The sequence below is a fragment of the Halobacillus sp. H74 genome, from assembly GCF_052246715.1.
Lineage (GTDB): Bacteria > Bacillota > Bacilli > Bacillales > Halobacillaceae > Halobacillus > Halobacillus litoralis_A.
Genome location: NZ_JBQQCI010000004.1, coordinates 115344 through 230686, shown reverse-complemented (window position 1 = coordinate 230686; position 115343 = coordinate 115344). Strand labels below are relative to the sequence as shown.

107 protein-coding genes (2 of these 107 cut by a window edge) are annotated in these 115343 nt (G+C 43.5%); 21 read left to right on the top strand and 86 right to left on the bottom strand.

The window, feature by feature from the left end; translation table 11 throughout:
- From ACTWPX_RS10435 to ACTWPX_RS10420, 4 genes are all read right to left on the bottom strand, one after another.
- On the bottom strand, positions 1-50 hold the start of the coding sequence (locus tag ACTWPX_RS10435) for a biotin transporter BioY (RefSeq protein ID WP_443119713.1). The gene continues 523 nt to the left of window position 1, outside the view; the window shows 50 of its 573 coding nt (coding positions 1-50); the start codon lies at positions 48-50; the stop codon falls past the left edge of the window.
- Positions 51-475: 425 nt separating this feature from the next.
- Positions 476-1909, bottom strand: coding sequence for an aldehyde dehydrogenase family protein (locus tag ACTWPX_RS10430; RefSeq protein WP_443119712.1), 1434 nt, complete (start codon positions 1907-1909; stop codon positions 476-478).
- 219 nt (positions 1910-2128) lie between these two features.
- Positions 2129-3367, bottom strand: coding sequence for a Zn-dependent hydrolase (locus ACTWPX_RS10425; RefSeq protein WP_443119711.1), 1239 nt, complete (start codon positions 3365-3367; stop codon positions 2129-2131).
- Between the two features lie 118 nt (positions 3368-3485).
- Positions 3486-4760, bottom strand: coding sequence for a peptidase (locus ACTWPX_RS10420; RefSeq protein ID WP_443119710.1), 1275 nt, complete (start codon positions 4758-4760; stop codon positions 3486-3488).
- A 420-nt stretch (positions 4761-5180) separates the two neighbouring features.
- On the opposite strand from ACTWPX_RS10420, the gene ACTWPX_RS10415 reads away from it, so the two are divergent.
- On the top strand, positions 5181-6200 hold the full coding sequence (locus ACTWPX_RS10415) for a TAXI family TRAP transporter solute-binding subunit (RefSeq protein WP_443119709.1): 1020 nt from the start codon (positions 5181-5183) through the stop codon (positions 6198-6200).
- A 122-nt stretch (positions 6201-6322) separates the two neighbouring features.
- A complete protein-coding gene (locus ACTWPX_RS10410) occupies positions 6323-8239 on the top strand; it encodes a TRAP transporter permease (protein WP_443119990.1) in 1917 nt (638 codons plus the stop codon).
- Positions 8240-8504: 265 nt separating this feature from the next.
- Here ACTWPX_RS10410 and ACTWPX_RS10405 read toward each other — a convergent pair whose 3' ends face one another.
- The 7 genes from ACTWPX_RS10405 to galU all read right to left on the bottom strand — a co-directional run bounded on the left by ACTWPX_RS10405 (position 8505) and on the right by galU (position 14872).
- Positions 8505-8873: a hypothetical protein gene (locus ACTWPX_RS10405; protein WP_443119708.1), complete on the bottom strand. Its 369-nt coding sequence runs from the start codon at positions 8871-8873 to the stop codon at positions 8505-8507.
- Between the two features lie 264 nt (positions 8874-9137).
- Positions 9138-9983: an immunoglobulin-like domain-containing protein gene (locus ACTWPX_RS10400; RefSeq protein WP_443119707.1), complete on the bottom strand. Its 846-nt coding sequence runs from the start codon at positions 9981-9983 to the stop codon at positions 9138-9140.
- Positions 9984-9998: 15 nt separating this feature from the next.
- Entirely contained in the window at positions 9999-10577 is a 579-nt protein-coding gene (locus tag ACTWPX_RS10395) for a hypothetical protein (RefSeq protein WP_443119706.1), read from the bottom strand.
- 105 nt (positions 10578-10682) lie between these two features.
- Positions 10683-13205 carry a bifunctional 2',3'-cyclic-nucleotide 2'-phosphodiesterase/3'-nucleotidase gene (locus ACTWPX_RS10390; RefSeq protein WP_443119705.1) on the bottom strand — a complete coding sequence of 841 codons (2523 nt, stop codon included), beginning with the start codon at positions 13203-13205 and terminating at the stop codon, positions 10683-10685.
- A gap of 270 nt (positions 13206-13475) precedes the next feature.
- A complete protein-coding gene (gene sda, locus ACTWPX_RS10385; RefSeq protein WP_443119704.1) occupies positions 13476-13631 on the bottom strand; it encodes a sporulation histidine kinase inhibitor Sda in 156 nt (51 codons plus the stop codon).
- A 28-nt stretch (positions 13632-13659) separates the two neighbouring features.
- Positions 13660-13791 (bottom strand): hypothetical protein, encoded by a 132-nt coding sequence (locus tag ACTWPX_RS10380; RefSeq protein ID WP_443119703.1) that lies wholly within the window; start codon positions 13789-13791, stop codon positions 13660-13662.
- A gap of 196 nt (positions 13792-13987) precedes the next feature.
- A complete protein-coding gene (galU, locus tag ACTWPX_RS10375) occupies positions 13988-14872 on the bottom strand; it encodes a UTP--glucose-1-phosphate uridylyltransferase GalU (protein ID WP_443119702.1) in 885 nt (294 codons plus the stop codon).
- A gap of 327 nt (positions 14873-15199) precedes the next feature.
- Here galU and ACTWPX_RS10370 point away from each other — a divergent pair, with 327 nt between their 5' ends.
- The 6 genes from ACTWPX_RS10370 to pdxA all read left to right on the top strand — a co-directional run bounded on the left by ACTWPX_RS10370 (position 15200) and on the right by pdxA (position 22738).
- Entirely contained in the window at positions 15200-15385 is a 186-nt protein-coding gene (locus ACTWPX_RS10370) for a YjzC family protein (RefSeq protein WP_128525822.1), read from the top strand.
- Between the two features lie 395 nt (positions 15386-15780).
- Positions 15781-17193 (top strand): LysM peptidoglycan-binding domain-containing protein, encoded by a 1413-nt coding sequence (locus ACTWPX_RS10365; protein WP_443119701.1) that lies wholly within the window; start codon positions 15781-15783, stop codon positions 17191-17193.
- A gap of 288 nt (positions 17194-17481) precedes the next feature.
- The gene (locus ACTWPX_RS10360; RefSeq protein ID WP_443119700.1) at positions 17482-19230 is read left to right on the top strand and encodes a PrpR N-terminal domain-containing protein; all 1749 of its coding nucleotides are present in this window, start codon (positions 17482-17484) and stop codon (positions 19228-19230) included.
- A gap of 183 nt (positions 19231-19413) precedes the next feature.
- A complete protein-coding gene (locus tag ACTWPX_RS10355) occupies positions 19414-20418 on the top strand; it encodes a 2-keto-3-deoxygluconate permease (RefSeq protein WP_443119699.1) in 1005 nt (334 codons plus the stop codon).
- A 27-nt stretch (positions 20419-20445) separates the two neighbouring features.
- On the top strand, positions 20446-21750 hold the full coding sequence (locus ACTWPX_RS10350) for a four-carbon acid sugar kinase family protein (RefSeq protein WP_443119698.1): 1305 nt from the start codon (positions 20446-20448) through the stop codon (positions 21748-21750).
- A complete protein-coding gene (gene pdxA, locus ACTWPX_RS10345) occupies positions 21740-22738 on the top strand; it encodes a 4-hydroxythreonine-4-phosphate dehydrogenase PdxA (protein WP_443119697.1) in 999 nt (332 codons plus the stop codon). Before ACTWPX_RS10350 ends, pdxA begins: the two co-directional genes overlap by 11 nt.
- 99 nt (positions 22739-22837) lie before the next feature.
- On the opposite strand, the gene ACTWPX_RS10340 is transcribed toward pdxA, so the two are convergent.
- The 5 genes from ACTWPX_RS10340 to ACTWPX_RS10320 form a co-directional block, all read right to left on the bottom strand.
- Positions 22838-23950, bottom strand: coding sequence for a M20 peptidase aminoacylase family protein (locus ACTWPX_RS10340; protein WP_443119696.1), 1113 nt, complete (start codon positions 23948-23950; stop codon positions 22838-22840).
- A gap of 137 nt (positions 23951-24087) precedes the next feature.
- The gene (locus ACTWPX_RS10335) at positions 24088-25017 is read right to left on the bottom strand and encodes an aldo/keto reductase (RefSeq protein ID WP_443119695.1); all 930 of its coding nucleotides are present in this window, start codon (positions 25015-25017) and stop codon (positions 24088-24090) included.
- 529 nt (positions 25018-25546) lie between these two features.
- Positions 25547-26386 (bottom strand): aldo/keto reductase, encoded by an 840-nt coding sequence (locus tag ACTWPX_RS10330; protein ID WP_443119694.1) that lies wholly within the window; start codon positions 26384-26386, stop codon positions 25547-25549.
- A 288-nt stretch (positions 26387-26674) separates the two neighbouring features.
- The gene (locus ACTWPX_RS10325; protein WP_443119693.1) at positions 26675-27412 is read right to left on the bottom strand and encodes an ABC transporter permease; all 738 of its coding nucleotides are present in this window, start codon (positions 27410-27412) and stop codon (positions 26675-26677) included.
- A complete protein-coding gene (locus ACTWPX_RS10320) occupies positions 27409-28149 on the bottom strand; it encodes an ABC transporter ATP-binding protein (RefSeq protein ID WP_443119692.1) in 741 nt (246 codons plus the stop codon). The genes ACTWPX_RS10325 and ACTWPX_RS10320 overlap by 4 nt, the downstream gene beginning before the upstream one ends.
- Before the next feature lie 478 nt (positions 28150-28627).
- Between ACTWPX_RS10320 and ACTWPX_RS10315 the strand changes: the two genes are divergently transcribed.
- The 4 genes from ACTWPX_RS10315 to ACTWPX_RS10300 are packed head-to-tail and all read left to right on the top strand — an operon-like array spanning position 28628 to position 31439.
- On the top strand, positions 28628-28987 hold the full coding sequence (locus ACTWPX_RS10315; protein WP_128525787.1) for a PadR family transcriptional regulator: 360 nt from the start codon (positions 28628-28630) through the stop codon (positions 28985-28987).
- The gene (locus tag ACTWPX_RS10310) at positions 28971-29627 is read left to right on the top strand and encodes a permease prefix domain 1-containing protein (protein ID WP_443119691.1); all 657 of its coding nucleotides are present in this window, start codon (positions 28971-28973) and stop codon (positions 29625-29627) included. Before ACTWPX_RS10315 ends, ACTWPX_RS10310 begins: the two co-directional genes overlap by 17 nt.
- Before the next feature lie 19 nt (positions 29628-29646).
- Positions 29647-30714, top strand: coding sequence for an ABC transporter permease (locus tag ACTWPX_RS10305; RefSeq protein WP_443119690.1), 1068 nt, complete (start codon positions 29647-29649; stop codon positions 30712-30714).
- Positions 30715-30716: 2 nt separating this feature from the next.
- Positions 30717-31439 (top strand): ABC transporter ATP-binding protein, encoded by a 723-nt coding sequence (locus tag ACTWPX_RS10300; protein ID WP_443119689.1) that lies wholly within the window; start codon positions 30717-30719, stop codon positions 31437-31439.
- A 131-nt stretch (positions 31440-31570) separates the two neighbouring features.
- On the opposite strand, the gene ACTWPX_RS10295 is transcribed toward ACTWPX_RS10300, so the two are convergent.
- From ACTWPX_RS10295 to ACTWPX_RS10270, 6 genes are all read right to left on the bottom strand, one after another.
- Positions 31571-31774: a hypothetical protein gene (locus tag ACTWPX_RS10295; RefSeq protein WP_128525783.1), complete on the bottom strand. Its 204-nt coding sequence runs from the start codon at positions 31772-31774 to the stop codon at positions 31571-31573.
- Between the two features lie 361 nt (positions 31775-32135).
- Complete coding sequence (locus ACTWPX_RS10290) at positions 32136-33377, bottom strand: transglutaminase-like domain-containing protein (protein WP_443119688.1); 1242 nt, start codon at positions 33375-33377, stop codon at positions 32136-32138.
- Entirely contained in the window at positions 33337-33756 is a 420-nt protein-coding gene (locus ACTWPX_RS10285; protein WP_443119687.1) for a thiol-disulfide oxidoreductase DCC family protein, read from the bottom strand. Before ACTWPX_RS10285 ends, ACTWPX_RS10290 begins: the two co-directional genes overlap by 41 nt.
- The gene (locus ACTWPX_RS10280) at positions 33734-34693 is read right to left on the bottom strand and encodes an HTTM domain-containing protein (protein WP_443119686.1); all 960 of its coding nucleotides are present in this window, start codon (positions 34691-34693) and stop codon (positions 33734-33736) included. The genes ACTWPX_RS10285 and ACTWPX_RS10280 overlap by 23 nt, the downstream gene beginning before the upstream one ends.
- A gap of 23 nt (positions 34694-34716) precedes the next feature.
- Complete coding sequence (locus ACTWPX_RS10275; RefSeq protein WP_443119685.1) at positions 34717-35373, bottom strand: DUF5819 family protein; 657 nt, start codon at positions 35371-35373, stop codon at positions 34717-34719.
- Positions 35374-35460: 87 nt separating this feature from the next.
- Entirely contained in the window at positions 35461-35799 is a 339-nt protein-coding gene (locus ACTWPX_RS10270) for a hypothetical protein (protein ID WP_443119684.1), read from the bottom strand.
- Positions 35800-36033: 234 nt separating this feature from the next.
- On the opposite strand from ACTWPX_RS10270, the gene ACTWPX_RS10265 reads away from it, so the two are divergent.
- From ACTWPX_RS10265 to ACTWPX_RS10255, 3 genes are all read left to right on the top strand, one after another.
- Complete coding sequence (locus tag ACTWPX_RS10265) at positions 36034-37293, top strand: helix-turn-helix domain-containing protein (RefSeq protein WP_443119683.1); 1260 nt, start codon at positions 36034-36036, stop codon at positions 37291-37293.
- Between the two features lie 33 nt (positions 37294-37326).
- A complete protein-coding gene (locus ACTWPX_RS10260; protein ID WP_128525776.1) occupies positions 37327-37515 on the top strand; it encodes a hypothetical protein in 189 nt (62 codons plus the stop codon).
- Positions 37516-37899: 384 nt separating this feature from the next.
- On the top strand, positions 37900-40281 hold the full coding sequence (locus tag ACTWPX_RS10255) for an immune inhibitor A domain-containing protein (protein ID WP_443119682.1): 2382 nt from the start codon (positions 37900-37902) through the stop codon (positions 40279-40281).
- A 108-nt stretch (positions 40282-40389) separates the two neighbouring features.
- Here ACTWPX_RS10255 and ACTWPX_RS10250 read toward each other — a convergent pair whose 3' ends face one another.
- From ACTWPX_RS10250 to ACTWPX_RS10225, 6 genes are all read right to left on the bottom strand, one after another.
- A complete protein-coding gene (locus tag ACTWPX_RS10250; protein ID WP_443119681.1) occupies positions 40390-41607 on the bottom strand; it encodes a M20 family metallopeptidase in 1218 nt (405 codons plus the stop codon).
- A gap of 3 nt (positions 41608-41610) precedes the next feature.
- Positions 41611-43083 (bottom strand): sodium/pantothenate symporter, encoded by a 1473-nt coding sequence (gene panF / locus ACTWPX_RS10245; protein ID WP_443119680.1) that lies wholly within the window; start codon positions 43081-43083, stop codon positions 41611-41613.
- Complete coding sequence (locus tag ACTWPX_RS10240) at positions 43080-43367, bottom strand: YhdT family protein (RefSeq protein WP_443119679.1); 288 nt, start codon at positions 43365-43367, stop codon at positions 43080-43082. Before ACTWPX_RS10240 ends, panF begins: the two co-directional genes overlap by 4 nt.
- A gap of 118 nt (positions 43368-43485) precedes the next feature.
- Positions 43486-44922, bottom strand: coding sequence for an aldehyde dehydrogenase family protein (locus tag ACTWPX_RS10235; RefSeq protein ID WP_443119678.1), 1437 nt, complete (start codon positions 44920-44922; stop codon positions 43486-43488).
- A 23-nt stretch (positions 44923-44945) separates the two neighbouring features.
- Complete coding sequence (locus tag ACTWPX_RS10230) at positions 44946-45701, bottom strand: SDR family NAD(P)-dependent oxidoreductase (protein ID WP_443119677.1); 756 nt, start codon at positions 45699-45701, stop codon at positions 44946-44948.
- A 9-nt stretch (positions 45702-45710) separates the two neighbouring features.
- On the bottom strand, positions 45711-46778 hold the full coding sequence (locus ACTWPX_RS10225; RefSeq protein ID WP_443119676.1) for a tartrate dehydrogenase: 1068 nt from the start codon (positions 46776-46778) through the stop codon (positions 45711-45713).
- Between the two features lie 452 nt (positions 46779-47230).
- Here ACTWPX_RS10225 and ACTWPX_RS10220 point away from each other — a divergent pair, with 452 nt between their 5' ends.
- Positions 47231-47929: a FadR/GntR family transcriptional regulator gene (locus ACTWPX_RS10220; protein WP_443119675.1), complete on the top strand. Its 699-nt coding sequence runs from the start codon at positions 47231-47233 to the stop codon at positions 47927-47929.
- A 228-nt stretch (positions 47930-48157) separates the two neighbouring features.
- Here the strand turns inward: ACTWPX_RS10220 and ACTWPX_RS10215 are convergent, their stop codons facing one another.
- Positions 48158-48334, bottom strand: coding sequence for a hypothetical protein (locus tag ACTWPX_RS10215; protein ID WP_443119674.1), 177 nt, complete (start codon positions 48332-48334; stop codon positions 48158-48160).
- 150 nt (positions 48335-48484) lie between these two features.
- Positions 48485-48718 carry a hypothetical protein gene (locus ACTWPX_RS10210; protein WP_443119673.1) on the bottom strand — a complete coding sequence of 78 codons (234 nt, stop codon included), beginning with the start codon at positions 48716-48718 and terminating at the stop codon, positions 48485-48487.
- A 276-nt stretch (positions 48719-48994) separates the two neighbouring features.
- On the opposite strand from ACTWPX_RS10210, the gene ACTWPX_RS10205 reads away from it, so the two are divergent.
- Entirely contained in the window at positions 48995-49975 is a 981-nt protein-coding gene (locus ACTWPX_RS10205) for a TIGR00341 family protein (protein ID WP_443119672.1), read from the top strand.
- Between the two features lie 99 nt (positions 49976-50074).
- On the opposite strand, the gene ACTWPX_RS10200 is transcribed toward ACTWPX_RS10205, so the two are convergent.
- The 6 genes from ACTWPX_RS10200 to ACTWPX_RS10175 form a co-directional block, all read right to left on the bottom strand.
- On the bottom strand, positions 50075-50866 hold the full coding sequence (locus ACTWPX_RS10200; RefSeq protein ID WP_443119671.1) for a DUF6612 family protein: 792 nt from the start codon (positions 50864-50866) through the stop codon (positions 50075-50077).
- Between the two features lie 97 nt (positions 50867-50963).
- Entirely contained in the window at positions 50964-51590 is a 627-nt protein-coding gene (locus tag ACTWPX_RS10195) for a class D sortase (protein ID WP_443119670.1), read from the bottom strand.
- A gap of 41 nt (positions 51591-51631) precedes the next feature.
- Positions 51632-52324, bottom strand: a complete 693-nt coding sequence (locus ACTWPX_RS10190; RefSeq protein ID WP_443119669.1) for a TasA family protein — start codon at positions 52322-52324, stop codon at positions 51632-51634.
- Positions 52325-52386: 62 nt separating this feature from the next.
- Positions 52387-52980 carry a CalY family protein gene (locus ACTWPX_RS10185; RefSeq protein WP_443119668.1) on the bottom strand — a complete coding sequence of 198 codons (594 nt, stop codon included), beginning with the start codon at positions 52978-52980 and terminating at the stop codon, positions 52387-52389.
- A gap of 69 nt (positions 52981-53049) precedes the next feature.
- The gene (gene sipW, locus ACTWPX_RS10180) at positions 53050-53604 is read right to left on the bottom strand and encodes a signal peptidase I SipW (RefSeq protein WP_443119667.1); all 555 of its coding nucleotides are present in this window, start codon (positions 53602-53604) and stop codon (positions 53050-53052) included.
- Positions 53605-53627: 23 nt separating this feature from the next.
- A complete protein-coding gene (locus ACTWPX_RS10175) occupies positions 53628-54887 on the bottom strand; it encodes a hypothetical protein (protein WP_443119666.1) in 1260 nt (419 codons plus the stop codon).
- Between the two features lie 412 nt (positions 54888-55299).
- Between ACTWPX_RS10175 and ACTWPX_RS10170 the strand changes: the two genes are divergently transcribed.
- A complete protein-coding gene (locus tag ACTWPX_RS10170) occupies positions 55300-56391 on the top strand; it encodes a DUF3221 domain-containing protein (RefSeq protein WP_443119665.1) in 1092 nt (363 codons plus the stop codon).
- A gap of 212 nt (positions 56392-56603) precedes the next feature.
- Here ACTWPX_RS10170 and ACTWPX_RS10165 read toward each other — a convergent pair whose 3' ends face one another.
- The 4 genes from ACTWPX_RS10165 to ACTWPX_RS10150 all read right to left on the bottom strand — a co-directional run bounded on the left by ACTWPX_RS10165 (position 56604) and on the right by ACTWPX_RS10150 (position 60695).
- Positions 56604-57425 carry a sugar phosphate isomerase/epimerase family protein gene (locus tag ACTWPX_RS10165; protein WP_443119664.1) on the bottom strand — a complete coding sequence of 274 codons (822 nt, stop codon included), beginning with the start codon at positions 57423-57425 and terminating at the stop codon, positions 56604-56606.
- Between the two features lie 10 nt (positions 57426-57435).
- A complete protein-coding gene (locus ACTWPX_RS10160; RefSeq protein ID WP_443119663.1) occupies positions 57436-58602 on the bottom strand; it encodes a dihydrodipicolinate synthase family protein in 1167 nt (388 codons plus the stop codon).
- A gap of 11 nt (positions 58603-58613) precedes the next feature.
- Positions 58614-59765 (bottom strand): Gfo/Idh/MocA family protein, encoded by a 1152-nt coding sequence (locus tag ACTWPX_RS10155; RefSeq protein ID WP_443119662.1) that lies wholly within the window; start codon positions 59763-59765, stop codon positions 58614-58616.
- Between the two features lie 108 nt (positions 59766-59873).
- Positions 59874-60695, bottom strand: a complete 822-nt coding sequence (locus ACTWPX_RS10150; protein WP_443119661.1) for a helix-turn-helix domain-containing protein — start codon at positions 60693-60695, stop codon at positions 59874-59876.
- Positions 60696-60893: 198 nt separating this feature from the next.
- On the opposite strand from ACTWPX_RS10150, the gene ACTWPX_RS10145 reads away from it, so the two are divergent.
- Positions 60894-61607, top strand: coding sequence for a vanadium-dependent haloperoxidase (locus tag ACTWPX_RS10145; RefSeq protein WP_443119660.1), 714 nt, complete (start codon positions 60894-60896; stop codon positions 61605-61607).
- Positions 61608-61763: 156 nt separating this feature from the next.
- Here the strand turns inward: ACTWPX_RS10145 and ACTWPX_RS10140 are convergent, their stop codons facing one another.
- The 21 genes from ACTWPX_RS10140 to ACTWPX_RS10040 form a co-directional block, all read right to left on the bottom strand.
- Entirely contained in the window at positions 61764-63029 is a 1266-nt protein-coding gene (locus tag ACTWPX_RS10140) for a TRAP transporter large permease (protein ID WP_281974636.1), read from the bottom strand.
- Entirely contained in the window at positions 63026-63547 is a 522-nt protein-coding gene (locus ACTWPX_RS10135) for a TRAP transporter small permease (protein WP_443119659.1), read from the bottom strand. Before ACTWPX_RS10135 ends, ACTWPX_RS10140 begins: the two co-directional genes overlap by 4 nt.
- A 53-nt stretch (positions 63548-63600) precedes the next feature.
- Positions 63601-64632: a TRAP transporter substrate-binding protein gene (locus ACTWPX_RS10130; RefSeq protein WP_443119658.1), complete on the bottom strand. Its 1032-nt coding sequence runs from the start codon at positions 64630-64632 to the stop codon at positions 63601-63603.
- 796 nt (positions 64633-65428) lie between these two features.
- Positions 65429-66196, bottom strand: coding sequence for a tyrosine-protein phosphatase (locus ACTWPX_RS10125; protein WP_443119657.1), 768 nt, complete (start codon positions 66194-66196; stop codon positions 65429-65431).
- Positions 66197-66989: 793 nt separating this feature from the next.
- Positions 66990-68402: an SLC13 family permease gene (locus ACTWPX_RS10120; RefSeq protein WP_443119656.1), complete on the bottom strand. Its 1413-nt coding sequence runs from the start codon at positions 68400-68402 to the stop codon at positions 66990-66992.
- Positions 68403-68503: 101 nt separating this feature from the next.
- The gene (locus ACTWPX_RS10115; protein ID WP_443119655.1) at positions 68504-69844 is read right to left on the bottom strand and encodes an MmgE/PrpD family protein; all 1341 of its coding nucleotides are present in this window, start codon (positions 69842-69844) and stop codon (positions 68504-68506) included.
- A gap of 19 nt (positions 69845-69863) precedes the next feature.
- The gene (locus ACTWPX_RS10110; protein ID WP_443119654.1) at positions 69864-70517 is read right to left on the bottom strand and encodes a GntR family transcriptional regulator; all 654 of its coding nucleotides are present in this window, start codon (positions 70515-70517) and stop codon (positions 69864-69866) included.
- 11 nt (positions 70518-70528) lie between these two features.
- Positions 70529-72010, bottom strand: a complete 1482-nt coding sequence (locus ACTWPX_RS10105; RefSeq protein ID WP_443119653.1) for a tripartite tricarboxylate transporter permease — start codon at positions 72008-72010, stop codon at positions 70529-70531.
- Positions 72011-72024: 14 nt separating this feature from the next.
- Positions 72025-72462, bottom strand: a complete 438-nt coding sequence (locus ACTWPX_RS10100) for a tripartite tricarboxylate transporter TctB family protein (protein WP_443119652.1) — start codon at positions 72460-72462, stop codon at positions 72025-72027.
- A gap of 46 nt (positions 72463-72508) precedes the next feature.
- On the bottom strand, positions 72509-73516 hold the full coding sequence (locus ACTWPX_RS10095) for a tripartite tricarboxylate transporter substrate binding protein (RefSeq protein WP_443119651.1): 1008 nt from the start codon (positions 73514-73516) through the stop codon (positions 72509-72511).
- Positions 73517-73968: 452 nt separating this feature from the next.
- Complete coding sequence (locus ACTWPX_RS10090; protein WP_443119989.1) at positions 73969-74961, bottom strand: C40 family peptidase; 993 nt, start codon at positions 74959-74961, stop codon at positions 73969-73971.
- A gap of 23 nt (positions 74962-74984) precedes the next feature.
- The gene (locus ACTWPX_RS10085; RefSeq protein ID WP_443119650.1) at positions 74985-76049 is read right to left on the bottom strand and encodes a dipeptide epimerase; all 1065 of its coding nucleotides are present in this window, start codon (positions 76047-76049) and stop codon (positions 74985-74987) included.
- A 12-nt stretch (positions 76050-76061) separates the two neighbouring features.
- On the bottom strand, positions 76062-77225 hold the full coding sequence (locus tag ACTWPX_RS10080; RefSeq protein ID WP_443119649.1) for a DUF819 family protein: 1164 nt from the start codon (positions 77223-77225) through the stop codon (positions 76062-76064).
- A 113-nt stretch (positions 77226-77338) separates the two neighbouring features.
- Positions 77339-77659: a DUF3870 domain-containing protein gene (locus tag ACTWPX_RS10075; RefSeq protein ID WP_443119648.1), complete on the bottom strand. Its 321-nt coding sequence runs from the start codon at positions 77657-77659 to the stop codon at positions 77339-77341.
- Between the two features lie 240 nt (positions 77660-77899).
- The gene (locus ACTWPX_RS10070; protein WP_128525755.1) at positions 77900-78691 is read right to left on the bottom strand and encodes an SDR family oxidoreductase; all 792 of its coding nucleotides are present in this window, start codon (positions 78689-78691) and stop codon (positions 77900-77902) included.
- A gap of 17 nt (positions 78692-78708) precedes the next feature.
- The gene (locus ACTWPX_RS10065) at positions 78709-79578 is read right to left on the bottom strand and encodes a fumarylacetoacetate hydrolase family protein (RefSeq protein WP_443119647.1); all 870 of its coding nucleotides are present in this window, start codon (positions 79576-79578) and stop codon (positions 78709-78711) included.
- A 19-nt stretch (positions 79579-79597) separates the two neighbouring features.
- Positions 79598-81754 (bottom strand): TRAP transporter permease, encoded by a 2157-nt coding sequence (locus ACTWPX_RS10060; RefSeq protein ID WP_443119646.1) that lies wholly within the window; start codon positions 81752-81754, stop codon positions 79598-79600.
- A gap of 6 nt (positions 81755-81760) precedes the next feature.
- The gene (locus ACTWPX_RS10055) at positions 81761-82258 is read right to left on the bottom strand and encodes a DUF1850 domain-containing protein (protein WP_443119645.1); all 498 of its coding nucleotides are present in this window, start codon (positions 82256-82258) and stop codon (positions 81761-81763) included.
- 38 nt (positions 82259-82296) lie between these two features.
- Positions 82297-83292, bottom strand: a complete 996-nt coding sequence (locus tag ACTWPX_RS10050) for a TAXI family TRAP transporter solute-binding subunit (RefSeq protein WP_443119644.1) — start codon at positions 83290-83292, stop codon at positions 82297-82299.
- Between the two features lie 347 nt (positions 83293-83639).
- A complete protein-coding gene (locus ACTWPX_RS10045; protein ID WP_443119643.1) occupies positions 83640-84329 on the bottom strand; it encodes a response regulator in 690 nt (229 codons plus the stop codon).
- Positions 84304-85926: an ATP-binding protein gene (locus ACTWPX_RS10040; protein WP_443119988.1), complete on the bottom strand. Its 1623-nt coding sequence runs from the start codon at positions 85924-85926 to the stop codon at positions 84304-84306. The genes ACTWPX_RS10045 and ACTWPX_RS10040 overlap by 26 nt, the downstream gene beginning before the upstream one ends.
- A 410-nt stretch (positions 85927-86336) precedes the next feature.
- Here ACTWPX_RS10040 and ACTWPX_RS10035 point away from each other — a divergent pair, with 410 nt between their 5' ends.
- Both ACTWPX_RS10035 and ACTWPX_RS10030 read left to right on the top strand, forming a co-directional pair.
- Positions 86337-87392, top strand: coding sequence for a DctP family TRAP transporter solute-binding subunit (locus tag ACTWPX_RS10035; protein WP_443119642.1), 1056 nt, complete (start codon positions 86337-86339; stop codon positions 87390-87392).
- Positions 87393-87411: 19 nt separating this feature from the next.
- A complete protein-coding gene (locus ACTWPX_RS10030; protein ID WP_443119641.1) occupies positions 87412-87717 on the top strand; it encodes a DUF3870 domain-containing protein in 306 nt (101 codons plus the stop codon).
- 511 nt (positions 87718-88228) lie between these two features.
- On the opposite strand, the gene lhgO is transcribed toward ACTWPX_RS10030, so the two are convergent.
- The 25 genes from lhgO to ACTWPX_RS09905 all read right to left on the bottom strand — a co-directional run.
- Positions 88229-89434, bottom strand: coding sequence for an L-2-hydroxyglutarate oxidase (gene lhgO / locus ACTWPX_RS10025; RefSeq protein WP_443119640.1), 1206 nt, complete (start codon positions 89432-89434; stop codon positions 88229-88231).
- Positions 89435-89449: 15 nt separating this feature from the next.
- Complete coding sequence (glaH, locus tag ACTWPX_RS10020) at positions 89450-90385, bottom strand: glutarate dioxygenase GlaH (protein ID WP_443119639.1); 936 nt, start codon at positions 90383-90385, stop codon at positions 89450-89452.
- Between the two features lie 385 nt (positions 90386-90770).
- Entirely contained in the window at positions 90771-91175 is a 405-nt protein-coding gene (locus ACTWPX_RS10015; protein WP_443119638.1) for a PaaI family thioesterase, read from the bottom strand.
- 16 nt (positions 91176-91191) lie between these two features.
- Positions 91192-91971 carry an enoyl-CoA hydratase/isomerase family protein gene (locus ACTWPX_RS10010; RefSeq protein WP_443119637.1) on the bottom strand — a complete coding sequence of 260 codons (780 nt, stop codon included), beginning with the start codon at positions 91969-91971 and terminating at the stop codon, positions 91192-91194.
- A gap of 14 nt (positions 91972-91985) precedes the next feature.
- Positions 91986-92366 (bottom strand): PaaI family thioesterase, encoded by a 381-nt coding sequence (locus ACTWPX_RS10005; protein WP_443119636.1) that lies wholly within the window; start codon positions 92364-92366, stop codon positions 91986-91988.
- Between the two features lie 19 nt (positions 92367-92385).
- On the bottom strand, positions 92386-93573 hold the full coding sequence (locus ACTWPX_RS10000) for a thiolase family protein (RefSeq protein ID WP_443119635.1): 1188 nt from the start codon (positions 93571-93573) through the stop codon (positions 92386-92388).
- An 11-nt stretch (positions 93574-93584) separates the two neighbouring features.
- Positions 93585-94736, bottom strand: coding sequence for an acyl-CoA dehydrogenase family protein (locus tag ACTWPX_RS09995; protein WP_443119634.1), 1152 nt, complete (start codon positions 94734-94736; stop codon positions 93585-93587).
- Between the two features lie 18 nt (positions 94737-94754).
- On the bottom strand, positions 94755-95600 hold the full coding sequence (locus ACTWPX_RS09990; RefSeq protein ID WP_443119987.1) for a 3-hydroxyacyl-CoA dehydrogenase family protein: 846 nt from the start codon (positions 95598-95600) through the stop codon (positions 94755-94757).
- 6 nt (positions 95601-95606) lie between these two features.
- Positions 95607-96587, bottom strand: a complete 981-nt coding sequence (locus ACTWPX_RS09985) for an electron transfer flavoprotein subunit alpha/FixB family protein (RefSeq protein ID WP_443119633.1) — start codon at positions 96585-96587, stop codon at positions 95607-95609.
- A gap of 12 nt (positions 96588-96599) precedes the next feature.
- On the bottom strand, positions 96600-97355 hold the full coding sequence (locus tag ACTWPX_RS09980) for an electron transfer flavoprotein subunit beta/FixA family protein (RefSeq protein ID WP_443119632.1): 756 nt from the start codon (positions 97353-97355) through the stop codon (positions 96600-96602).
- Between the two features lie 14 nt (positions 97356-97369).
- Complete coding sequence (locus tag ACTWPX_RS09975) at positions 97370-98233, bottom strand: 3-hydroxyacyl-CoA dehydrogenase family protein (protein WP_443119631.1); 864 nt, start codon at positions 98231-98233, stop codon at positions 97370-97372.
- A complete protein-coding gene (locus tag ACTWPX_RS09970) occupies positions 98214-99851 on the bottom strand; it encodes a long-chain-fatty-acid--CoA ligase (RefSeq protein WP_443119630.1) in 1638 nt (545 codons plus the stop codon). The genes ACTWPX_RS09975 and ACTWPX_RS09970 overlap by 20 nt, the downstream gene beginning before the upstream one ends.
- A 34-nt stretch (positions 99852-99885) precedes the next feature.
- Positions 99886-100896: a TAXI family TRAP transporter solute-binding subunit gene (locus tag ACTWPX_RS09965; RefSeq protein ID WP_443119629.1), complete on the bottom strand. Its 1011-nt coding sequence runs from the start codon at positions 100894-100896 to the stop codon at positions 99886-99888.
- Positions 100897-100918: 22 nt separating this feature from the next.
- A complete protein-coding gene (locus ACTWPX_RS09960; protein ID WP_443119628.1) occupies positions 100919-102883 on the bottom strand; it encodes a TRAP transporter permease in 1965 nt (654 codons plus the stop codon).
- A gap of 48 nt (positions 102884-102931) precedes the next feature.
- Positions 102932-104080: an acyl-CoA dehydrogenase family protein gene (locus ACTWPX_RS09955; protein WP_443119627.1), complete on the bottom strand. Its 1149-nt coding sequence runs from the start codon at positions 104078-104080 to the stop codon at positions 102932-102934.
- A 265-nt stretch (positions 104081-104345) separates the two neighbouring features.
- Positions 104346-105278 carry a ketopantoate reductase family protein gene (locus ACTWPX_RS09950; protein ID WP_443119626.1) on the bottom strand — a complete coding sequence of 311 codons (933 nt, stop codon included), beginning with the start codon at positions 105276-105278 and terminating at the stop codon, positions 104346-104348.
- Positions 105275-106972 (bottom strand): sigma 54-interacting transcriptional regulator, encoded by a 1698-nt coding sequence (locus ACTWPX_RS09945; RefSeq protein ID WP_443119625.1) that lies wholly within the window; start codon positions 106970-106972, stop codon positions 105275-105277. The genes ACTWPX_RS09950 and ACTWPX_RS09945 overlap by 4 nt, the downstream gene beginning before the upstream one ends.
- Before the next feature lie 156 nt (positions 106973-107128).
- On the bottom strand, positions 107129-108295 hold the full coding sequence (locus ACTWPX_RS09940; RefSeq protein WP_443119624.1) for a hypothetical protein: 1167 nt from the start codon (positions 108293-108295) through the stop codon (positions 107129-107131).
- A 215-nt stretch (positions 108296-108510) separates the two neighbouring features.
- On the bottom strand, positions 108511-109719 hold the full coding sequence (locus ACTWPX_RS09935) for an acyl-CoA dehydrogenase family protein (protein WP_443119623.1): 1209 nt from the start codon (positions 109717-109719) through the stop codon (positions 108511-108513).
- A gap of 290 nt (positions 109720-110009) precedes the next feature.
- Positions 110010-111239, bottom strand: coding sequence for an ABC transporter substrate-binding protein (locus ACTWPX_RS09930; RefSeq protein WP_443119622.1), 1230 nt, complete (start codon positions 111237-111239; stop codon positions 110010-110012).
- Positions 111240-111314: 75 nt separating this feature from the next.
- Entirely contained in the window at positions 111315-112022 is a 708-nt protein-coding gene (locus ACTWPX_RS09925; protein WP_443119621.1) for an ABC transporter ATP-binding protein, read from the bottom strand.
- On the bottom strand, positions 112015-112785 hold the full coding sequence (locus ACTWPX_RS09920) for an ABC transporter ATP-binding protein (RefSeq protein WP_443119620.1): 771 nt from the start codon (positions 112783-112785) through the stop codon (positions 112015-112017). The genes ACTWPX_RS09925 and ACTWPX_RS09920 overlap by 8 nt, the downstream gene beginning before the upstream one ends.
- Positions 112782-113810: a branched-chain amino acid ABC transporter permease gene (locus ACTWPX_RS09915; protein WP_443119619.1), complete on the bottom strand. Its 1029-nt coding sequence runs from the start codon at positions 113808-113810 to the stop codon at positions 112782-112784. The genes ACTWPX_RS09920 and ACTWPX_RS09915 overlap by 4 nt, the downstream gene beginning before the upstream one ends.
- Positions 113811-114674 carry a branched-chain amino acid ABC transporter permease gene (locus ACTWPX_RS09910; protein WP_443119618.1) on the bottom strand — a complete coding sequence of 288 codons (864 nt, stop codon included), beginning with the start codon at positions 114672-114674 and terminating at the stop codon, positions 113811-113813.
- Positions 114675-114746: 72 nt separating this feature from the next.
- Positions 114747-115343: the 3' end of a long-chain-fatty-acid--CoA ligase gene (locus ACTWPX_RS09905; RefSeq protein WP_443119617.1), read on the bottom strand. The gene runs 1083 nt beyond the window's last position; the window shows 597 of its 1680 coding nt (coding positions 1084-1680); its start codon lies beyond the right edge, outside the window; its stop codon occupies positions 114747-114749.

Here is a 115343-nt window from a genome sequence, read left to right as displayed (position 1 = left end):
CCCATAATCGCTGCAAATAAAGAAGCGTAAAGCATCGTCCGAAGTTTCATGATCTTCCACCTACTTTTCTATGTATCTAGTAAGAAGAATAGCGGAAGATGTCTATTTGGTCAACCATTAAATTATACAGTTAACATAAGTGGGTGATTTTCCTCAATAATCAATTTCCTATTAATGTTTGTTGTTGCTTCTCACGAATCGCTTATCGGTGGATGCTTGCCGCGGGCACGGCCTCAGCTAACTTGGTCAAGAAGGTCACTTGACCAAGTGGATCTTCGGCTCGCGCTGTTCCCGCAGGCGTCACCACCGAACGCTCATCGTGGAATCAACAGTGGTTCATCTTAAAAGAGTGATTTTCTTGTACATTGAAAGAAGCCGAGTTGAACGATAAAATCTTCCAACTTAACAGCGTGGGAGGCAGGTCGCAAAAAACGGGTAGATTGGAATTTAACAACTTGCATACTCTACAAGATTATTAAAAACTATAATTCAAACTGATCATTTTCCGCTTCACCATTTCACGGACCGCATATTTCACGCCTTCATATCCATACCCCGAATCCTTTCTTCCTCCGTAAGGCATATGGTCGAATCTCAAAGTCGGAATGTCATTGACCAGCACTTGTCCTACATCCAATTGGTGACTCATCTGCAGGGCCTGGGATAAGTCAGTAGTGAAAATGCCGGCATTCAATCCATAATTCGAGTTATTCATTTCAGCTAGCGCCTCTTCACCACTCTTTACTGCGTTGACGATGGCGACAGGACCGAAGACTTCCTGACAGGAGACCTTGTCAGATGCCTGGACACCTTTTAAGATTGTGGGCTCGATCCCGTTCTGGCAGGCTTTTCCACCATGGACGATTTCAGCTCCGTTGTGGCTCGCTTCCACGATCCATTCGAGCAGCCGTTTTTTCGATTTTTCATCAATGAGAGCTGACAAATCAGTACTTTCTTCTAATGGATCCCCATACTTCAATTGTGATGTCGCCTCAATGAAATGACGGGTGAACTCTTCGGCAATCGCTTCATGGACATAGATGCGTTGAGTGCTTATGCAGACTTGTCCATTATATGAAAAAGCACCGACAACTGCTTTCTGTGCTATGTCATCAAGTCTCTCTCGCTGACTTTCATCAATATATAGAGCAGAATTATTCCCAAGCTCAAGTGTCACTTTCTTCAGTCCGGATTGGGATTTAATTAATTTTCCTACCTCAGGGCTGCCGGTAAATGTGATTTTCGCCACTTGTTCATGATCGATCAGCACCTTCCCAAGGCGCGGTCCATCTCCGGTAATGACCTGAAACGCACCTTCAGGGAGCCCTGCTTCCAGGAAGGCTTCACGTAATAACAGCGAAGATAAAGGGGTTTTTTCAGCCGGTTTTACAATGATGGTGTTCCCTGCAGCGATGGCTGGACCCACTTTATGTATGACTAGATTCAACGGGAAATTGAACGGGGTGATCGCACCTATGACACCAATCGGTTCGTAGATCGTGTAGGCATCCCGTCCGCCACCATTGTTCGCTGCATCGAGACGGATCGATTCCCCTTCGAGTTTCCGTGATTCAATCGCAGAAAATTTCAAAGTCTCCACCGTCCGCGCTACTTCCCCTTTGGCGAACCGAACCGGCTTACCCGCTTCATTCACAATCGCTTTAGCGAACCTTTCACTATTTTCTTCTGCAATACGTGCCGTTCGCTCAAGAACCTCCGAACGCTCTGCAGAACTCCATGTCTTCAGTTTTTCAAAGGCCGCTAACGACTTTGCGATCGCTGTTTCCATTTGCTCATTCGTACACTCGGGAATTTCTTCGATTTCTTCTCTCGTATGGGGGTTAATCAGCGAATAAGTCTCCCCTGCTTCATCCCTTAATTCATTCAAATAGGTTGAATAATTCAGCATGCTGTCGCTCCTTTTTATTAATAAATTCAAGCTGCGAAAAGAGAAAAGCCTCTTGTTCGTAAGGAGGCATTCCTGTCAGGACACAACCGCACCTGGTCCCTTTATGGTCAGTAATTCATCAAACGAATCTTCCACTATCTCGTCTTGAAAATTAGGACACATCATCATCATCACCTGTATCCTTTTCTTTTCAAAAGTATAGCAAAGATATAGAAAAAATTATTCGTCTGCGGCGGGCTGTTGGGTAAGCGCCAGACTTGCGACGGTATCATGCATCACTCTCAATGCTTTTTCGATGTCCTTCCAATCGGTCTCCTCTTCCTCGCAGTGACTTTTACCTGCTTGGCTCGGTGTGAATACCATCACTGTTTTTCCTAGCCGGTCGAGATACATAGCGTCATGCCCGGCCCCGCTGAACATTTCTAAATAGTCGATTTCATTTGTTCTACAACTTTCCCGTAAAGCATCAATCAATGAATCATCAAAGGCTACGGGCGGCATGAAGGAAAGATCTTCACAAAGACTCTGGGTATCATCCTCCAGAGCCACTTCCCGTATCAAACGCTTGACCGCTTCGACTCGATTAAGTAATACGGAATGATCTGGATGCCTGATGTCCAATGAGAAAACCGCTTCGCTTGGAATCACGTTGATGGAGCTAGGGAGCGTATCGAATTTTCCGAAGGTGGCAAGGGTTTCATCCTCTAAACGATGGATCCAGTTGTTGATCCGGCTGATGGCTTTGACAGCACTCAGTAAGGGATCTTTCCTATGCTCCAAAGGCGTCGTTCCTGCATGATCAGATTCACCGATGAATCGGACTCTGTGCCAGGATAATCCTTGAATCCCTTTGACCACACCTACAGGTTTTTCCCTGGCTTCAAGAAGCGGCCCTTGTTCGATATGCAATTCAATAAATGCTTCCACATCCTTCAGGCGATTTTCTTCCTCACCTTGATAGCCGATTCTCTTCAATTCATCTTCAAAGCGCTTGCCATCATCATCCTGCATGTCATACACATGCTGCTTGGAAAAAACCCCTGTAATCGCCCCGCTTCCTAACATGGGAGTAGGGAAACGCGCACCTTCTTCGTTCGTGAAGACAGCTACTTCAAGCGGAAAACTGAGGTCCTCTGCCTTCTCCTGCAACGATTCCATGATTTCAAAACCGACGAGCACTCCGAGCGTGCCATCGAATTTTCCTCCCTTAGGTACACTGTCTAAATGAGAACCCAGGACAATCGGTTTTTTTTCTGGGAAATTCCCCTCTAAACGGGCAAACATGTTGCCGAAGTCGTCGACCCTCACTTTAAATCCTGCCTCTTCCGCCCAGTGGGTCCAAAGATCCCGTGCCTCCCGATCCAGATCACTCAATGCCAGGCGATGGACGCCTCCTCGCTCCGTCGCCCCGATCTGAGCCATCTCGTCAAACCTCCGCTTCAGCCTTTCTACTTTCATACCCATCTCTCCTTATAAACCAATTTGAATGAAAAAGAAGCGCCAAAAATGTCACCCGCATAAATCGTGGAAGGACGACTGGATAGATAGAATGAGAACATCAACATTCATTTGAATTTCACTCCTCCACACTCGCTGCTTCACACCATTCCAACACCGTCTCCGCTATGATTGAAGCGGTCTCAAAAATTCTTTCCAATTCAATATACTCGTTCGGGAAATGAGCCATATTCGTTTCCCCTGGACCGAAAACAACCGTCGGGATACCGGCCAAAGCCGTTAATAATCCACCATCCGTCCCCCATGGTGAAGCTTTGATAACCGGCTGTTCACCAACCTGAGATTGATAGCTTTCCTTCAAAGTCTTCAAGAAAGGATGGTCATCATCAATTTCTCCCGGTAGCCAACGTGCACCGAACCATTCCACTTCTACAGGCGCCTCGGCAAACCATACATCTGCCTCGTAAAGCTTCGCCACACGTGCCTCGAATTCCCGCTTAGCGTCATTTATTGATTCACCTGGGGCTACCCCCATTCGCCCTTCCATAGTGACTTGGTCTGGGACGGATGAAGGCCAATTTCCTCCTTCGATTTTCCCGATATTAATCGGCACAGGAATTGGGTTTCCTTGATAAAGCGGGCTATCAAGAGGTTCGTTTCTTTCCCTCTCTAAATCAAGAATGACTTCATGAACAATGCCGGCTTTTTGAATCGCACTCACACCTTCATAACGTGTACCTCCATGAGCGGACTTTCCATATACATGGACTTTGAACCACATGGAGCCCTGCTGCTTAGGAAAAATACGCATATTCGTCGGCTCGGGAATGAGCGCCGCATCCGCACGATAGCCCCGTTCAATCGCAGCCAGCGTTCCAGAACCCCCACTCTCTTCCTCGACGACACTTTGAAAGATCACATCACCCTTCAACTTGATCCCAGCTCCCTGAATCGCTTCAATCGCAAGCAATGCAGCCAAATTCCCACCTTTCATATCAGTCGCCCCACGTCCATAAAGCTTCCCATCTTCCACTTTTCCGGAGTATGGATCAAACCTCCATTGCTCCCTTTCACCTTCAGGAACCACATCGATATGGCCATTCAACAAAATCGACTTTCCATCCCCTTCTCCTTTCAAAACACCCACAACATTCTCACTACCGTCAAAATCAGCTCGAGAAGCACAAAAGGCTTCATGTTCGGATAACAACTTATAATCAAGCTCCCAACGATCCACTTCAAATCCTTTAGAAGATAGACGATCAGCCACTATGCTTTGAACTCCTGCTTCCTCACCTGCTTTACTAGGCTCTTGCACCATCCTTTTCAACAATGCTATGTAGTCTTCACGGTTTTCTTCCATAAAAGACTGAATGCTTTTCATATTGGCCATGATTTCCTCCTCCTTTTCTATAATTTTAATTTCAGTAAATTTTCTGATATCTCAATAAAACAATACAGGGTTGCCTTAAGTCAAATGTAACTTAAACAATATAGACGCTGATTCACCTTTTAGTTAGCTGTAAAACGGCGGTAGCAGCCTTTTATCGGCGTCAGATGAATTTTTATCGGCGCAACTCAGAATTCATCTGCCTGAGAGCATTTTATTAGCGCAACGTCTCAAACTCCCCTCCCCAAAATACAAAGCACCCAGACAGCGCACAAACGCTTTCAATTATTGAAATATTCTTGTAATAACCCCCAAAACAAGGTAAAATCATGTAGATGTAAGGAGTTAATTTGATTTGAATGGGAATGACGATTCACGCCCATTCCTATCAATTTCCAAATCTATTACTAGGGGGTAATCTTTTTGAAAAAATATTCATTATTTACTTTTGTCATCCTGCTGGCTGTAAGCATGTTACTTAGTGCTTGTGGGGAAAGCGGTACCAACAATTCTTCCAACGGCGACAGCGAAGGCGGTGGCGGTGAAGGAGAAGAGATGACGAACCTTACGATGGGCACAGGTAGTGTCGGAGGTGTCTATTATCCACTTGGCGGCGAGATGGCCAACCTGTGGAAAGATATGATTGAAGTCGAAGGTTTCGATGTCAGTTCCGTTGAATCCGGGGCTTCTGTGGAAAACATTGCGAAAATCCAGTCCGGAGACTTCCAACTGGGCATTGCGCAAAACACCACGATGCTTAATGCGGTTGAAGGCACAGGAGAATTCGAAGGCAAAGACGTCGGGAATGTCGGGGTAATTGGATCACTTTACCCGGAAGCTCTTCAAGTAGTGACCCTTGAATCTACAGGAATTGAATCGATTGAAGATTTGAAAGGGAAACGTGTAGCTGTAGGTCCTCCTGGCGGGGCGACACGCGAAGCGGCTGAAATGGTCCTTTCCGCTTATGGAATTGAAGAAGGAGACTATGAGGCATACGAAGAAGGCTTCGGTGATGCGAAAAGTAAACTGCAAAATAACACAATTGATGCTTCCTTTGCAGTTGTAGGTGTTCCATCTTCTACAACAGACGAGCTGGATGCAGCCACAGGCGAAGTGAAGTTCTTGAATATTGAAGGGGAAGCACTCGAGAAAGTCGTTGCAGACAGCCAGTATGAAGCTTATACTGTCGAGCCTGGCACATATGAGTGGCAGGATGAACCTGTCCAAACGATTACGGCGATGGCCCTTCTTTTAGGATCCACCAGCCAAGTAAGCGAAGATTTAGCGTACGAGCTTACGAAGACACTTTATGAGAATTCCGGTGAAATGTCTATCGCTCAAGCGAAGCTCATAACAAGTGACAGTGCACTCACTGGCGCTCAAGACCTTCCTCTTCATCCTGGTACTAAGAAATACTTTGAAGAAGAAGGCATCCTTGAATAAATGATCTCAATGAGAACCGGGCAGTATTATTGTCCGGTTCTTTCACTGATGATCAAGTGTGTGAAACGGAGGTAGAATCAGTGGCGACACAAGATAACAAAGAAGTAGACAAGCAGGAGCTTATGGCGAAATATGACAAAGAAAGTACATTCCGCACGAATTTAGGAGCCTGGGGTTGGTTGACACTCATTTTAGGAAGTGCACTTACGATTTTCCAATTGTACACCGCTTACCGCGGGGCTTATGTATCCTTGATGCAGGGGGCGATCCACCTCGGTGCAGCCTTGTGCTTAGTGTACCTGCTCTATCCGTTCAAACCTTCCTCATCATCTAAACGGGGGATTCCCTGGTATGACGTCATTTTAGCTGCCCTGGCGCTCTACACGAACTTTTATATCATTCAAAATTATGAACGATTGATCAATGAAGCGATCATTTTCGGTTTCACTTATATGGATCAGATTGTCGCAACAGCTGGAATCATACTTTTATTAGAAGCAACAAGACGAGTGGTCGGCCTGCCTATTGTCATTATTGCAATGGTGGCACTGCTTTACGGATTATTCGGAAATTTCATTCCGATCATCGGTCATGCCGGTTTTGACTGGCCGTCTTTAGCCACCAAAATGTTTTTCAGTTCAAGCGCAATTTTTGGAATCCCGATTCAAATTTCATCCACTTACATTTTCTTGTTCCTCTTTTTCGGGGTCATTTTGGTCAAAACGAATATCGGACAATTTTTCAATGACCTCGCCCTGCGGCTGACCGGCCGTTATACAGGTGGGACAGCGAAGGCAGCCGTTGCAGCAAGTGGACTGCAAGGGATGGTCAGCGGAAGTTCTGTAGCCAACACAGTCGGATCAGGGTCATTCACGATTCCGATGATGAAAAATGCTGGCTTCAAACCGCATTTCGCGGCAGCTTCAGAAGCTTCTGCCTCAACAGGAGGTCAACTGATGCCGCCGATTATGGGAGCAGCCGCTTTTATCATGGCTTCCTACACAGGCATCCCATATAACGAAATCATTGTCATTGCCATCATCCCCGCCCTATTATATTTTTCGGGCGTATTCTTGGGAACCCACTTTGAAGCACGCAAACAAAACATTCGCGGGCTTACAAAAGAAGAACTGCCGAAAACGAACAAGCTGTTGAAACGGCTCGATCTCTTTCTTCCGCTTGTCATCATTATCGGCTTCTTGCTGTCAGGACGTACACCGACTTATGCGGCCTTATTCGCAATCGCAACAGCCTTTGTCATCAGTTTCTTCCGACAAGAAACCCGGATGTCACTTAAAGGGATCATCAAGCTCCTAGAAGAAGGCGCTCGTGTCGCTCTCCCGGTCATCGCTGCCTGTGCGACAGCCGGTATAATCGCAGGAACCGTGACAATAACAGGTCTTGGACCGAAAATCGCCGGAGGGATCATCGACCTTGCTCAAGGTCAATTCTTCCTTGTCATGTTCTTCACGATGATCGCCTGTATTATTCTCGGCATGGGGCTGCCGACGACAGCCAACTATGTCGTAACTGCCACGATGGCAGCACCTGCTTTGCTCGCATTTGATGTGCCTGTCATAGCTGTCCATATGTTCGTGTTCTATTTCGGCATCGTCGCAGATATTACGCCGCCCGTCTGTTTAGCCGCATACGCCGGGGCCGGGATCGCGAAGGCCAATCCGATGAAAGCAGGCGTGACAGCTGTCAAATTGGCGATTGCCGCTTTCATCATCCCATACGTTTTCGTGACCAACCCTATCCTCCTGTTGCAAGGAGATGCAAATGCAGTAAACGTCTCGATCAGTGTGGTCACCGCACTCTTAGGGATGGCCGCCATCAGTTCAGCTATGATCGGTTATTACGTAACAAAAGTCAGCTGGCTGGAACGATTCGCTTTATTCGCAGGCGGACTGCTGCTCGTTTACCCGAACTTCATCATATCCTTGATCGGAGTGGGCATTTTCTGTCTCATCACAGTTGTCCAGTGGATCCGTAACAAAAATGAGGATAATGAAAATCAGCAAGCAACGTTATCATGAATGCTTTCTTTGACACTCATGCGAAAAAGCGATCCTGAGTAAAGGAGAAGCCCGTTCTTCATTCTGGAGAACGGGCTTTTTTTCTATTCGGAAAGGTTTTCTGGCTGAACTGAGTGTTATTCTGTCCCATCCAGACAATATTTTTTCCAACTTACTGGTGAATCTGTCCGATTTCATAGTGAATTCATCCAAACTTACGGAGAATCTGTCCAAACTCACCTTTAATCAAGCGAAACTCTGGAACAGCCGGTCCCAACTCCTGAGATTACCCTTTCTCAATCGCACCCATCCCCGCCAACAATGTTTTCGCGTCTGTGTTCAAGTAACCAAGGGCTTCCTTTTTCATCAACAAGCTTTCCTTATCCTTGATCAGCAGCTTCAGCCCCCGCACATCAAATCTGGTCGAATAGATATTCATCGATTTCAAATCAGAGAGTTCCTGGCGAGTGAGCGGCTTCTCTCCTTTTTCTCTTTTCTCCGCAAAAAACTTGAGCAGCTCCCGAGCATTCCGGTTTAATTGATGCTTGTTTTCATCAAGTGCCTCGAAGTTTTCTTCCATATAAGTTCTGGCTGTGACCAAATCCATATCCTCGACACTTTTATTGACTTTTTTAAACAGCTCATACTTTTGCACGCTTCTACAGCTCCCTCAAGATCTCTTTTCTTTAATATCGGTATGTTTCCAGCGGATTCAAGATGGCAGGTTTTTCTGTCCAAAAGGAGCGATTATCCAGCCGCTCCACGCAATAATTTTTCCAATCGCCTCATAATCAGTCCAACTTCAAGCAGATTCATGCCAAAGCAACTAACAATCTGTCCAAAAGCCTTCATAATCGAGCCAAACAAAAAAAGTGCCAACCCCCGGCTAACGCAGCTGAGGACAGGCACTTCTTTATTACTATTCAATCTCAAACTCCACACTCAAAACCGCTTCCACCTCCGTATTTTGAGCATCAAATGATTTAATGACCCTGTACTTTCCTGAGCTCAATTCCAGTCTGCTTAAATCTATCTTCTGGGTGTGGGTTTCTTCCGATTGAAGCGTGTATCCGATTGATGGGAAAGCCTTATCATCCCCGAGTACATCATTCCAACGATTGCTCGTGTACTGCTGTAAGTTATAAGGTGTGCCGAACTCGAGAATTGTCGGGCCCCAATTTTCTATATGCACTTCCATGGTGTCATCTTGGGCGAACTTGAGCTTATCCACATACATCCTTGCATTAATTTCTTCCGGCGGGACGTAGTAGACGACGACATCGGTATCGAGCACCTGATCATCTTTCCCTAGAACTTCCTGGCTGAACGTATAAAGGGCGCCGGTTTGACTTGGAATCTGGACGGCCAGTTTTTCTCCATCTTCATAGATCTTTTCTTTCACCACTTCGACCTTTTCCAAATTTCTCTCTCGTTCTACAAGCTGGACGCGGACCTTCTCGTCTGGAAAGGATTCATGAGAACCGACATCTGCTCCAGGCTCTACCATGAAAAAGGTGTTGTGAGCAAACAGGCCTTTGAAGAACCTCCCTGTATATGGCTCATATTCTGTCTGTTCGTAAATATCTTCAGCTGTCCACTGATCACGGTCAGGAGGCTGAACCTTGTCGTTCGCCTCCCCAATTTTATAGGAGATACCTGAAGAGTTTTCTGCTTTGTCATCCTCGTGAGGGCTATCTGTTGGTTCACTGTTGTCAGAGCATCCGATAATCACCAATAAAAGTAGCATTCCGAGGGATTTTTTCATAAAGTACCTCCCTGTCTAGTAAACAACTTTTCTCACAACAATTCCTCTCGTCTCCCGTACCATATCTTTTATGTAATCGATCCAGTAATCACGGTCGAAGTTCTTCCGCTCTTTATTCGAAATAGATTCATACTCTTGGAATACACTGTACATTTCCTCATTCAGGTTCATAACGTCTTTAAGAAAATTGATTTGCTCTTCATTCAGCTCTACACTTTCATTGTTTTCATCCTTCATTCTTTCCAGGGTAAAAATAATATCAGAAAGCTGCTCATTAATATGATTATTATTGATCCCCACACCTTCCAGTCGCTCAGCTATACTGGCTAAACTTACAATATAGTCTGTTACATTGTTATAAGTCGCTTGTAAGGTGGATAAATTTTCTAGGGTGAGTTTTTCTTTTTCAATCGATTCCTCAATGATTGGATTCAAACTATATAAAATAAATTCTTCCTCAAGCATAATTGAGGCAGGTGTAAATTCCTCATCTTCTACAAATTGATGGTACGAATTGAGTTTCATATGTAATGTTCCTGCATAAATCGCCAGGCCAGCCACTAAGACGATCAAAGCTATACGCTTCTTATTCATACTTCCCCTCCTAACATATATTGGTAGTCTATCATATTTAAAGTGATCTTTCTGTTTACAAAAAAAGAGGAAGAACACGAATAAGTTCTTCCTCCTCCGTAGCATTTATCGTAAACGATGGACGACCGTAGCAGCTTCTGCTCGGCTCGCGGTTCCTTTTGGTGCAAATTTGTTTCCTGGTACACCAATCATGAGATCAAGCTCATAAGCGGCCGTGACCTCATCCACAAAACCGATGCGGATTTGGTTTTGATCTTCAAATGGGAGATCCCCGGACGGATCGTATTCTTCTCCGTCTTTGAATTCAAAAGCACGGACGACCATCGCGGCCATCTGTTCGCGGTTGATCCAAGCATCAGGATCGAAGCGGTCGGCGGATACCCCGTTGACGATTCCATTTTCAAAGGCAGCTGTGACCGCTTCCTGGTATCTTTCAGGGACGTCTTCAAAAGGACTTTCTCCCTCTGCTGTCAGTCCTAGCTCTCTTGTCAGCAGCATCGCAAACTGAACACGAGTCAATTTATCCTCAGGTCCGAAGTTTCCATTTGGATAACCTTTAATGACCCCGTCTTCAACCAGTGCATAAATCTCATCAGCAGCCCAATAGTTTTCAGGCACATCCGGGAAGGATACGGATGGTTCTGAAGCTGTCAATTCAACAGCGTATTGAGCGAAGCCATCTGATTGTGTTTCAAGGTAAGTGATTTTCTCTTCCTGTTCCGCATATTGCTGGCCTTCTGGAGAAGAGCGGAAAGTCAATGTGACATCCTCCTCATCAATCGGAGCAAAGGACCAATTGCCATCTGCCTGTGGATTGATCGTGCCGTTTTCACGGATGTAATTGACGAGCACTTGACGATTTTCATCAGGCGATTCTATGACAACATTATCTCCATCAGGATTAGCAAATTTGGAAGCTGCCCGATAGTTGTTCGTCGCTACCAGGAAGTCCTGCTCAGGATTGATAGGTTCGCCATTGAATTTCACATTGACGATGCGGTGGCTGTCATTGATTTTGTCACCATCATTGTTGTAACGGGCAGGTTCTGTCACATCGATTTCATATGTGAGTCCGTCAATGACGTCAAAGTTGTAGCTCGGGAACCCTGGCTCTGTACTTGTATTTTCTTTGACCAGCTGTTGCGCTTTTTCTGTAGCTGTATCAATCTGGTTGAATTGCCCCGCACTCCACTCAAGCCATTCAATGACCTGAGCACCGTTGATCTTCGTCGCCCTTACCGTGTTCGGGTATTTATATAGGGACGTTGTGTCTTTGATAGCTAAACCACCCTCAGGAATGTCAGTGTAGTCCCCGATACCGTCGCGTCCTGCTTTGAAGGGGGCGGCAGCAGAAAGTACAGGCAATCCTTCAAGTTCAGTACCCTGGATATATTTTTCAATATAACTCTTCTGGGCATCATTGACGATTTGAACCGTCGGATCATCTAGAACTTGGGAAAAATAGCTGTATAGCGGCGCTTCCGTTTCGCCGACAGGAGTGGCTACATATTCCTTCGTCCCTTCATGATCCTCTTTCACGGCATCGACAATCTCCTGATCCGGCTCTACCAGTGGTTCGCCTGTTTCAGAATCATAGATTGGACGCGCTTCCGATTGTCCATCCACGACATCCCATTCACCTGCTGTTTTTTCCAACTGTAAATCGATGATTCCTAAATCAGAACCCCAGAATCCTGCCTGGGTCGTCGGCACACCGTTGATCGTCCCTGTACTCAAATCAATGTTATGCTTGCCATCAAGAGACGCATAATCCTGACTTGGGAAAGTTTGGTGAGAGTGACCGAAAAGCAAAGCATCGAAACCATCGACCGTCGATAATTGATAGGTCTGGTTTTCCGCCCTCTCCACGTATTCCTCAGTCGAACCAAGGCCGGAGTGAGCGATTCCGACAATCACATCTGCCCCATCATCTTTCATTTTCGGGATGAATTTTTCGGCTGTTTCTTTCAAGTCACGAGTCGTAACATGACCTTCCAGATTATCTTTATCCCATGTCATGATTTGCGGTGGGACAAAACCGATGACCCCTACTTTAATCGTGTGGGTCTCCCCGTCCTGGTCGACAACTTCGCGATCAAGGATCACATAGGGATCGAAATAGTTTTCATCCTCTGCACCCGCTTTATAAACATTTGCGTTCACATAAGGGAATTCAGAGCCTGAAATCGCCTGATCGAGAAAATCCAGTCCATAGTTGAACTCATGGTTTCCGTAGTTCCCTGCATCGTAGTCCAAAAGATTCATCGCTTGATAGACAGGATGGACATTCCCTTCCTCATCAAGAACTTCCTGATCGACAACGTAATCAGCCATCGGGTTCCCCTGGATCAAGTCGCCATTATCAAACAGCATAGAGTTCGAAACTTCATCTCTTGCACTGTTGATCAATGCCGCTGTATTAACGAGACCGACCGTGTCATCCTGCTGTCCGGAAAAGTAATCATAGTTCATCACATGGCTGTGCAGATCCGTCGTTTCCATCAACCGTAAATCTACGACATCCTCATTAGTTTCCGCCGCAGTCGCTGTCGACGGCAATACTGCAGAGGCTGCCAAACCGAGTCCAAGTGCCGAGCGAAGCCACCATTGTTTTTGATTCTTTTTCACTCTCACATCTTCCCTTTCCAATTGGATTTTTTATGTAAAATCTTGATGTTTCTTCTATTATTTTATCACCTTATCAAAATTATTGTATGTCTTAACCTAATTTTTACAGGAACCTGCTATTTGGGGGCAAGCAGCATCAAGAGGTCCGGGCTCCATTCCTACGTCTGATCGGTTCTGTACCGAGCGGACCTAAGAATGCCTTCTGATCGACGATATGACATCCTAAAAAAGAGCCACCATGGAGGTGACTCTTACTTAACGAAAGAGATTCTATTCTTTTTTACTGTTTTCGCTCTCATCATTGATAACATGCAACTTTCTGACTTTTATTTCTTCTACAATAATCGATATGAACTCTGGATCCAAGTTGTGCTTCTTAGCTGCATAGTATGCTGAGAGCAGTGCCTCATTTGAAAGTTTATTCATGCCTGATCCTACTCCTATAGTTATAACTTTATCTCTCTTCTTTTATTTGTTCCTTTGCTAACCAATACAAGAATTCTTTTTCTTCTATAGTGAGTTCTCGATCTAATTTGTCTTCAAACTCACTTACAAGACTTCTCTGAAGTTCTCTTAATCTATCCATAATATAATCCCCCGTGAAATATTTAACACCCATGTATATTAACATAAAGAAAGCCTGAACAAAAAAGGGCTTCCTTAATAGAAAACTCGGCTCCAGAGTGGCAGTGGTCAGTTACCCATGTGCGAACGCTAAGCCCTTTGACCAAGAAAAAAAGACAGCCCTGATTTACCAGGGACTGCCTTTACCATCCTTCACGTTACTTATTAACTTGTTCGTTCTTTGCCACTAAACCTTTCAGAATATCCATCACATCATCTTTAAGATCCGGACGTTCCAAAGCGATTTCAATCGTCGTTTGAATGAAGCCTAATTTTTCACCGACATCATAGCGCGCACCGTCAAAGTCATAAGCGAACACGCGCTGGATTCCGTTCAGCTTCTGAATCGCATCGGTCAGCTGGACTTCTCCGCCGGCCCCTTTTTCCTGCTTGTCGAGGAACATCATGATTTCAGGCGTCAAAATGTAACGGCCCATGATAGCAAGGTTCGATGGTTCTTGACCTTGTGGCGGTTTTTCGACGAATGTCTTCACTTGATACAGGCGATCCTCCTGGTTTTCCGGATCGATGATTCCATAACGATGGGTTTGATCGTCAGGCACTTGCTGGACACCGATGACAGAAGAACGCGTCTTTTCAAATTGGTTGATCAATTGCTTCAGACCAGGTTCCTCGGCACGGATGATATCATCGCCCAATAGCACGGCAAAAGGTTCATCGCCGATGAATTTACGCGCACACCATACAGCATGGCCCAATCCTTTCGGCTCCTTCTGGCGGATATAGTGAATGTCGACATTGGACGTTTCATTCACTTTTTCCAGCATGTCGAATTTCTCTTTGCTTACAAGGTTATCTTCCAGTTCATAGTTTTTGTCAAAATGGTCTTCAATCGCACGTTTCCCTTTACCGGTTACGATGATGATATCCTCGATTCCAGATTCAATCGCCTCTTCGACGATGTACTGGATCGTAGGCTTGTCCACGATCGGAAGCATTTCTTTCGGCATTGCTTTTGTAGCAGGCAAAAACCTTGTGCCCAGTCCAGCAGCAGGGATAATTGCCTTTTTGATTTTACTCATAACATTGACCCCTTCATTTCATACAAATAATAGTTATTATCACTATATTTAATTATAACAGTTTAAAGTGGAAATTTATAATAAGCCTGGTAAAACTCTTGTAAATAATCCCTGTGGTCCCACTGGAACCATTAAAGGACGGTTTCATTAAATTTTGGCCATATGTTTATTAACGACGATTTTTCATTCTGGTCGCTTTTAATATTACATTATCATAACAAAAAGTTAAATTATGTAATTTGCGTTTAGGGGCAAATATAAATGGTAACACACTAAACATAGCAAAGGATAAATCCTTTCTAAATTTCATTTGGAGGTGGAGTTACAATGGCTAACAAAAAGACTTACAAAACTGGTGAAAAAGCAGAAGAAAATGGAACATTCAAGGTAGAAAGTCTCGTCAGTGGTGGTTCAACCGCAAATGATAATACAGAAATCAAACTGGAAAAAGGAGAACAATTCCCACCGTCTCCTTCAAGCAATGAAGCCGCTCACTGGGTTAAAAGTTCTTAAGAATATATCGAATCAAAAAGACGCTGGAATAAAAGAATTTTTCCACTAGAAAACCCGAACAAGTCGTTCGGGTTTTCTTTATGAGGCAATAAATGCCTACGCTCCATCTGATTCATCCTCCTCTAACGTTGGCCTTTTCCAGTGGCAGTTATCGTTTTTCCCAATCTTTTTTTATACAGTAATCGCGTCCCCTGCATCTCTCTTTGAAACCTTTTTTCTCCAAGTAACCGTCCTCTCCATTAAAATTTTTCATTCCACTCCCGTAATTTATAAAGCTGAATTCTTTCCTCCTGCTTTTGCAAAACTCCCTCTTCACCATCACAGCAGTAAAATAGGACAAGTTTCCTGTACATACCTTCTATATATAAACGTTATAAAAATGAAGGAGAGACCCTATGAGAATTCATGTCGTACAACAGGGAGAGTCTTTATGGCAAATCGCTCAATTCTATGGTTCCAATATCAATCAAATCATTCTCGTAAATCAGTTATCCAACCCTGATGTCGTCGTCATCGGGCAGGCGCTTGTCATTCCTGAAACGAATAAAGAGTATGTCATTCAGCAGGGCGATACGCTGTGGTCGATTGCACAAAGGTTCGCCGTCACGACAGGCGAGCTAGCGGAAATGAACAACATTGCTGACCCTTCCCTTCTATATATTGGTGAAATGTTGATTCTTCCTTATTTCACGTATGTCGTGCAGCCTGGTGACAATCTTTGGAGCATCGCCAACCGTAATGGCGTCACAGTGAGCCAAATCGTGCAGGCGAACAACATTTCGAATCCTGCGCTCATCAATGTGGGGACACCACTAAGGATTCCCGCCGCTTCAAGACCCGAGACAGAAATCAATGCTTATACGACACAGACGACACCTCAAGGAGCACAGGAAGTAATCGCACTTGGAGAGCATTTCACATACCTCACCCCATTCATGTATGCGATCAGGGCAGACGGAACTTTGACGGATATGCAAGACACAGCTTTACTCGATGCCGCAGAAGCTCAAAACATCTCCCCATTACTTGTCGTGACAAACTTTGCGAACAACAGCTTCGATTCCGATTTAGCTGCAGCGATTTTAAGAAGTCCAGATTTACAGGACACTTTGATCACAAATCTTCTGGAAATCATCCAAACCAAAGGTTATGAAGGTGTGAACTTTGATTTTGAATATGTCTACCCAGAAGATCGCGAAAATTATAACGCTTTTCTCAGAAAAGTAGTCGAACGCTTCAAGCCAGAAGGTCTGCTTGTATCGACAGCCCTTGCCCCGAAAATCACAGCAGATCAACAGGGCTTACTGTATGAAGCTCATGATTATCAGGCCCACGGAGAAATTGTCGATTTTGTCGTAATCATGACCTACGAGTGGGGATGGGCAGGCGGGGAGCCGTGGGCGATCGCTCCCATCAACAAGGTCCGGGAAGTACTCGATTATGCCGTCACGGTCATCCCTCGGGATAAAATATTGATGGGCATACCGTTGTATGGACGCGACTGGAAAATCCCCTGGGTCCAAGGAACCTTCGCGCGCACCGTCAGTCCCCAGGAAGCCGTTGCTCTAGCTGCAAGATATGGCGTCACGATTGAATATGATGAGGAATATCAATCCCCCTACTTCCGCTACACCGATGAAAGCGGTCAACAGCACGAGGTTTGGTTTGAAGATGCCCGGAGCATTCAAGCGAAGTACGATACGATGAAGATTTACGGTTTGAGAGGGGGCAGTTACTGGGTGCTCGGCACTGCTTTTCCGCAAAATTGGCCAGTGCTGCAAACGAACTTCAAGGTTCGGAAGCTGTAAGAAAGGCAGACTAAGAAAGACTCTCAATTACATGAGTTTCAGCCATAATAACGAAGCAATAAAGCGCTAGAACTGAAACCAAACACCTTAAATTATTTAAGATGTCATCCATTGTGTATGGCATCTTTTTTGTTATAAATTCCCTCTAAATTCTTCTCGATTATTAATGTGGTCATGTTACGTTACATAGATCGAACTTCCATTTTAGCGGATTAGCGTATTGCTTCTTGGTCGATAATGTGAAAAGATAGAATTGTTTAATTATGCAACGATTGAGGTGGGGATAAATTGATTAAAGCACTTCTCATTGCGCCCTACCAGGGGCTTGCGGAAATTGCTAAAAATTATAAAGATGTCGATCCTCATTTGAAGGTTGATGTGAAGTCAGGGAATTTAGAGGATGGGGTCGGCATCGCGAAACAAGCGGAAGCCGATGGTTATGACCTCATCATCAGCCGAGGTGGTACAGCGAGCTTGATCGAAGAAAAAGTAAAAGTTCCTGTGGTAGATATTAAAGTAAGCGGCTATGATATCCTGCGAATCTTAACTTTGCTGAGAGGTACCAATGGGAAGGCTGCATTGGTCGGTTTCGCTAATATCTCAAGAGGCGCTTCTACGATATGCAGTATTTTGGACATGGATGTAAGAACCATTACGATCACAAACAGTGATGAAGTCACAGAAAAACTGGAAGAACTGAAAGCTGATGGTTTTTCTGTGGTCATCGGAGACGTAGTGACCGTTCATGAAGCAGAAAAGACCGGCTTACAAGGAATTCTCATCACTTCTGGAAAAGAGGCGGTCCTGGAAGCATTTGATGAAGCGAAACGGTTATATCACCTCCTTCAAAAAATGCAGACACAAGCAGGGATCTTTTCTGATGCTCTTGAGAAGTTTCCTCATCCATTGATCACGGTCAAACAAGATCGTGGACTTATCTTTAAAAATGAAAAGTTCAGAGAAGTGATGGATGACCAGTTTGTCGAGAGTGCAGAGGTCATGGCGCTTACAGAAGAAGTAGTCAGAGGAAAAGAAAAAGTGTGGAGGCCGGTCGAATATCAAAATAAAAGCTATTTTCTAGTCGCTTATCCTCTCAATAGTGACGAGGATTATGTAAATATTTTAATATACAACGGCTTTACTCAAAAAGAAGAGGGTGTGAAGTTATACCCGAACTTTTCTCATAAAAATATTCCCGGCGAAAGTACGGCAGCTGTTTCATTAAGAAACAATTTAAAACGGTACGCAAGTATGGACGCTCCCCTTTGGATCGAGGGAGAACCGGGTACAGGAAGAATGACATATGCAGGGAACCTTCATTTTGAAAGGTTTCAGCAACGCGCTCCTCTTGTATCTGTAAATCTGATGAAAGTTTCAATCGACCGGCTGCGTGATTTATTTTTCGCGAATGTGGAGAGTCTGCCTAAAGAGGGAACCGTTGTATTTCATAACATCCATAAAATAAATGAGGATGAACGGGATCGTGCAGAGGCATTCATCCAGGATATTTCTGAAAGGTATCAGACCATCCTCCTCTCCCCTGATGATGTGGAAAGTCTGGTTAAAGAGGGACAAGTGAGTCATTCTTTGTATTATGACGTACCAGAGGCTCGCATCTATCTCCCCGCTTTAAGAAATAGGACGGAAGATATCAAAAGCCTTGTTCAAGTTTTCATTGCCCAAAGTCACATCGACTACGGATCTGAAACCGTGGGGATCCGTGAAGAAGCCGTAAATGAGCTGATGACCCATGACTGGCCCGGCAACATCGATCAGTTGAAGACGACGCTTGAAAAATTAATGGCGATGACGAACGGCTCTTTTATTGAACGTAAAGATGTCGAAACACTCATCCATAAGGAGAAACCTTCAGAGCCGTCTGATTTCGACCACTCCATCCCTGTCCAGGGAACGTTGAAAGATATGGAAAAACGAATAATCATGCAAGTGATGCAGGAAGAGAATAACAACCAATCCAAAGTCTCGAAGCGGTTAGGAATGAACCGCACAACATTATGGCGCAAACTTAATTCATAAGTTTGCGCTTTCTTTTTGCCCAAATATGCAACAACTATGATAAAAAATAAGCTGAAACAGATTAAAAATAAAAATATGTGTTGCAAAAATAAATTGTAAGCGTTATTATATTCAATGTAATCGCTTTATATATTTCTTTTTGTTTAATTATGAAACATAAATGTTATGATAGGAGGAGTAAAGATGAAGATTAAGGCGACTTTGGAAAGAATTCCTGGCGGTATGATGGTTGTCCCGCTTATTTTGGCAGCTATTTTGAATACAGTAGCGCCTGATTTACTTAGAATCGGCAATTTCACGCAAGCTCTGTTTGTTGATGGTGCCGGGACGTTAATTGCTTTGTTCTTATTATGTACAGGTGCACAAATCAACTTGAAGACAGTCGGTGTCAGCCTCGGAAAAGGCGCGACACTCTTAACCGTCAAGTGGATTGTAGGGGCGGCTTTCGGTATGCTTGCCTATGTGTTCGCAGGTGAAAATGGTTTATGGTTAGGTCTTGCTCCGATTGCCATTATTGCAGCCATGACAAACAGTAATGGTGGTTTATATATAGCTGTTGTCGGTCAATACGGAAATAAGACGGACCGGGCAGCCTATTCCTTACTTGCGCTGAATGATGGACCATTCTTTACAATGGTAGCTCTTGCCATATTCGGTGCGATGGGCTTTGTGGACGGTTTGTTCTCACTGACAGCTTTCATCGCGGTATTATTACCGATTGTCGTAGGAATGGTGCTTGGTAACCTTGATGAAGAAATGCGTAAGTTTCTGGATCAGGGCAGCTCCATGTTAATACCTTTCTTCGCGTTCGCCCTTGGAATGGGAATCGACTTCGCTAAAATTATCGAAGGTGGTATTCCTGGAATTCTTCTAGGTGTTGCGACAACGTTCATCACAGGGACAGCAGGATACTTTGCTTTTAAAGCCTTCGATTGGAACCCGATTGCTGGTGCGGCTGAAGGTTCAACAGCAGGGAACGCAGTAGCTACCCCGGCAGCCATTGCCGCAGCAAATGCCGGCTTCGCTAGTATGGTTGACGTGGCAACCGTCCAAGTAGCAGCGTCTACGGTTACGACTGCGATTCTGCTGCCGATCTATATCGGATTCTTAGTTAAACGCCTGGAAGGAAAAGGAGTCACCCTCCCAGATGATTACCAAACAGAATCGGAAAGGCACGCTTCAGCCTAGAGAGTTTTTCAGAAATGGGGATTTGTCATGGACTTTCGTTTTGGAATGATTGCAGATGATTTAACAGGTGCAAATGATAGTGGAATTCAACTCAAAGAAAAGGGACTTGCAACTTCCGTTTACTTTGAGATTCCTGAGGAGCACCATGAATTGGATGAGGCTATCGTAATTGATACCGACTCACGGGCTATAGATAAAGAAAAAGCCTGTGAAAAGACTAAAGCGGCAGCTGAATTTTTGGCGGAAAAAGGATATCAACAGATCTACAAGAAAATGGATTCGACGCTAAGGGGCTATATCGGGTACGAATTGCAAGCTATAAGTGAAGTGTTCAACCCAGTATTCACCATTGTAGCTCCAGCTTTTCCTGCTTACGGAAGAACAACCCGGGATGGCATCCATTACATGAAAGGGAAACCTGTCAGTGAAACAGAACTGGCCCACGACCCTAAACATCCCGTTACAGAATCCCATATTCCTAGTATCCTTGAAAAAGAAACAGGTCAAAAGACAGCCGTTATTGATGAAACACTACTAAATGCAAAAGACGACGAATGGTCAACTACAATAAATAGATATATAGATGAAGGTATTGAATACCTCGTATGTGATGCATCGACAGAAGAAGACTTAAAGAAATTAGCTGCTAGAATTCACAGCTCCGGCCATAAGGTGGTTTGGAGCGGATCGGCTGGTTTAGCGGAAGTCCTGCCTGCTGTCATAGGGATAGAAAGCAGTGTCCGAATAGAGGACGGAAAACAACTCAAAGGTCCTGTGTTAGGTGTTTGCGGTAGTTTATCCCAGACGACTCAGGAGCAAGTGAACTATGCCATCCGCCAAAAGGATATCCAGCCAGTAGAAATAGATACAGAGAGAATTTTTTATAATGACTGGGAAGATCAAGCCGAGGTCTATAACAAAGAAGCCTTGGAACACCTCTCTCAAGGAAAAGACGTTATTTTCTATGTACCTTCTCATGAGGACATTCGCAGACGAGTGCAAAAGCGGGCAGCTGAGCTTGAGCTTGATTCATTTCAAATCGGGAAAAAGATATCAGAAGCCTTGAGCTTTATGACGGAAACAGTCGTGAGCCAAACGTCTGTTTCTGCTCTGGTTTTGACAGGAGGAGACACTGCTAAAGATGTAGCCAAAGCGTTAGGGGCTACAGGGATAAGGCTCAGTCATCAGCTTGAAGCAGGGATCCCTGTCGGTGAATTGATTGGAGATTCGCCATCGCTTCCAGTCGTCACCAAGGCTGGAGCATTTGGAACAGAGTCCTCTATTTACCATGCAATGAAGAAGATGAAAGGAGCAGTTACAAATGAGCAATAAACCGATCATCGGCATCACGATGGGTGACGCTGCTGGCGTCGGCCCTGAGATCATTATTAAAAGTTTGGAGAATAAAGAGCTTAAAGAACAATCCGTTCCGGTGGTCATCGGGGATTTGAAGATCCTTCAACGTGCAGCTGAACTTTTAAATTCCTCCATCACTTTTAAAGAAGTGACCCAAAATGATGAGTTTCCTGAAATGGATGATCCGAACATGGTCTACTGTGTCGACCTTGATCTCTTACCTGCTGACTTGAAATATGGCCAGGTTTCCAGTGAGGCAGGCCATGGATCTTTTGAATTTTTACGTACAGCCATTGAATTAGCGAACGAGAAGAAAATCAATGCCATTTGTACAGCTCCATTAAATAAAGAAGCTCTGCATAAAGGCGGGCATCTATACCCAGGTCATACAGAAATCCTGGCAGAGCTCACAAACACGAGTAACTTCTCTATGATGCTGTCTTCACCGAAGTTGAAAGTCATCCACGTGACTACGCACATCGGTTTGAAAGATGCCATTGACCGTATTGAACCAGAGCGTGTGTATGATGTCATAAAAATGGCTCATGAAACCCTCCATAAGTCGGGCATTGACGCACCAAAAATTGCGGTTTGCGGAATCAATCCACACGCCGGCGAGAACGGACTCTTCGGATATGGAGAAGAGGAAGAGAAAGTGATTCCAGGCGTAGAACGCGCTCAAAAAGAAGGAATCGAAGTTCAGGGTCCATTGCCTGCGGACACTCTATTTTTCCGTGCGGTCCGTGGAGACTTTGATATCGTCGTGGCGATGTATCACGACCAGGGTCACGGTCCGATCAAAGTGCTAGGTCTCGATGCTGGCGTTAATATCACAGTAGGATTGCCTATCATAAGAACAAGCGTTGACCACGGCACAGCTTTTGATATAGCCGGACAGGGGATCGCTGATGAAAAGAGTATGCTGGAAGCGATGAGACAGGCGATTGAGCTTGCACCAAAATAAATCGAGTTTCCATTTTAAAAGCACCTCCTCCCTTCGATGGGTGGAGGTGCTTTTAACTTTCTTACACATCCCTACCATAAAAGAATCTTCACTTATTCCTCATGAACCCTCACCCAAAGTCTCCATAACCGTTTCCACAAGAATTCTCGACGCTTCAGGCATGACCTTATGATCGAACGCCATCTGCGGATGATGCAATCCAGGCTGCAAGTCACAGCCAATCGCCAGCATCGATGCTCTCAACTCTGGTCGCTTGATCGTATAAAAATGAAAATCATCTCCACCTGTCGTTTCGATGACAGGTTTGAGAGATTCTGGACCCGCAGCTCTTTCGATGCCCCGCTCCATATAGGTGACGGCGTCGTCGTTTAAGACAGCGGCTTTGGCATCAGATTTTAAATTGACCTCAACAGAAGCACCGTACAAGTTGGAAACAGCGTCTATGATTGCTTCGATTTTCCCGGTCAATTCGTCCATCACTTCATTCGTCTGTGCGCGCAGATCAATGGAAAATGTAGCACTTCCCGGGATGATGTTCGTGCTTTTTCCACCGCTATGGAAAGAAGTGATTTTAGCCGAATGGGGAACCATTGGATCCAAATGGATGTTGTTGATCATTTGAATGATTTCCGCTCCGAGCTCAATCGCATTTTTGTTCAAGTGTGGGCGAGCACCGTGGGCATCTTGCCCTGAAATCGTCCCTTCCAGGAAGCGGGCAGCTCCATGCTGAATGCCAGGGGCGAACTGTCCTGTCCGTAATTCCTGAATCGGCCGCAGGTGAAGGCCGTACAGATAATCGACGTCATCGACCAATCCTTTTTCCACCATTTTCTTGGCACCTTCCATCGTTTCTTCTGCCGGTTGAAAAATGAAACGAACCGTTCCTCCGAGCGCCGACTGCTTTTCTTCTAATGCAAAAAGCGTCTCGAGAACAATAGACATGTGGGCATCGTGCCCGCAGGAGTGATTCGCTTTGTGTGTGCCACCGACTTCCTGCCAGAGCGCATCCATGTCTGCACGAATCGCAATGACTGGCTCCCCCCTTCCGAGTTCTGCCACAAGTCCAGGACACTCATCAAACCGCTTCACCTTCGCCTTAGTTTTTTCTAATAATGAAGCGATATAGTCGGTCGTCTCCGTTTCCTGCCAACTGACTTCCGGGTGCTTATGTAAATGATCGAACATCTCTTGCAGTGTTGGGCGTGTTTCCATATATAGTCTCCTCTCCTATCTTCTCTTCATTTGCCTTCCATTCTACTTTTCCATTCAGCTTTTAGAGTCAAGTTCCTTCATTATTATAAAAAAACCGAGCCCCGCAGCTTAACAGAGGGACTCAGACATCTTCAAAATTAAGAGAATATATGATCGATACGTGAAATCTCATCATCTGACAAGTCCACATCAAGCGTCTTCAAATTGTCGACTACCTGCTGGGTCCTTTTCGCTCCGGGAATGACCGCATCAATCGAAGGCTGATTCAGATACCAAGCCAACACGATATGTGGAATATCAACCCCTTTTTCTTCAGCGATCGGTCGCAATTGCTCTACTTTAGCTAGATTCTTTTTAAAAGCTTCTCCCTGAAAGAGAGGGTTCTTTGCTCTGAAGTCCTCGAATGTCGTGTTTTCATCGTATTTACCAGCTAACAAACCTGACGCAAAAGGGAAATAAGGGACGAACGTAATCCCCTTCTCGGCTGTATATGGAAGCATTTTTTCCTCTGCTTCACGCTTGAACAAATTATATTCGCCTTGAACCACATCCACATAGCCATCTTTATTGGCCTCTTCCAATTGTTCCACCGAAAAGTTCGAAACACCGATCGAACGTATTTTACCTTCGTCTTTTAATTCTTTCAAAGCACCAACCGCTTCGTCCTTCGGTGTATCTTCATCTGGAAAATGGATATAGAATAAATCAATATGATCTGTACCCAAACGCTGGAGACTACCCTCCATCGACTTCTTCAAGAAGGAAGGAGAATTGTTGAAAACCACATCTTCCCCTTTAAATTGGTGTGCCCCTTTCGTAGCAAGCACGATGTCATCGCGCTTATACTCTTTCATGACCTGGCCGACCAGTTCCTCCGAGCGTTCCGGACCATAGATGAAGGCCGTATCTAAAAAGTTCATTCCATGCTCAATAGCTGTTCGGACGACATCTTTACCTGCTTCTTCATCTAAATTCGGATAAATGTTATGGCCGCCAACCGCATTGGTACCGAGCCCTACAGGATTGACCACTAAATCTGATTTACCTAGATGTATCTTTTTCTCCATTTTATTCAACTCCTTTTCATCTCTATATTCAAGTGTTTTCCACGTTCGATTTAATGGAAAACAAATTCAACCCTAGATGAATGACGGAATAGAGAAACTGTTAACGTTTGTTGTTGCTTCTCACGCATCGCTTGTCGGTGGATGCTTGCCGCGGGCACGGCCTTCAGCTAACTTGGTCAAGAAGATCACTTGACCAAGTGGATCTTCGGCTCGCGCTGTTCCCGCAGGCGTCACCACCGAACGCTCATCGTGGAATCAACGTGGTCCATCTAAAAAGAGTGATTTTCTTCAATTTATAAATGAGAATCACTCTGCGTGTACGCAGCGGTAGCGGAATTCACCGTCAATATCAAACGAAAACTAAAGCTCAGGTATAAACCCAGGTGCCCCTTCGAATTTATAGAAGAAGCCGAGTTGAACGATAAAATCATCCGACTCGGCTTCTTTATTTGATGCATAACTCAAAAAGTTGCAGGTCTTCAATTGCCTCCCATAATGCCTAAGGGGGCATGCCTATTGAGTCCCATGGTTAAAATTCTTCATAGGTCGCCGGGTCCTGATCTTTTATCCGGCCATCTGGACGAGTTAATTCTGCTATCCTGTCCATTTCTTTGTCACTTAGAGAAAAGTCGAAGATCGAGATATTTTCCAGCTGACGCTCAGGAGATGAAGACTTAGGAATCGGAATCGATCCCAGTTGATAGTGCCATCTTAAAATCACTTGTGTAATCGTCTTGTTGTGATCATCAGCAATAGACCCAATTGTTTCATTTTCTATCACTTCACTTGCTCGGGCTAATGGACTCCAGGATTGTGTTTGTATGTTCTTCTCTTCGTGCCATATTCTTTGTTCTTCCTGATTGAAAAATGGGTGCAACTCTATTTGGTTCATGCTTGGTTTCTTGCCGGTTTCCTTCTCTAAGCGTTCCATATGTTCCGGTAAGAAATTACAGACACCGATCGAACGTATAAGTCCCCATTTTTTAGCGTCGATCAATGCTTGCCATGCTTCTACATAGATGTCTTGTTTAGGGTTGGGCCAATGGATAAGATACAAATCATAATAGTCGAGGCCGCCACGATATAAGGATTCCTGGATCGTAGTCACGGCTTTATCGTACGAATGATAACGGCCGGGCAACTTGGAAGCGACTCTTAACTCTTCTCTCGGAACTGAGGCACGCTGAATGGCTTTACCCACCGTACCTTCATTTTCGTAATTATAAGCCGTATCAATGAGCCGATAACCGCTGTCGATGGCACTGTTGATGGCATTGGCACCTGCATTGCCATTGAGTTTATATGTACCAAAACCCATCGCTGGCAAAGTAAGGCCATCATTAAGTTTGATTTCTGGAATTGAACTCATAACTATCCACTCCTTCCTCTATTAATTCAAGATTACCACCCAATAGATGGTCTTCCAAATCATTGAACTTCTACTGTTTTCTCAGCTTTATTTTGAGAGGATCTTGCAAGTATAGGAGAAAACATAGCCGCATCTTGAACCCACCGAAAGTGTATGATCTGAAAAAATTGACCATGAAACTATTCATAAATCAAAGATTCACTCACCTTGCATCGCAATATATGGAATGAAATTATACACCGAGGTAGAGCAGAGCCGGTGTTTACTCACTTCAACCTAATAAGTACATTATTCCCATCGAAAGAACCGATTCGATACGAGGAGGGATAACGCTGCAAATAAAAACAGCACAACTATATGAGTCATGTCAGATAAAGAAAATGCACCTCGCCAAACCAATTGCAAAGCGTCGTGTACATAATACAACGGTATGAATTTAGCTATGGTTTGCACGGTTTCAGGGTAAATTTCTAAGGGAATTGTAACCCCCGATAAGAATAACATGATATACATAAGAACGAAGGCCATCCCTAATCCTGCACCGATTGTTTTAGCAAAACTTGTTATGATTAAACTGAAGCTGCAAAAACATATCGTTACAAATATGAGCATTAAGGTGTAAGCGGCCAAATGGTCTGTGAGTGGTGCATCAAACATGAAATAGGCGATCAACATGATTTCAACTGCTCCAACAAAAGTGGCGATCAGAGCTTTTAAAAGAATGCTTGTGAACATCACCCATGGCCGTAGAGGAGTCCCTTTCAGCCTTCTCAAAACACCTTTCTCACGATCGATCACTAGCTGAAGGCCGATCGTAAACAAACCGATGTTCAAAATCATGATAGCTACCATCGCAGATATGTATAATTGGAAATATTCAACACCGCCGTAGGACTCACTGCCGAATATATTGCCGAATATTATAAAGAGAACAGCTGGTAGTATGAACGTGAACCCCATAGCCATTGGGTCTCTCATAAACAGCTTCAGGTCTGCTTTCACATGGGATGTTATCATTCTATTCATGCTCGCACCTCCTCTCTCATAACCCCAGTCAGGTTCATGTATACATCTTCAAGGTTTCCTTCTTGACCTGGAAGATGTTTGACCAGATCTTTCTTCGACCCGCATGCTACCATCTTGCCTTTATTAAACACCCCGATACGGTCACAAAGGAATTGTGCTTCCTCCATGTAGTGTGTTGTCAAAATAACGGTTTTCCCTTCCGCCTTAATCCTTTGGATGATATGCCATATATCTCTTCTGATCTCAGGATCAAGGCCAGTAGTCGGCTCATCTAAAAATACAATGTCCGGATCATTGATTAAAGCTAAGGCAAAGGAGACCCGTTGTTTCCAACCTCCTGATAAATGCTTGATAGATTTATTCAAGTAACCTTCCAATTGCAACATAGAGATTAATTCTTCTAAAGGTCGGGTCTTCTTATAATAAGAAGAAAACAGTTTCAGCACTTCTTTCACTTTGAGTTTTTCATACAAGCTAGAATGCTGCAGCTGCACTCCGATTCTTTCCCTTAGCTGATAGAAATTCTTCTGGGCCTCTAATCCCAGCACTTGTACCCTCCCTTTATCCGGCTTCCTGAATGCTGTAATCATTTCAATGGATGTAGTTTTACCTGCACCATTAGGACCGATTATTCCAAAAATTTCCCCTTCATATACCTTTAGGTTCAGATCATCTACTGCCACAAAGTCCCCATATTTTTTCGTTAAATCTCTCGCATCAATCACTAGATTAGACATCTCCATCTCCCCCTTCAACAAAAACACTATTTCAGATAAATGGAAACCACGGAAAAAAACCTATTCAATAGGTCTCACCTTTAACAATAGATTGACCCTTCTTAGTAGTTTCACATTTGATACGCTAACTTTCCTGCTAATAAAAGATACACTTCGCTATTTCTTTTAAAAACTTCCTTATTTAATTTTTTCCCAGATGGTTCCTTGGAACTTATGTATTTCATTCATAAATCACGATAGGAAAGAACCTTGAGGACAGTAATCCTTCATTTCACTTATATTTGAAAATCTCATTAGTTCTTCCTACCAACCAACTATATTTTACCATATATAAAATGACAATTCCTTCCTTTATTCAGCTGTTCTTCTTATAAATCATAAAATAAGTTCAAACAGTTCACTTAATTCACTTTGTGACATATTACTTTGACACACACAGTAATATGTTATACATTGTTATCAAGGAGGTGATGTTCCATTGACAAAGAAAATTTCTACAGACCTCATTCGCGGTCATACCGATTCCATCGTTTTGAACATTCTTCATCAGCACGACAGCTATGGCTATGAAATTTACAAAACGATCCTTGAACTGAGCGAGGGGCAGTATGAACTGAAGGAAGCAACTCTGTACACCGCATTTCGGCGGTTGGAGAAAGAAGGGTTGATAGCTTCCTACTGGGGAGATGAAACACAGGGGGGGCGACGCAAGTATTACCGGATTACCGATGAAGGAATCGGACGCTTTGAACAAAACAAGAAAGATTGGGAATTCGCAAAGGAAATCTTAAACAAATTGATCGGAGGAGGAATCAATCTAAATGAAACAAAAGAATAAGGCAGATAATCAAATCAGAAATTACCTCGACCGGGAGTTTGCCGGAATCGGGGAAAGCCAGCAGTTATTTGAGTTGAAAGAAGAACTGATGATGAATCTTAAAGAAAAAGTAAGAGATTACGAAAAGGCAGGAAAAACAGAGGACGAAGCGTTTAAAGCTGCCATCAATTCAATGGGGGATTTGAGCGGACTTAAGGAAGATATGCGACAAATCGGTGACGACCATACGAAGAAGGCTGTTTATACATCGATGGCCTCCCGCATTTCTACCGCAGGCTTGATCGTCGGAATTCTTATCGCGGTTTTCGGTGCGTTGACTTCAACCATGCTTTATTTCATGCCCGTACCGGGAGAGGCGGTTTTCGGACCCGCGATTTTCATTGTCGTAGGCGGAGCGCTCATCACCTATAGTGTCTTGACACGAGAAACGGCTGCCAAATATGCGATGAATAAAATCAGAGCCCTTTTATACGCCGTAGCGATAGGAATCCTTTTATTCAGCCTGTATGTCGGCTTCATTTCCGGATGGGCTACCGGCGAAGTATTTGTAGCGATCAGCTCATTCATGATGTTTTTCATTATAGGGCTGGGACTGCTTTTAGGCCTGCTTTTTTCAAAAGGAACCGATCGAAGAAAATGAACTACGGGGGTGAAACCAAATGTTTTTAGCATTTAAAGAAATGAAGCGGGCTAAGCTCCGGTATATTTTACTGAGCCTGATCATGATTTCGATTTTGTTTTTAGTGTTTTTCATGACAGGGCTTGCGAATGGTTTATCGTTTGCCGACAGCTCTTCTTTACAAAAAATCGAGGCCGACTATATTGTGACGAACGAAGAAGCGGAAGGGGCGGTCATCAATTCTGAATTGACTAAAGAGCAGCTCAATGAGATCAGCAGCACGCTGGAAGAACCATCCTCTCCACTCACATTGACGATGTCGACCGTTACTGGAAAAGCAAGTCAAAAGGATACCGATATGATTTATTTTTCCGTCAATCCTGACCAGTATGGGGACATTACCGTCACAGAAGGAAAGAACATCAGTGAAATAAAGAGCAATGAAGTATTAGTTAATGAGAGTTTTAAAGAGGATGGCTATGAATTGAACGATCAACTCGTCGATGAAAGTACAGACAAGACGATGACGATCGCAGGTTTTATCGAAAATCAAACCTATTCTTTTCTCCCTGTCGTCTATTCCGATATCGATTCGGAAATCCAACCGGTACAAGGCAATGAGATCATGTATAACGCCGTTGTCTATAACGGTTCCAAGACGAATATCGAAGGATACGATACTTCGACAAATGATGAAATTGTTCAATCGATGCCCGGATATTCAGAAACACAAGGCTCATTCAATGTGATGAAAGCCTTCATGTTCATCATTTCCGCTTTTGTTTCCACGGTATTTTTCTATGTCCTTACCATTCAGAAAACGAGTCAGTTCGGCATTTTAAAAGCGATGGGCGCAACAACTTCTTATATATCGAAGAGCATTGTCACACAAGTGCTGCTTCTTACCTTGATCAGCCTATCCGTCAGTGTTTTAGCTGTCGCAGGAATGGCGCAAGTTCTGCCTGAAGGTGTCCCTTTTCAAGCATCCGTATCTCTGGTACTTGGAACAGGCGCTTTATTCATCATTTTGAACTTAGCTGGATCGCTTCTTTCCTTATATAAAGTGACGAAAATAGACCCATTAGAAGCAATCGGGAGGAGTGAATGAACATGCCCAAAGAAATTCTGACATTGCAGCACATTTCAAAGTCATTTCCAGATGGCGATCGCACCATCACCGTCTTAGACGATATTTCTTTAACCGTGAAAGAAGCAGAATTCGCAGCCATCGTCGGTCCATCCGGTTCTGGAAAAAGCACGCTATTATCAGTCATCGGCGCCTTATTGACACCAACGAATGGAAAAGTTGTCTTAGATGGGAAAGATATTTCAGGTTTCAAGCCAGCCCAGTTAACAGCAACACGCGCAAGTAACATCGGATTCATTTTTCAATCACCGAATTTGATCCCTTACTTGACGATCAAGGATCAGCTTCTGTTAATAGGAAAGATCAATAAAATCAACAAGAAGACAAATCGCAATAAAATGAACGAATTAGTTCGGGAGTTAGGATTACAACATCGAGTGGACAACTATCCAAGCAGTCTATCAGGCGGGGAAAAGCAGCGGGTAGCGATAGGAAGAGCTTTTATGAATGATCCGAAAATCATCCTCGCTGACGAACCGACCGCAAGCTTGGACTCCGAACGTGGCAGAACGGTCGTTGAGAAAATAGCTTATGAAGTGAAAACGAGAAGGAAAGCAGCCATTATGGTGACCCATGATGAAAGAATGCTGGATGTTTGTGACCGCGTCTTGCATATCGAAGACGGGAAACTGACTGAAGATCAATCATCACAAAAAAAGAACCACCCTACGCCTGCCCAGACATAAGGTGGAAATTGGAACAAACCACTTTCATGAAAGTGATAAAGAGAAGTGTTGGCGCACTTCTCTTTTTTCAATCATACAATAAATTCAGTTATTCATCTAGATACAGGACTCTTCATTTATTTTCATCTACCTCAAAAGTCATATAAATACGCTACTAACTTGTCAAAATCCTGATCGGAGGAACATTCGATTTGTAAATCAATAAAGGTCATGACGACTTCTTCATCTTCAAACGGAAAATGGCTATTATCTACGTTACTCAGGATCTCCCTATTGGAAAGACCTTTCTTACGTAACACCTCAACGGCTTGCTTCATTGAAGATACTTCTGCCATGTTTTTGCCCCCTAGTATCGTATAGTTTCTTTTCTGAAAATTTCCCGTCCTTGTTCTCAGAATCTGGATTTAAAGTGAAAACGCAGACGGAAGACAAGGATCCAGATAAATAGACCTTTGTATGTATTAATTACTACATAATCAGGCGATTTTCCTGCTTGAAATTTAAGAGAAAGCCTTATAATCTCTCTTAAAATGCTCATTCTCCCCCTTTTATTAAAAGTAAATAGGCTGCATCTATAGTAAAGTCAACAAAACTACACGATTTACACAGCGTAAAAAAGCGTAGCACCGAAAGGGTCAGAACCCTGGTGTTACGCCTTCTTCATTCAGGTAACGAAATCCAGCTACCTTCTATCATTCATATAAATTCCGAGAGAAAACCTAAAGTAACTAATAGACTGATGACCCCGAAGAACCCCGATGCTATAGAGAAAAAGATCGGACGTTCCTTTCGCACCCAAAAGCTGAGACAGTAGAAAAATGCTGGAAATGGAAAAAGAATACTAGCGATTTCCCATGAGGTAAACAAAAAGACAATAGCCAGAATCAAGGCCAAGTATCCGGAGATCTTCCTCATTTCCAGCAATCCTCTCCGACCGCCTGCTTCCTCCACTTCCCATGACCCGAGCGCTTCTTCTGTTCGCTTAAGTTTGTTTGGTTTGGCTGCATTATAATAGAAGTACATAGGCTGGAAGTATGGAATTTTCCCATTGAGCGCACTTTTTCCCCAGGTAAACGATTGACCAGCAAGGGGAAAGGTCTCGTACGAGTGATTCGATTCATTTTCCTCCCCGGGATATACTGGAGAAGGAACATGTTCGGTATCGATGGAAAAAACGATCCGCTGATTTTCGGTCTGACCAAAGTACTTGTGCCAGCGTAACGTTTGAATCGAGGAAAAAAAGAAACGCCACAACTGTCTCCGCACAGTGTATGCCATACTCGTATCGACCGGGATCCATCCATCATCTTCAAGATAAATCTCATTCCATACGTGGGCCTGGTGTTTTCCCATCGCAAAAGCGCCAACCATTACTCTGCACGGAATTCTCAATGACCGACAAAGGGAAGCATATAGGAAAGAGTACTCCCCGCAATCGCCTTTTTTCGCCTGCAAAAAATGATCGACTCCGCGAGCTTTGACAGGAAACTTGTATGTATAATTTTTGATCATGTATTTGAACAATAACCAGCTTTTTTCTCTATTGTCAGAAGCTTTTTCCGTCACACCTGCAGCCATTTGTTCGATTTCATCGTTTACAGGAATCATGGCTGTCGAGCGAGTGTATCGCTCTCTTTCTTCATCAGTCAAAGGAGAGGCTTCCCGCGCCTCCACTTGCATCCCAACTCTGTAGGAAGCGTTGATCTGTTCCCCGGGAGCCAACTCATAGTAACTGATTCTGTTGCCAATCACATCTTTGTATTCCTGCACAGGAGCCAGCTTCTCTTCTGATAAAAGGGTCTGCATCCCTGTTTCTGGCGGGTTCGCCAGCCATACATTCACATGGTCAGTAGTTTGATTTTCATATTCAAAAGAATAGTTGACCTTTTTCACCACATCACCTACTTTTCTGCTTAGGAATCGGACAGGAATCCCCATCACAGCCTCCAACCGGGAGAATCGTCCTTCGCTCAGCTAACCAGTCATAGAGCTTTGAACCCGCACCTGCCCATATAGATAGTTGTACAAAAGGAACGAATACCCACAAGAGGGGTAACTGCTTCAATATTCTTTGAATACTGAAAATTCCTGTTTCAATCTTTTGATCTTTTATCCGGAGAGTGTGCATCCTTTTTTCAGCTGCTTCTTTATTTATATGATACATCTCCAGGATAGAATTGTCTCTGATCGATTCATAACGGAACTTAAGTCTCGTATCAAGCTTCCTAAGCACCCGCATACTTTTGGAACAAACAGGACAAAAGGAATCATAAAATATAGTGACAGTTGGCCGGTTATTGGACTTGTTTGGTCTCATAATTCTTCACCTTCGCGTTTTGGAATTTAGCCCTGACTTTTGTGACTTGTTTTCTCACATAGGCATAGACCATTTTGTATTCTCGATCTTTCAGCATGAGGAACTGCATCGTTATCATAGCAGCGGAAAATGTGAAAAGACCCATCACAACTGCTATCCCTATGTGTAAACCAATGATATTGAACATAGCCACGTATTTGGTGTAACGATTCACTAGTAAAAACGGGAACGACAATTGAATAAATATCGCACTGTAAGCACCAATCAATAATATGACTTCAGAGGAGGAGATGATATTTTGAAAGAAGGGATGGGTGTACTCCCCGACTTGTAAGATATAATAAAGAGCAGTTCCATTTGTCCACATTTCCCCCATCACTTTGTGTAACCCAGATGATAAATACATGAAACATACTTGTAGAATAGAAGCTAGAACGGCAAGGTTATGTAGTGTGTTCGATAAAGGTTTAGGTGGGGAGACCCGCTCGCCATTACGCTTACGATCGATAGAAAAATAGCTGGTGGTATTGGCGAAGATCATATAAAGCAGAATGATTCGCATAATATTATCACCGCCATCGAGAATCAGCACATTGGCATGCTGCAACGACCATAAGAAGATGAAGTTAAAAACTGCTACGGTTCGGTTCATAAAACCTAATGTAAACAATAGGGCAAACAAAATTCCTAAATGGAAAATGACTTCAAAATAAACCATTGAATCCGAGAGCTGGTATAAAGAAAAATTGCTGGTCAGTGTCATTTGGTCTCTTAAACTATCATGATTCTGCATTCCATTTGGTCCCCAAAGAAAACCTCTTTGAGCATAATGAATTAAATACATATACAAAATCAATAAACCGAACGAAATTCTAAGGATGCTTGTTCCAATCAACATATGTTTCTTATCTGTCAGTTTACCAAATAATCGTTTCATTGCCATTCCCTCCTTGAATTGCTTCAATCAAAGACAGGTGAAACTGCCACATAATCTTTCCACTCAAACTCGTGGAGATTGACTTCCCGTTCGTACTCATCATTATCATTTTCTGAGAAAGGCTTAGCTTTTGTTTCCTGCATAATGATTTGTGTTTTTTCTATATCCTGGTTTGGATAGACACTTCTCACATACGATTGCGCATACCGATTTAATGCTTCTAAAGCATATTCATCTTGTTTCTTCGTGCGCTCATTCTCAAGCATGTGTTCATAATCTTCCCGGTTTAAATTCTTTTCTTCAATTGTTTCTGATATTTTCAGAGTCACTTCATCGGTCTGGTACAGGGAAGTAAACGCTCCTCTTTGAATTCTTACTAAGCGATTGTAAGGGGTGAATCGATTAGCCTGATTTTTCTCGATCATAAATGTCGTTAAATCGAGCCAGTCTGTCGTTTCTCCGTCTGCGAACTGAGCACGGACGAGAAACTTATTATTCGTGGAAGCAGGGTTGGGAGCAAACAGCCGCCAGTTTTGGGAAAATACCGGTTCCATATAGCCATTGATGGCAAAATTATATTTCGCTTTGACAGGGTTAAAAGGAGTTAAGTATAGAACAGTAAAAATTAAATGCCCGGAAAATAGAAAAAGAGATAAGATGATCAAAACTTTTTTCAACATAATGTCACCTCTCCATAAGCAACTCACCTGCCCCCTGAAGCAGAGGACAGTGAATTGCGTTGTTAGTGATAATCTAAGTATGAATAATTATTGGTCAAAAACGACCTTCACATCTTCGTAATCTTCATGGGACGTCTTGACAGAGCTGCCGCCTAATTGGTCTTTTGCCCAATCATAAGCATCCGCTCCAGCTTTAGCTGTTACCCCGGCGACAAAAGCACCACCTGCAACTGCTGCCCCTTTAAGCGCATAAGCTCCAACTACAGCTGGAATCGCTTCAGGCGTTGCATCGTCTGCTGTCACATTTTCAACCTCTATCTTAGACTGCGAATCGATATCATCTGTACTCGCCAAAGCCGAAGTGGCGGTCGTCCCTCCCATAAATAATCCCAACGCCAAACTACCAGCAATCAATTGTTTTTTCATTATTGTTCTCCTCCTTCATTGATATCCCTATGTCCCAAATTATCAAACAGCAGAAGTATATACGTCCCATTAATCCCCCCTCTCAAATTGTCTTAATTTTTTCACATTTATTTCTAAATCAATGGTATCATTGAATTGTTCAAAGCTGTATTTCGCATGTCCGTGAACTTATTTGACGATTTGTACTTTCATTTTTCAAACTTTGCGCAATATGTATCAAGGAAGTGATCGAATATGGAAATGGGAAAAGTGTTGAGGTACTATCGAGTAAAAAAAGGCATGAGCCAGGAAGAAGTATCCGAATCCATTGTTTCACCTTCTTATTTATCAAGAATCGAAAACAATAAAACAACTGTTGAAAAAGAGACCCTTGTGTTGCTGCTTCAAAGAGTCGGCATCGATTATGAAGAAATACAATCAGATGAAGGAAAAATTGAAAAACTCCTCCATCAATGGGAAGAGCCTCTCTTAGATAATAGAAAAGATGAATGTGAACGCATTTATAAAGAACTACAACCTATGATACACCCCATTACAAATACACAACTCCAGGCCGAATATCATATAAAGAAAGTTCGAGCAGCAATAATTTTGAATACATACGATGATTTGGATCATTCCCTAAGATTCATGAACGATTTCTACGATACGTTATCATCAAGAAACCGCTTCTTTTACTACAAACATCTAGGGAACTATTATTGGATCACCAATAATGCAGAGAAAGCTAAAAAATACTTCGAAAAGGGGTTAGCCGAGTATTCTTCCATCCATCTAAGTGAACTAGAACAGGCCGACCTGTATTTCCTCTATGCTTTGTCCTTATATGTCGATCGGAAAGAAACAGTCAGCTTTTCATATGCGCAGTCCGCTCTCACTGTCTTTCAAAACAATTATAAACCCCGGCAGTGTTTAAAAATTCACATCCACATCGGGATTTGCTTTAGCAATATCGGTGATGTACATTTCGCCCTGTCTAACTTTGAAAAAGCCAAAACATTAGCGGAAGAAATTGATGATACGGATCATCTTGGTGTCATTTACCATAATATGGCCACCATGCATTTACGAAAAAGGGAAATATCCCTTTCCATCACCTACTTAATGAAAGCTATGAAGTATAAAAATCAAACAAGTCTCAGTTATTTTAAATCGTTGGTGTTGCTACTGTTTGTGTATAGTCAGGAAAAGAAAACCGGAGAATGCCTCAAAGAACTCAATACTCACCTATATTTCGCTGAGAAATTACCCCAAGACAATAATCTGACGAAAGAGTTCTGGTTCTTCTATTACTTCCTTAAAGCAGATGAAAAGAAATGGGAGGAATATGTCAAAAAAGAGTTTCTGCCATCTTTAAAAAAACATCGAAAAATCCAAGAAATGGAAAGGTATTCGCGATTTTTAGGAGAATACTATGAAGCAAAGGGGGGATATAAAAAAGCTGCGTCCTATTACAAATTAGCGCTGGATTGCAATCAAGTTGTGGACTATTAACAAATGCTATTATTCTTTAAGGGGGATTATTGAATGAAAAAATTTATAATTATAACCGGTTTCGTTTTTGTATTATTGGGAAGTTCTGCTTCCGTGGTCGCCGCTGATGCTGTGAACAACAATAGTAATAATGGAAAAGGAAATAGCGAAGTTGCGCAACAAGATCATCCCGAACCACCTGCAGTCAACCCACACGGGGATGAACTTCCTTTCAGCAATTAATACTTATGTCGTCTCTCTTCAGGCGGCCAAACATGGAATTTACTCATAAAACGATAGATCCGTATCCTTATAGATTGAACTGCACCCTTAAGTATGGATTGTTCGATAGAAAGAGCCAGGCTTTTAATAGGTGACCCCGGTATTTTACTGGGGTTATTTTTTTAAGGTTCTCAAAATAAAAGTCACATCCAGCACACTGATTGTCATGAATTTTCACTAAAACATTTGCCGAAATTTGTGGATTTATCATCCATTTCGGTAAAAAACTTAGTCTTTTTTTCTTATTTTTCTGAATTTTTAGTACATTATATTGCTTATTTCTCCCTATTTGGTAAATTAGTAAATGTAGGATAAAAAAGTATAAAATAGGAAGGGGTAATTTTATTGAAAAAGACGTCAAAAATTGTAACATCAGCTCTAGCATTAGCTTTAGCTGTGGGGCCCATGAGCGTAAGTGCATTCGACACACCAACGACCGGACATGAGCATGTACATAAATCGCATACCCAAAGCGGGATGCCTTTCGATGCAGCCATTGCCAATGATGAACGTTTAATTGAGATGTTGAAGGAAAGCGGTAAGATTTCAAAAGACGCAACACCCGCGGAAGCTGAAAAAGGCCTGAAAAAGTTCTTGAAATCCAAATCAACATCAGCAGAAAAAGCGACAGGCCACTTTGATGATGAAGAAAAAGAAACTAAGAAAAAACTGCAAGAAGCGATGGACAATGACAGTTTGACCAATGGAAAAGGAAACAAGCTAGGAAAAGCGGGTACTCCTGATGGGGTTGAAAAAGAAGCTTATAATGGTGAAATGCGGACAGATAAGGTCCTTGTCCTTTTAGTTGATTACCCAGATAAGGCTCACAATTCCCTCTCACCTGAGGAGACCGATATGTATTATGAAGGGGAAGGTGCATACTCCCGCGAGCACTATCAGGACATGCTATTCGGAAATGGCGGATGGACAGGCCCTGACGGAAAAAACTATGTATCTATGAAACAATATTATGAACAGCAATCGGGAGGCAGTTATTCCGTAGAGGGCGAAGTGGCTGGATGGTACACAGCAAGTCAACCTGCAGCTGCTTACGGAGGAAATTATCCGACGGAAGACGGCAGTGACGTCAATCCTCGAGGACTTGTCAAAGAAGCTTTGGAATTAGCTGCAGCTGATCCATCTGTCGACATTTCTGATTATGATCAATGGGATCGCTACGACCTGGACGGCGATGGGAACTACTTGGAAGCAGATGGCCTGGTCGATCACTTGATGGTCATCCACTCAGGTGTCGGCGAGGAAGCTGGCGGCGGCTCGCTTGGATCTGATGCCATTTGGTCTCACCGCTGGAATCTAAGTGGCGTTACACCAATCACAGGCACGGAAGCATCCGTTGATTATTGGGATGGAGCGATGGCTGCTTATGATTATACGATTGAACCTGAAGATGGAGCAGTCGGTGTTATGGCCCACGAATTCGGACACGACCTTGGACTGCCAGATGAGTATGATACACAGTACACTGGTGAAGGCGAACCGGTCAGCTATTGGTCCATTATGTCAAGCGGTAGCTGGGCTGGAGATATTCCAGGGACGATGCCTACAGGATTCAGTCCTTACGCGAAAGAAATGCTGCAAGCCTCTGCAGTCGTAGACAGTGAGGGTACCGAAGGAAACTGGTTATCCGGTACAGAAATCAGTGTTGAAGACGTCGATAAGAAAGGCATGGAATTCCTTTTAGATGAAGCGAACACAAAAGGGACGAACAATGATGTCGTCAAAGTCAATCTGCCACAAAAAGAAACGGTCATCAACGAACCGTTCAGCGGTGAATATGAGTACTTCTCCGGCAGTGCAGATAGTTTAAACAATGTTTTAACAACAACTGTAGATTTGACGGATGCTGAAAGTGCTACCTTCAACTTCAAAACATGGTATGACATTGAAGCAGACTGGGATTATGCTTATGTAACTGTAAACGGTGATACGGTAGCGAGCGACATAACTACAAACACGAACCCTAATGGTTCAAACCTTGGGCATGGCATTACAGGGAACTCTGACGGTTGGATTGATGCCTCATTCGACCTGTCTGCATATGCTGGCCAAGAGGTGGAAGTGGCTATCGAATATGTGACAGATGCCGCTGTATCGAACCCTGGCCTTTATGCTGATGACCTTTCTATCGTCGTCGACGGGGAAGAAGTTCTCTTTGATGATGCAGAAGGTGACGCGAAGTTTGCCCTCGATGGTTTTACGAAAAATGATGGCATAAAACGTTCCGACCACTATTATTTGCTGGAATGGCGCAGTCACAATGGTGTCGATGAAGGATTAGCGAATATCCGCCGTGGCGAAAGTCTGATGACATTCGATGATGGACTTGTCGTCTGGTACGTGGATAATCAATATTCCGAAAACTGGACTGGTGTTCACCCTGGGGATGGATTTTTAGGTGTCGTGGATGCAGACCAGCGCACGAACAAATGGAGTGACGGCAGTCTTGGTTCGACTCGTTTCCAAGTCCATGATGCTGCTTTCAGCTTGGATAAGTCTGAAAAAATGTATTTGGACTACAGAGATCTTCTTGGTGTAACAATGAAAGATAATTACACGAAGCGCACACCTCTTTTTGATGATAGTGCAGACTACTCGAACAAAGGCCTTGTTGATGCCGGACGTAATGTTCCTGAATATGGACTGAAGTTCCGTGTATCTGGACAAAGTGAAGATGGTACTGTTGGTCAGGTACTGATATTCAAATAACTTTTGCTTAAAATTAATTTAATGACAAGAAAGCATCCCAAGGGATTTCCCTTGGGATGCTTTTTTTGTTTGTAATACAGAGGAACTGTTAGGTTGACTTCACTTCTCTCAACTTTGCAAAAAATTCAAAGCCGCTTGCCGGTATATTTCTGTCGTTTCTGCCAATTCATCAATGTCGACATATTCATCAATTTGATGAGGGACTTCCCGATCCCCTGCACCTGTAGTAATGATTGGTACACCAGCTACATGTAAGAAGGTACCGTCCGTCGCTCCTGGGACGCCGTTATAGATAGGCTCCTTTTTCAAGACCTTCCGCACGGCTTTTGCTACGGCTTTCACGACCGGTTCCTCTTTCTCCGTCGACGTCCAGGGGCGGTCTTCGATTACCTTGTAATCGGCTTTGAAATCCGTGTCATCTTCAGCGAGTCTATCAAAAATTCGCTGGATTTCCTCTTTTAATATTTCATGATCCTGCCCTGGCACGGTACGGATGTCCAGTGTCGTCATACATTGTTCTGGAATGACATTGACTTGCGCATCTCCTTTGGCAGGGGCTTGCAGGATGGTCGGGGTGATACTTGGCCAGCCAAGGGTTGGATGCTTTCCTAGACGCTCTTGCTCCCTTTTTTCCAGTTTTTCTAATTCGACGATGATTTTCGCCATCCGCCAGTTCGGGTTGATGCCGCTCCACGAGATGGCTCCGTGCGCCATTTTTCCATAGGCGGTCAATGCGATTCTCATCGCTCCTCGTTGGGAAATGCAGACTTGATTCTCCTCAGGCTCGCAAATGATAGCGCCATCTACACCTTCTGCCCATCCTTGTTCGATGAAGTGTTTGATTCCGATCATCATGCCCTCTTCGTCACACGGAATACATAAAATGATTTTCCCAGTCCATTCTTCTTTATCTTCAAGCAGGGACTGGACAGCCGTAATCATACAGGATAGGTTCCCTTTCGTATCATTGGTTCCACGGCCGTACATTCGGCCCCCTACAATTTCAGCACCGAAAGGATCATATTTCCACGAGTCACGGTCCCCTTCTGTGACCACATCTGTGTGCCCTTCAAATAAAAGCGTTCGTCCCGGCTTTCCAGAGTCGACTACGCCTATGATATTCGGGCGTCCCGGCTCAACCTCTTCCACTTGAACTTCGATGCCGAGTTTTTTCAAGTGGGCAGCAACGTACAGGGCAGCTTTTTCCTCATTCCCTCCTTCAACTCCTGGTCTATATACACTCGGTATACGGACGAGGTCTTGCGTTAAAGAGAGAACACGTTCTTTATCTCGTGATTTTCTCGTTTCTATATGAGTATTGGGCATACTTTAAACACTCCTTTCAATTTGATCATGAAAAACGGATTGGTTTTGAATGAGTGACTTTGTCAGCAAACTGACGGTTACAAAGGCGACAAAGGACAGCAGAATAGGAACGACGACGTTATGCATGCCAAACAAATTCGGGAAAAACTGATCGACGATGATATAGGAAACAATCCCGACGACCATCGAGGCCAAAGCGCCATACTTATTTCCATCATCCCAGTAAAGTCCAAGGACAACCGGCCAAATGAATGTCGCTTCAAGGCCCCCGAAGGCGAACAGATTCAGCCAAATGAGTAAATCAGGCGGACTCAGTGCCATGAGGAAAACGAGAATTCCAAGGACAGCGGTAACCCCGAAACTCATTCGCTTGATGCGTTTATGTGATGCATCCGGCTTGATATAATTCAAATACACATCCTTGACAACAGCTGAACTGACAAGCAATAACAAGGAATCCACTGTGGACATGATCGCAGCCATTGGTGCAGCTAAAACAATACCAGCAAGCCAGGGCGGCAATACTTCCTGGGCAATCAACGGCATGACCTTGTCCCCGACTTCGATTCCAGGAAGGATCGGACGTGCGAAAACACCGATCAAGTGCATGTTCAACATAATGAACCCTACGACAATCGTTCCGATAATGAGGGCACGGTGCATAGCACGAGAATTCTTATAGGCCATGGCCCGGACGGTCACTTGTGGTAAACCGACAACGGCGACACCGACAAGAATCCAGAAGGAAGATACGTAAGTCGGACTCAGTCCCCCATCCGCTCCATAAGGGGTTACGAGATTCGGATTCTCAGCAGTTAGGTCTGCCATGATGTTGCCGATTCCGCCTCCAGCAACGATGGTGGCGATTAGCAAAATAAGCGTACCACCGAACATGACGACCCCTTGGACGGTATCTGTCAGGGCTACGGCCTTGAAACCTCCGATAATGACATAGACGAGGACAGATACAGCAAAAATAAACAAAGCTGTCGTATAATTGAGACCAGTGAGGGACTCAATCAGCCTTGCACCGCCGACCCACTGGGCTGCCATTGCAGAAAAAAGGAAGACGATGATACTGAATGCGGCTGTCAATACGACCCACTTACTTTGATAACGCCCTTTCAAATAGTCGATGAGCGTCACCGCTTTGTACCGACGTGCCATAATCGCAAATTTTTTACCGAGGATCATTAAGACAAAATAACCGGTAGCTACTTGAGACATCGACAGAAGCACCCACCCGAATCCTTCTGTGTACGCGACCCCCGGACCGCCGATGAAGCTGCTTGCACTTCCATATGTCGCAATCATCGTCATAGCGAGGATGAAACCGCCGAGCTGACGGCCACCGAGAAAATATTCCTGCAGAAATGAGTCCCCGGTCGCATTTTTCAATGAGCGGCTCGACCAAAAACCGATGGCAAAGATGAGAAGAAGAAAAATAAAGAGTGATATGACTACAGGTGTATTCATGTCTGCTCACCTTCTTCTTCATCAAACGGAACCTCTACAAACCAAAATTTGACGACAATGATGACGAGTACAGCCATGATGATGAATCCAAGCACACAGCTGTAAAAGAACCAGGCTGGCAAACCGAAAACATACGAGTAATTTTCAGGGGTCCGACCGCCGAGACCGTAAGCAAAAGCGAACCACCAGACAAAATTGAAAACGGCTAAAGCAACACCTATCAATGCTTCACGGTTGGCGATTTTGAACCGTTCATCTGGTTTTTTCTTCCTTTCTTTTTCCAACTCCCCATCTCCTTTTTACAACGTCAGGTCAAAGGGGGTCTCCCTCTACTCCAACGCCTATTTAATTAAGAACTTCAACTGGAAGTTCTCCTCCAAAGAGTGCTGAAGAAAACCGGCTTCACATTTTGACTGCAACGTTTTTCAGGGTGGTGTAATTCCTTAAGGCTTCGAGCCCTTTCTCTCTGCCGAATCCGCTCTTCTTATATCCTCCGAATGGCATCTGAATCCCTCCACCAGCCCCGTAGTTGTTGATGAACACTTGTCCGGCTCTGATTTTTTTCGCTAGACGGTGACCACGGCCGATATTCTCTGTCCACACTCCTGTCACTAACCCGTATGGGGTAGCATTCGCAAGTTGGATCGCTTCTTGTTCATCTTTGAAAGTGAAGACACTGAGAACGGGTCCGAATATTTCTTCCTGGGCTACTTCACTTTTCACATCAAGCCCATCGATGAGTGTCGGTGCGAGGAAATAACCATTTTCATACCCTTCCACATGAGCTCGTTCACCACCAGCCAGAAACGATGCGTTTTCAGTACGGGCGATGTTCAAAAATGTTTCGATCCGCTCGAACTGCTTTTCTGACAACACTGGGCCGAGATCAGAATCTTGCTTGCCTGGTCCCAATTTCAATGAAAGCATACGGTTCTTCACACGTTCGATGAAATCGTCTTTCACTTCTTCCTGGACGAGCAGCCGGGAGCCTGCTGAACATGTTTGTCCTGCATTCTGAATGACTGACTTCACGACCCAATCAGCCGCTTCATCCAACTTCGCATCAGAAAAGACGATGTTTGGTGACTTCCCTCCAAGCTCTAAAGTGACCGGAACGATATTCCGGGAGGCAGCTTCCATAACAAGTGTGCCAGTCTGAACCGAACCAGTGAAAGTAATATGATCGACTTCCGGGTGATGAATTAACGCAGCGCCCGCTTCATTTCCGTATCCTGTCACAACATTGAACACACCTCTAGGCAGAGACGTTTCATCGAATAACTCGGCTAGTTTAAGTGCCGTCAATGGAGTATCTTCCGCCGGCTTCACGACAACCGTATTCCCTGTTGCAATGGAAGCTGCCGTACTCCTTGAGGCGATTTGAATCGGGTAGTTCCATGGGATAATATGAGCGGTCACACCGACCGGTTCTCTCACAGTATAATCCAAAATGTTCGCCTGGACAGGAATGGTTTCACCAAAAATTTTGTCTGCCATGCCGGCATAATATTCAAAATAGCGAGCAGCTGCTTCAGCATCGCTTCTAGCCTGAGAGATCGGCTTTCCTGTATCCATCGTTTCAAGTTGAGCGATCTCTTCAGCAGATTCGCGAATCTTTGCAGCCATCTCATAAAGAATCCGGCCCCGTTCCTCTGGGGCAAAATGCTGCCATTCGTCCGACTCGAAGGTTTTTCTTGCTGTCATGATTGCATGATGAATTTCTTCTTTTCCTCCTCTTGGCACTTCAGCGGTCATCTGTTGAGTCGCTGGATCTTTGGTTGTGATCGTTTGCTTGCCTTCACTTTCAATCCATTCGCCTCCGACATACATACGCTTCATATTCTCACTCCTCTCTCCTATGTTCAAATGCCTCGGCCTCCGTCTACATTAAGGACGCTCCCTGTTACCATCCGGGCACCGTCAGAACTCAAGTACAAGGCGGCTTCTGCGATGTCTTCAGGTGTCACTAATTCACCCAAAGGTACGCTTTTCTTGAATGTCTCTTCCTTCACCTTATCAACATCCCCGCCTTCAGGACTGAATTTGCCCAGCATACTAGTATCAGACGGTCCCGGATTAATCGCATTGACACGAATCTTGTATTCTGCTAATTCAATCGCCAGCGCCTTTGTAAAAGCGATTGCTCCCCCTTTGGATGCTACATAGGCATTCAGCCCCGGTCGAGGTCGTTCAGCAGCAATAGAGGCGACATTGGTGATCGAGCCCATTCCTTGTTTTTTCATCGTTTTCACGACCTCTTTACTTACGAGAAATAAAGAAGTCGTATTGACAGCCATCAAACGGTTCCATTGGGAAAATTCCACTTCATCGATGGGAGTGGCAGACTGGGCTATTCCCAATGTATTTACCAGCGTTGTAATCTCCCCTAAGAAACCGGTCGCCTTTTCTACCGCTTCCTTTACTTGTTTTTCTTCGGTAAGGTTAGCAGAAACAGTTACAAACCGATCCGGATAATCGTTCTCCCATTCTTCTAATTCATTGACATGCAAGTCAATGGCAGCTACTTTCGCCCCTCCCTCTAAAAATCGTTTCGTAATGGCTTGTCCCATACCGCCGCTTGCTCCCGTGACTACAACCGCCTTATTTTGAAGATTCATAGTGTCCTCCTACATTTGTTGATGGATTTGTTTGACAATGGCATCTCCCGTTTCAAAAGTTCTGGCATTTCCTTTCAAGTCAGGAGTCAAAGTCGTGGCGGATGCCACCACCTGTTCAATGGCTTTCATGATTACTGCGGAAAGATCTTTCCTACCTAAGTGTTCCAACATCAGAGCGGCTGACCAGATTTGAGCAACCGGATTGGCGGCTTGTTTCCCGGCAATATCCGGGGCCGATCCATGAACCGGTTCGAACATAGAAGGGAAATCGCCCTCCGGATTAAGGTTTGCCGATGGGGATAATCCCAGCCCTCCGACAAGAGCTGCGCCGAGGTCTGATAGAATATCTCCGAATAGATTGGAGGCGACAATGACTTCAAATGACTCCGGGCGCTGGACGAAATGCGCAGCCAGCGCGTCAATATAGGCATCCTCCACTTCTATACCAGGGTATTCTGCAGCGATGGCTTTCACCGATTCATCCCATAAGCCCATGGAGTGGATGATCGCATTGGATTTTGTGGCGTTTACGACCTTTGTCACATCATTCCTCCGGGCATAATCAAACGCATAACGGGCCAGTCGCTGCACACCTTTTTTAGTGATCACCGTATTTTGGATCGCTATTTCCTCCGGCATCTGTTGATACAAACGCCCTCCCATGTTGGAATACTCGCCCTCCGCGTTTTCTCGGAATACGTAGAAATCGATTGGGCTTTCCGTATGTAGTGGACTCTTCACACCAGGCAATTGCTTGATGGGACGCAGGTTCACATACTGGTTGAAATTTTTTCTGATCGGCATGATCAACTCCCATATCGGGATATGTTCAGGGATGCGCCGGTCGCCGAGGGCACCAAAGAAAATGGCATCAAAATTCTTCAAGGTGGTCAAGCCGTCCTCCGGCATCATCCGTCCATGCTTTAAGTAATAATCTGAATTCCATTCAAAGGAAGTCATCTCCAGCTGGAAGGATGGATCAGCTTCAGCTAAAGCCTTCAGGACCTTTACTCCTTCAACCATCACTTCCGGTCCGATTCCGTCTCCAGGTAAAACAGCTATGCGGTATGTATTCAAACAAATCCTCCTCCTATTATTGTTGGATGAATCAAAAGCTTAAGAATGGTAAAAGGGCTACCATCCATAATGGATGATTGTAGAACTATTTTTAAATCCGTAGCAGCAATAGCAAGCAATTGAACTCCCACAAGGGAAGTCTGCCGAAATGTGAAAAATTGTATTTATGATGAAAAATGGACGCTAGTCATGGTGGAAAGATATATGATTCCCATCGGTATATCTTTTACAGGAGATGTTGGCAGGGGTGGATGGTTTACTTAGAAACTCATAATTGACGAGCATGTGCGGTAACAGATATGCTTCAGACAAATGTTTTTGCAATTTGTTCGTGCGTACATCATACGTATGATGTAATATATATAGTATATTATCTGAATTTTTGAATAATGTAAACGCATTTTATGTAAAATTCTGATTTATTAAAATATTTATCAGTGAGGATGGTCATATTGGATATTTCATTCGACAGAATCCATCAGAATCAAACAAAAACCATGGGAATCGTGTCTTTGATTAAAGACTATTTAATAGAAGGAAAATTAAAACCTGGAGATAAACTGCCTACGGAAGTGGAATTGATCAAGCAATTAGGGGTAAGCCGGACGCCTGTCCGCGAAGCCATCAAAATACTAGAATCCATCGGTGTCATTCAAATCAAACGCGGAGAAGGGATGTTCATCACAGATAACTCCTCGAAACTGACCATGAATCCTCTTATTTTCAGTTTGATAATGCATAGCCATAACGTCGAGAAGCTCATCGAATTCCGTCAGCACTTTGAAATGCTGTTGATGAATATGATTATTACCAAGAAAGAAAAAGATCTGAGTAAAATCGAAGCTGTGTACGAATCCCAAGTGGAACGCATGACTCCCAATTTGACCCCTGAGGATCTGGTTGACATCGATTTAGAATTCCATTACGCCATTCTAGAAGAAGCAGAAAATCCTTTCACGATAGAAATCGGACGTACCATCTATGAATTGATCCGTCCGAAGATGGTCCATTTCAAGGACCCGGAAGGCATCGGCCGGACGCTTGCTACCCATAAGGAACACTTGGAAATATTGAAAGGAGAGAAGTTATTCAATCCTGAAGAAGCTATTACGAGGATGATTAAGAATAATGAAGATATGATTAGGGAGTGATAGAATCTGTCTCTATTATTAAATGGCTCTCACGGGTCGCTTGTCGGTGGATGCTTGCCGCGGGCACGGCCTCACCACCGAACGCTCCTTGTGGAATCAACGATGCCTATCTGAAAAGAGTGAATTTCTTTGATTTATAAATGTCTCATCGAAATAAAGAAGCCGAGTTGAACGATAAAATCGTCCTGCTCGGCCTTTTCTCTGAGCATTCAAGTCATGTGTCATCATTCATCTTTTCTTTTTCATTCTTAGTTTCTCAAAAATATAGATTACTTGATCATAATGATAATTCAATTCATCCATCGACTTCGCTTCTTCCATCTTGCTCAAGTGCATATTGATTTTCTGAAATTCCTCTTTAAACTCACCTTTTCCTGACGGTCGAAAAGGAATCAAGTCCCCCATGTCATTCTCTCCTATTCAAACAGACATAATTTTACAATACGAAAGAAAAACAAAAACGTGTGGACCTCTTCCACGTCAGAACTCTTCATTAAAATGATCTTTCCTCAGGTCATCCATATATTGGATGACCTGAGGAAAGATCTCATTTCATCACGAGAATTTTCTTTTTTGGTTCTTCCGATAATATTTCACAGCATATAAAGTTCCGAAGAATATGACCAAACCTGAAAATAGCATAATCGACGAATCCTCTACTATCGTTTTATTGAAAATCATCTCCGATCCCATGTTGAGCAAAAACAATAGACACCAAAAAATAAAAGTTGCGCTTGTTGCAATGTCCGTGCTTCTTTTATCGGCATTCTCGTCATTTTTAAAGAACATGTAAGGATGCCTCCTTTGTTCTGTTCCATATTTTTGAAGTCTTCTTTATGATAACACCTTCTATTTTCGCTGACTAAATCACAAAAAATTAACTACCCTATCACGACCAGCCATTTACAACACCTTATCAATCAAGAACGACTGTCCAGTTAAATTAACCGAAAACAAGAAAAACGGCGAATTTTAGATGAAAACTGTACTATTTCCGTTACGAAGATAAAAATATGGCAACAATGAGTCCTAAGATTGTCTTTGATGATGGAGGACGGATATCACATGAATTTACAATTACTTGAAGTATATACACCCATGGATTTCTTGGATATGAAAGAGATCAAAAGGAAATTTCCTGTAGTAGCTCATTGGACTTTCAAAGAATCAGAAGAAAGAATGCTGACAAGGATTCTAGTAGAAACAAATGATGTAGAACAAATTCTCAATTATTTAGAGAAAATGCCCATCGAGAAGAATGCTTATCAGGTCATGTTGCTACCTGTCAAAACCTTTCTCCCTCGCGAAGAAGACGAACAAAAGGATAAAGAGAAAGATTTAGAGCGGGCCAGCCGGCATGAGTTATATACAGCTGTTGAAGTATCAAGCTATACAAGTATCAGCTATATGTGGTTCATCATTTTTTCCTCCATTGTTGCGACGGTCGGTATTATAAAAAACAGCCCGGCCATTGTCATTGGAGCCATGGTCATTGCGCCTATCATCGGCCCCGTTACCGCAGTTTCCTTCGCTTCCGTTCTTGGGGATTTCAGGTTAATGCGCAAATCTTTACTTACCTCCTTATTCGGAGTAGGAATTCCCATCTTAGTGGCCACTGTTTTCAGCTTTTTCTTTCAACCTCCTGCGTATAGTACTGAGTTTCTTTCCAGGACCGACATTCAAATAATTGATGTCGTTGCAGCCCTCGCAGCAGGTGGCGCCGGAGCACTCTCTTTTGTGAAAAGGAACGAGGGAGCTCTTGTTGGTGTAATGGTCTCTGTTGCTTTACTGCCGCCTGCAGTCGTATTCGGCATGATTCTCGGCACGGGGAAGTGGGAAGAAGCGGTTGTTCCTTTTCTTTTGCTGATGGTCAACGTCAATTCAATCCTTCTGTCGGCTGTGATCGTATTCTGGGTTAGTGGCATTAAACCGAACAACTGGCAGGATATACAGAAAGCGAATAACTCCCGTAAACTTTCTCTTCTATATATTTCCTCTATCTGTATTGTACTGACGACGGCTATCATATTTATTAAATTCGTTTGATCCATAAGTAATAAAAGACAGGTATCCTCCCAATTGAACTCACTCGGGGGCTACCTGTTTCTTTTTTGACCGTATTTTAGTTGAATTTCCCACTATCTTCTACTTGAGATTGCTGCCTCCATCCCCAAGACCTTCTGGTTTCGTAAGTGTTTTCACTTGATTCACATCAATGATGGTCAGCTTTGCTGTGTGTGTTTCGTCATCAGTGTCATAGGTGGTGGTCAGACTTGTAAGATAAAAGGTTTCTTTATCGATTGTGATTTCCACGTTCCCGTCAGTAGTCTCATCTTCATTTCCGCTTTCCCCCATCAGCTCACTGACAACTCCTGGTGTCACATCATTCAGTTTTGGTGCTGCTTCATTAGAAGTAATCAAATATTGATCGCCCTTATCCTGCACTTCCCATTGCATATTTTCGCCCACAAGCTCATCGACCTGCACGCCTTTAAATCCTTTCAATATATTGGAGGATTGGCCTTCTGGCATCGGAACTGAAACCCACTGGTCTCCTGTCTTAATGTTCATCGATTCTTCACTCACAAACATCTCGATCACTGCAGCTTCACCACCTGAAGATGTGGTCGTTGATTTCGTATGGAGGCCGGGATTTTCATCTAACACCAAATCTGCTGAAAGCACAGTCGTTTTCTTTACATTATCATTGCTTTCTTCCACAACTTCCCCTTCCAAATGGAAGCTTGTCAATCCTGCCATCGCTTCTGCTGATTGACGCAAGAGTTCCTTAGCCTCCACCGATACTTGTACTTCTTTCGATACTACAGGAACGGCATCTTTTCCATTAAAACCATCCCCGAATGAAGTGGTTTCACTCAATGCGACTAACGTAACGACTCCTCCGACAATCAGGACACCTGTAACTAGTTTCTTCACTCACGTTCCTCCTCTTTTTTATTCCACTTGCATCCTATTAAATACGAAAAGATATTTATGAAACCCGATCTTGCTTTGCGCAACAACATTTTTGCTATCATTCAACTAAAGCGGCTTTTACAATCAGCCTGTGCGTAGGATCAGGAACCGGATCACAGGTAATTAAAGTCAACATAGCTTCTCCCTTTGGTTGCTCCAATACGGATAAGTCATCAGGAGTCACAAGAAAGGACTCCTTGACTCTATATTCATATTTCCCCTCTGTCGTGTTAATGACCACCATGTCACCTTGCTGAACTTCATCCAACCGGTTAAAAAGCTTGCCATCACTATATCCCCTGTGGGCAGCCAGTGCTGCATTACCATTATGGCCAATGGCGGCCGTCCCATTCATATGCCCCACTCCATATTTAAGATTGTCGGCATTTGCCCCCTGCAGTACAGGCAGTTCCAGTTGGATACGAGGGATTTCAATCGTGCCTACTAAATTCGTCTCCTTTTCATCATTCGCGAAAAAAAAGTCACTCGCCTCTCCCTCCTCAAGCAGCTGGCTCACTTCTTGTAAATCATCCTTAACTTCAGGTGGGGCTGCTGCGCTTACCTCCCCGGCTTCAAATTGTTCAATCAGCTGATTTTTCTTATACGAATCATATTGATCATTAAAAAAAGGGTAAGACAGAATTCCAATCCCTATGAGAATGATTACGACCGCTATCCATTTCATTCTGCCGTCCTCCTTAATATGAAAAAGAGAGCAAAATCATCTTATGATTCTGCTCCAGCCATTTTACGTTTTTTCACGATGATACTTTTGACATACAGCGAAGTTCCCGCTGCCAAAAGCAACCCGCCAATAAGGTAATACAAGTATGGGGACCCTTCACCTGTTTGAGGCAATAAACCTCCTCCGGAAGATACAGGCTGTGTATTCGGCGATTCGGGTGTGCCGCCATTGTCAGAATCAGAACCGGCACTTGGAGTTATATCCCCTTCGGCAACGAATTGGAAAATGACTTCTGTTGCTAAGCCCTGATATTCATTTCCGGATTCATAAGGAAATTCCACTCTAAGTGACAACTCATCTGAACTTTGCGCATTTAATCTTCGCGCTTCCATCCCTTCAAAGTCTGATAAAGAACCACTGAACACATTCGAGTTTCCGAACGATAACGTCAAATGTAATTGATTGTAGAGTTTCTCTGATCCGCTTTTTAAAGAAGAAGTCATTTTATAGTGAAGGTCTGAAGTGCCATTATTGTCGAGTGTCAAAGTCCGGACGGCATAATCCCCCGGTTTGAAATTTTCGATATCCATGACACGTTCATGTGAGGTTGATAGATCAATCGTTGATGCGTTTTCTAACGCTTGAGTTGATCCAATCGGTTGGAAGAGGACAAATAATAGAATAAGCAGGCTATAAATGCTGAAGATTTTAAGAAAAAGAGGGGTGTTTTTCATATGTAATCTCCTTTAATTTATTAATAAAAGGCGGGGGAGATCCCCCACCTTTTAAAACACTATTATCTAGCTTCTCCAGCGCCCTGTTCACCTTCAAATGTCCATTCAAGAGATAAGGAATCTCCTTGGAAGTGATTTTGATCCTCTCCATTATCTACAAACTCATATTGTACATATAATGTGTCGGAAGTACCTGCAGCAAGGTTCCCTCCTCTTTCAGCCAACCATCCACTAAAGATGTTTCCTTCTATTACATCAGGACTCATACCTTTCAAGTCAGCTAAGGTAGTGGAGAAGATCGGTGCATCTAACTTATCTGCGTTAAGTAGGAAATTCACTCGAATATGATCTCCAAAGTCATCTCCATTATTATTTCCGGCACCTGATACTGTATAATCAGTAACTAAATTAATACTAGCAATATCCAAGCTGCCACCATTGACTAGATCAAAAGAGCGAAGCATCGTGTCTCCAGGTTTAAGATTATCTACCCCAATAACTGTAGTTGGTTCCGCAGATAGATCAAGCGTACCTGCAGCGAATGATCCACTCGCCTCAGCTGAATCACTGAAGTAGGCAAACGTTCCTCCACCAACCAAAGACAATCCCAAAGCCGCCGACGCAACACCTAAACCTAATTTCTTTTTCAAACCCATACATCTTCCTCCTCTAAGTATTTATGTTTTTTTATATTGAATCCTTGTTATGTACAAGGAGTACAACCGTTAAGCTTTTGCTGATTCTTCTTTCGATTTATCATCCAGCTTGGAAATTTCCCGCCAGATCGAGTAACACCCATAACTGAATAATCCGACACCTGGCACAACCAGAAGTAAAAGTGAACCTAATTTAGAATTTGCAAAATCCATGACATACCCTATATATGGAACCGTGAAATCAACATATTTAGCGACGACATTGCTGGCTAGAACGGGTTCCAAATCGGCTCCGTCATTATTATCCCCTTTGGTAATGTAGCTGGTGTTTTCACCTGATCCTTTAACTTCGAGAATCCGGTGAGTGACAAGCACGCCTTCTTCTTTAAGAAAAGTGATGACGTCCCCTTTTTTGTAGGTGGCCCCATCTTCTGTTGGCTCGACCGCTATGATAGAACCGGTTTGGAAGGTAGGTTCCATTGACCCGGAAAGCACTGTTTTCAATTGGTACCCCATGAACGTGGATTCTCCACCAGATATTTTAGATACTGCGACGATGACGACCATGAAGATCAAAATCCCGTAGAGTAGAAATGTCATCGCCGTACTTAGTATGTTCTTCATCACCAAACCCCTTTGTGTTCGAATTAAGGCTTAACCTTATCTTCTTTAATTTCTTGCTCATCATCTTCATCGTCCTTATCTGAAGATGCCTTGCTTGCTTCTTTCTTATCAGGCTTTTCACCTGTTTCATCTTTTCTGACTTTTGTCTCGGCAGTGTCAGCTTTTTTCGAAGAATTGTTTTCTTTCTTCTCCTCTTGGCCAGAAGCATCTGTTTTATCTTGTTTCTTTTCCTTGTTCTCTTTCTTTTGTTCATCTTTTGGTTTATCGGCTTTTTCTTTATCTGGCTCAGCTGCTTTCTGGTCTTCCTGTTGATTCGAATCGGATGATTCAGACGAGTCGCTGCTGCCTTCCTGACTATCACTATCCTGTTTTTCATCTTTCTTCACTTCGTCTTTAGCAGGATCACTTGATTTGTCATCCTTTGCTTCTTCATCAGGTGAAGCATCTGCCTCATCTTTCTTAGCACTCTCTTCTTTCTGCTTCTCTTTCTCTTCCTTCTCTTTTTCTTCTTTTACTTTTTCTTTCTTCTTCAATAATTTTTCAACAGCCTCAAGATCACTATTTAACCCTTTGATTTTTTTAAGGGTAACCTCAAGGTCACTATCGATCTCGTCCTTGAGAGGATTTATCTCAGAGTCTATCGATGCCAGAAAACTTTCCCAAACGGCCTGATTGATCTCCGGTTTCCCACTCTTACCAAGTTGGATTGTGTGATAATAGACTAAGAGATGCTCGATTTGAGGATGACTCAGCTTGTTCTGTTTGAATAACTCGGCAAGCGCCCCGGCAGTTAATGGATACTCATCCTCTAGACACGAAACACTCGCACGGCTTGGAAACTTTTCAATTTTTTTTAGCAGATTATAAATCGTATTCGCTCTTTGTTCTAAATCGCCAGCCAGAGATTCACTCTTAGATAATGTTTCACCTAAGTGAATTTCGGTTTCCTGCAAGCTCTTGATGCCGGCATTAATCTTGGTAACTTCCTCTTTCAGCTGGGGAGTCGTATAATCCTTCCATTCAGCAGCAGGTTCATAAACAGACTCAAGAGCTGAAATCTCCGGAAGCCGCTTCAAGTCTTTTTTATAGCGAAGCAGGTCATCGTTCAATTCTGAGAAAACTTCATTTATGTAGCTTGGGAATACTTCGCACGCTTGTATTTTTGAAGCTGTCGTCTCAGAATCATTGAAGGCTCCTAACGTTTTACCGAACAACTGTGAACTGGTTCCGACTAACAGGGAACTGATGGCTACACTACAGGTGATCTGTTTGGCTTTTTTCAACCGTTTCACTTTCCTTTTCCGGCTAATTGAATCTTTCCTTCGCTCCAGAGGATCGCCCCCTTTCACCGCATCGTTCTTTTAAAATTAATTTTGTTCGTTATTAAGAATTTGTTAACCTGAGTATATCCGATGCTTCATATTTTGGAAACACTCAAAAAAGCTAAATTTCCTTTATAAAGAACAAATAAACTACTATTACCTTCGTTTTTCTAAGTTTTACTCAATTTATACATTTACCTTTCTTTTTTTAGAACAAAATTGTTCTAAAAAAAGAACTGCTCGAAATACTAATTAAAAGAGCTTTAAGCACCACAAAAATGCTCACATAGACATACGATGGTTTCGTAAACACAACTCTTCCGTAACACTTTCCATTTTTTAACGACTAATTTAACAAAGGGGGATGGGAAAGGTGAAGAAACTTGGGTTTCTATTCGTTTTAAGTGTTTTATTTTTATCGGCATGCGGCCAATCCGAACCGTCTCAAACAAAGAAAAAGCCTAAAAGCGGGGACGATTCGGACAGCTATTCAATGATCGTGGACTCCTGTCCAGAGCCAAACTATGACGGGGACACATTCGATGAGTTGTCAGAAGATGAACAAAATTTGTATGATGTAGAACAGATTTCCGATGAAATGAAAGAACATCATCCAGAAATGTTGCAAGTCTCCACACTCCAATCGAAACGGCAGGAATTCTTAAATAAGGGGATTTCTGAAAAAGGCTACACGTTGGAGGATTTGAAAAACATCGGTGACATGTATCTGGTTAAAGGGACAATCATTCTTCAATTCAAAGAGCAGTTGACCGAAGAAGAACAGCAAGTGAAAGAAGCTTTTATAAAAACAGCAGATGAACTCAAACAAAAATTCAATGAAAATGCTATTCATATCGAAGAAGTAAAGCTTTCTGCAAATGAGCTCAGAAAACAGAATGATGCTTTATCTAAAATCATAGACGGTTCTTCTATAGAAGATAAATTATGGGGCTTTGGCACATGTACATCTTCCAACCAATTAAAGATTGATGTGACGGAACCATTAACGAACGAAGAGCTCCAACATTTAAATGAAAATGCTGAAGTTAAAATTGCTGTTCAAGTGGAGGAGCCGAATCAATTAAAGGGTTACGTGACTGAAGTCAAAGAAGATGAAATGCTTGTGGATATGATTTGGTTCAGTAACCGTCCAGAGGAAGTAAAAGTGGGGGACCGAGTAAACGTCTCTTACACGAATGTAATGGAATCTCTTCCGGCACAATCAGGAGCTAAGGAGACGGAAATCTTAAAGGACCTTCAGCCTGAAGGTGCTGATATGAATACATCTGAAGCGATAGAAAAAGCAGTTGACCAGGGGAAACAAAAGATCCAAAGCTCTTCCCCACATCCCCAATATTTAAGTGTAAAAGAAATTGACTACAATAAGGAAAATGATCAATGGAACGTATTATTTGAAACGACAGCCGGAGATGAAGCCGTGGATATTCAAGTGGAAGATGAGTGAAAAACCGGGAAAATAAGTGAGGCTGTGACAAAAAAATTTCCGCTAGATTGTCCCAGCCCATAAAACAAAGGCCGCTCTAATCATAATGATTAGAGCGGCCTTTGTTGCAGAAATATAGCTCAGCTGAACTGACCCCTGTAAAAAAATCAGCTTAGTTAGAGTTAATTCATCTATACTGCAAGTTTCAAAGTCTAAATAGCTTTATCTTCTTTCTATACGTGTTCCATATAACTTGCTTTTATTTCCCTTAACACATCATCACCTGGACGATCCCAAATGGACTGGTTAATGATTTCCACTTCTATTGGACCGTGGTATCCAGATGCTTCAACAGCTTGGCGAATCCGATTGATTTCAATAACTCCGTCCCCCATCATGCCCCGTCCTTTAAACATATCAGGAACAGGTACAATCCAATCTGATACATGAAAACCCAGAATTCTTCCATTCGCCCGATCGATTTGGTTGTACAAGTCAGGGTCCCACCAAACGTGAAAGACATCCACAACGACTCCAACCTGGTTGGGGCTGTATTGTTCGGCTATCGAGTTCGCTTGCCCTAACGTGGAAATCACGGACCGATCGGCAGCGTACATCGGGTGTAGCGGCTCAATGCCAAGTTTTACGCCATGAGATTGAGCGAAAGGTACGAGTTTTTCAATTCCTTCTGCTACCCATTTGCGTGATGTATCAATATCACGGTCAGGTCCAGGTCCACACACAAGGACCAAAGTATCTGTGCCAAGTTCTGCCGCTTCTTCGATTGCTCGCCGATTATCATCCAGACGTCTCTCCCGCTCTGTGGATGTAGCAGCAGGGAACATCCCGCCACGGCATAGACTTGAAACCTTCAATCCAGCATCCTTAACGAGCTGTTTACTTTCCTTCAGCCCTATTTCTTCTACTTTATGTCTCCACAGTGAAATCCAGGGAATCTCAGCCCGGGCACTTCCATCTACGGCTTCCCGTAAGTTCCACTGTTCCGTTGTGATTTGATTCAGACTCAAATTCTCCATTAAAGGTTTTTTACTCATCTTCATCCCCCTAGCTAATTCCCGCCTGAGCTAAAACCAGTTTCATTCGTTCTGTCGCAAGCTCTGGTTTTTCCAATAATCCTGCCTGATCTGCCAAAACGAATAATTCGGCAAGGTGTGTGATAGAACGAGCTCCTTCCATGCCGCCGATCATCCGAAAATGGGACTGATGGCCATTCAAGTAAGCCATGAATACAACACCTGTTTTGTAAGAAAAGGTTGGCGTTTGGAAAATATGGCGAGATAGTGGTACAGTTTTTTCCAAGATAGAATCATATGTTGATAGATCGTCTTCATCCAGGGCGTGGAGGGCTGCCGAGGCTGCCGGGGCTATAGCGTCAAAAATGCCTAACAAAGCATGGCTGTATCCCTGTTCATCCCCTTTAATTAAAGATGGATAATTAAAGTCGTCACCCGTGTACATCCGTACACTATCAGGTAATAAACGACGCATTCTAATCTCTTTATTTGCATCTAATAAGGATATTTTTATCCCGTCCACTTTATCTTCATTCTCTCGAATAATTTCCAGACACACGTCCATGGCTTCATCTGAACTTTCATATCCCCAGTATCCTTTTAAAGCGGGGTCGAACATATCTCCAAGCCAGTGCAAAATAACCGGCTCAGAAACATTATTTAAAATTTTATTATAGACACGTTTGTAATCCTCAGGTCCGTTAGCGCAGGCAGCTAAGGCGCGGCTTGCCATCAGGATGATTTGACCGCCTTCTCCCTCAACAAAAGCACATTGCTCCTCATAGGCTGCTTCGACATCTTCCAATCGAACATCCGGGCCTGGCGCTAGCTGATCTGTACCAACACCACTCGCAATCTTCCCACCAACGGCCTGCGCTTCTTTGACGGATCGATGAATCAATTCCTTAGCCGACTCCCAGTTCAACCCCATCCCTCGCTGGGCTGTATCCATGGCCTCTGCTACGGAAAGACCGAGTGACCATAAGTGATGACGATATTTCATCGTGGCATCCCAATCAACTTTTCCATTAGACAAAGGATCTGTATCCGCTAAAGGATCGCAGACGACATGGGCAGCTGAAATGGCGGTTCGACTTTGAAATGATTTGCCTTTGGGTATCTGAAAGGGGGTGGATCCCTCTGGTTGATAGGTATAAATTTTGCGGCCTTCTCCAGGTAATATTAATGAACTAACCATTGCTTTTCCTCCTATAACTTCAACTCTGGAACATCAATCCAACGTCTTTCTTTCCAGGACTGTAAACCGAGATCGGATAGTTGTGTACCTTTGGCTCCCTCCAAGAGATCCCATTCAAAAGGTTGATTTGCAAATACATGCTTGAGGAACAGCTCCCATTGGACTTTAAAGCCGTTATCAAACACCTTGTTATCCGGAACGTCCTCCCACTGTGCTTGGAAATCATGCGGGTTTTGAATATCCGGATTCCAAACCGGTTTCGGCGTGTTGATACGATGCTGGGTTTTGCAGTCGCGCAGACCTGCCACAGCACTTCCTTCTGTGCCGTCAACTTGAATGGTCAATAAATCATCACGGTTGACCCGCACGGCCCAGGAGGAATTGGCCTGAACAACGATTCCACCGTCCAGCTCGAAGGTTCCATATGCGGCATCATCAGCCGTACACTTGTACCTTTCCCCCTGTTCATCGACACGTTCTGAAATATGAGTGGCCCCGAGGCAGGATACCGAACGAACCGGTCCGAATAAGTTGTCGATAACATAACGCCAATGGGCGAACATATCCACGATAATTCCACCGCCATCTTCTTCGCGATAGTTCCAGGAAGGACGCTGCCCCTCTTGCCAATCTCCTTCAAACACCCAATAACCGAACTCCATCCGAACAGAGAGAATTTCCCCGAAGAAGCCTGAATCGATCAGTCTCTTCAATTTCAGAAGCCCTGGCAGAAACAGTTTATCCTGCACGACCCCATTCTTTACTCCCGCTTCATTCGCCAGCTTCGCTAATTGCAGCGACTCTTCCACACTAGTCGCTGTCGGTTTCTCACAATAAATGTGTTTCCCTGCTTTGATTGCTTGACGAATGCCTTCTGCACGTCTGACTGTCGTTTGGGAATCAAAATAAATTTGATTGTATGAATCTTCAAGTGCAGCATCAAGATCTGTGCTCCACCGTTCGACTCCATACTTATCTGATAACGCTTTCAATTTATTCTCATTTCTTCCTACTAAAATAGGATCAGGCAAAAGGGTATCCCCATTATCCAACAGAACTCCGCCTTCTTCTCTGATTGCTACAATCGATCGAATTAAGTGCTGGTTTGTGCCCATACGGCCTGTTACACCATTCATGATCAAGCCGATTTTGTGTTGTGCCATTTTAACTTCCCCTTTCGATTTGGTTGTAAATTTATCTTAAAGCATTAAAAAAAATCCGTCTTATTAATCTAAGAACGGATTTCTTAAAATCGGAAACGAATTCACGATTCAGGGAAGTTCCACTTTATATGCCGTCCGGTACTTATTTGGCGATACTTCGGTGGAATTTTTAAACGTACGATAAAAAGTGGACAATGACTCAAACCCAACTTCAAAACAAATCGACGCAATGTCTTTATCTGTTTTAGTTAACAGTTTTTTAGCCAAGTCAATTCTTACCTCTGTTAAGTATTGAATTGGGGTGACCTGATAGCGGTCTTTAAAAATATTATTGATATGTCTCGTACTCATTCCCAGCTTGGTAGACAAATCACTTGAACTAATAATCTCAAAATAATGAGTGTCTATATAAGTTCGTAAACGTTCCGCACGCAATACATTGGCATCAAACGCTTCCGGTTGCGCTTGTGATCTGGTGAACTTCAGTAAAAGCTCCGATAGAAAAATTTTCATCGCCACATAATTGATGGAATTCCCATGTGACTGTTCATACAACATTTTACGCAATAACTGCCTGACGTTACTTCCATCCAATGGATTCAGTTCAACTAATCGAGTATCCGGAAAGTAAGGATCTAATAAGTCGTCATTGACGGAAGAACCTAAGATGGATTGATCGAAGGCCAGCACCAAAACAGTCAGCTTGGAATCTGAACTGATGGAGTGTGCCGAATACGGAACAATCACCGCAACACGGTCCTGCTTAAAGGGAAAGCTCTTTCCGTTTAAAACAACCTCCCCTTCGCCTTCCAACGCATATAAAATTTGATGAACTTCATGATGATGCTCCTTAATCATATCGCCTGCGGTATGGTTACTTTCATATAAACGTATACCCTCTGTAGTTAAATCAAATTCTCTACTACTCATAACCAAATGCCTCCATGAACCATTTTTTCACTAATCTGATATTTTATATCTTAACATAGATAAATAGTTTAGAGGTTCAGGCATTTCAATAGGAAGAAAATGGTCTGCTTCTTATCCGTTCCTATCCCTCATATATTGTTATAGCTTTTAACATCACCACATAAAGAATAAATAGAAAAACTATAAGGGGATGGATGAATGAGAACAAGTTACAGAAAGTGGTCAGAATATCCTTATTCAGGAGAGCAAACCCCGCCTGAACCCTATCCCGCCCCCGCTTACTTTCCAATGTTCTTTATTTTCAGGCAAGGAAACAATGAATTCCTGGATCCTTTCAGACAGCGTATTCATTGGCAAATCAAAACTCCTGATAGTATTGAATGGGGAGCAGAGCTATCGTTTGTAGAACAGATCTTATCATCCTTGACCCCTCAAAAGATCCAACTTGCGCAATACTGGGGGAATGCTGAAGCCACCCAGAATATGCTTCCTATGATTTTCAATTTAGCGGAAAAATATCGGATAGGGTCACCGCAAACGGCCCGGGTGCTCGGATATTTTCACGCGGCTGTCAATGATGCCTTTGTGATTTCGTGGTATTTTAAATATCTTTGGGATGTGGCCCGTCCAAATCAATACGGTCAGAACCTGGTGCCTATTTTGGCTACACCGCGTTTTCCATCCTATCCTTCTGCCCATGCCACTGTAGCAGGATGTGCAGATTCCATATTAAAGTATTTCTTCCCAGCAGAAGCAGCAGGCATACAAGAGACTATGGAAGGATGTGCTTTATCACGTTTGTATGCTGGTGTACATTTTGAAGTGGATAATGATGAAGGGTTGAGATTAGGCAGACAAATCGGAGAAATCGTTGTAAACGTACTGAGAACACAAAATCTCAATAATGGTTAATGGCACACTTTGATTTGAGGGAACGATTCACCTTATACAACAGTTGCCCCTCAAGTTTCACAAACCTCTTAGGGCGTCCGGTAATTCTAAACAAAAAAAGTAACTGTAAGCCGTGGATTGGCTGACAGTTACTTTTTTGAGAAAGTTACAAAATCTTCACTCACCGACTAAATCTGTTAAAAACAAAGAAAGTTGCGGGTTGAATGTAATGATAAGCAAGGCGAAAATGAGAACGAGCATAAATGGGAAAGCCCCTCGTGTAACACTCATAATCGGCATTTTACTAACCCCTGCTGCGACAAATAGATTCAAACCGAATGGAGGTGTCAACATGCCGATGGCCAGGTTAACGATCATAATTATTCCGAAATGAATCGGGTCGATGCCCATTTCAATAACAACGGGAAGCAAGAGCGGGACTAAGATCAGGACGGCGGCACTGGAATCCATGAACATCCCTACAAATAATAATAAAACTGTTGTAATAAGTAAAAAGATCAGAGGGGTCGAGGCCACTTCAATAATATGTGCAGCTAATTGAGTAGGAATCTGTTCGAAAGTTAAGTACCAGCTGAATATTTTGGCTGCAGCTATCACAAGCATAATCATAGATGCGGTGACAACAGACCTTTTCGTAACCACAAACAGATCTTTCAATGTCAATTCCTTATAAACAAAGAAACCAATCACTAAACTGTAGACGATAGCCACAGCAGCTGCTTCGGTCGGAGTAAAGATTCCTTTATAAATTCCTCCTAAAACGATGACTGGCATGATGATGCCCCACACCGCAGACTTCGTAGAATTCCATAACTCCCTGCGGCTAACTCGCTCATCCGGCTTGTGCCCCTGTTTTTTTGCTATGATGAAACTGACGATAATCAAGACCAAACCGATGAAGATTCCAGGAACAATCCCTGCTATGAACAACTCGCTTATCGAAACTTCCGCGACAGCCCCATAGACGAGTAATGTGATACTTGGCGGAATGATGATCCCCAAAGATCCAGCAGCACACATTAAACCAACAGCAAACCTCGGGCTGAATCCCGCCTCTTTTAAGGAAGGAATCATCACTCCACCAATAGCGGCTACCGTCGCGGGACTGGATCCGGATAATGCAGCGAATACCATGGAAGAGAGAACCCCTGCAATAGGTAACCCGCCAGTGGTCCAGCCGACCAGTTTTTTCGCTAAATCGATCAGTCTTTTTGATGTACCGCCTGCAAGCATCAGGTCACCGGCAAAAATAAAGAATGGAATCGCCATAAGGGAAAAAGAATCGATTCCTGAAAACATCGTTCTTGCAAAGGAATCAATCGGGATGTTTGCTTGGTACATAGCAATAAAACTGGACAGACCAATAGCAACAGCAATTGGAGTACTAAGCAGCATTAGTATAAGAAAGATAACAATAATCACAGCTTAGAAACCTCCTCTAGCTTCACGTCCTCCAGCGTCTCCTTTTCGTTCCGGTTTTTAATATGATTCACCAATTGTTGGGTAAATCTGATGAACATTAAAACTCCACCAACAGGAATCGCTAAATACGGGACATACATCGGAATTCCAAGTGACGGGGTTACACTTCCGAAATTCATTACATTTGAAATGATTGCGAATCCAGAAATGACCAGGACGATGCAAAAGGCCATAGCCGCCAAACTAGCCAAAACGGAAAAGATCGTCTTCCATAACTTTGGCAGATAAACAATAACGGCATCGACGGCGACATGCGCTTTTTCCCTTACTGCAATACTGCTTCCGATAAATATGAACCACACAATCATATATCGCGCAGCTTCTTCAGACCAGACTAGTGAGTAGTTGAAGGAATATCGAAGAACAACTTGGATAAAGACAAGGAAAGAAGTGATGATAAGCGTGGAGACAGCAAGATATTCTTCGAAATGATTGAGAATTTTATTTAATTTATCCACAGATAACCCTCCTTGATGTTCAAAATGGGACGGCTCAAGCCGTCCCAAACTAATTATTTTTCTGCTTCGATGGCATCAAGCATTTCCTGACTGCCTTCAACTTTCTTGAATTCTTCGTAAACTTTTTCAGTTTTCTCTAAGAATTTCTCTTTATCTTCTTCATCAAATTCAGAAATCTCAATCCCTGATTCTTCTAAAGTCTCCATATACTTCTCTTCATCTGAAGAAGCAAGCTCCCATTGCCACTCATTGACTTCAGAAGCTACCTCATCAACTGTCTTTTGTAAATCTTCAGGAAGTTTCTTATAGAAGTTGTCACTGATTAATAAAACATACCCCATATATCCATGGCCACTTAAAGTTAGATAATCCTGAACTTCGTAGAACTTTTTACTAACAATGTTCGATAGTGGATTTTCTTGACCATCAACCGTCTTCGTCTGAAGAGCTGTATAAAGTTCAGAAAAATCGATGGAAACACCGCCAGCGTTAAGGGCCTGGAATTGAGAGATTAATAACGGACTCTGAGAAGCCCGCATTTTTAATCCGTCAAGATCTTCAGGAGATTCAACTGGATGGGAAGAGTTTGTGAAATGCTTGAAACCTCCATCCCAATACCCAAGAGCACGCAATCCCTGTTCACTTAATTTCTCATTTAAAATATCTCCTAGTTCCCCATGCATGGAGTTATAAGCAACATCTTTATCCGGAAATAAATAAGGCAAATCAAAGATTTCAAACTGTTTCACAAAAGATGGAAGTACCCCTGTGAATGGCGCATTCATCTGGATTGAACCCGACTGCATTTGTTCTGTAATTTCCCGGTCTGCTCCCAGCTGAGAGTCTGGATAGATCTCAACTTTGATTTGACCGTCCGTTCTTTCCTCAATCAACTCACCAAACTTCTCTGCTGCTTGTCCTTTTGCTGTAGAAGAACTTACCACGTGAGCGAATTTGATGGTGTACTGTTCATCGCTCCCATTACTACCTCCGTCTTCACTTGAAGCAGGTGATTGACTACAGCCGACAACCAACATGAAAACAGCACATAAAGATACCAAAAATAAGAATCTGGATTTTACCATTTCATTCATTCCCCCTTTTATTAAAGCGCTTTCAATTGAATTGCTATGTTTTTTATTGTAGGTTAAATGAATTTGATTGTCTTATTAGATTCGGAAATGAATTCTTAATTTTGGAAAAACTGTTCGGACAAAAGAGGTTAAATCTTTGAAACCCTTGCTATGAAAGTGTTTCAAAGGTTCCCATCAAACTAGTATAAATCCTACTTTTATAAAAAAAGTTAAATCAGAGGAAGGGATCAAAATAATTCAAGTACCTCAATAATTTTCCCCCTGTGCTTTCCGAATTAGAATCGTGGAGTAACTGGAAATTCAATCTAGAATCTTTCTAAACCTAAAAGTGGCCAGTAAAAAAAGGCGGCTCTTAAAGTGAAAATCACGATACTCCCTATCAAAAAAGTATCACGACTGCTGTAATAACCATCGCATAAGAGGGCGGTAGATGTATAAAGGATCCAGGAGTTCTTGACGGTTTCTAGATAGAAACGGTTTTAGGTAGTCTGAATGTCTGAAACAATATATTTGAAGTTGAATATTTAAGGTTTATCTATATTTGTCCTAAGTATGAGAAGGGTTTTAAAATTAGGCTCAAAAAAGCCGAAGACTTCGGTCAGGATATTTTAAACATTTTAAAATCCAGTACTGTAAATTAATGAGTTGTTTTAAAAGACCTCTCAGACTACGAAATCAACTAGGAGAAAGTGACTCTCACACCCCCACCTTTTCTGGTAAAAGGGTCACGGTCAGTCGTTTCATAAAATAAAAGCGCCTGCGACATATTGTCACAGGCGCTTTTACATTAAAATATACCCAGCCTTTTCTTCGTTCTTATTCGTTCAGGAGGAGCTGTGTAAACCATTTCCCCCTCTAACACTACATGGGCGTTCTCCATATAGCGATACATGACTCCAGCTCCGTATTTTTTACTGATCTTATTATAAGCTTCCTTCATGTAGAATTGATGTTTTTTTGTGGCAGAAGCATTAGAAGCCACCAGATGAGCCAAGTTATATTCGATCATCTGATAAGCTAACTTTTGGGGTTCTCTTCCATACTTACCGACAAGGCTTCCAGCGGTTATTTGAGTAATAGCGCCATTTTTGACGAAGTGATAGAGTAACTCGGGTTGCTGTTGGAGGATGCGGTTTCGTTCTGGATGGACAATAACCGGTTTGTAACCATCTAATTGAATATCGTAAAGGACTTGCTTCGCATAGTGTGGAACTTCATGTTGCGGAAACCCAATATAAATGTATCCACTATTTTGGTTCATTGGAAGAATATCACCAGAGTCGATAGCTTCAGATAGTTCACCGTGCATTCGGACTTCTTGGCCAGGTAGAACCTTCAATTCAATTCCTTCCTGGTACAATGTATCATTCAATTGAGCACACTGTTCTAAGATCGCCTGACTTTTATTATCATACCTCGAATTTAAATGGTGAGGTGCCGCGACAATCGTATCAATTCCTTGCTGAACAGCTGCTTCAGCCATTTTCAAACTCTCTTCCTTGTCCCTTGGACCATCATCCATCCCGGGGAGTATGTGACAATTAAGATCGATCATATCTTCCACCTCTTTTAAATGATTTATAAGTAAATAAATGTCCATTCTTCTAAAAAAAGTTCTTTAAAATGAACGCGCTAATAAAAAAGGAATTCTTCTCCAATAAAGGACCCAATAAAATCTGACCTCCCAGGAACTAATGATTTTTTGCTCGTAGCCTGACTCATTACTAATTCTTCATGAAAAACGCAAGCAGTTAAATAACTTCAACTTGTTCTTAATAATGAATGATTAAACTGATTATAAGACTTTCTCTATTATTTATAAATCGTCAAAAAATCCAATAGAGTTCTTAATATAGAATCACCCCTTATAATTACTCACTCATTCTCTTCTTTTCGCATATTTTGTTCTTTTTAATGAACATTGACTTCTGAGAAAATTACAATAAAAAAGAGTCAAAACCGGGATACCACTTTTGATTCTTTCTCATGGATTTACTAAAGGTTCATCAGAATTATCATTTTCGTCATCCACTATATTTTTCAGAGGGTATCACAGGATTTCGCAAGACTCAGATATAGAAAATAATGATTTCTTTCTTCGATTTGGAAATGTCCACGTCCCAAATCATCCCTTCAATTGTAGTTTCATTTCCAGAAGAGCTAACAGTCAGTGGGAGAAAAAAGAAAACAACAATGGGGTCAGTGGCATCGACACTAAAAAACAGAGCGCCCGAGATATTCTCCGGACGCTCTGTTACTTATTATCATTTGAATTAATCAGATTTGAATACGTTAATCATCTGCTCGCGCTTTCCGAATTAGAAGTGTGGATTATCTGGACATTAATTCTAGAATCTTTCTAAACCTAAAAGGGGCCAATAAAAAAAGGCGGCCCCTAAAGTAAAAATCACGGTTAATACTGTAATAATACTTCCTATCAAAAACATATCACGACTGCTGTAATAACCGATCGCATAAGTAGTCATACTTCCTACCGATTGGGATGGAATGAAATAAGACGTACTACTTGCAACAACACAGATCATGCCTAACCATACTGGGTTGAAATCGGTTCCTGCAGCGAATGTTAATGCTACTGGCATCAGAGATGCTACCATGGCTGTGAAATTTGTGAAAATAATTCTTATGACAATAAACAAACTCATAAGGATGAAAGGCAGGAAGAGAGTAGATATATGCTGCAAGTTATCTTCGACTAAAGATGTAATCCATATAATAGCTCCGCTTTCCTGCAGAGAGAAGGCAATCGTAAATCCAGCTGCAAAAATGAACGGAACGCCCCAATTAACATCAATTTTAGCTTCTTTCCAACTGATAACATTAACCCCCGGGATAAACAAGAAGATGGATACCAGAACTGCAGTCATAGAAATAGGCAGACCATTCCAATCTTTTGTTATCCATAAAAACAGTAATATTCCATACAGAATAATCAGTTTGATTTCTTGGTGCGAAATGGCTCCTAACTTTTTTCTTTCCTCTACTATGTAGGGGACAATCCCCTTTAAATTTTTCTTCTTTAACGGAAATAAAACCAACACCAGCAACCAAAAAGAACCAAGCAACAGCAATGTAATTGGCGTCATTAAAACCATCCATTTTATATAGGACCATTCATAACCTAGAATGGAATCAAATAAGCCCACGGCGTAAATAGACCCACCTGCCCCGGTCATAATACTGATAGTGGAAAGGTAAGGCACGAACGTAATAATGAGTATTACAGCCTTTGAAAAATTGTCCTCCATTTCTTCCTTGAATGTTTCAATCAGGCTAAGCCCAATAGGGAGCAGAACAGCGAGCCTTCCCATTGCATTGGGGATAATAAAAGTCAATAAGAATGCCAGTAAAATCAGGTTCAAATAGATCCATTTAATTTTTCCATGGGAAAGTGACAACATAAAGAAGGACAATCGTTTATCAAGATTTGTTTTCTTTACAGCAGCTGCCATGATCAGCATAGAAATGATCAGCCATATCATTTGGTTTCCTAAACTGCTTGCAGATTCTTCAAAAGTAATAATGTTAAATAGCGGATAGGCAACGATGACGATCAAACTGGTCACTGTGGCCGGGATGAGTTCTGTCAGCCATAATAGGATTGCAAAAAATAGAATGGCAAGTGTCAACTCCCCCTCAGACTCTAATCCATTTATCCATTCATAGGGAGTATAATATAATACCAATATCCCGATAAGACTCCCACATATTAAAAAAAGTTTAACCCCATATCCACTCATAATCTGCCACCTCATTTAACTAATAAGACTTAATTTAAATTAGCATGATAAAAGACCTTGATTTATATAAATCAAGGTCATTATCACTAAATACTAAATTATTAAACGAGCACTTTTTTAGTTGCGCACAGTTCTACAATATCCTTAATAGAACTTACATTATCAAGGTTATCCAAGTTTTCTATGAGTTTTTGACTATTTTCTTTTCCTATAATAGGTGAAACCAGTTTATTAAACTTATGATTCAGATGATCATTAGTCATTGGGTTTTTAATACTTCCTGTTGCATGTTCAATATTCACGGTATGGGTTTCTCCGCTTTTTAAAATCAAAGTTGCCACAGCTTTATCTTCTTCCATAGTTTCATCTACTGTTGGATTGATTTTACTTCTGAAATCTATGACATCTTGTCTATTCACTACTTCATCTTTATATTGATTTTCCCCAGCATCTCCTTCTAAAAATCCGATGGTTGCTGAATGATAAATGCTGAATTTCCCTTCCAATCCGGTCTTCGGCGTCGGCTTCCCAGTAAGTTCCAATACATATGGGTTAACAGTAATCTTAATTTCTTTCACTTCTTCTGGTTTCGCATATTCTTTCAGCTTTATACAAGCGTCAATGGAAGGATGCAGGACAATACCGCAAGCGTAAGGCTTAAAGGCATTCTTCTGCAATTCCCATTGATAGCCCCAATTTTCATTTACACGTGATAGGTCATGTTCTGGTGCCAACACAGCTGCAAATCCTCTTTTCGCTTCGATAGCTTGAGTCGAACTGGTAAAACCTTTTTCGGCTAACAAAGTAGCTAATAACCCATTTTGTGCTGCTTTACCTGGATGAAAAGGCTTGGTCATAGTGCCGAACATTTCCCTCAGACCACTGGCCTGGGTAGCAGCGATTCCAATGGCATAGGTCATTTTTTCCTCCTCCAGGTTTAAGAGAAGTCCTGCGGCCACAGCTGCACCAATTACACCAGCAGTACTTGTTATATGCCATCCCAAATCATAATGGCTTGGATACACCGCATTACTAAGGCGTAATTCTGTTTCACAACCTAGCGTAAATGCTCTGATCAATTCTTTTGTATCCAAATCAAGGTGCTCCCCTAGAGCGAAAACAACAGGAGCAACGGGGCCACTGGGGTGATGAATCGTATCTAAGTGTGTGTCATCAAAATCAAAAATATGTGATGACATACCATTAGTAAGAGTAGCCAGTAATAAATCCACTTTTTCTTCTCGACCTAGTATGGATACCTGCTCACCAGACTGTAAATCTTTTTTCAATTCTAACACCATTTCAACGGAGGGGTGATAAGCTGCCCCTATGGTCACGCCGGCCCAATTCTTAATGCTTTTCTTCGCATGCTCTATCACTTCATCAGGGATGTCTTCATATTTAGTATTCAAGATATTTTTCACGAGTGTTTGTGTTGTCATGGGAACTCTCCTCTTATTCTTATTTTGTAATATCCATTTTCTTTAAAGCCAGATGGTAAGATTTTCTCACATGGGATTTGATTACCGCCTCCGCTAACTCTGGATCCCAACTTTCCATAGCGTCTACGATCATTCTGTGCTCTTTCAAGTTTTCAGGCGGCCGGTCTTTATTGGATAATGAGGTGACCATGACCAAGCTGATATGAGATTGAAGCGTATTTAAAATATTGATTAAATAGAGGTTCTCAGATGCCTGGGCGATCTCCATATGAAAACTGCTATTTATGGTAGAGAGGGAATGAATATCGTTTTTTTCCACTGCTTTTTCAGCTTCTGTCAAAATGCCATTCAATTTCTTTACTGCACTTTCATTTCTTTTTTGTGCTATTAACCTGGCTCCTAGACCCTCTAGTACTTCCCGTACCTGGTATAAATCTTCAATTCTTTGTTTGGTCATGGATATGACTTTAACGCCTCGATGAGGCTTAGATTCCACAAGTCCATATTTCTCCAATCTCCGCAAAGCTTCCCTTACCGGTGTTCGGCTCACTTGAAGTTTATTCACTATCTCAGATTCAGTTAATGTTTGGCCGGATTCGTACTCGCCGGATTTTATACCCTCATAGATATATTGAAAAACCCTATCTGTTTTGACCTCTTTTTCGTTCTCCACTTTCATCCCACCTAAGACTTAGAATCCGATTTCCTAAAACGTTGAATAATAGGTACGATCAACGTTGCAAGAGATATCACTAATAGAGTAACTGTAATTGGCTGCTGTAAAAAGAAGGTGAAATCCCCCTCGCTTACAGTTATTGCTCTTCTGAAATTCGTTTCCATCATATAACCTAGTACTAGGGCCAACACCATCGGGGTTGTTGGAACATCAGCTTTTCTCAACCCATATCCTAAAATTCCGAATATAATCATTACCCAGACAGGAAACATGGAATTGCTGAATGAGTATGCCCCTAGAATACATATCCCTAAAACAAAAACAGCTAGTACTTTTTTAGGAATCAGGACGACTTTAGCCCATAATCGGACCCCGCCCAATCCCACGGCCAACATAATGGGGACTCCTACAAATAATGCGGCAAAAATGGAGTAAGGGATCTCAGGATTTTTAGTAAATAACATCGGACCAGGTTGGACTCCTTGGATGGTTAGAGCTCCGATTATAATGGCAGCACTAGCTGATCCGGGGATTCCTAAAGCGAGTAACGGAGCAAACGCCCCTGATACCGCCGCATTATTTGCTCCTTCAGAAGCAGCGACACCCTCAGCATTTCCTGCTCCAAAACTTTCTTTTGTCTTCGATACTCTCCTTGCCTCATTATAACTGACAAATGAAGCGATTGTGGTTCCTGCTCCAGGAATAACCCCTATAAAATAGCCGATCAGAGGAGAACGGATGAGAGTGAGTTTCATATTTTTGAAGACTCCGACCGATGCTCCCAATCCGGTTACCCCTTTTGATTTCGGTGGTTTACTTTTTGCATCTTCCAGCATATAAAACACTTCAGAAAGGGCAAATAAACCAATCAAAGCCGGTAGAAAAGGGACCCCTTCCATTAACCCGTTAGTAAATACGAACCTCGGCGTCCCCATAACAGGATCCAATCCAATCGTAACGATTAAGAGTCCGATCAGCATACTTAACATTCCCTTTAGCAAAGAACCCTGACTTAAGGAACTAACCAAACTGAGCCCAAAAACCGCTAAGGCAAAGTACTCCGTCGGACCAAACTGTAAAGCGAATTTAGCCATCGGTATTGCTGTAAACACTAGTAGAACTGAACTCACCATAGCGCCTATGGCTGAAGCGACAATCGAAACAGTCAGTGCTTTTCCAGCCTCTCCTTTTTTCGTTAACTCATAGCCATCGAAAGCCGTAGCTGCTGCAGCAGGAGTTCCGGGAGCATTCAGTAGAATGGCAGTGATTCCCCCGCCATACTCAGCAGCCATGTATAAGGATACAATGATGATCATTGCCATTACAGGTTCCATCGTAAAAGTAAAGGGAATAATTAATGCTATTCCTATACTGGGAGTCAAACCTGGCATAGAACCTATAAAATAACCTATCGCAATTCCGATAAGAAGACCAAGAAAGTGCGATAATTGAAAAACGTGGCCGAAACCTGAAATTAATCCTTCCAACACGATTTTTCACTCCTCTACGGTAAAGGGACGCCCAGTAAATTCCCGAATACCCCAAATGCAAATAATTCAAAAACCACTGTTACTAGTACAATTCTTTTCCAATTCCTTTCACTAGCCAAAAAAAGCAGAATCGGAAAATAGATGGCGGCTGAGATATAAAAACCTAAGTAAGGTATTGTAAGGCCAAAAAGTAAAATGCCCCCGATAAACATAAGAATACTTTTAAAGCGATTGATTTTTATCTCATCATCACTCTTTTTATTCAAGAAAGACTTAATAGTGATAGCTAGAGAAAAGAGAATGATTAAAATTGAGATAACTTTGGGAAAAGCAGCCGGTCCAATATTTACCTCATTTAATGGTGCCGGTAAATTTCCTGCAGATAGTAGGAACCAGAGGGCAAATAAAATGGATAGGACTGCTAGTATGATATTAGCTTTTTTACTATTCATCACATGTTTCCCCTTTTTCACCAAGGGGGAGAGCCCCCCCTGTTATTTATTGAATGCCGAGCTTTTCAAGCCAATCCTTATTTACTTCCATTTGTTTATCAATGAATTCACTAAATTCTTTATGATCCATATCTCCATATTCCTTCTGGGCGTCCTTCATGTAATTTTCAAATTCCTCTGTATGCATACCTTCCAGAAAGGCATCACTTAGTTTTTTGAGGACTTCATCAGGTACATCTGCGTTTGTATATATTCCTCTAAATTGGGCCCATTCGACATCAATAGGGACACCAGCTTCTTCATAAGTAGGAACATCAGGCATGGACTCTAATCTTTTGTCATTAAAGACCCCCAAAACCCTCAATTCTCCAGATTCAACATATTGTTTTACTTTTCCAGGATTTGAATTTGCAACATCGATATGATTTCCCAATAATGCAGTTACTGCATCACTTGTACTTTCATAATTTGTCCAAACCCCTTCTACTCCCGCTGAATCCGCAAAAATATTCCAAGCCACATTGTGTCCTGAACCAACTGCGCCATATCCCCCGACTTTCAGCTCGCCAGGATTTTCCTTCATATAACTTCTTAATTCTTCCAAGGTTTTAAATTCACTCTCCGCATTAACAGCAAGAATGTATGGGTCCAGTTGCACCCGCGTCACGAAGGAAAAATCTTCTGGTCCGTATTGTTCTTTTAAATTACTGTTCCATGCACCTACATGTGTAGGAGTGATGGAAGCAAGGGTGTATCCATCTGAACCTCCTGATTGGAGTGCAGCCATTTGAGCAGCACCACTCCCACCTTTTTTATTTTCCACAATGATCGACTGCCCTAAAATCGGTTCTGTTACTTCTGCTAATTTGCGAACCATCGTATCGGTAGGTCCTCCCGGGCTGGTATGTACAATGATAGTAATATCTTTAGAAGGAAAATCATCTGCATCGCCCCCTCCACTCCCGCCTGCAGAACTTTTGGAAGAACAAGCTGAAGCAAAGACAACTACTAACGACAAGGATAAAACAAACATGAAGCGCTTACAAAAAACCATTTTTTAATCCCTCCGTTTCTTTGTGTTAGGTAACATTGTATACGATTCGTTTTAATTTTTCAACAATTCAGAACAAAATAACTTTTTAAAATACTTAAAATGCTGATAAATAAATGTTTTTATTGAAAAATTTACAGATGTATTTTCATATTCATTTTAGATTGTATACAATTTAACCCGTTTAGTATCTGTGATACCAACAAAAAGATAAAAGCAATTATCATTATTTGCGTATAAATAATATTTCGGAATGTCCTCAAAAAGCGGAAGAATTCGGTCAGGATATTTTAAACATTTTAAAAAACAGTGCTGTAAAATAACTGGATATTTATATAACAAAAAACGCCTGGCTCCCATCACGCTAAATTACTAGCGTGATGGGAGCCAGGCATCGTCACCAAAAAACAGAGCGCCAGAAATATTCTTCGGACGCTCTGTTACTTATACCCATATCAATCAATGTATCGCCTTGCACCAGAAAATTCACTAGAATAATAGTCTGATTCAAATACGTCGATAACCTCAACAGTGCTTGCCGAATTAGGTGCGTGGATCATCTCACCGTTTCCGATATACATCCCGACATGGTGGACAGATCCTTCTCCTTCATCATACGCGAAGAACAACAGGTCGCCTTTCTGCAAATCTTCTTTTGCTACAGGAGTCCCGTTCTCCGCTTGCACAGAGGAATCTCTAGGAATCGTTATGCCATGCGCTTTGTGGATGGTATGGGTGAATCCGGAACAGTCGAAACCGAAACCGGAAGCCCCTGCCCATAGATACGGCAGACCCAAGAATTGTTTTGCTGTTTCTTCGAGGTCTTCTCCGTCCGGTGCAGGTATATCTTCCTTATCTTTGTAAATGGATACGTCTTCACTGTTCATCCATTTCATTCCGTCGCTAGGAGTAGCAACGAGAATCATCTCTCCTGTCTGAGCTACAACAGGAAGGCGTGTATTGAAACTGATTTCCTTGAATTCTTCCCTCTTGCTCCTGTGGTCATAGAGATCAGCTGTCGGTGCTGTGACAAGCGCGAAAGGTTTGCGCTCTTTCAGTACACTGTAAAGTTTTTCATCAGTGAGTTGGTTCTTCGGCATCCAGGCCGGATAGCCGAGTTCATTTTTCGGTGTCGGCTGACCTTCGACAGCGACTTTCACCCAGTCCCCTTCTTCTTCGAGTACCGTCACTTTCTGTCCGTAAAGGGCTTGAGTCTGCAATTCACCGACAAGCCATTTTTTCTCGTCGACCGTCATGCTTTCCGTCCATGCCCACATGTCGACGGGGTTACCTAAAGACGGGGCGTCCAATTCCCTCGCTTGATCCGGTTCACTCCACAACGTAGCAACAGAAACATCGACATACATTTCCTTATCATCCGCATGTACAGTAGATCCAAAAGCAATACTCAGCAGCATAACTAATGCGATCAGCCAATATTTTTTCATCATTCATACCCCTCCATTAAAGATTAATAGAAACCAAGTCCAGGCAAATCAGTTACCGTCACTTCCCTTCCTTCGTAACTCATCCCCCCTTTCAATCCTTCATCTCTCATCCATAACGGCGCATCAAGGTCATAGATTTTAATATTCGGATGAGCCATAGCCAGGTGAACAGCCGCTGTACCGGAAACGGCCGACTCCATCATACTTCCGATCATGCAGGGGATGCCTGCTGTTTCACAGATATCAGCGATCTGCCCGGCTCTTCTCAGTCCTCCCGCTTTCATCAGTTTGATGTTCACGTAATCGACGCATTCCATCTCAACCAACCGAAGGACTTCACCCGGAGAAAAGACGCTCTCATCTGCCATAATCGGCAAATGGACATGGTCCCGCACATATTTCAGTGCTTTCAGATCATGGGCGGGCACGGGCTGTTCGATGAATTCAACATTGATGTCCTCTTTTTCAAGTCGATTAATAAAATGGACCGCCTGTTTCCCGTTCCATCCCTGATTGGCATCAAGGCGCAGACGGACGTTGTCTCCCACCGCTTCTTTCACTTTCAGAAGACGCTGGAAGTCCTCCTTTTCCTCATGACCGACCTTCAATTTAAGGACATCGAACCCTTCTTCCACTCTTGCCACTGCTTCATCCTGCATTGTGGCCGGATCATTGATGCTGACGGTCATATCTGTTTCCAAAACTTTTCTCTCCCCGCCGAGCAATCGATAGATAGGGAGGCCGCACTGTTTGCCAAAAGCATCATGGATCGCTATATCGACTGCCGCTTTGGCATTTGAATTATTGATGCAGCTTTTTTCCAATTTCAAAAGAAGATCATTCCGTTTATTCATGTCCTCGTATAGAAGAGCGTCCTTTATCGGTCCCTCGACTGCCGCTATCATGCCATCGAGGGAATCACCAGTAACCTGAAGCGTCGCTGTTGCAGAACCAAATCCTTCTGTGCCATCTTCTGTTTGCAAATGGACATCCATGACTTCGATCGTTTCCACCGTGCGGACAGCGGTTTTGAAAGGTCTTTTGAGGGAGACGGTTCTCTTTTCACAAACAATATCGGTAATTTTCATTTTCCTTCCCCCTTACAAATTAGACAGAATTTCAGCAACCGCTAGACCGCCATAAGTACCGAGGAACGAACCTCCGAGCGCCATCAGTACCCCGATTGGAATCAACGATCTGTGAAAAGCTCCCGCTAAGAGTGGCGCAGAGGCCATCCCGCCGATATTGGCCAGACTGGAAACACCAAGTGTGAAAAGATCCAGCTTGAACACCTTCGCGACAATCATCATGATGATCGCATGGACAGCAAGGATGACAAATCCGGAGATGATGTAAACCGGTGCCTGTCCCAACTGGGAAAAGTCCGCTCTCGAAGCGATGAGGGCAATGACGATATAAAGAAAGACGTTCGCCATATCCATCGATCCCGGAACTTTGGCCAGCTTAGTCATAGCTAGCACTACCCCGAGGATGGAGACGATCAGAATCGTCCATGTCGTCGCGTTCACTACGGTACCGAAGGACGGCAATAGACCCCCGATTTCTGCAGCAATGGCGGAGACGAAGATGGCCAAAGCAAGCAGTCCGAGCATGTGAACAAAAGAGATCGTTTTTCCTTCTTTTTCTTCATCTTCTTCCATCAGCTCTTGTGTTACTTCATCAAGATGTTCGGTGTTCGATTTCGCCCATTTGTTGAAAACGGCAGCGAAAGGCACCAGCCAAAACATGAGCATCACCCATGTCGAGTAGTTGATCGTGTCCATAATCAACGCATAACCGAAGATATTTTCCGGCACTTCCAGGATTCCCTGGATGATCACCATGTTGGCAGAACCGCCTGTCCAGCTTCCTGCCAGAGCACCGAAAGCTTCTGACGTGTTCGGTGCATAGAAACCTTGAAATAATAGGAAAGTGATGACGAAACCAGCCATGATACTGAAAGCAGCTGCAAAATAGCCGATCAGCATTTTCGGCCCGAGCTTTACCAGCTTCCTTAAGTCACAATTGAGAAGCATGAGAAAGATGAGCATCGGCAACAGCACATCACGGACATTCCCATAAGTGCTGTCGATCGTTTCCGTCGATCCGATGATGCCCGTCGTCTTCAGAATGGCCCCGCCAAAATAAATGAGGACGATACCTGGAACAACCTTGAAAAACTTACTTTTCGATGACTCAAGGACAGCGACAAGGCCGGCCAGGCCGATAATCACTCCCAAATACAAAAATCCATTTTCGATCATAAAGCAATTCCCCCTTGAATGATGTAAATGTATAAAAACAAAAAACCCAGCCGTCAAGAATACTCTTCTTGTCGACTGGGTTTTATCCACGATTAAGTGAGATAAAGCAATCTTCATCCTATATTCATTAGATCACAGTACTTCAACTGTGCCTGTTTGAAAGCGGCAATCAGTGCTTTTTGAGATGATCCGAAATAGCGCTCCCGAATCGCCTGCTCGATCGATTCCTCGTCCGTCATCTTCTTTCCGATAAACAGACTATGTACAAAATAGACCGTAATATCCATCATTGCGGTACATTCGACATCAACAATCTCATGGTTTGTCGTATCGACGACGAATCCCGCAAAAAAAGATTCATATTTTTTCGTAATGGCGTTGTTCCCGGGTGATTTGGACTCACCCACCACATAACATGTGTGCTCTGAATACATTCTGAAATGCCTCCGATCCTCTGACATCTTTTGTATGGAAAGCCTGTCCGTCAAAAGACAAACTGCCACTACAAAATGCAGATTCCTATCGGTGTTCATTGAAATGTTATCATTATTTTGAAACGCTTTCAATATATTTTTTGGAATTCTCTAACAAAGTCGTAACGATTTATACATACTGCCTGAGCTGAATGTTTTCACTTCCTTACAAGGCCAGGGGCTGCCAAACCCCTCTACCTTCTACAACGCCTTCACTAACCCGCCATCAACGACCAGCGACTGACCCGTCAAGTAAGTATTGGCACCAGAAGCAAGAAAAACGACGGATTTAGCGAACTCTTCAGGTTCTCCGTAACGCCCCATCGGGATCGACTGTTCTGTTTTCTTCTTCAACTCTTCCACAGAAGTCCCCAGTTTGTCCGCTCGTTTTTGATCGAGAGCAGCTACGCGGCCAGTCGCGATCCTTCCAGGCCCTACTGTATTGATCAGGATATTATCTCCAGCTAATTCTTGAGATAGACTTTTGGCGAGCCCTACGATTCCTGCCCGGAAAGTATTGGAGAGGATCAAATTATCCAATGTTTGTTTGATGGAGGAAGAAGCGATATTTACGATTTTTCCCTGTTGCTGCTCCTTCATCGATGGCAGCACCTCGCGGATGGTGCGGGTGAAGCTGAGAAGGTTCAACTCGAAAGCTTTCTGCCAGTCTTCATCTGAAAATTGATCGAACGTTCCTGCAGGTGGTCCGCCGGCATTGTTGATCAATACATCGACCGTTCCATTCCAATCGATGGCTTTTTGAATCAGCTGTTCAATGTCGTCTTTCTTTGTGACATCGCATACTTGATAGTCAATTTGTTGATTGCCGCTCACTTCTTTGATCTCCGCTGCTGTTGTTTGTAATTCTTCCGAGCTGCGGCTGGATATCAATACGTGAGCTCCTTCTTTAGCGAATTCCGTACTGATTGCTTTTCCTAATCCTTTACTGGAAGCTAAGACTACCACTGATTTACCTTTTAACTGCAGATCCATATCGGGTTCCTGCCTTTCTATTGTTTTTTTAAATCGTTGACCGGGTTTTTCAAAGCTGGAAAACCATCAATCTGACATTCTATGATGTCCCCATCTCGCAGTACGATGGCCCCTGGGGTTCCTGTAGAAATAATATCTCCCGGCTTTAAAGTCATCACTTGGGAGTGGAAAGAGACCAAGTCATATGGTGGAAAGGTCATGTTTGCTACTTTGTTCGACCGGTGCACCTCTCCGTTGAGGATCGTGGCTACCTCCAGTTGATCTAAATCTCCGATTTCATCCGGTGTCACGAGTTGTGGACCAAAGCTGAAAAAAGTGTCAAAACTCTTGGAACGAGTCAAGTACCGGGGGTTACGCTTCAGAATATCTTCTGCCGTCATATCAATGATCGTCGTATATCCTGCGATCACCTGCTTCGCATCTTCTACGGAAACATCCTTACATTCCTCGCCGATGACGATCCCGAGTTCAGCTTCACCCGTCGTCCGTTCCGATTGATGGGGCAGACAAATCTTATCCCCATGACCGATGATGGTCGTGTCCGGTTTCATAAAACTTGCCGGTTCCCCCTGTGGGGCCTGTTCGTCTAAATCAGATGCATGATCGACATAGTTCAGTCCAATCCCCCAGATTTTACTGGGATGGCGGTAAAGAGGGCCATATTCCGGAGATGCGATCCGTTCGATCTGGTCGGTCTCCTCTCGTGATTGGTCCTTCCACCACTGCTGGAAGGCTATGAAATTTTCCGGTTGGAGCAATTCAAATAAGTCATTGGACCAGAATTTGTTAAAGTGTCCATTGATCGAAGGCAGCGGGATGGCTTTTGACGCCTCATCCAGGACTGCTGCTTGTTCTTTTCCATTGTGTTTAATCGCTGCGAATCGCATGATTACTCCACCTTTCTAATTAAAGTGCAGAACGGTGCTGCTGAATTTCATCTGTTTTTCTCAAATTGGTTACTAAGATCAGTACAAAGACGGATAACCCGATAAGGTCTGTCACAAGACCTGGATAAATGAGCAGCAAAGCGCCTGCCCCTGCGAGCATTCGTAACCAGCCCGGTATACTCGTTCTGAGATACCCCTCTGTCATGATCGATAATAGGAAAACACCGATCAGGGAAGTTATCGTGATCAGCAGGATATTCATGATGGTCGCATCAATCATGAGCATTTCATGGGAAAATACAAACATGAAAGGAACGATGAAACCTGCGATGGCAAGCTTCATTGCCTGGAACCCTGTTTTGTTCGGATCGCCGCCAGCGACTCCAGCACCTGCAAAGGCAGCGAGAGCGACAGGTGGCGTGATATTGGCAAAAATCCCGAAGTAGAAGACGAACATGTGTGCAACAAAGGTAGCTGTCTCCGTCGAACCTGCCAATTCCCTGTATAAAGGAAGCTGCAATAAGATCGGTGCTGCCATCGTACTTGTGATGATATAGGTCGGGATACTCGGTAAGCCCATCCCTAATATGATCGAAGTGATCATCGTAAGTACGAGTGTGATGAGCAACTGGATAAGCGGACTGTCGACGGCACTGCCGATACTGACAATGCTGTTCGCGATTTCCAGTGCTACCCCGGTCAAGGAAGCGATTCCTACGACAATCCCTACAGCACCACAGGCAATCGCTACAGGGACGGTTGTTTTCGCCCCGTCTTCAAGGGCCCGCAGGCAGTCGGTGATTCCTACTTCATCCCCGGTGATGTTCATCAGCTTTCTTCCTAGATTAATAGCTAATGGGATTACCAGGATAAGGAGCAGCTCCCACCAATCACTACGGACATTCGGCATGCTGTTTCCTGTTATCAAAGCAGATAATTGCGGTTGGAAAATCAAAAATAGAGAAATGGCTACGATGACAGGCAACATTCTCTTTGAACCTGCAATGACGATGGTTGCGATAATCGACCAAAATGCGGCATAGAAAGGAGTCTTCCCAGAGAAAAGCAAATAAAGTAATGTCAGCATCGGCACAATCAAATGTCCGCGTTCAGCGATCACTTCCTTCAAGGAAGGGAGCTCACTTTTCGGCAAACCTTTCAATCCACGCTTAGCTGCCCGAAAATGAACTTGCAATAAGATCCCGACATAAAATAAGAGCGCAGGTATGATTCCTGCCATAATGATTTTCGTATAGGCCATATTGAGATTTTCCGCCATGATGAAGGCTGCTGCCCCCATGATCGGCGGGAGGATTTGGCCGCCTACGCTGGCAGCTGATTCGACGGCTCCGGCGAAGTTTTTCTTGTAGCCGATTTTTTTCATCAACGGAATGGTGAAGGTTCCTGTCGTGACGACGTTGGCGATGGCAGAACCATTGATCGATCCCAGGAAACCACTGGCGATGACGGCCACTTTGGCAGGTCCACCCTTGGTATGGCCTGCTACTGCTAGGGCCAAATCATTGAATAGTTTCCCCATCCCAGACCTTCCCAGAAAAGCCCCGAATAAAATAAACAAAATGATATAACTGGCTGATACACCAATCGCAGTACCGAGCACCCCTTCTGTGATGAACACCAATTGAGCGATGATCTGTTTGGATACATTCACCAGCACAGGCATCGTCAATTCCGGATAGACGGACAGTTTCACGTAAAATCCATAAATCAGAAATCCAAGTCCAAGCAGAGCAAGGCCCCAGCCCGTCACTCTCCGGGTAATATCAAACAATAAAAGGATGATAAGGATCCCGACATAAAAATCCATATCGTTGATTTGCCCGCCGGATTGAATGATCCGTTCTGCCGTCGCCAGCATATAGATGGCTACAAATAAGGACAGACCTGCCGTGATGTAATCATACAAAGGAACGCCATTGCTCCCTTTTTTCCTTATAAAGGGATACATAAGAAAACCAAGCGTCATCAATGTATAGAGGTGGATACTCCGTTGTTTGATATCCACCAGGGAACCTGCGTATGAGGTGTATAAATGAAACAATGATAACGCAATGGCTAAGATCGATATCGTCAAGGCGACCGGTTTAGCAATATTTACTCTTGTCGTACTTTCGCGGTCGTACTTTTCAGCTGTCCCGCTTTCCTGCTTACTCATCCCTATTCACCTCTTTAATTTCACTAAAATGTAGTACCTGACTGTGTTCAGTAAAGAATGTTGACCGACATTGATTTTATAAGCTTTGTTCTTATCAAGATTAAAGCTGGCATCCTTTCCATAGATAAAACGGTGATCTGTGGATTCACCTGTCCTCAGTGAGAGATGTTTCCCTATCGTTTGGTCGATGCCAGTCATGTAAACCCAGCCATCCTTGATAAAGGTGCGATCCCCCGTATCACTTGGAACACCTGCCCCGAACGTTTTAAAACGAGTACCTGTCAGTTCAATCATCCCATCCTGCAAAACGAACATTTCTTCCCATTCTTCTTTTTCCACCGAATGCTTCCACCTTACTTTGAATTCCGCTTCTTCTTCATAAAGGTGAAATTTTTGCACCGTATCTTCTGATGTAATTGTCAGCGTCGGAACTTTAACAATCATAAGTAAAGCGATAACCGTCCCCATGACAGCTGCGAGCAATATCATATGCTTCCATTTCATCGAATAAAAAAGGGCACCAGATCGATGCCCTTTTCCCTTTACTCCAGAATGCCTTGTTCTTCATAGAATTTCTTGGCCCCAGGGTGAAGTGGTGCAATCAAGCCTTTGGCAATCTCATCCCGGCCTAATTGTTTCAATGCTCCGACAGACACTCCTTCAGTTCCAAGGTACTCATAGTAGCGTTTTGTCATGTCATAGACGACATCTTCACTCAAGTCAGGGGACACGATGATCATATTCTGGATTCCGACGGTTTCGACTGGTTCTTCCAAGTTATACCTTGCTTCATCGCCAGCCTCGATCGTATTCGCTTTATAGAAAGGATACTTTTCCATCAAAGCATCTGCCGTATCTCCTTTGATTTCAACAAAATTAATATCCGTTTGCTGCAGCAGGTCGGTGATATTACTGTTTGGCACACCTGACGTAAAGAAAGCAGCATCAAGGTTGCCATTCTTCATTTCCTGGACACTATCCGCATAACCGGTGTGGGTCACTTTTGATAGATCATCATAAGTAAGATCAACCGCTTCAAGAACCTTTTTAGCACTTTGTTCTACACCTGAGCCTACTTTTCCGACGCCTACTTTCTTCCCTTTTAAATCCTCGATGGAAGTTATCCCACTATCTTTAAGTGCCACAATTTGGACAACGTTCTGATACATCCCCGCCATCGCTTGCACCTCGACAGCATTTCCTTCAAACTGACCGTTGCCTTCAATCGCATCATAGCCGACATCACTCATGATGATCGCCATCTGGTTCAGGCTGTCCTTGATATTCTGGATATTCGCAACAGACGCTCCCGTCGACTCAACCGTGACATTATCGATGCTGTCACTTTCTTCAAATACCGGCTTCAACGCACCACCGATAGGATAATAAGTCCCTGATGTCCCCCCTGTTCCGAAAACAATCGATTCTGATCCAGAGTCCCCGGAACCTGAAGCTTCTTCAGAACCGCCATCACCTCCACAAGCAGCTAAAATCGTTGTAAGCGCAAGGGCTAATACAAATAATAATCGTTTAATCATCTTCCCATCCCCCATTTCTTAATATTCTAAAAATAATGATAACGCTTACAAACTTTTTTTAGAATATTATGAACATATTGGACATTTTGGTCTTTTTGGTCATTTAGACAAAAAAATCGAGTCCACTGAAGTTTTTAAGTTATGAATCAAATAAAAAAGCCGAGTGGGACGATTTTATCGTTCAACTCAGCTTCTGTTGATTCCACGATGAGCATTCGGTGGTGACGCCTGCGGGAACAGCACGAGCCGAAGATCCACTTGGTCAAGTGATTTTCTTGACCAAGTTAGCTGAGGCCGTGCCCGCGGCAAGCACCCACCGACAAGCGATTCGTGAGAAGCAACGGCCCTCACACTTTCATTTGATAGCGATTCACAGGACGGCCAACTTCCCCGTACTGGATTTCAATCTCTACTTCCCCTATTTTTTGAAGATATTCTAAATACCGGCGTGCTGTCACTCGAGCCATTCCGATCCCATCCGCCACTTGCTCTGCGGATAAGGCACGGACACTTTGTTGAAGGAATTGTTTAACCTGTTCAAGGGTCTGCTGATTCAGCCCTTTAGGTAACTCTTTGATTCCTTCCTGGACATAACTGCCAATCAAACCATCCACTTGTGCCTGTTGAAGGGCTCCTTCGCCGCTTACTTGGGAATGAAAGGTTTTGTAATTGAGCAGCGATTGCTGTAGCCTTTCGAATTTGAACGGTTTGATGATATAATCCACCACCCCATTTTGGAACATTGAACGGATCACTTCTTTATCATTGGCAGCTGTGATCGTGATGACGTCGACATCAAAGGCATAGTTCCTGATTTCTTTTAATGTCTCCAATCCGTCCAAACCCGGCATGTAGATATCAAGGATAATCAGATGGGGAGATAACTTTTCAGCGAGACGCACGCCTTCTTTTCCATCAGAAGCTATATCGATCACTTTGAATGGAGAGACCCTCTCGATGAATTGCCGGTTCACTTCCTGGACCATCGGGTCATCTTCAATCAACAATACTTCAATAACCTGTTGTTGTTTGCTCATATACGCCCTCCTCGTATGCCATAGGGATATGGATGACGATGCTTGTCCCTTCCCCTTTTTTGGAGATGACTTCTATCTCTCCTAAACCTTTCTCCACGATATTGTTCACTAGATACAAGCCTATTCCTGAGCCCTTGCTTCCTTTAGTCGAGAAACCTTTGTCAAAGACCTTTGTATGTTCATCTTCAGGAATTCCTTCCCCATTATCCTCGACAGCGAGCGTGCAGATCTGATTGTTCTGGGTAATCGAAATATCGATCCACCTTTGGTCTCGTTCAACATCGTCAAAAGAGTGGAAAGCATTCTCGATCAAGTTGCCCAGGATAAGAACGAAGTCATGTTCATCCAATAAAGGGGGGTATTCATTCAAGCTGCTCTGTGCATCAATCGCTACTTCAATCCCCAGTTCTTTCCCGCGGCTCACTTTGCTCAATAGCAAACCGGATAAACTGTAATCTTTAATATTGTTCACTAAAAATTTCGATAATTTTTCTTGTTTCTCAGAAGTTTCAAAGACAAAATTCAAGGCTTCTTCCTTTTGATCCAGTTGGATCAAGCCTGCGATGGTATGTAGTTTATTCATATGCTCATGGTTCTGGACTCTTAATGCATCCACAAACGCTTTTACCCCTGTCAATTCTTCAGCGAGTTTGGTCACTTCAGTACGATCCTGAAAAATGGCAACCGCTCCGATCGTATCATTGTCGACACGGATAGGAATTCGATTACTCATGATCAACGTGCTCCCCAGACGGATTTCTTCATTGAAGGCAACTTCTCCTGAAGAAAGGACCTCCGCTAATTTAATGTCTGGAATGACTTTTTTGATCCATTGATGAGTGTAATCTCCGTGAAGACCAAGAATCGTCTTCGCTTTCTCGTTCATGATGGTAATCTTCCCTTGCTTATCAATCGCCACGACGCCTTCGTTCATCGCTTGAAAAGTCGCTGTCCGTTCGACAAGCAGCTGAACGATTTCATGAGGTTCTAAGCGATAGGTTTGCTCTTTCAAGTGCCTTGCAAGAAGCCATGATCCTGCTATCCCGAACAGGGAGGTCAAGAAGAGAACAAAGAGGATTTCATTTTTCATCTTTAAAAGGATCTCTTGTACAGATGGCAGAAGATTGCCGACAATAACGACACCGATTTGTTCATGCTCATCATTCATCACAGGTACAAATCCTCTTACAGCTATCCCAGATTCTCCTTTCGCTTTTGAGGTATAGCTATGCTCAGCAAAAGCAGGTCCTTCGTCTTTTCCTGAAGATAAGGTACCAAGCTTTTCATCCACAGGGTGGGAATATCGGACGCGGTTCATATTCAGGACGACGATATAGTCTGCGCTGTTGATCGTCCTGATCCTCTCCACCATCGGATTGACTCGTATCCATCCCTCTGATTCTGTCAGCCCCTCTTTCAATGCAGAAAGATTCGCTACCGTCCTTCCTGTCACAAGGGCACGCTCTCCGAGTGACTCTTCCTTCGTTTCTATTGTATTTCCAATAATGATGATGCCACCGATCAGAATAGCAAAAAGAACAATTCCGAATGATAGAATTGTAATTTTCCAGCGGATGGGCATACGTTTCAGTGACATAACCATTCTTCCTTCCTCCTCTAAATAGAGTGCGTTCAAAAAAGGAGCATAAAAAGGACCGGGAAGTTCAAGGCGGCTCAGCTTTGAGCACCGAAGTGTACGCAAATAGGTACATAAGGAGCGGAAAAGCGAGCCAATGGAAGTGTCTTTTTTACCGGACTTTTTGAACATCCTCTTGTAGAGCGCGTTCAAAAAGGAGGATAAAAACGACCAAGAAGTTCAAGGCGGCGTAGCTTTGAGCACCGGAGTGTACGTAAACAGGTACATGAGGAGCGGAAAAGCAAGACAATGAAGAAATTCGAAGTGTCTCTTTTTACCGGACTTTTTGAACATCCTCTAGTATTTCTAGTGTATCACTTAAAAGTCTAGCTATGGTACACTGATGTAAACGATTCCAAGGGGTTGTTCCTTTGAAAACTTTCGCAGCTATCAGTCTATTCATTTTCACTGGAATTTTCACAGCTCTTTTTTTCGGGTTCGATTTAAGCGAAGCTGCTGAACCACTGGAATATGACGATGAACAAGAGGGATTAGAAGATGAGGTCGTCATCAAATTCAGTCACGTCGTAGCCGAAAACACACCGAAAGGGAAAGCAGCCAGGAAGTTCGCCTCCCTCGTCCAAGAGCGGTCGAACGGCGAGATCAAAGTTGAAGTCTATTCCAACGGCACCCTTTACAATGATCAAAATGAATACACAGCATTAAAGAACGGTCATATTCAAATGATCGCTCCCGCCACTTCCAAACTGACCGAGCGTTTTCCCAAATGGCAGGTTCTTGATCTTCCTTACGCTTTTCCTACATATGAAGCTGTCAGACAAGCATACGAAGGGGAAATCGGCACAACGCTGTTAAACGACTTGGAAGAGGACGATGTGAAAGGAATGACTTTTTGGTACAACGGTTATAAACAAGTGACAAGTAATAAGCAGCCGCTCACTGTTCCAGCCGATTTCAACCGGACACACTTCAGAATCATGCCGAGCCCGGTGATAGAATCTCAATTTCAGGCGCTTGGTGCCAGCACGAGCAAGCTCCCTTTCAACAAAACTTACACCAACCTCGAGGTCGATTTCATTGACGGTCAGGAAAACACACCATCGAACGTCTACTCCAAGAAGCTTTTCGAAAAGCAAAAGTATATGACGATCAGCAACCATGGCTACTTAGGGTATGTCGTCCTCATGAATCAAGCCTTCTGGAAGGATCTTTCTGAAGAACATCAAACAATCGTCCTTGAGGCAATAAGTGAAACGACCAACTGGGTCCGGCGTCACTCCATCGAAATGAATGATGCTTACCTTCGTCAGATGAAGCGGGAAGATTCGATAGAAGTCCACTACTTGACCAGCGAACAGAAAGAATTGTGGAAACAGACGTTTGAGCCTGTCTATGAAGAAGCGGAACACATCGTAGGAAACCGTTTGATGGAAGAGCTCTATGAATTACAGGAACAATACGAATAAGGATAGAGGAGGAAGAAAAATGAAAACCATTTTTGTTGCCGGACATTCGAAGTTACCTACAGGGATCGCTGCCAATCACATCTCAGAATCCTTGACGCTCACGTTAGAAATCGATAAAAAATACGGTGTCATTTTAGATGCCTCTTGTACGTTAGCCACTGAGCATGGGCGGGGATTCATCAAGTCTTTATTAAAGGGCTACAGTTTAAAGGATGGGATTGATGAACCTTTAGAAGTTTTGAAAGAAGGCTACTTAGGGAAAGCCGGGAATGCTCTGGAGGCCGCCTTGAAGGATTCCTACAAACAATACCAACTCCACCAATAAAGCCATGATGTTATTTGTAAGACTAGATTTCGAGACTTTTATTGTGGTTATAGGGCTGCGGGGAACAACTCGCTTTCCGCGGAGCGCGATGAGCCTCCTCGAGCTAAACGCTCTGTGGGGTCTCATCCTGCACTCTTGTCCCGCAGGAGTCTCGCTGTTCCCCTCCGCCCCTTGCCATATGAGTTTCTCGAAATCACTTGATAGGAGAACCTTCCCTTTATGAGGTGAAGGAATTATACTTTGACGCTGTATTAATAGCAGCTTACCAGATAATCCCCTATTAATGAAGGTAGTTTCGAGCATCTTTCAATCGAATGGTGGCTGGGAAAACGGTGAGACTCCTGCGGGATGAACATGATCGGTGAGATACCGCAAGGCGAAGCCTGAGGAAGCTCACCACATGCCCGCGGAAAGCGATCCGTTTTCCAAGCCATCATCACCGCTTACAAAAGCCTCGAAACTGAGTCTTCCAAAATCGAAAAAAGGGCCAGAGTATTTCCGGCCCTTTCTTTCATCCTACCCTCGTATATTCTAATTGTGGTAATTTCCTTGCGATCTCTTTGCCGATCTCTAAAGAGGCTGTCGCTGCCGGGGATGGGGCATTACAAACATGGACCGAGCGTTTACCTGTAATCAAGTGAAAATCATCGACGAGCTGACCGTCTTTCAACATCGCCTGCGCTCTTACCCCTGCATCTGTCGGAATCACGTCATCCGCCTGTATTTCCGGAACGAGTCGTTGAAGACTTTTCACAAAGCTTTGTTTATGAACGGAACGGACCATCTCTTTCATGCCTTCTTTCACATTCGCCCGTGCCATTCTCCAGAAACCAGGAAAGGACAAGACATCAAGTGTATCCTTTAAGTGGAAATCCGTTTTTCGATAGCCTTCACGCTTAAAACTCAAAACAGCATTCGGACCGGCATGGATACCGCCATCGATCATCTTAGTAAGGTGGACACCTAAAAACGGGAAGTCCGGGTTCGGGATCGGATAGATGAGCCCTTTGACAAGATGGCTTTTCTCTTCCGTCACCTCGAAATACTCCCCGCGGAACGGAACGATTTTTAAATCGGTATGAATCCCCGCCATTTTCACGAGACGATCGCTGTATAAACCGGCACAGTTGATCATGAAACGGGAATGGAGACTTTTCTCCGGGGTATCGATCACCACTTCATTTTCCCGTTCCGAAATATCCACAACCGCTGATCCAAGCATGAAATCAGCGCCTGCCTTTTCTAACAGTTCCTTAAGTTTTTCACTTACTTTACTGTAATCAACGATTCCTGTGCCAGGTACTTTTAACCCAGCTATGCCATTGACATGCGGCTCGATTTCATGAAGCTCCTCTTGATCGATTTTCGTTACGTTCAACCGGTTTTGCTGGACACGCTCATACAATGCTTCCATTCTCGGAAGCTCTTCCTGTTCGGTAGCGACCAGCACTTTCCCGCAAACTTCGTGAGGAATATCATGATCCTGGCAGAACTTGACCATCGAGTTCCGCCCCTGGATCGCCATCCTCGCTTTTAAACTCCCTGGTTTATAGTAGACTCCAGAGTGGATCACACCACTATTTCTGCCGGTTTGGTGAGTAGAGATTTGCTGTTCTTTTTCCACGATGACCATCTTGGCATGCGGATATTTTTGCATAAGGGCATATGCTGTCGATAAACCGACAATTCCGCCTCCGATAATTACGTAATCATACATTCCTACGACCTCCTACTACTGGACGAACCTTCCTCTTTGGCGCAAAAGCTCTCTGTGTAAATCAGGATTCTTTTCAAAACCATCTCTTCCATGGAGCCAGAACCGGTTGTTCAACATCACTAAGTCGCCTATAGGCAGTTCCAACTCGATAAGCCCTGAAGATTCTTCCATCGAATGGGACAATTCTTTCAAATATTGCGCCTGTTTAATGGTTTCAGGATAGACAAACTGATCGATGAAACAGATACAAGGCTGATTGTTCCACTCATAAAATGTCTTTCGCTGGACATCCTCTGATACATTTTTACTGGCAGGCGCTTTATAAGTGAACGGGTAGGATGCCAGCGGATGATTATAGTAATAATCGAAGTCTTCCCATTCATCGAGGTGAAGGAGTCGGGAGCTTCCGCCAACCGCATTCTTTTCTTCCATTTTCATCATGAGCAGCCAGTCGGTCGGTTCGTCAACATACGTTCCATCCGTGTGAAGGGTGAACCTTCGATAAGCTTGACGGAGATACGAGTCACTATCGTCGGTATGTTTGACGGAAAAACGTGCATAGTATTTTTTCGACATGGCGTCAAAGTTCGGAATCCCAGCTAGATGGCTCAAAGCCGTAGAAAACTTCACATAGTCCTGAGCATCTGTCGTACGATTGCGTAGCCCGATCGTAAAACCACCAGAATCGCGGTCATTCAAAATGTGGCGAATCGTTCTCCCGAAATTTTCATCCAATAATTCAAGAAGCGTATGGGCTACCATCAAACGCTGGTATGGAATATATTCCAATTTTTCATCTGTAATGTCCTGCACTTCTTCTAAAAACCGATCAATGACATGCTCCTCTAACTCAATATTGTAAAGATGTTCATGATCGGAATGAGGCTGAATAAGATAGCCTTCACCGGTAAATGTCGGCAAACTTTCTTTTTTTATTTCCATTGCACACATAATTGGTACCCTCCATTAATTTTTAGTGCGATTCGTTTCTTATGGGCCCATAAGAATAAAAAAAGCCAGTCTTTCCCCCTTGAAGGAAAAACTGGCTTTAAACTGCGGATGAACCTCTGGTTTGCAGAGATTGAACAGTTTTACAGTTAAATGATTCACTTTAATATCGCTACCATTGCAACCGGGTATTGAAAGGGTACAGCCTTTCTATAGGGTTGCTTTCTGACACCATCTTATAACTATTTAAATTTTCTGTCAACAACCAGATTGGAATTTTTCATTCTTCCTCAAGTCATCCATATTCTTCCACCTAAGGTCATCCATATTTTGGATGACCTTAGGTGGAAGTTCTCTGAATTACTCATCAGTAAAAAATTACCTTATCTTATTCATCCCGAATCAATTTAAATGTGCCCGTCCCCTTAGCAATCATGGTCCCTTCTTGATCATACAACTCTCCCTCGGCGGTCACGATACGGTATCCTTGCTTCAAAATTCTCCCCTTTGCCTGAATCTCCCCTCCACTCGCCGGAGCAAGGTAGTTGATATTCAGGTTCATCGTTGTACAACGGGTTTTTGTCGTCGAGCGGATCGCCATTCCTAAGATCAAATCGATCATCGTGGCGTGAACTCCACCATGAAGCGTGCCGTTCACATTATAAAGCTTCTCATGGACCGGCAGCTTAAGGAGTACATTTCCTTCTTCAAAGTGCTCGATATCAAAACCTAAATGGGAGAAAAAAGGGCTCGATTCAAAACTCTCTCGTACTTCATCAATAGTTTTCGTCACTTCAACACCCCTCACCTCATTTTCCCTGGAAAACGGCTGATCTTTTCTCGAGAAATGCCTTTGTCCCTTCATTCTTATCCTCTGAATTGAACAAAATAGCTTGTGAAAGTTTCTCTAACATCAGCCCTGTTTTCATATCTGTTTCGGTTCCCATATGTACCGATAATTTTGCCAGCTGTACAGCTAATGGGCCTTTAGCAAGAATCCTCTTACTTACCTCTTCGACTTTATCCTGCAGTTCTTCCGATAATACGACTTCAGTTACGAGTCCGTATTGCAAAGCTTCGTCTGCATCAATGATTTTTCCAGTCAAAATCATCTCAAGCGCTTTTCCTTTTCCTACTAATCTAGCTAATCTTTGCGTACCACCCGCCCCGGGGATGATGGATAGATTCAGTTCAGGGAGACCTAATTTTGCGTTTGTTGAAGCAATGCGGATATCACAAGCCATCGCTAACTCACAACCGCCTCCGAGCGCGTACCCATTGATCATAGCTAACGTAGGTTTTTCAAAGCTTTCAATTTTATCGTAGACTTGTTGCATACTATCTGGTTGTAATGCATCGACCGCTGACTTCTCCTTCAGTTGGTTGATGTCAGCACCTGCCGCAAAGGACTTCTCACCTCTGCCTGTAAACACGACTAAACCAACTTCAGGATCATCTGCCGCGCGCCCTAATGTATCGACAATCTCATCCAATGTTTCTTTATTCAGCGCGTTACGGACTTCTGGCCGGTTGATTGTAATGAAAGCAAGCTTGTCTTTCCTCGTGTATTCTACATTTTGTAATCCCATATCGCTCTTCCTTTCTAATCAGAGTCTCTAGACAGCACTTTGAATGTCCCGATTCCTTTTGCTACCACTTTCTCCTCACCATCTAAAACGGTTCCTTCCCCTACGATCATCTTTCCGCCTCTATGTGTGATAGAAGCATGAGCCGAGTAAGGACCATTATTTGTTAAATCGAAATAATTCATGCTCAAGTTCACAGTACTAGTGGGTGCTTGTAACGCTTCTCCGATGGTAGACCCAATCACAATGTCTAACATACTCGAGAACAATCCGGAGGGAATCTTTCCTTCTTCGGTGAAGACTTCTGGTTTTACCTCGAGATTCAATATGACACGTCCATCCCTGTCTAAATATTTATGAAAACCGACGCGTTCAAAAAAAGGCGAGTAGTCTCTCACAATTAGGCCTCCTCAAGCATCACCTGAATTTTTCCACCATGATGGCCATGCCCTGGCCACCGCCTGCACATAGAGTAGCCACACCAAGCCCCTCATCTCTTCGCTTCATCTCATGCAAAAGCGTTGTTACTATTCTTGCACCACTCGCACCGACAGGGTGACCTAGAGCGATAGCTCCTCCATTGACATTCACTTTATCCTTATATAGTCCGAGCTCCCGTATAACGGCTAGTGATTGAGAGGCGAATGCTTCATTCAACTCAACCAGACCAATATCCTCCACCGTTTTACCTGTTTTCTGCAAGAGCTTTTCAACAGCAGGGACAGGACCGATTCCCATCAATTCCGGAGAAACTCCAGCTGTCGCCCAATCGATGATCCTTGCCATAGGCGTCAAATCTAATTCTTCCGCTTTCGAAGCCCGCATCAGAACAAGTGCTGTAGCCCCATCATTACGGCCGCAGGCATTACCTGCTGTCACTGTGCCATTCTCCTTGAATGCAGGCCGCAAACTCGACAGCTTCTCCAATGTCGTATTCGGACGAGGATGCTCATCTGTAGCGAAAGTGACTGTGGATTTCCTCTCCTTCACTTCGACGGGTACGATTTCATCTTTGAAACGTCCGTGTTCAATCGCTTCAGCAGCTCTTCTCTGACTTTCAATGGCAAAGGCGTCCTGGTCCTCTCTCGATACAGCGTAACGTTCTGCTACATTCTCGGCGGTGATTCCCATTCCTAAATGGTTACCATAGATTTCTTTCGGCTGCTGACCGGCTTCTGTATTGGAATCGACCAGTTCTGTTTTGTCCCCCCCAAATCGAGAATTCCGTAAATAGATAGGGGAACGGCTCATACTTTCCGTTCCACCAGCAACGATGATTTCTGCTTGTTCAAAGCTGATTTGCTGGACACCTGAGGCAATGGTTTGCATTCCGGAAGCACACAATCGGTTGATGGTATATGCAGGGGATGATTCCGGGACACCTGCTCGTAATGCAGCTACTCTAGCTACATTGGAAGATTCCGTCGTCTGACGGACTTCACCCATAATGACTTCATCCACTTGCTCTGGTGATAAACCTGCCCGATTAATCGCCTCTTTGATAGCGACAGCGGCTAAATGTCCGGAAGATTCTTTTTTCAATGAGCCCCCATAACGACCGATAGGAGTTCTGACGGCACTGACAATAACGATTTCATCGCTCATTTACATCCTCCTTATAAAGCATATTCTTTTTTCAACTGACCGGATATGATATTTTTCTGTATTTCTGAAGTGCCTTCATAGATTCTCGTAATCCGAGCGTCGCGGAAGAAACGTTCAATTGGATAGTCAGAAATGTAGCCGATTCCACCATGGACTTGGACCGCTTTATCTGCCACACGATTATAGACTTCTGATCCATAAAGCTTCAGCATCGCAGCCTCCTTGATCACTTTTTGCCCTTGGTCGACCATCCAAGCGACCCTGTATGTGAAAGAGCGAAGGGCTTCTGTTTCAACCGCCATTTCTGCCACCATATGCGCGACAGCCTGATGATCGATGATTGGGACACCGAATTGCTCCCGCTCCTGGGTGTACTTTATTGATAGGTCGAGCAGTTTCTGACAGGATCCCAAGTTCCTTGCAGCTAGTCCGGCTCTGCCATTTGCCAGTATTTTCAAAGCATTTACATAGCCTTGCCCTTCTTCTCCAAGTACATTTTCCTCTGGGACTTCACAATCCTCTAAGATGATTTCAGCTGAATGGGAGCCGTGTAACCCCATCTTCGGCTCAAGCGCACCGACTTGGAATCCAGGGAAGTTTTTCTCTACTATAAAGGAAGTGATCCCTTTTGCACCTTTACTTGCATCCGTGACAGCCATAACAGTGAAAACATCCGCTTCCGTTGCATTTGTAATGTAATGCTTTGTTCCATTGAGGATATATTTATCCCCTTTTTTCACAGCTGTCGTCTTCAAATTGGTGGCGTTTGATCCAGCACTAGGCTCTGTAAGGGCGAAAGCTCCTATCGAATCGCCACTTGCTAAGGCAGGTAAATATTTTTGTTTTTGCTCCTCATTTCCGAGTTCTACAATTCCGACCGTCCCAATTCCTGTATGGGCACCGATCAACGTTGTAAAGCCATTATGGGTGGCACCTATTTCTTCATATAACGCACATTTGCCAACCATACCGATCCCCAAACCGCCATATTCTTCAGGGATACTCAATCCAAAAAGCCCCATTTCCTTTGACATTTCTATGATTCGTTCGGGGATTTGGTCTTCTTTCTCAATTTCCATCGCTACAGCTTCTACTTCTGTCTGAACAAAGTTGCGGACATTCTCTTTCAGGAACTGAATCTCTTCATCTAGTGTAAAATCCATGCTTATCGCTCCTTCATTCTAAGTGTAGTAATAAAAACCTCTGCCTGTTTTCTTACCTAAGTGCCCTGCCTTCACATACTTGGTTAAAATCGGGCAAGGGCGATATTTTTCTCCTAAGGTTCGATGGAGGTATTCCATGTTCTTCAACCGTGTATCTAAACCGACCAAATCGGCTAGTTCTAAAGGACCCATCGGGTGATTCAATCCCAGGTTCATAGCTTTATCAATGTCTTCTACTGAGCCGACACCCTCCATCACCATGTTCATGGCTTCATTTCCAATCAGACAATTCATTCGACTGACAGCAAAGCCAGGGAATTCATTGATTTTTACACACTCTTTTCCGATGAGTTCACCAAATTGAAAGGATAGATCAACTGTTTCATCAGAAGTTTCTAACCCGCATATGACTTCAATCAATTTCATCTTAGGAACTGGATTGAAAAAATGAAGTGCGATACATCTCTCTGGCCGCCCCGTCTGTGCTGAGATTTCGGTCGGGCTCATCGTCGAGGTATTTGTTGCGAGAATCGAATGTTGAGGAGCGTACCGATCGATCTCCTTGAAAATCTCTATTTTCAGATCCATATTTTCAGGGACCGCTTCAATGATCAGATCTGAATGGGATACAGCTTTTTCAATCACCTGATGATAGTCGATGTTTTCTATCTTTTCGGCAGCTTCCTGACTCGATATTTTTCCTCTTTCTACACTTCTTTTAATCTGCTTTTCTATATAGGTCTTACAGTCTTCGATTCCTTTTTCATATTTGTCTTGGATGGATACAGATAAGCCAGATAACGCGCATACAAGACCTATACCTCTTCCCATCGTTCCTGCACCTATTACACTCACATGTTGAATCATTGATTACACACCAACCTTCATTTGCTTCACTTCTTCTACTAAAGCCGGAACGATTTCGAATAAATCACCTACAATCCCATAGTCTGCTATATTGAAAATATTTGCCTCTGGATCTTTATTTATGGCTATGATGATTTTCGAATTGGACATCCCAGCTAAGTGCTGGATAGCCCCAGAGATACCACACGCAATATAGATGTCAGGGGTGACGACTTTTCCTGTCTGGCCAATTTGCAATGAATAATCACAAAAACCAGCATCACAGGCCCCCCTGGAAGCACCGACCCTTCCACCGAGAACTTCAGCTAAGTCTTCAAGCAGAACGAATCCCTCAGCATTTTTCACTCCTCGACCGCCGGCAACAATGATTTTCGCTTCTGATAAATCAATGCCCTCACTTTTGTTGTGAATGACTTCCTGGATCATCGTCCGCAAATTCTCAACCTCAATATCAACCGATTCGACCGCCCCTCCCCGAGATGAATTCCTTTCAAGAGGAGGAATATTATTCGGACGTATAGTCGCCAGCATCAAGCCTTCTGTAACCACCTTCTTCTCAAATGCTTTCCCGGAAAAGAGCGGCCGAGTAAAAACAATTCCTTCCTTTTTCCTGGAAATGTCTGTTACATCAGAGACCAGGCCGGCTTCCATCCTGCTTGCAACTCTTGGCGCAAGGTCCTTACCAATATCGGTATGGGCAAATACCAGACCGTCTGGCTGCTCTTCATCAATGACTTTAAAAAGAGCCTGAGCATACCCATCTGACGTAGCATTTCTGAGATTTTCATGCTCCACTTCTATGACCCGGTCGGCTCCGAATGCGATCATCTCTTGGGAATACCCCTGTACTTCTTTCCCTATGAGTACAGCTGCAACTTCACCATTACCAGCTATTTCTTTCGCTGCAGCAATCGCCTCAAATGATACGGCCTTCAGGTTTCCCGACTTTATTTCCCCAAGAACTAACACGTCTCTATTCACCATTCAGCCACTCCCTTAATGGAATATTTTCGCTTCTTGCCTAAGAATGGTCATTAACTCTCCTACTTGCTGATGGACATCTCCTTCAATCCGTTTTCCTCTTTTCTTTGAGCTGGGAAGGAGGTCAACCGTTTCTGTTTTCGCCCTAACATTTTCACCATTTATCCACTGCCGTTTTTCAATCAGTATCTTTTCAGCATTCTTGAGCCCGGTCACAGGAATAAAACGGGGGGAGTTCAATCGTTCTTGCGTAGTCATAAGAAAAGGAAGGGACGATATCACCTTCTCCTTATCTCCTTCGACATCACGCTCCAGGATCGCACTCTCTCCAGACATTTTCAGTTTAGTGACATTCGTGACAGCAGGGACTTCCAACAGTTCGGCAAGTCTAGGACCTACTTGACCTGATCCTTCGTCGATAGCTACAGGGCCAGCAAGGATCACATCCGCTTCTTCGTCTTTGAAAAAATCCGCAAGTGCTTGAGCGGTTGTGGATGCATCCCCGCTTCCTTTACCTGAATCGATCCATACCGCTCGGTCTGCCCCCATGGCTAACGCAGTTTGTAATGGATGGCTCACTTCCTTGCTATCCACACTTATAGCAGTGACCTCTCCACCGTATTTCTCTTTTAATCGAATCCCTTCTTCAATGGCGTGTATATCATAAGGATTTAGCATATACGAGACATGGTTCTCATCGACCTTCCCATCCTCAATGAGAAAGTTTTCTTCTGGATTCAATATACGTTTTATGAGGACATAGATTTTCATAGGGCTCCCCCTGTTCAGCTATATTGATAAAAACCTTTTCCTGTTTTCCGTCCCAACTCGCCTTTATCCACTTTTTCTTCCACGATCTTCGCCGGTCGATCTGCTTCATCCCCGGATTCCTCGTAACGTTGCATCCTGACGAAATAGTTCACATCAAGACCAGTCAAGTCCATTAAAGAAAAAGGGCCGATGGGATGGTTCAGCGCTTTCGTGCAGACGGTATCGATTTCTTCGTGTGTGGCATAATCATTTTCGAGTAAAAAGACAGCTTCATCCATCAACTTCCCGAGAATACGATTGGCAATAAAACCAGAAATCTCTTTTTTCAGCATGACTGGTGTTTTGTTGATTCCTTCGATAAAATTAAAAGCTTGTTGTGCTGTTTCCTCTGAGGTATGCGGCCCTTTCACCACTTCCACAAGCTCCATGACCAGCGGCGGATTAAAAAAGTGGAGATTACAAACTTTTTCCTGGCGATTTGTTGCGTCGGCTATTTTAGAGCTGACAATGGTCGAGCTGTTTGTAGCGAGAATGGTATGGGGAGGAGTAAGTTCATCAAGCTTCTTGAACAACTTCCTCTTGACGTCAAGCTTCTCTACAACAGCTTCTATCACTAGGTCGGCATTGCTGACAGACGTAAGGGCCGTCCCCATTTCCAATCGTCCAAAAGCTTCCGCCACTTGCTGTTCTGTCAATCGTTGCTTTTCGATGCTCCGTTTCATCCTTTGTTCCAATTCTTCCCGTGCTTGTTTTAAACGCGCTTCATCTAAGTCGTTCAGAAATACTGGATAGCCTTCTAGTGCACAAATCATGGCTATTTGTGCACCCATGGCTCCCGCGCCAATGACAGCTACTTTTTTAATGGGATTGGATTCCATGTGTGTGATCCTCCTTTTTGATTTTTTGTTTTTCCGATTCTATAAGCTTCCGCTTCAAAAGTTTTCCGACTGTATTTCTTGGCAGTTCTCTCGTGATTTCAAATTTCTTCGGAACCTTATAACGCGTTAAATTGCGGTAACAATGCCCTTTCAATTCCTCCAAATCGATGGTGTGCCCTTCTTTCGCAACGACATAAGCTTTGACGATTTCTCCTTTTTCATGGTTAGGAATTCCGACCACTGCAGACTCTTTAACGTCCGGATGTTCATATAAAACGCTTTCAATTTCCTGCGGATAAATGTTGAAGCCACCATTGATAATCATCTCTTTCTTTCGCCCTACGATATAGAAATAGCCATCTTCATCAGTCATGGCCAGGTCTCCAGTGTACAACCAGCCATTCCTTAACACATGACTCGTTCCATCCTCATTCTTCCAGTATCCTTTCATCACTTGTGGACCTTTGATGACCAACTCCCCTACGCTGTTTTCAGGAAGCTGCTGATTCTCTTCGTTGACAACTTTGCTGTCTGTGCCCGGAAGAGGGATTCCGATACTCCCCACTTTTCTTACACCAAACGTAGGGTTTCTATGTGTAGAAGGAGAGGCTTCTGTCAATCCGAACCCTTCACCTATGACAGCCCCCGTCAAATTTTCGAATCGTTTAATGATGTCTACAGGCAAAGGGGCTGAGCCACTTGAACAAAATTTCAGACAATCCAGCCCATAAGCTTCTACGTGGGGATGATTTACGAAAGCGTTATACATCCCCGGAACTCCTGGGAAAAAAGTCGGCTGATATCTTTTAATCTTATCAAGGACATCTTCTACCATGAATTTACGAATTAATAGAATGGAAGCACCTGTATAGATTCCTAGATTCATTGCGCTTGTCATGGCATAAACATGGTACAGAGGGGTAGCGGTCAGAACCACTTCTTTTCCCTTCTCCATCTTCTCCCCGTACATAGCATGACTTTGAACGACATTCGCCACAAGATTGAAGTGGGTGAGCATAGCTCCTTTCATTTTTCCTGTTGTCCCGCCTGTATATTGGATCACAGCTACATCCTCTTTTACAGAAATAGGGATTTCCTTTTCCAATGGAAGGGCCTGATGGATGAGATGAGTGAGCGAGCGTGAATCACTGTCACCTCCATTGGCCACAAAAACTTGACTCAAATCGCAAATATCCTTCACTTGCTCTACGGTTGAAAGTTGTTCCTCCTCAACGACTAAAAATCTCATGTCCGCATCATCAACGATCTGCAATAATTCCCTTGCTGTATATCGTGGGTTGATTTGGACGACAATCAAACCGAGCCTCTGTGCTGCATAGTAGGCGATAATATAGTCAGGATGGTTCGAGACCATCAAACCAATCCGCTCCCCTTTTAGCAACCCACGATCATCCCAGGCACCGGCAAGCTGATCCACCTTCCTTATTAATTCGCCATAGGTAATGGTCCCCTCTGCATAAATGAGAGCCGCCCGATTCTCATACTGTGCTGCAGTATGCTCCAACAATTTATACAACGGAACTTCAGGATACGAGATCCCTTTTTTCATTTCAGGTGGATAAAATTCATACCATTTACGATTTACTAATTGATTCAATCCGACTCCTCCCTCAGGCTATAGTGTGGGTTCCCTATTCTAAAGCTCCGACTTCCTCATAGTATTTTTTCGCTCCTGGGTGCAGAGTTTCTGGGTCGATTCCATCCAAAGCTGTTTCTACAGTAAAGTGCTTCGCTCTCTCAGGTATTTGACTTTCAAATTCGGGGATATTCTCCCAGAACAATTTGGTCAAGTTATAGGCGTACTCTTCTTCAATATCACTTCGTGCTGTCAACATTGTCACCATTGTGTAGGTAGGAATCGCCTTGTCCAAATCTTTATAAGTGTCTGCAGGGATCTCCCCTGAAGCAATACCGATTTTCTTCTCCTCGATGCTCTTCAGCTTGTCTTCCTCGATAGGTATGACTTTGATGGGTTTAGTGATTTCAATCTCTTGTAGAGCAGGAATGAAGGGCGCTCCGCCTCCCACAAAAACATCCACATTGTTATCCTTTAACATAGAAGCACCGTCGGAATAGTTTCCGTAAGAAATTTCCCCACCTGCTTCTTCGATCGTCGATTCATCGATTCCATACTCTGCCATCATGTTCCAAAATGCTACTGGGCCACCTCCCCCTTTAGGACCAAGGAAAATATGTTTGTCGACAATGTCTTCTACAGAATTGATGTCTTCATGATCCGTCGTCGTTGCGATTGTTTGATAAACGGGATATAAAGCCCCGATAGAGGAAATCTCACTTAGCGGCTTATCAAAACCTTCCCCTCCATCGATAGCTGAGGTGAAATCAGAAGTGTAATTCAGCCCCATCTGAATATCCCCAACTTCCAGAGATTTTAAGTTAGCTGTCGAGCCCCCTTCAACTTGTGAAACATTCAGTCCTGAAAACCCATCCATATATACATCCAACATAACTGTAGTAATCGGGTACCAACCTGAACCCATCGGACCACTGCCGAGTTTCAGGAACTTTTCGGGTGCTGACGGTTTGTCACTTGATCCTGAGGTTGCATCACTATCACTGCATGCGGCCAAAAGGAATAGACAAGACAAAACAGTCAACAAAAAAACCATTGTTTTTTTCATTTAATATCCACCTTTCTTGGGATTATCCACTCATTTGATTAGAGTTTTGCGACACATAAGGTGAAGATTTTTTCTGCCATAAGATCAAGAAAATGACAAGAGCGAGTCCGGTCAAGTCACCTACTAGACCCGGCATGACCAACAATATGGCACTTGCGAATAGCATCAGCCTCTTTAACACACCTAAAGGACCAAGCAAATAATTTTCTAATGCACCAGCAAAGAACAAACAGCTCAATAAGGCACTGGATACAGCTATGACAATCTGAGTCGTATCCCCTCCTTGAAGAAGCAATTCTGGATTATAGACAAAAAGGAACGGGATGAAAAATCCGCCAAGTCCTATTTTCATCGCATACAGGGCGGTTTTCGTAGGATTTGAACCAGCGATTCCCGCTGTCGTATAAGCAGTGATGGCAACAGGAGGTGTCAACCCAGACAGGACACCAAAGTAAAAAACGAACATGTGGGCGGCTACAACGTTAACGCCAAGATCAATCAAGGCAGGCGCACCCAAAACGGCAAGGATCACATAAGCAGAAACCGTCGGCATCCCCATCCCCATGATAATGGAAGCACCAGCAACGAGGACTAACAGCAGTATTAGTGAACCGCCGGCCACATCAATGACAAATCGCGAAAAAGTTATGCCTAGACCTGTTAAGGAAACAGCGCCAACGATGATACCTGCGGTGGCACATGCAGCAATCACGACTAACGCATTCCTGGCCCCATGTTCCAAAGCAGCTAAAATATCCAACATACTCATTCTTGTCGCTTTTCGGATCCAGCTTAGAACCACCGTCGCAATAATCGCATAGAAACCGGATTTCATAGGGCTGTAACCATAAATCATCAAACCGATGATCAGTAATATCGGCAAAAACAGATAGCTTTGCTTCAGTAATACCATTTTTAAATTCGGAAGTTGCTCTTTAGGAATCCCCGCCATTTCCAGACGCTTGGCATGATAGTAAACGACCATGCCAGCAATGAAGAAATAGATAAACGCTGGAATTATCGCAAAAAGAGCAAGTTGGATATAGGGAATTCCGATGGTCTCTGCCATGATGAAAACCGATGCTCCCATAATGGGCGGCATAATTTGCCCCCCCTGAGAGGCCACAGCTTCTACAGCAGCCGAAAACCTTTTACTATACCCTAACTTTTTCATCAGAGGGATAGTAAATGATCCGGTGATGGCGGCATTCGCAGCCCCATTTCCGGTGATGGTCGCTACAAGTGCACTTGAACCTACAGCGGACAATGCAGGCCCACCTGTCTTATTTCCAAATAGACCGAAAGCGAAATCTGTGAAAAATTGCCCTCCCCCAGACTTCATCAAAAACGATCCGAAAATCACAAACAGGATCAACACCGTTGAACTGACGTAGATCGGGGCACTGAATACCCCCAAAGTACCATTGAACATATGGTCGACCATCTTTTCATACCTGACACCAGGATGCGCCAACGCTCCAGGGAAGTACCTTCCTAAGAAGATGTAGGCTAAAAAAAACACCCCGATCAAGGACATAAGTATGCCATTCGTCCTCCTTGTCGCTTCTAAAACAAGGGCAATGAAAATCGTTCCAAACACAACATCGCCATTGTTTATATTTCCTTGTCGGCTCTGAATCATCTCGGCACCTGTAATCATGTAATAAGCCGTCACCAAAGTGAGCAATACAATCAGTACATCCATAAAGCCGAATTTTTTCCCCTTTTTAAAAGGGAACAACAAGAAAATCAGCAGCAAAGCCCACAGGACGTGGACACTCCGTTGCTGCCACGATGGCAACGTACCGAATCCCGCTGTGTACACGTGAAAGATAGATAATCCGATGGCAAGCAGGCTGATGACCAGGATGAACAAGCGCGGTCCATTCCATTTTTCTTTCCTCTCATGCCAGAGCGTTTCTATATGTGCAGGCTTTTCCTTAATGGTCGTGTCCAATTTCTTAACGTCCGTAACGTCAATACTCATTTCCGTTCACCTCCAAGCCAATCATTGTTAACGCTTACAATCAGGCGTTTAATTTTCATCCAACACTTTTCTGGCAACTAACAGGCGTTGAATCTCATTTGTTCCCTCATAGATTTTCGTAATTCGAGCATCTCTGTAAAAACGTTCTACCGGATATTCACTTATATAACCGATGCCGCCATGAATTTGAACGGCCTTATCAGCAACCTTATTGAAGACTTCAGACGCGAACAGCTTCGCCATCGAAGCTTCCTTGATTACTTTTTTACCTTCATCCACCTTTTCTGCTGCCATCATCGTCAATGTTCTTGCTGCTTCCGTTTCTGTTGCCATGTCAGCTAACATCCATTGGATCGCCTGGTTGTCAGCAATCGGCTTACCGAACTGCACTCGTTCCTTTGCATAGCTGGCCGAAAGTTCGATCAGCTTGTCACAGGACCCCACCGCTCTAGCTGCAAGGCCGATGCGTCCTTCACCTAAGATTCTCAAAGCATTGATGTATCCCATTCCTACTTCACCTATGACATTTTCCTCAGGTACGATACAGTCTTCGAAAATGACTTGAGCTGTATAGGACCCTCTTAATCCCATTTTTTTATCTTTCTTTCCTACAATTAGCCCGGGGAAATCTTTCTCAATTAAAAAGGCTGTGATGCCCCCTTTGGCTCCCTTTTCTCTATCCGTCAATGCGAAGACTGTGAACACATCGGCCACAGGAGCATTCGTGATGAAGTGCTTGGTTCCATTCACCACCCAATGCTCCCCTCTTTTCTCTGCATGTGTAGCAAGATTGGTTGCATCAGATCCTGCTTCCGGTTCAGATAAAGCGAATGCGGCGATCTTCTCTCCCGTTGCCATTGCAGGTAAATATTTCTGCTTTAGTGGTTCTGACGCCAGCTTGACCAACCCGGTACTGCCGATTCCTGTATGGGCACTGATAAGGGAAACGAATCCGTTATGGGTCCTTCCCAACTGCTCCAGGACAATCGCTTTTCCGACAGCATTGAGCCCGATCCCCCCATACTCCTCTGGAATACTCATACCGAACAATCCGAGTTCCTTCGCTTTTTCTACCAAATGAGCAGGAATGGCATCCTCATCTTCAATTTGCTGTGCGTATGGTTCCACTTCATTTTCCACGAAACTACTGATCATCATTTTCATTTGTTCTATTTCATCTGTAATCGTTGCCGTCATTTGTAACATCCTTTCATTTTTTGGCCTTCACCTTAATAACAAGCAATTTTCATGCCAACTTCATCTAACTTTTAAAATAAACCATAAAAAAAGCCTGCAAATGCAGACTATACTTGAAAAATATTTTTTATATTTTTATAAAGAAGGGGGAAGTTTTTCTAGTTCCCTCAGCATTCATCCACTTATGATTTAAAAATGAATCACAAGTGGATGAATAGATGCATAACGCGTGATTCATTTTTGAAATGGAAGATTCAAAAGTGAATCACGCTTTTAACTGGGATGTCCGCCCCTGTTGCTGGTTCACAAAATTCAAGGCACTGTAGACCGAATGAGTGGCAGGAGTTTGGATTCCATAAAGCTCTCCCTGCTTTGTGATATATCCACACATGGCTTCGACTTCCATCCGTTTTCCTCGAAGGCGGTCTTGCAGCATGGACGTCCGGTGTTTTCTGGCAATTTCAGCACGAGAGAAAATTTGGGAGACAGTTGCTTCGGCATTAACGGGTAACCCTTTTTGTATAGCTACATCAATGACCTCTCTACAAATCGTTTCCGCCGTTTTCCTCAGGTGATCATCATCTAAGATTTCGCCTACCCGCGCTCCAGAAAGCGCTGACAGCGGGTTGAAGGTAGCATTCCACATTAGTTTGTTCCATTTTTTCGATAAAATATTTCCTGATGGGACGGTGTCCACACCCGCTTCTTGTAAAAGCGAAACAACTCCACTTTTAATGTCTGTCGAAGGGGCCAGTTCTCCAATAACCAGCTTCACTCTCCCTTGTTGACGGACCTTCCCAGGCGCTTCGACGGCTGCTTGAATATAAGTAACAGCCGATAATACCCGATCAACACCAAAGACGTCTTTCAAAATTTCTTCATTTTCTACGCCGTTCTGCATCGTCATAACAAGCGCCTTTTCCTTGAGAACAGCCTTCAATTGTTCAGCCATTTCTTTTGTATCGTTCGATTTTACACAGAAGAGCACAAGATCAACATCTGCTAAGGCACTCACGTTATCAGTAAAGATGCCATCAACTAACAACTGCCGGCCTTCTTCTTGAATCACTAAACCCTGCTGTTTCATGGCATTCAAATGTTCTCCTCTGGCTAAAAACATCACCTCATGTCCAGCTTCATACAGTCTCCCTCCAAAGTAACATCCCACTGCTCCTGCTCCAGCTACACCTATGTTCAATCGATCACGCTCCCTCTTGGAATCCTTAAATGATACTTCTTAAGCTTTCTTACAACAGTCGGTTGACTCGTCTCTAACGCCTTGGCAATGTCATACGTATTTGTATACTTTTCTACAGCTAGCTTCAATACATTTTCTTCCGCTAACTCTGCTGCTTCTTTTAAAGGAAGAATGGAAGATGGCATGTTAGCTGCTTCCGTCGTATCTTGATACTCCGGAGGAAGGTTCTCCATTTGAATGGTATCCTCCGGAGTGGTCACAACGAGTCGCTCAATTAAATTAGATATTTCTCTTATATTCCCTGGCCATCTATAGGAAAAAAAGAAGTCATTCAGTTTTGAATCGATTCGCTTACTCATTTCATATTTTTTGTTGGCCTGCTTCAAAAACATCTCAATTAATGGAAGGATATCATCCCGACGATTTTTCAAAGAGGGAATTGATATCGGAAGAACATTCAGTCGATAGAATAGATCTTCCCTGAACTCTCCCTGCTCCACCATCTCCTTCAAATCCCGATTGGTTGCCGCAACAATACGGACATCGACTTTTCTGGGCTTTGTGCCACCGATCCTCTGGATTTCGTTTTCTTGCAGCACTCTTAAAAGCTTTACTTGCAATAAGAGAGGCAATTCTGCTATTTCATCTAAAAAGAGAACACCTTTATCAGCCATCTCGAACATACCAGGCTTTCCTTTTTGACTTGCCCCTGTAAAGGCTCCATGTTCATAACCGAAAAGTTCAGACTCCAGTAAATCCGCTGGGATCGCCCCACAATTGATTTTTATAAATTCTCCTTCACTGGAACGTGCACTTTCCTTGAAAATATGTTTGGCGAGAATGTCTTTCCCTACCCCTGTCTCACCTAAGATCAAAACGGTTGCGTTGACATGAGCAATTCTTTCCGCTGTATCATAAATTCTCTTCATTGGTTCACTTTGGATGACAAGCCCTTCTAACCGGGACGATCTATTTTTTAAGAGGTCCAGTTCTTTTTTGTACTTGTCATTCAACTGATTCATTCTGCTCAACTTCGTTTGGAGTTCGTTCAAGTCTGATAGATCTCTGATATTGGTGACGACTTTCTCAACTTCTCCAGCTTCATTGATTACAGGTGTTCCTGTAATCAATGTTTCTTTTCCCTCATAGTTTTCTTGTACGAGAGAAACAATCCGGCGCTGCTTGACGACTCGGTGGGTAACAGAATTTTTCAGAATCCCCCTTTTGATCAGGGCATCGACGTTTTTTCCTATATAATACTCTTTCGGAATCCCTGTAATCCTCTCTATCGCTGAATTGGTTTTCCAGGTGACCCCTTTATGATCGGTGATATAGATGCCGTCATAAGAGTTCTCAATAATCGCATCCAGCTCACGGGTCAGTCTTTTTAAATCCTCATTTTCATTCTTTAAAGCTGATAATTCAGATGTTTCTGTCCCTACAAACAAGTGGGTTTGATCCTCATAGGTGGAACTTTTTATGAATACATATCTCTTTTTCCCATCTTCAGCCAAAATCAATTTAGAGGTCGGCTTTACATCCCAGGTTGGAAAGGTTTCTTTAATACTCATCCCCTTGACCAATGCGGGTTCTATGTTCGTCTCCATTTGTTCATTAAAGGAAAGAATCTTCCCTTCTTGATCAAGGATGATAGCTGGGAGGGGAATATGTTCAACAAGGTCGATCAGTACCACGATTTCACCACCTCATTATTATTGGGTCATTTTAATCTTGTGATTGACTTTCAGGTTTTCGCCATTATCAGATCTGTTCCATAAAGTTCACCGATGTTGACGGAAAATGATGGAACCAAAGAATATCATGAAACACCACCGTTATAGTGCTTTAATTCAGAACAAGCCATAAACCGTTATGGCAACAATCAGTATACTCACTAAGCTCATTACATACGCACCATTCCACCGAAAGCCTATCGTCAGCCCATTCCGCTGCAAGCAATTACTGACAATAATATTAATGGCATTCAAAGGGCATAAGACGGCCGTCATTGACCATGACATGATGAAAATCAGAGCCAAAAATTCTGGCGACATTCCTACACTAGCTGCAGACACCTGACTCGCCAAAATAGGAATGACAACAATCTGATGGACACCGATAAAAGCAAAGAACAGGACAACCAAAAAGATGATCAGGACGAATAGCAACAAGGATTGTTCCGCAAACCCCATCAGGAAGGATTGGAGCTGATCAGCAAAAGCTGTATTCCTAATGGCAAGCCCGAACAAACCTGCACTTAAAAAAAGAGTGATTTCATGATCCATTTGCGAAATTTTTTGTGAATATCCTTTGAATTCTGTCGCTAATACTTTCCATTGATTCAATATCAATGCCCACAAGAGAGGAACAAAAACTGCTATCAGACTGACTAGAGTCAACATGGATATACTTGTTATATACTGAAGAAACAATAAGGAGACAACCATAGCGACCAGCGTACAAAGGATTTTCAGCAAATTTCTCCGATGGACTTGATCGTCTTCTACCTTTGGAGATATGCCTTCCCTCGCTCGTCTAAGATTTCCATAAATTTTTTTGGATGACCGTCTGAACAGCAGATTCCCAATCATCAATTGGATGAGGGCGACCCCTAACCCGAGCATGATATATTGGTTGAACTGACCTCCAACTTCATGTAGAACAATCGCTACGGAGGCAAAGTAAGGCGACCATAGCATAGATGAAGTAAAACCGATCAAATAGGATTTCCCCAGAATCATCGGGTTGATTTTCAACTTATCTACCATTTCGTGGACGATTTTCACTGACCCCATATTCAAAATAGGACTGATCAAAGCAAGAAAACTAGAAAGACCAAAGAAAGCAAGCCTCGGCTGATTTTCCCACTTTCTCATAAAATGCTTGATTGAATGAAAGTAACCACCTGCTTTCAGGGGAATGGAAAGCAATGGGACCAAGATGATCAAGGCCAGAAGAGGAAGGTTTTGCTGGATACCTTCAAGAGCTACCTCTAAAGGGTCATCTTTGGTATTCACATTAATCCATATAGCTAGCGAGAAGAGTGTAAGTGTAATGAACCTCGCTATCCCTCGAACGGTCAGGACGCCAGAAAAATACACAACGAGACAGAACCCTGATAACAAATAAAAAAGTGGTGGGCAGGGAAAGAAAAAATAAATAAGATAAAACACACACATCGCCAATATGAACCATGACTTCCAAGTCCGAAACGAAACCATAGAACCGGTTATTAAACTTCTTCCTTTACATGTGCATAAGGCCAAGCAGGCAACATTTTAGACAACGGTTTATCTGAGCGATATCCGAGAAGGTATTCTGCTTGCATAACCGTATGGATTTCTCTTGTCCCTTCATAAATGACGGGGGCTTTCGAGTTCCTTAAAAACCTTTCGACAGGGTATTCATTGGAATAGCCATAGGCTCCGTGTATTTGAACAGCATCGTTTGCCGCTTCATTGGCAAAATCACACGCTTGCCACTTGGCCAATGACGTCTCTCTTGTATTCCGCTTCCCTTGATTCTTCAGTTCTCCTGCCCGGAAAACAAGCAGACGGGACATTTGATAACCGGATTCCATTTTAGCAAGCATTTGCTGTACCAGCTGGTGTTTTCCGATTTCTTTTCCAAATGTTTTTCGCTCATGGCAATACTTGATACTTTCTTCAAGACATGCCATTATTTGTCCACATGCGCCTGCAGCCACAGTAAAGCGCCCGTTATCCAGGGCTGCCATAGCGATTTTGAATCCTTCACCTTCTTCTCCAAGCAAATTTTCTTTCGGTACCTTCACCTGATCAAAAAATAGTTCCCCAGTATTTCCAGCTCGTATGCCAAGTTTCCCTTTGATTGCTTTAGAAGAGAATCCAGGCATCGTCCTCTCGACGATAAATGCTGAAATCCCTTTATGTTCTGCATCTTTATCGGTATAGGCAAAGACAAGAAAGTTATCGGCATGATCGCAAAGAGAGATCCATGTTTTCTGGCCATTTAATATATAGTAATCCCCTTCTTTTTTCGCAGTTGTTTTCAATGAAGCGACATCAGACCCGGCATCAGGTTCTGTCAATCCAAATGCTCCGACCTTTTCTCCCTTGGCCTGGGGAATGAGATACTTTTGCTTTTGATCTTCATCACCCCATTGAAGCAGTGTCATACTATTTAAGCCTGTATGCACGGAAACGGCTGTCCGAAAAGCAGTATCCCCTCTTTCTAATTCTTCACACACAATGGCAAGGGTATTGTAATCCATCCCACTTCCTCCGTATTGTTCCGGAATACAAACACCCATCAAATCCAAAGCAGCTAAACGTTTCATGACGGAGGGTTCAAAATGACCTTGCTCATCCCACTCCTGTATATATGGATTAACCTCCTGATCTACAAATTTCCTGACGACCTTCTTCACCATTTCTTGTTCTTCTGTCAAATCAAAATTCATGGGTAGATAATCCTCCTTGATCTTTTTGTAATTGGCTTTGTTAACAACAGCAAGAATTCCTGTTCAAAAATAAAAGCCAGCCATATCAAAGAAATCTTGATATAACTGGCTTTGATCTACGTCGAAGCTCCACATGACAAATGCGGTGAACATAGATTCCACAGTTACCTTATGATTCATAATGTCTGGCTATATTCACGGATCATGAAAGAGGTAATCTTTCTAGACGTGAATTTCTTATTTTGATTATACATTTTTTAAAATTTTCCGTCTAATCTGAATATTAAACTCTACTCTACGTTAATGGTTACTACTTCCCCACCCTCTACAGCTGCAATGCGAAGGTTAGTCGTAAACCCGCCATCTTCTCCAATTTCTTCAATGGTGTAAACTTGTTTGTCTTCAGGTAAAGCATCCAGTCCATCCTGCATATGAGCACGAATGGCCTCTGGATCATCCACGGAGCCTGCAGCTTTCATCGCTTCCATGAATGTATACATAGCTACATAATGATATCCTGCTTCTGAACCAGGATTTTGCCCATGTTCTTCTTTGTACTTTTCTATGAACTCTGCGGTTCCAGGGTAATCAGAGTTGATCAAAGGCGTCACGCCGACAGACCCTTCCAAACCTTCATAAGACCCAATCACACTCTCCATTTCATCAAGCTTGGCCTGGTCCATAACAATGAACCCACCTTCAAACCCCAATTCTCTCGCTTGCTTAGCTACTTTCGCTGTCGGTTCAGAAGGGCCGCCGATGAATAAAACATCCGGATCTTCTTCCAAAGCGTTCGTAACTAAAGTGAAGAAATCGGTATCTTTCGAGAAGTCGATGGAAGAATTATAGACCACTTCCCCACCTTGTTCTTTCCAATATGGGACAAGCGCTTCTGTCCAATCCTTTCCATATTGAGAAGCAGTCGGAAGTGCAGCAAGTTTCTTTCCGTGGTTTTCCATGGCATAGTTGGTGAATGGCTCTAAGTAACCGGCATAGCTTGGAGGAATTCTGACGGTCAGTCCATTTCCTGCTTCCGTGATTCCAGGTTCGCTCGTATAGGCTCCAATCAGGAAGTTCTCCTGTTCATTGAATACTTGCATTGCTTTGATCCCTCCGCTGTGAGGAGAAAAGATGACAGGTGTCTGGTTTTCCTGAAGCAAACGTTTGGCATTAGCTGCTGTTTCGTTCGGCAAATATTTATCGTCCAGGGAGACCAAATTGAATTTATAATTTTGTCCATCCACTTCGAATCCGCCATTGTTGTTGATTTCTTCCACAGCCATTGTCAAACCATTCAATGTCCGTTCGCCATAGTAAGCCGCCGGTCCACTTAAAGGTCCGCTGTATCCGATATTGACAACCTTTTCTCCTTCTTCTACTTCTGGTGCTTCCGTTTCGGTTTCACTTTCATTCCCACCTTCACCACTAGCCGCATCGTTCGAAGGGTTATCAATACATCCCGCCATCATCAACAATAACGCTGATACCACCAAAAAAGCTGATAACTTGATAAATTTCATATGAGTTCCTCCCATGGTTTGTTTTTTCCCATACTTGAACAAACGAGCCTTCCCCGTTCGGCAAAAAATTTATCTTCAGGCCCCAATATAGGCTCTTCGAACGGTATCATTGGCTAACAACTCTTCGGAAGACCCTTTGACGACAATGGACCCACTCTCGAAAACATAACCGCGATCAGCTATTTTCAAAGCTGCAAAAGCATTTTGTTCGGCTAACAGAACCGTTGTTCCGTCTTTATTGATCTTTTGGATGACTTCGAACATCTGCTCCACGATCAATGGTGCCAAGCCAATGGATGGCTCATCCAGCAACATCAACTTCGGTTTGGCCATCAACGCACGACCGATTGCAAGCATTTGCTGTTGTCCACCACTCAGAGAGCCTGCTGCATTCTCCTTCTTTTCATATAAAATCGGAAAAAGTTCAAATACTTCTTCCAAAGAACGATTGACTTGCTTCCGCTTCCTCCGATGAATATATGCGCCCATGATCAAGTTTTCTTTGACTGTCATTTGCGGGAACAGCTTACGATCTTCCGCACACTGAACAATGCCTGACTGAACGATTTTATCCGGGGCTACTCCATGGATTGGGCTTTCTTCAAAAACGATTTTGCCCGTACTCGGTTTTTGCAGGCCGCTGATTGCATTGAAAATCGTACTCTTCCCTGCACCATTGGAACCGAGAAGAACGACCAATTCACCTTTATCTACTGTGATATCCACATGTTCGACAGCAGTAAAACCACCATAATCAACCGAAACGCGGGATAACTCAAGCACTCGCGTCCCCTCCTAAATACGCTTCGATGACAGCCTGGTTATTCATGATTTCATCCGCTGTCCCCTCTGCAATTTTTTCTCCATAATTCAACACCATGATCTTATCTGCCAGTTTCATAATCATCTTCATCTTGTGTTCAATCAAACAAACCGTGATTTGCTGCTTAACCATTTTCTCCATTAGATCAGCTAATCCTTCGGTTTCCCCAGGATTGATGCCAGCTGTAGGTTCATCCAAAAAGACGATTTCCGGATCTGTAGCCAGGGCTAATGCGAAAGCCACACGCTTTTTCTCTTCCTGAGTAATACTGCCTGCAAGCTGGTCGCTAACATGTGTCAACCCGACAAAGTCCAACACTCCCATAGCTTTATCCCGACACTTCTTCTCTTCCCTTTTGAACCGTTTCGTTCTTAATACCGCATCTAATAAATTCGACTCCGTTCTTAACCGGTGACCGACGATCACATTATCAAGCACCGTCGATTGTTCAAAAAGGTTCGTCGTTTGAAAAGTCCGGGCGACCCCAAGCTTGGCGATCTTATTAGGAGGAAGTTTCGTGATGTCTTTGCCTTTATAAATGACCCGGCCGGAAGTGGGAGAATAAGAGCCACTGAGAAGATTGAAAAAGGTAGATTTACCCGCCCCGTTCGGTCCTATGATTGCGTTGATTTTACCTTTTTCAATTGTAAAATCAACTTCATTGACAGCAACCAGTCCACCGAACTTTTTCGTAAGTTTCTTTGTTTCTATAAGCACGTTCATCCCTCCTTGATCTTTTTCTCAGTTTCTGCAGACCGTTGTTGGACGTATTTTTGCTTCCTCTCAGATTGTTTCTTTTTCTTCGCCATACTTTTGTTCCGCCAGTCCTGATAGGCTCCGACGATTCCTCGTGGGTAAAAAATGATCAAAAACGTCAATAATGGTCCGAAAATCAGCATACGATAGTCTTGTAGAAATTGAAGAGACTGAGATACGGTGACAATAATAAATGTTCCTACAATCGGACCTGCCAATGTGCCGATCCCACCTACTAACAAATACGTAAGCAAGTCAAAGATGATCGTGATGTAACCGATATCCGGGCCTATGAACCGAATGAAAGAGGCATAAAGTGCTCCAGCAAGTCCAGCGAAAAACGTGGAGATCACGAATACCAACAGTTTATTTTTCATCGTAGATATACCGATGGTTTGAGCTAGATCCTCACTATTCCGTATCGCGATAAAAGTCCGGCCTGTCAAGGAATGGACGATGCGATACATGACGAGTACGGTGAACAATAAGAAAAATAAGATGAGATAGTATTGGGAAAGAGGATTCTGAAAGGATATTGGACCGACCCTAGTTGGAGCAGGGATTCCTATCAAGCCGCGAACACCACCTGTCAAGCCATCCCACTTATCAATCACAAGGTAGATGATATAACCGACACACAATGTATAGATCGCGAAGAAATGCTCCCTCGTCCGTAAAGCGACCAAGCCTACGACTGCACCAATGGCACTTGTCAAGAGACAGGCAAGGACAAGAGATACCCAATAGTTGAGACCGGCCTTGACTGTCAACAGCCCCAGACTATAGGCACCAATCGCGAAGAAACCGGCATGAGCTAGAGACAAATACCCTGTATAACCTGCCAGCAAGTTCAGTCCATAAACGGCAATCATCCAAATGAAAGCCAGCGTCAAAATGTGTAGAAAGTAGTCATTTTGTAAAACAAATGGGAAACATACAGCAGCGAAGATGAAACCGATGATCCATCCTCTTTTTTTAAGAATTGCCCCCAATCAAAATCCCTCCCTGGAAAACAACCCTTTTGGCTTGATTGATAAAATGACCACAAGCAGTAAGAATGCAATGAGATCTTTGTAGTCATTCGATATATAAGTAGCTCCCAAACTTTCCGTGAAACCGAGGATATATCCTCCTAAAATGGCACCAGGCACGCTGCCCATCCCCCCGATAATAATGATGACAAAAGCTTTCAATATGACGAGATGACCCATACCAGGAAAAACGAGGTTGATTGGTGCGGATAAAGAAGCCGCAATAGCGGCCAACCCACCGGAAATCATAAATGTCAGCATCGCCACTTTATTCGTATTGATTCCGACGAGGTGTGCTCCTTCCCGGTTTTGAGCCATTGCTATGATCGTTGAACCGATGTAGGTTTTTTTCAAAAACAGAAAAAGCAGAATCATAACAGCAATCGCTCCGACATTGATCAATACGCGCTGCATCGTTGCCGTCACACCGAACAGATCGATGACTTGACCATAAGGCGTCTCCATCGTCCGGTAGTCTGCGCCCCATATCAGCTGGGCAAAAGCTTCCAAAAACAACAGGATTCCAATGGCCGCAATCTTGTCATGAATCGGAGGCGCATTTCGGAGTGGATGGAAGACGAGCCTGTCCATAATCACACCGAGCAAGCCAACCACAAGAACTGAAACAGTCATCGCTATCCAATAATGGATACCCCACAAAAGCATCATGGTCAATGTAATATAAGCGCCAAGCATATATAAGGCACCATGGGCGAAATTGGGAATATGCAGAATTCCATAGACGAGGGTAAGACCAAGAGCGACTAAGCTATAGACACTGCCAATCGTCAACCCATTGAAAAGTTGCTGTGTTAAAATATCCATTGAACTTCTCCTTTACCCTTCATTTTTGAAGATTTTAGCGCCCTGGATATGCCAAGGCGCTCGGAACTATGGTCAGGTCTTCCCGTCGGAGTGGCTTTTTTCCCGCTCTTGCTCCTGCAGTTTTCTCCATAAAATCTTACCGCTGTTCGTTGTCGGAAACTCTTTTTTGAATTCGACGATCCTCGGATACTTGTAAGCAGCCATCTGCTCTTTTGCCCACTCCACGATATCTTCTTCTGTCACTTTCCCTTCATATCCATCATTCAGGATAACGAACGCTTTGATGTTCTCACCCTTACGCGGATCGGGAACGCCGACAACGCAGGCTTGCTGGACTGCGGGGTGATCATATAGAGCCGTTTCAACCTCTGCCGGCCAGACGTTATATCCGGAAGCATTGATCATCCGTTTTAAGCGATCAACCATGTAAAAGTAGCCTTCCTCATCAAAGCGACCGATGTCTCCAGTCCGGAAAAAGGATTTGCCAGCGATATCGATAAAAGCATGTTCATTTTCCTCTTCACGGTTGTAATAACCGACCATCACCTGGGGCCCATTGACAACGATTTCCCCGATTTCCCCTGTTTCCATTTCTCCATTTGTCGCCGGATCGATAACCCGTGCATCAACATCAAAGGAGGGAATACCCAGACATTGCAGCTTCGGTCG

Bases quoted from the DNA above. Each gene is read 5' to 3' on its own strand.
- ACTWPX_RS10430 (WP_443119712.1), bottom strand. From the start codon at position 1,909: ATGCTGAATTATTCAACCTATTTGAATGAATTAAGGGATGAAGCAGGG.
- ACTWPX_RS10425 (WP_443119711.1), bottom strand. From the start codon at position 3,367: ATGAAAGTAGAAAGGCTGAAGCGGAGGTTTGACGAGATGGCTCAGATC.
- ACTWPX_RS10420 (WP_443119710.1), bottom strand. From the start codon at position 4,760: ATGGCCAATATGAAAAGCATTCAGTCTTTTATGGAAGAAAACCGTGAA.
- ACTWPX_RS10410 (WP_443119990.1), top strand. From the start codon at position 6,323: ATGGCGAAATATGACAAAGAAAGTACATTCCGCACGAATTTAGGAGCC.
- ACTWPX_RS10400 (WP_443119707.1), bottom strand. From the start codon at position 9,983: ATGAAAAAATCCCTCGGAATGCTACTTTTATTGGTGATTATCGGATGC.
- ACTWPX_RS10395 (WP_443119706.1), bottom strand. From the start codon at position 10,577: ATGAATAAGAAGCGTATAGCTTTGATCGTCTTAGTGGCTGGCCTGGCG.
- sda (WP_443119704.1), bottom strand. From the start codon at position 13,631: ATGAATAAACTTTCAAATGAGGCACTGCTCTCAGCATACTATGCAGCT.
- ACTWPX_RS10380 (WP_443119703.1), bottom strand. From the start codon at position 13,791: ATGGATAGATTAAGAGAACTTCAGAGAAGTCTTGTAAGTGAGTTTGAA.
- galU (WP_443119702.1), bottom strand. From the start codon at position 14,872: ATGAGTAAAATCAAAAAGGCAATTATCCCTGCTGCTGGACTGGGCACA.
- ACTWPX_RS10370 (WP_128525822.1), top strand. From the start codon at position 15,200: ATGGCTAACAAAAAGACTTACAAAACTGGTGAAAAAGCAGAAGAAAAT.
- ACTWPX_RS10365 (WP_443119701.1), top strand. From the start codon at position 15,781: ATGAGAATTCATGTCGTACAACAGGGAGAGTCTTTATGGCAAATCGCT.
- ACTWPX_RS10355 (WP_443119699.1), top strand. From the start codon at position 19,414: ATGAAGATTAAGGCGACTTTGGAAAGAATTCCTGGCGGTATGATGGTT.
- ACTWPX_RS10350 (WP_443119698.1), top strand. From the start codon at position 20,446: ATGGACTTTCGTTTTGGAATGATTGCAGATGATTTAACAGGTGCAAAT.
- pdxA (WP_443119697.1), top strand. From the start codon at position 21,740: ATGAGCAATAAACCGATCATCGGCATCACGATGGGTGACGCTGCTGGC.
- ACTWPX_RS10340 (WP_443119696.1), bottom strand. From the start codon at position 23,950: ATGGAAACACGCCCAACACTGCAAGAGATGTTCGATCATTTACATAAG.
- ACTWPX_RS10335 (WP_443119695.1), bottom strand. From the start codon at position 25,017: ATGGAGAAAAAGATACATCTAGGTAAATCAGATTTAGTGGTCAATCCT.
- ACTWPX_RS10330 (WP_443119694.1), bottom strand. From the start codon at position 26,386: ATGAGTTCAATTCCAGAAATCAAACTTAATGATGGCCTTACTTTGCCA.
- ACTWPX_RS10325 (WP_443119693.1), bottom strand. From the start codon at position 27,412: ATGAATAGAATGATAACATCCCATGTGAAAGCAGACCTGAAGCTGTTT.
- ACTWPX_RS10320 (WP_443119692.1), bottom strand. From the start codon at position 28,149: ATGTCTAATCTAGTGATTGATGCGAGAGATTTAACGAAAAAATATGGG.
- ACTWPX_RS10310 (WP_443119691.1), top strand. From the start codon at position 28,971: ATGAAACAAAAGAATAAGGCAGATAATCAAATCAGAAATTACCTCGAC.
- ACTWPX_RS10305 (WP_443119690.1), top strand. From the start codon at position 29,647: ATGTTTTTAGCATTTAAAGAAATGAAGCGGGCTAAGCTCCGGTATATT.
- ACTWPX_RS10300 (WP_443119689.1), top strand. From the start codon at position 30,717: ATGCCCAAAGAAATTCTGACATTGCAGCACATTTCAAAGTCATTTCCA.
- ACTWPX_RS10295 (WP_128525783.1), bottom strand. From the start codon at position 31,774: ATGGCAGAAGTATCTTCAATGAAGCAAGCCGTTGAGGTGTTACGTAAG.
- ACTWPX_RS10290 (WP_443119688.1), bottom strand. From the start codon at position 33,377: ATGGGGATTCCTGTCCGATTCCTAAGCAGAAAAGTAGGTGATGTGGTG.
- ACTWPX_RS10285 (WP_443119687.1), bottom strand. From the start codon at position 33,756: ATGAGACCAAACAAGTCCAATAACCGGCCAACTGTCACTATATTTTAT.
- ACTWPX_RS10280 (WP_443119686.1), bottom strand. From the start codon at position 34,693: ATGAAACGATTATTTGGTAAACTGACAGATAAGAAACATATGTTGATT.
- ACTWPX_RS10275 (WP_443119685.1), bottom strand. From the start codon at position 35,373: ATGTTGAAAAAAGTTTTGATCATCTTATCTCTTTTTCTATTTTCCGGG.
- ACTWPX_RS10270 (WP_443119684.1), bottom strand. From the start codon at position 35,799: ATGAAAAAACAATTGATTGCTGGTAGTTTGGCGTTGGGATTATTTATG.
- ACTWPX_RS10265 (WP_443119683.1), top strand. From the start codon at position 36,034: ATGGAAATGGGAAAAGTGTTGAGGTACTATCGAGTAAAAAAAGGCATG.
- ACTWPX_RS10260 (WP_128525776.1), top strand. From the start codon at position 37,327: ATGAAAAAATTTATAATTATAACCGGTTTCGTTTTTGTATTATTGGGA.
- ACTWPX_RS10250 (WP_443119681.1), bottom strand. From the start codon at position 41,607: ATGCCCAATACTCATATAGAAACGAGAAAATCACGAGATAAAGAACGT.
- panF (WP_443119680.1), bottom strand. From the start codon at position 43,083: ATGAATACACCTGTAGTCATATCACTCTTTATTTTTCTTCTTCTCATC.
- ACTWPX_RS10235 (WP_443119678.1), bottom strand. From the start codon at position 44,922: ATGAAGCGTATGTATGTCGGAGGCGAATGGATTGAAAGTGAAGGCAAG.
- ACTWPX_RS10230 (WP_443119677.1), bottom strand. From the start codon at position 45,701: ATGAATCTTCAAAATAAGGCGGTTGTAGTCACGGGAGCAAGCGGCGGT.
- ACTWPX_RS10215 (WP_443119674.1), bottom strand. From the start codon at position 48,334: ATGGGGGACTTGATTCCTTTTCGACCGTCAGGAAAAGGTGAGTTTAAA.
- ACTWPX_RS10210 (WP_443119673.1), bottom strand. From the start codon at position 48,718: ATGTTCTTTAAAAATGACGAGAATGCCGATAAAAGAAGCACGGACATT.
- ACTWPX_RS10205 (WP_443119672.1), top strand. From the start codon at position 48,995: ATGAATTTACAATTACTTGAAGTATATACACCCATGGATTTCTTGGAT.
- ACTWPX_RS10195 (WP_443119670.1), bottom strand. From the start codon at position 51,590: ATGAAATGGATAGCGGTCGTAATCATTCTCATAGGGATTGGAATTCTG.
- ACTWPX_RS10190 (WP_443119669.1), bottom strand. From the start codon at position 52,324: ATGAAAAACACCCCTCTTTTTCTTAAAATCTTCAGCATTTATAGCCTG.
- ACTWPX_RS10185 (WP_443119668.1), bottom strand. From the start codon at position 52,980: ATGGGTTTGAAAAAGAAATTAGGTTTAGGTGTTGCGTCGGCGGCTTTG.
- sipW (WP_443119667.1), bottom strand. From the start codon at position 53,604: ATGAAGAACATACTAAGTACGGCGATGACATTTCTACTCTACGGGATT.
- ACTWPX_RS10165 (WP_443119664.1), bottom strand. From the start codon at position 57,425: ATGAGTAAAAAACCTTTAATGGAGAATTTGAGTCTGAATCAAATCACA.
- ACTWPX_RS10160 (WP_443119663.1), bottom strand. From the start codon at position 58,602: ATGGTTAGTTCATTAATATTACCTGGAGAAGGCCGCAAAATTTATACC.
- ACTWPX_RS10155 (WP_443119662.1), bottom strand. From the start codon at position 59,765: ATGGCACAACACAAAATCGGCTTGATCATGAATGGTGTAACAGGCCGT.
- ACTWPX_RS10150 (WP_443119661.1), bottom strand. From the start codon at position 60,695: ATGAGTAGTAGAGAATTTGATTTAACTACAGAGGGTATACGTTTATAT.
- ACTWPX_RS10145 (WP_443119660.1), top strand. From the start codon at position 60,894: ATGAGAACAAGTTACAGAAAGTGGTCAGAATATCCTTATTCAGGAGAG.
- ACTWPX_RS10130 (WP_443119658.1), bottom strand. From the start codon at position 64,632: ATGGTAAAATCCAGATTCTTATTTTTGGTATCTTTATGTGCTGTTTTC.
- ACTWPX_RS10125 (WP_443119657.1), bottom strand. From the start codon at position 66,196: ATGATCGATCTTAATTGTCACATACTCCCCGGGATGGATGATGGTCCA.
- ACTWPX_RS10120 (WP_443119656.1), bottom strand. From the start codon at position 68,402: ATGAGTGGATATGGGGTTAAACTTTTTTTAATATGTGGGAGTCTTATC.
- ACTWPX_RS10115 (WP_443119655.1), bottom strand. From the start codon at position 69,844: ATGACAACACAAACACTCGTGAAAAATATCTTGAATACTAAATATGAA.
- ACTWPX_RS10100 (WP_443119652.1), bottom strand. From the start codon at position 72,462: ATGAATAGTAAAAAAGCTAATATCATACTAGCAGTCCTATCCATTTTA.
- ACTWPX_RS10095 (WP_443119651.1), bottom strand. From the start codon at position 73,516: ATGGTTTTTTGTAAGCGCTTCATGTTTGTTTTATCCTTGTCGTTAGTA.
- ACTWPX_RS10090 (WP_443119989.1), bottom strand. From the start codon at position 74,961: ATGAAAAAATATTGGCTGATCGCATTAGTTATGCTGCTGAGTATTGCT.
- ACTWPX_RS10085 (WP_443119650.1), bottom strand. From the start codon at position 76,049: ATGAAAATTACCGATATTGTTTGTGAAAAGAGAACCGTCTCCCTCAAA.
- ACTWPX_RS10080 (WP_443119649.1), bottom strand. From the start codon at position 77,225: ATGATCGAAAATGGATTTTTGTATTTGGGAGTGATTATCGGCCTGGCC.
- ACTWPX_RS10075 (WP_443119648.1), bottom strand. From the start codon at position 77,659: ATGTATTCAGAGCACACATGTTATGTGGTGGGTGAGTCCAAATCACCC.
- ACTWPX_RS10070 (WP_128525755.1), bottom strand. From the start codon at position 78,691: ATGGATCTGCAGTTAAAAGGTAAATCAGTGGTAGTCTTAGCTTCCAGT.
- ACTWPX_RS10065 (WP_443119647.1), bottom strand. From the start codon at position 79,578: ATGCGATTCGCAGCGATTAAACACAATGGAAAAGAACAAGCAGCAGTC.
- ACTWPX_RS10060 (WP_443119646.1), bottom strand. From the start codon at position 81,754: ATGAGTAAGCAGGAAAGCGGGACAGCTGAAAAGTACGACCGCGAAAGT.
- ACTWPX_RS10055 (WP_443119645.1), bottom strand. From the start codon at position 82,258: ATGAAATGGAAGCATATGATATTGCTCGCAGCTGTCATGGGGACGGTT.
- ACTWPX_RS10050 (WP_443119644.1), bottom strand. From the start codon at position 83,292: ATGATTAAACGATTATTATTTGTATTAGCCCTTGCGCTTACAACGATT.
- ACTWPX_RS10045 (WP_443119643.1), bottom strand. From the start codon at position 84,329: ATGAGCAAACAACAACAGGTTATTGAAGTATTGTTGATTGAAGATGAC.
- ACTWPX_RS10040 (WP_443119988.1), bottom strand. From the start codon at position 85,926: ATGTCACTGAAACGTATGCCCATCCGCTGGAAAATTACAATTCTATCA.
- ACTWPX_RS10030 (WP_443119641.1), top strand. From the start codon at position 87,412: ATGAAAACCATTTTTGTTGCCGGACATTCGAAGTTACCTACAGGGATC.
- lhgO (WP_443119640.1), bottom strand. From the start codon at position 89,434: ATGTATGATTACGTAATTATCGGAGGCGGAATTGTCGGTTTATCGACA.
- glaH (WP_443119639.1), bottom strand. From the start codon at position 90,385: ATGTGTGCAATGGAAATAAAAAAAGAAAGTTTGCCGACATTTACCGGT.
- ACTWPX_RS10010 (WP_443119637.1), bottom strand. From the start codon at position 91,971: ATGGGATTACAAAATGTAGAATACACGAGGAAAGACAAGCTTGCTTTC.
- ACTWPX_RS10000 (WP_443119635.1), bottom strand. From the start codon at position 93,573: ATGAGCGATGAAATCGTTATTGTCAGTGCCGTCAGAACTCCTATCGGT.
- ACTWPX_RS09995 (WP_443119634.1), bottom strand. From the start codon at position 94,736: ATGGATTTTACACTAGATGAAGAGATTCAGTTCCTGAAAGAGAATGTC.
- ACTWPX_RS09985 (WP_443119633.1), bottom strand. From the start codon at position 96,587: ATGGTGAATAGAGACGTGTTAGTTCTTGGGGAAATAAAGTCGGGAAAC.
- ACTWPX_RS09980 (WP_443119632.1), bottom strand. From the start codon at position 97,355: ATGAAAATCTATGTCCTCATAAAACGTATATTGAATCCAGAAGAAAAC.
- ACTWPX_RS09975 (WP_443119631.1), bottom strand. From the start codon at position 98,233: ATGGAATCCAATCCCATTAAAAAAGTAGCTGTCATTGGCGCGGGAGCC.
- ACTWPX_RS09965 (WP_443119629.1), bottom strand. From the start codon at position 100,896: ATGAAAAAAACAATGGTTTTTTTGTTGACTGTTTTGTCTTGTCTATTC.
- ACTWPX_RS09960 (WP_443119628.1), bottom strand. From the start codon at position 102,883: ATGAGTATTGACGTTACGGACGTTAAGAAATTGGACACGACCATTAAG.
- ACTWPX_RS09955 (WP_443119627.1), bottom strand. From the start codon at position 104,080: ATGACGGCAACGATTACAGATGAAATAGAACAAATGAAAATGATGATC.
- ACTWPX_RS09935 (WP_443119623.1), bottom strand. From the start codon at position 109,719: ATGAATTTTGATTTGACAGAAGAACAAGAAATGGTGAAGAAGGTCGTC.
- ACTWPX_RS09930 (WP_443119622.1), bottom strand. From the start codon at position 111,239: ATGAAATTTATCAAGTTATCAGCTTTTTTGGTGGTATCAGCGTTATTG.
- ACTWPX_RS09920 (WP_443119620.1), bottom strand. From the start codon at position 112,785: ATGAACGTGCTTATAGAAACAAAGAAACTTACGAAAAAGTTCGGTGGA.
- ACTWPX_RS09910 (WP_443119618.1), bottom strand. From the start codon at position 114,674: ATGGATATTTTAACACAGCAACTTTTCAATGGGTTGACGATTGGCAGT.